The 115343-nt window shown below is 43.2% G+C and carries 121 protein-coding genes, 1 tRNA gene, 1 other RNA gene and 2 riboswitches (1 of these 125 running past the window's edge); of the genes, 93 read left to right on the top strand and 30 right to left on the bottom strand.

Translation table 11 applies throughout. The annotated features are described in order from the left end of the window. Positions 1 to 677 carry the end of an S-layer homology domain-containing protein gene (locus ACFO0S_RS08955; protein ID WP_378141547.1) on the top strand. 2056 nt of this gene lie to the left of the window's left edge, so the window shows 677 of its 2733 coding nt (coding positions 2057-2733); the start codon falls outside the window, past its left edge; its stop codon occupies positions 675 to 677. A gap of 314 nt (positions 678 to 991) precedes the next feature. Here ACFO0S_RS08955 and ACFO0S_RS08950 read toward each other — a convergent pair whose 3' ends face one another. Together ACFO0S_RS08950 and secA2 are read right to left on the bottom strand one after the other, a co-directional pair. Continuing rightward, complete coding sequence (locus ACFO0S_RS08950) at positions 992 to 1894, bottom strand: accessory Sec system S-layer assembly protein (protein ID WP_378141543.1); 903 nt, start codon at positions 1892 to 1894, stop codon at positions 992 to 994. Next, positions 1881 to 4256 (bottom strand): accessory Sec system translocase SecA2, encoded by a 2376-nt coding sequence (secA2, locus tag ACFO0S_RS08945; protein ID WP_378141541.1) that lies wholly within the window; start codon positions 4254 to 4256, stop codon positions 1881 to 1883. The genes ACFO0S_RS08950 and secA2 overlap by 14 nt, the downstream gene beginning before the upstream one ends. Before the next feature lie 188 nt (positions 4257 to 4444). Here secA2 and ACFO0S_RS08940 point away from each other — a divergent pair, with 188 nt between their 5' ends. Together ACFO0S_RS08940 and ACFO0S_RS08935 are read left to right on the top strand one after the other, a co-directional pair. Then, entirely contained in the window at positions 4445 to 5485 is a 1041-nt protein-coding gene (locus ACFO0S_RS08940) for a glycosyltransferase family 4 protein (protein WP_378141539.1), read from the top strand. Between the two features lie 101 nt (positions 5486 to 5586). Continuing rightward, entirely contained in the window at positions 5587 to 5979 is a 393-nt protein-coding gene (locus tag ACFO0S_RS08935) for a YhjD family protein (RefSeq protein ID WP_378141537.1), read from the top strand. On the opposite strand, the gene ACFO0S_RS08930 is transcribed toward ACFO0S_RS08935, so the two are convergent. Then, positions 5922 to 6470 carry a competence protein ComK gene (locus ACFO0S_RS08930; protein ID WP_378141535.1) on the bottom strand — a complete coding sequence of 183 codons (549 nt, stop codon included), beginning with the start codon at positions 6468 to 6470 and terminating at the stop codon, positions 5922 to 5924. The two genes, ACFO0S_RS08935 and ACFO0S_RS08930, sit on opposite strands and share 58 nt — an antisense overlap. Before the next feature lie 178 nt (positions 6471 to 6648). On the opposite strand from ACFO0S_RS08930, the gene ACFO0S_RS08925 reads away from it, so the two are divergent. From ACFO0S_RS08925 to ACFO0S_RS08910, 4 genes are all read left to right on the top strand, one after another. Further along, positions 6649 to 6882, top strand: a complete 234-nt coding sequence (locus ACFO0S_RS08925) for an IDEAL domain-containing protein (RefSeq protein WP_378141534.1) — start codon at positions 6649 to 6651, stop codon at positions 6880 to 6882. Between the two features lie 514 nt (positions 6883 to 7396). Beyond that, on the top strand, positions 7397 to 9391 hold the full coding sequence (gene uvrB / locus ACFO0S_RS08920) for an excinuclease ABC subunit UvrB (RefSeq protein ID WP_378141533.1): 1995 nt from the start codon (positions 7397 to 7399) through the stop codon (positions 9389 to 9391). Beyond that, complete coding sequence (gene uvrA / locus ACFO0S_RS08915) at positions 9392 to 12244, top strand: excinuclease ABC subunit UvrA (RefSeq protein WP_378141532.1); 2853 nt, start codon at positions 9392 to 9394, stop codon at positions 12242 to 12244. It abuts the gene before it with no gap. A gap of 93 nt (positions 12245 to 12337) precedes the next feature. Further along, positions 12338 to 13588, top strand: coding sequence for a DUF4097 family beta strand repeat-containing protein (locus ACFO0S_RS08910; RefSeq protein WP_378141531.1), 1251 nt, complete (start codon positions 12338 to 12340; stop codon positions 13586 to 13588). A gap of 87 nt (positions 13589 to 13675) precedes the next feature. Here ACFO0S_RS08910 and ACFO0S_RS08905 read toward each other — a convergent pair whose 3' ends face one another. Then, entirely contained in the window at positions 13676 to 14215 is a 540-nt protein-coding gene (locus tag ACFO0S_RS08905; protein ID WP_378141530.1) for an N-acetylmuramoyl-L-alanine amidase family protein, read from the bottom strand. A 110-nt stretch (positions 14216 to 14325) separates the two neighbouring features. Here ACFO0S_RS08905 and hprK point away from each other — a divergent pair, with 110 nt between their 5' ends. The 18 genes from hprK (at position 14326) to ACFO0S_RS08815 (ending at position 29828) form a co-directional block, all read left to right on the top strand. Then, positions 14326 to 15246 (top strand): HPr(Ser) kinase/phosphatase, encoded by a 921-nt coding sequence (hprK, locus tag ACFO0S_RS08900; protein WP_378141529.1) that lies wholly within the window; start codon positions 14326 to 14328, stop codon positions 15244 to 15246. Between the two features lie 18 nt (positions 15247 to 15264). Then, complete coding sequence (lgt, locus tag ACFO0S_RS08895; protein WP_378141721.1) at positions 15265 to 16074, top strand: prolipoprotein diacylglyceryl transferase; 810 nt, start codon at positions 15265 to 15267, stop codon at positions 16072 to 16074. 18 nt (positions 16075 to 16092) lie between these two features. Beyond that, positions 16093 to 17034, top strand: coding sequence for a nucleoside recognition domain-containing protein (locus tag ACFO0S_RS08890; protein ID WP_378141528.1), 942 nt, complete (start codon positions 16093 to 16095; stop codon positions 17032 to 17034). Further along, on the top strand, positions 17031 to 17684 hold the full coding sequence (gene ppaX, locus ACFO0S_RS08885) for a pyrophosphatase PpaX (protein WP_378141526.1): 654 nt from the start codon (positions 17031 to 17033) through the stop codon (positions 17682 to 17684). The genes ACFO0S_RS08890 and ppaX overlap by 4 nt, the downstream gene beginning before the upstream one ends. Next, a complete protein-coding gene (locus ACFO0S_RS08880; protein ID WP_378141525.1) occupies positions 17681 to 18187 on the top strand; it encodes an acyltransferase in 507 nt (168 codons plus the stop codon). The genes ppaX and ACFO0S_RS08880 overlap by 4 nt, the downstream gene beginning before the upstream one ends. Positions 18188 to 18384: 197 nt before the next feature. Beyond that, positions 18385 to 19542 carry an ATP phosphoribosyltransferase regulatory subunit gene (locus ACFO0S_RS08875; protein ID WP_378141523.1) on the top strand — a complete coding sequence of 386 codons (1158 nt, stop codon included), beginning with the start codon at positions 18385 to 18387 and terminating at the stop codon, positions 19540 to 19542. After that, positions 19543 to 20178 (top strand): ATP phosphoribosyltransferase, encoded by a 636-nt coding sequence (hisG, locus tag ACFO0S_RS08870; RefSeq protein ID WP_378141521.1) that lies wholly within the window; start codon positions 19543 to 19545, stop codon positions 20176 to 20178. Next, on the top strand, positions 20175 to 21440 hold the full coding sequence (hisD, locus tag ACFO0S_RS08865) for a histidinol dehydrogenase (RefSeq protein ID WP_378141520.1): 1266 nt from the start codon (positions 20175 to 20177) through the stop codon (positions 21438 to 21440). Before hisG ends, hisD begins: the two co-directional genes overlap by 4 nt. Before the next feature lie 12 nt (positions 21441 to 21452). Beyond that, a complete protein-coding gene (gene hisB, locus ACFO0S_RS08860) occupies positions 21453 to 22046 on the top strand; it encodes an imidazoleglycerol-phosphate dehydratase HisB (protein ID WP_378141519.1) in 594 nt (197 codons plus the stop codon). A gap of 12 nt (positions 22047 to 22058) precedes the next feature. Beyond that, positions 22059 to 22790, top strand: a complete 732-nt coding sequence (hisA, locus tag ACFO0S_RS08855; protein ID WP_378141517.1) for a 1-(5-phosphoribosyl)-5-[(5-phosphoribosylamino)methylideneamino]imidazole-4-carboxamide isomerase — start codon at positions 22059 to 22061, stop codon at positions 22788 to 22790. After that, a complete protein-coding gene (hisIE, locus tag ACFO0S_RS08850) occupies positions 22787 to 23395 on the top strand; it encodes a bifunctional phosphoribosyl-AMP cyclohydrolase/phosphoribosyl-ATP diphosphatase HisIE (RefSeq protein ID WP_378141516.1) in 609 nt (202 codons plus the stop codon). Before hisA ends, hisIE begins: the two co-directional genes overlap by 4 nt. Before the next feature lie 121 nt (positions 23396 to 23516). Further along, positions 23517 to 25037, top strand: a complete 1521-nt coding sequence (locus ACFO0S_RS08845; protein WP_378141514.1) for a tetratricopeptide repeat protein — start codon at positions 23517 to 23519, stop codon at positions 25035 to 25037. A 77-nt stretch (positions 25038 to 25114) separates the two neighbouring features. Beyond that, positions 25115 to 26056: a thioredoxin-disulfide reductase gene (trxB, locus tag ACFO0S_RS08840; RefSeq protein WP_378141513.1), complete on the top strand. Its 942-nt coding sequence runs from the start codon at positions 25115 to 25117 to the stop codon at positions 26054 to 26056. Between the two features lie 196 nt (positions 26057 to 26252). Further along, complete coding sequence (locus ACFO0S_RS08835; protein WP_378141512.1) at positions 26253 to 26729, top strand: NUDIX domain-containing protein; 477 nt, start codon at positions 26253 to 26255, stop codon at positions 26727 to 26729. Further along, the gene (gene rapZ, locus ACFO0S_RS08830) at positions 26726 to 27592 is read left to right on the top strand and encodes an RNase adapter RapZ (protein ID WP_378141511.1); all 867 of its coding nucleotides are present in this window, start codon (positions 26726 to 26728) and stop codon (positions 27590 to 27592) included. Before ACFO0S_RS08835 ends, rapZ begins: the two co-directional genes overlap by 4 nt. 18 nt (positions 27593 to 27610) lie before the next feature. Continuing rightward, complete coding sequence (locus ACFO0S_RS08825) at positions 27611 to 28582, top strand: gluconeogenesis factor YvcK family protein (protein WP_378141509.1); 972 nt, start codon at positions 27611 to 27613, stop codon at positions 28580 to 28582. 33 nt (positions 28583 to 28615) lie between these two features. Next, positions 28616 to 29560: a DNA-binding protein WhiA gene (gene whiA, locus ACFO0S_RS08820; RefSeq protein ID WP_378141508.1), complete on the top strand. Its 945-nt coding sequence runs from the start codon at positions 28616 to 28618 to the stop codon at positions 29558 to 29560. Positions 29561 to 29576: 16 nt separating this feature from the next. Beyond that, a complete protein-coding gene (locus ACFO0S_RS08815; protein ID WP_378141507.1) occupies positions 29577 to 29828 on the top strand; it encodes an HPr family phosphocarrier protein in 252 nt (83 codons plus the stop codon). A gap of 42 nt (positions 29829 to 29870) precedes the next feature. On the opposite strand, the gene ACFO0S_RS08810 is transcribed toward ACFO0S_RS08815, so the two are convergent. After that, a tRNA-Arg gene (locus ACFO0S_RS08810) sits at positions 29871 to 29942 on the bottom strand. Between the two features lie 152 nt (positions 29943 to 30094). Between ACFO0S_RS08810 and clpP the strand changes: the two genes are divergently transcribed. From clpP to ACFO0S_RS08725, 17 genes are all read left to right on the top strand, one after another. Continuing rightward, positions 30095 to 30685 (top strand): ATP-dependent Clp endopeptidase proteolytic subunit ClpP, encoded by a 591-nt coding sequence (gene clpP, locus ACFO0S_RS08805; RefSeq protein ID WP_378141506.1) that lies wholly within the window; start codon positions 30095 to 30097, stop codon positions 30683 to 30685. Between the two features lie 151 nt (positions 30686 to 30836). Beyond that, a complete protein-coding gene (locus ACFO0S_RS08800; protein WP_378141505.1) occupies positions 30837 to 31415 on the top strand; it encodes a LemA family protein in 579 nt (192 codons plus the stop codon). Beyond that, the gene (locus ACFO0S_RS08795; RefSeq protein WP_378141503.1) at positions 31412 to 32218 is read left to right on the top strand and encodes a TPM domain-containing protein; all 807 of its coding nucleotides are present in this window, start codon (positions 31412 to 31414) and stop codon (positions 32216 to 32218) included. Before ACFO0S_RS08800 ends, ACFO0S_RS08795 begins: the two co-directional genes overlap by 4 nt. Continuing rightward, complete coding sequence (locus ACFO0S_RS08790) at positions 32212 to 32457, top strand: glutaredoxin family protein (protein WP_378141502.1); 246 nt, start codon at positions 32212 to 32214, stop codon at positions 32455 to 32457. The genes ACFO0S_RS08795 and ACFO0S_RS08790 overlap by 7 nt, the downstream gene beginning before the upstream one ends. Positions 32458 to 32600: 143 nt before the next feature. Beyond that, the gene (locus ACFO0S_RS08785; RefSeq protein ID WP_378141500.1) at positions 32601 to 33620 is read left to right on the top strand and encodes a sugar-binding transcriptional regulator; all 1020 of its coding nucleotides are present in this window, start codon (positions 32601 to 32603) and stop codon (positions 33618 to 33620) included. A gap of 12 nt (positions 33621 to 33632) precedes the next feature. Next, positions 33633 to 34640, top strand: a complete 1008-nt coding sequence (gene gap / locus ACFO0S_RS08780; protein ID WP_378141498.1) for a type I glyceraldehyde-3-phosphate dehydrogenase — start codon at positions 33633 to 33635, stop codon at positions 34638 to 34640. Positions 34641 to 34893: 253 nt separating this feature from the next. Beyond that, the gene (locus tag ACFO0S_RS08775) at positions 34894 to 36081 is read left to right on the top strand and encodes a phosphoglycerate kinase (RefSeq protein WP_378141496.1); all 1188 of its coding nucleotides are present in this window, start codon (positions 34894 to 34896) and stop codon (positions 36079 to 36081) included. A gap of 11 nt (positions 36082 to 36092) precedes the next feature. Then, a complete protein-coding gene (gene tpiA, locus ACFO0S_RS08770; protein ID WP_378141494.1) occupies positions 36093 to 36851 on the top strand; it encodes a triose-phosphate isomerase in 759 nt (252 codons plus the stop codon). After that, positions 36848 to 38386 (top strand): 2,3-bisphosphoglycerate-independent phosphoglycerate mutase, encoded by a 1539-nt coding sequence (gene gpmI / locus ACFO0S_RS08765; protein WP_378141492.1) that lies wholly within the window; start codon positions 36848 to 36850, stop codon positions 38384 to 38386. The genes tpiA and gpmI overlap by 4 nt, the downstream gene beginning before the upstream one ends. Continuing rightward, positions 38386 to 39681: a phosphopyruvate hydratase gene (eno, locus tag ACFO0S_RS08760; RefSeq protein ID WP_378141491.1), complete on the top strand. Its 1296-nt coding sequence runs from the start codon at positions 38386 to 38388 to the stop codon at positions 39679 to 39681. The genes gpmI and eno overlap by 1 nt, the downstream gene beginning before the upstream one ends. 79 nt (positions 39682 to 39760) lie before the next feature. Then, the gene (gene secG / locus ACFO0S_RS08755) at positions 39761 to 39988 is read left to right on the top strand and encodes a preprotein translocase subunit SecG (RefSeq protein ID WP_378141490.1); all 228 of its coding nucleotides are present in this window, start codon (positions 39761 to 39763) and stop codon (positions 39986 to 39988) included. Positions 39989 to 40447: 459 nt separating this feature from the next. Further along, entirely contained in the window at positions 40448 to 41194 is a 747-nt protein-coding gene (locus ACFO0S_RS08750) for an alpha/beta hydrolase (RefSeq protein ID WP_378141489.1), read from the top strand. 45 nt (positions 41195 to 41239) lie between these two features. Then, complete coding sequence (gene rnr / locus ACFO0S_RS08745; protein WP_378141488.1) at positions 41240 to 43558, top strand: ribonuclease R; 2319 nt, start codon at positions 41240 to 41242, stop codon at positions 43556 to 43558. 34 nt (positions 43559 to 43592) lie between these two features. Then, positions 43593 to 44060, top strand: a complete 468-nt coding sequence (smpB, locus tag ACFO0S_RS08740) for an SsrA-binding protein SmpB (RefSeq protein WP_378141486.1) — start codon at positions 43593 to 43595, stop codon at positions 44058 to 44060. Between the two features lie 69 nt (positions 44061 to 44129). Beyond that, positions 44130 to 44485, top strand: a transfer-messenger RNA (tmRNA) gene (gene ssrA / locus ACFO0S_RS08735). Positions 44486 to 44597: 112 nt separating this feature from the next. Next, a complete protein-coding gene (locus ACFO0S_RS08730; RefSeq protein WP_378141484.1) occupies positions 44598 to 44747 on the top strand; it encodes an alcohol dehydrogenase in 150 nt (49 codons plus the stop codon). Positions 44748 to 45444: 697 nt separating this feature from the next. After that, complete coding sequence (locus ACFO0S_RS08725; RefSeq protein ID WP_378141483.1) at positions 45445 to 46749, top strand: PQQ-dependent sugar dehydrogenase; 1305 nt, start codon at positions 45445 to 45447, stop codon at positions 46747 to 46749. 94 nt (positions 46750 to 46843) lie between these two features. Here ACFO0S_RS08725 and ACFO0S_RS08720 read toward each other — a convergent pair whose 3' ends face one another. Beyond that, entirely contained in the window at positions 46844 to 47563 is a 720-nt protein-coding gene (locus ACFO0S_RS08720; RefSeq protein WP_378141482.1) for a 3-ketoacyl-ACP reductase, read from the bottom strand. A gap of 900 nt (positions 47564 to 48463) precedes the next feature. Here ACFO0S_RS08720 and ACFO0S_RS08715 point away from each other — a divergent pair. The 8 genes from ACFO0S_RS08715 (at position 48464) to ACFO0S_RS08680 (ending at position 55110) form a co-directional block, all read left to right on the top strand. Next, positions 48464 to 48661, top strand: coding sequence for a hypothetical protein (locus ACFO0S_RS08715; protein WP_378141480.1), 198 nt, complete (start codon positions 48464 to 48466; stop codon positions 48659 to 48661). Positions 48662 to 48707: 46 nt separating this feature from the next. Next, complete coding sequence (locus ACFO0S_RS08710; RefSeq protein WP_378141479.1) at positions 48708 to 49310, top strand: sugar transferase; 603 nt, start codon at positions 48708 to 48710, stop codon at positions 49308 to 49310. Further along, a complete protein-coding gene (locus ACFO0S_RS08705) occupies positions 49300 to 49839 on the top strand; it encodes a hypothetical protein (RefSeq protein ID WP_378141478.1) in 540 nt (179 codons plus the stop codon). Before ACFO0S_RS08710 ends, ACFO0S_RS08705 begins: the two co-directional genes overlap by 11 nt. After that, the gene (locus ACFO0S_RS08700; RefSeq protein ID WP_378141476.1) at positions 49836 to 51017 is read left to right on the top strand and encodes a hypothetical protein; all 1182 of its coding nucleotides are present in this window, start codon (positions 49836 to 49838) and stop codon (positions 51015 to 51017) included. Before ACFO0S_RS08705 ends, ACFO0S_RS08700 begins: the two co-directional genes overlap by 4 nt. A 152-nt stretch (positions 51018 to 51169) precedes the next feature. Continuing rightward, on the top strand, positions 51170 to 52132 hold the full coding sequence (locus ACFO0S_RS08695) for an O-antigen ligase family protein (protein ID WP_378141475.1): 963 nt from the start codon (positions 51170 to 51172) through the stop codon (positions 52130 to 52132). Next, on the top strand, positions 52062 to 53096 hold the full coding sequence (locus ACFO0S_RS08690; RefSeq protein ID WP_378141473.1) for a glycosyltransferase: 1035 nt from the start codon (positions 52062 to 52064) through the stop codon (positions 53094 to 53096). Before ACFO0S_RS08695 ends, ACFO0S_RS08690 begins: the two co-directional genes overlap by 71 nt. A gap of 266 nt (positions 53097 to 53362) precedes the next feature. Beyond that, positions 53363 to 54157, top strand: a complete 795-nt coding sequence (locus ACFO0S_RS08685; RefSeq protein WP_378141472.1) for a GNAT family N-acetyltransferase — start codon at positions 53363 to 53365, stop codon at positions 54155 to 54157. Next, positions 54115 to 55110, top strand: coding sequence for a polysaccharide deacetylase family protein (locus ACFO0S_RS08680; protein WP_378141471.1), 996 nt, complete (start codon positions 54115 to 54117; stop codon positions 55108 to 55110). The genes ACFO0S_RS08685 and ACFO0S_RS08680 overlap by 43 nt, the downstream gene beginning before the upstream one ends. Here the strand turns inward: ACFO0S_RS08680 and ACFO0S_RS08675 are convergent. Then, positions 55084 to 56298 (bottom strand): NAD(P)/FAD-dependent oxidoreductase, encoded by a 1215-nt coding sequence (locus tag ACFO0S_RS08675; RefSeq protein ID WP_378141469.1) that lies wholly within the window; start codon positions 56296 to 56298, stop codon positions 55084 to 55086. The two genes, ACFO0S_RS08680 and ACFO0S_RS08675, sit on opposite strands and share 27 nt — an antisense overlap. Positions 56299 to 56384: 86 nt before the next feature. Here ACFO0S_RS08675 and ACFO0S_RS08670 point away from each other — a divergent pair, with 86 nt between their 5' ends. Then, positions 56385 to 57251, top strand: coding sequence for a 5'-3' exonuclease (locus tag ACFO0S_RS08670; protein ID WP_378141468.1), 867 nt, complete (start codon positions 56385 to 56387; stop codon positions 57249 to 57251). On the opposite strand, the gene ACFO0S_RS08665 is transcribed toward ACFO0S_RS08670, so the two are convergent. Genes ACFO0S_RS08665 through ACFO0S_RS08655 form a run of 3 tightly spaced genes read right to left on the bottom strand, consistent with a single transcriptional unit; the run spans position 57243 to position 58584 of the window. Continuing rightward, positions 57243 to 57749: a C39 family peptidase gene (locus ACFO0S_RS08665; protein WP_378141467.1), complete on the bottom strand. Its 507-nt coding sequence runs from the start codon at positions 57747 to 57749 to the stop codon at positions 57243 to 57245. The two genes, ACFO0S_RS08670 and ACFO0S_RS08665, sit on opposite strands and share 9 nt — an antisense overlap. A 49-nt stretch (positions 57750 to 57798) precedes the next feature. Continuing rightward, complete coding sequence (locus ACFO0S_RS08660; protein ID WP_378141466.1) at positions 57799 to 58254, bottom strand: STAS domain-containing protein; 456 nt, start codon at positions 58252 to 58254, stop codon at positions 57799 to 57801. Between the two features lie 9 nt (positions 58255 to 58263). Continuing rightward, the gene (locus ACFO0S_RS08655; protein WP_378141464.1) at positions 58264 to 58584 is read right to left on the bottom strand and encodes a thioredoxin family protein; all 321 of its coding nucleotides are present in this window, start codon (positions 58582 to 58584) and stop codon (positions 58264 to 58266) included. 189 nt (positions 58585 to 58773) lie between these two features. Between ACFO0S_RS08655 and ACFO0S_RS08650 the strand changes: the two genes are divergently transcribed. The 15 genes from ACFO0S_RS08650 (at position 58774) to sufB (ending at position 74132) form a co-directional block, all read left to right on the top strand. Further along, positions 58774 to 61158: a 3-hydroxyacyl-CoA dehydrogenase NAD-binding domain-containing protein gene (locus ACFO0S_RS08650; RefSeq protein ID WP_378141463.1), complete on the top strand. Its 2385-nt coding sequence runs from the start codon at positions 58774 to 58776 to the stop codon at positions 61156 to 61158. Between the two features lie 27 nt (positions 61159 to 61185). Then, positions 61186 to 62358 (top strand): acetyl-CoA C-acetyltransferase, encoded by a 1173-nt coding sequence (locus ACFO0S_RS08645; protein WP_378141462.1) that lies wholly within the window; start codon positions 61186 to 61188, stop codon positions 62356 to 62358. A gap of 15 nt (positions 62359 to 62373) precedes the next feature. Then, positions 62374 to 64146 carry an acyl-CoA dehydrogenase family protein gene (locus ACFO0S_RS08640; protein WP_378141461.1) on the top strand — a complete coding sequence of 591 codons (1773 nt, stop codon included), beginning with the start codon at positions 62374 to 62376 and terminating at the stop codon, positions 64144 to 64146. A gap of 94 nt (positions 64147 to 64240) precedes the next feature. Further along, positions 64241 to 64600 (top strand): arsenate reductase family protein, encoded by a 360-nt coding sequence (locus tag ACFO0S_RS08635; protein ID WP_378141459.1) that lies wholly within the window; start codon positions 64241 to 64243, stop codon positions 64598 to 64600. A 70-nt stretch (positions 64601 to 64670) separates the two neighbouring features. Beyond that, a complete protein-coding gene (gene gcvH / locus ACFO0S_RS08630) occupies positions 64671 to 65048 on the top strand; it encodes a glycine cleavage system protein GcvH (RefSeq protein ID WP_378141457.1) in 378 nt (125 codons plus the stop codon). Positions 65049 to 65258: 210 nt separating this feature from the next. Next, complete coding sequence (locus ACFO0S_RS08625; protein ID WP_378141456.1) at positions 65259 to 65549, top strand: thioredoxin family protein; 291 nt, start codon at positions 65259 to 65261, stop codon at positions 65547 to 65549. Positions 65550 to 65638: 89 nt separating this feature from the next. Further along, a riboswitch (SAM riboswitch) is annotated at positions 65639 to 65743 on the top strand. Between the two features lie 116 nt (positions 65744 to 65859). Beyond that, entirely contained in the window at positions 65860 to 66885 is a 1026-nt protein-coding gene (locus ACFO0S_RS08620) for a methionine ABC transporter ATP-binding protein (RefSeq protein WP_378141455.1), read from the top strand. Further along, on the top strand, positions 66878 to 67546 hold the full coding sequence (locus tag ACFO0S_RS08615; RefSeq protein ID WP_378141453.1) for a methionine ABC transporter permease: 669 nt from the start codon (positions 66878 to 66880) through the stop codon (positions 67544 to 67546). The genes ACFO0S_RS08620 and ACFO0S_RS08615 overlap by 8 nt, the downstream gene beginning before the upstream one ends. Positions 67547 to 67571: 25 nt before the next feature. Beyond that, positions 67572 to 68399 (top strand): MetQ/NlpA family ABC transporter substrate-binding protein, encoded by an 828-nt coding sequence (locus ACFO0S_RS08610; protein WP_378141451.1) that lies wholly within the window; start codon positions 67572 to 67574, stop codon positions 68397 to 68399. A 134-nt stretch (positions 68400 to 68533) separates the two neighbouring features. Continuing rightward, positions 68534 to 68731 carry a hypothetical protein gene (locus ACFO0S_RS08605; RefSeq protein ID WP_378141449.1) on the top strand — a complete coding sequence of 66 codons (198 nt, stop codon included), beginning with the start codon at positions 68534 to 68536 and terminating at the stop codon, positions 68729 to 68731. Between the two features lie 227 nt (positions 68732 to 68958). Then, positions 68959 to 69738, top strand: coding sequence for a Fe-S cluster assembly ATPase SufC (gene sufC / locus ACFO0S_RS08600; protein WP_378141448.1), 780 nt, complete (start codon positions 68959 to 68961; stop codon positions 69736 to 69738). A 17-nt stretch (positions 69739 to 69755) separates the two neighbouring features. Further along, positions 69756 to 71063: a Fe-S cluster assembly protein SufD gene (gene sufD / locus ACFO0S_RS08595; protein ID WP_378141446.1), complete on the top strand. Its 1308-nt coding sequence runs from the start codon at positions 69756 to 69758 to the stop codon at positions 71061 to 71063. Next, the gene (locus ACFO0S_RS08590) at positions 71063 to 72289 is read left to right on the top strand and encodes a cysteine desulfurase (RefSeq protein ID WP_378141444.1); all 1227 of its coding nucleotides are present in this window, start codon (positions 71063 to 71065) and stop codon (positions 72287 to 72289) included. Before sufD ends, ACFO0S_RS08590 begins: the two co-directional genes overlap by 1 nt. Further along, the gene (gene sufU, locus ACFO0S_RS08585) at positions 72279 to 72731 is read left to right on the top strand and encodes a Fe-S cluster assembly sulfur transfer protein SufU (protein WP_378141442.1); all 453 of its coding nucleotides are present in this window, start codon (positions 72279 to 72281) and stop codon (positions 72729 to 72731) included. The genes ACFO0S_RS08590 and sufU overlap by 11 nt, the downstream gene beginning before the upstream one ends. Positions 72732 to 72734: 3 nt before the next feature. Beyond that, positions 72735 to 74132 carry a Fe-S cluster assembly protein SufB gene (gene sufB, locus ACFO0S_RS08580; protein ID WP_378141440.1) on the top strand — a complete coding sequence of 466 codons (1398 nt, stop codon included), beginning with the start codon at positions 72735 to 72737 and terminating at the stop codon, positions 74130 to 74132. 305 nt (positions 74133 to 74437) lie between these two features. Here sufB and ACFO0S_RS08575 read toward each other — a convergent pair whose 3' ends face one another. After that, positions 74438 to 74626 carry a hypothetical protein gene (locus ACFO0S_RS08575; protein ID WP_378141439.1) on the bottom strand — a complete coding sequence of 63 codons (189 nt, stop codon included), beginning with the start codon at positions 74624 to 74626 and terminating at the stop codon, positions 74438 to 74440. Between the two features lie 169 nt (positions 74627 to 74795). Between ACFO0S_RS08575 and ACFO0S_RS08570 the strand changes: the two genes are divergently transcribed. The 8 genes from ACFO0S_RS08570 (at position 74796) to ACFO0S_RS08535 (ending at position 82357) form a co-directional block, all read left to right on the top strand. Next, positions 74796 to 75647: a DUF72 domain-containing protein gene (locus tag ACFO0S_RS08570; RefSeq protein WP_378141438.1), complete on the top strand. Its 852-nt coding sequence runs from the start codon at positions 74796 to 74798 to the stop codon at positions 75645 to 75647. Continuing rightward, positions 75647 to 76462, top strand: a complete 816-nt coding sequence (locus ACFO0S_RS08565) for a sulfite exporter TauE/SafE family protein (RefSeq protein ID WP_378141437.1) — start codon at positions 75647 to 75649, stop codon at positions 76460 to 76462. Before ACFO0S_RS08570 ends, ACFO0S_RS08565 begins: the two co-directional genes overlap by 1 nt. Positions 76463 to 76472: 10 nt before the next feature. Further along, complete coding sequence (locus ACFO0S_RS08560; protein ID WP_378141436.1) at positions 76473 to 77828, top strand: bifunctional metallophosphatase/5'-nucleotidase; 1356 nt, start codon at positions 76473 to 76475, stop codon at positions 77826 to 77828. A 42-nt stretch (positions 77829 to 77870) separates the two neighbouring features. Continuing rightward, on the top strand, positions 77871 to 78623 hold the full coding sequence (yunB, locus tag ACFO0S_RS08555) for a sporulation protein YunB (protein WP_378141434.1): 753 nt from the start codon (positions 77871 to 77873) through the stop codon (positions 78621 to 78623). Between the two features lie 50 nt (positions 78624 to 78673). Next, positions 78674 to 78851: riboswitch (Lysine riboswitch) on the top strand. Positions 78852 to 78962: 111 nt separating this feature from the next. Beyond that, positions 78963 to 80528, top strand: a complete 1566-nt coding sequence (locus ACFO0S_RS08550; RefSeq protein ID WP_378141433.1) for a Na+/H+ antiporter NhaC family protein — start codon at positions 78963 to 78965, stop codon at positions 80526 to 80528. Positions 80529 to 80640: 112 nt separating this feature from the next. Further along, positions 80641 to 81570, top strand: coding sequence for a lipoyl synthase (lipA, locus tag ACFO0S_RS08545; protein ID WP_378141432.1), 930 nt, complete (start codon positions 80641 to 80643; stop codon positions 81568 to 81570). Positions 81571 to 81589: 19 nt separating this feature from the next. Then, entirely contained in the window at positions 81590 to 81970 is a 381-nt protein-coding gene (locus tag ACFO0S_RS08540) for a YutD family protein (protein WP_378141719.1), read from the top strand. Between the two features lie 15 nt (positions 81971 to 81985). Next, the gene (locus ACFO0S_RS08535) at positions 81986 to 82357 is read left to right on the top strand and encodes a hypothetical protein (protein ID WP_378141431.1); all 372 of its coding nucleotides are present in this window, start codon (positions 81986 to 81988) and stop codon (positions 82355 to 82357) included. Here the strand turns inward: ACFO0S_RS08535 and ACFO0S_RS08530 are convergent. Together ACFO0S_RS08530 and ACFO0S_RS08525 are read right to left on the bottom strand one after the other, a co-directional pair. Continuing rightward, complete coding sequence (locus ACFO0S_RS08530; RefSeq protein ID WP_378141430.1) at positions 82338 to 83411, bottom strand: FAD-dependent oxidoreductase; 1074 nt, start codon at positions 83409 to 83411, stop codon at positions 82338 to 82340. The genes ACFO0S_RS08535 and ACFO0S_RS08530 overlap by 20 nt on opposite strands. 303 nt (positions 83412 to 83714) lie before the next feature. Further along, a complete protein-coding gene (locus tag ACFO0S_RS08525) occupies positions 83715 to 83981 on the bottom strand; it encodes a DUF3055 domain-containing protein (protein ID WP_378141429.1) in 267 nt (88 codons plus the stop codon). Between the two features lie 83 nt (positions 83982 to 84064). Between ACFO0S_RS08525 and ACFO0S_RS08520 the strand changes: the two genes are divergently transcribed. Both ACFO0S_RS08520 and ACFO0S_RS08515 read left to right on the top strand, forming a co-directional pair. Further along, positions 84065 to 84526, top strand: coding sequence for a DUF86 domain-containing protein (locus ACFO0S_RS08520; protein ID WP_378141428.1), 462 nt, complete (start codon positions 84065 to 84067; stop codon positions 84524 to 84526). After that, positions 84513 to 85271, top strand: coding sequence for an HAD-IIA family hydrolase (locus ACFO0S_RS08515; protein ID WP_378141427.1), 759 nt, complete (start codon positions 84513 to 84515; stop codon positions 85269 to 85271). The genes ACFO0S_RS08520 and ACFO0S_RS08515 overlap by 14 nt, the downstream gene beginning before the upstream one ends. 34 nt (positions 85272 to 85305) lie before the next feature. Here the strand turns inward: ACFO0S_RS08515 and ACFO0S_RS08510 are convergent, their stop codons facing one another. Next, positions 85306 to 85542, bottom strand: a complete 237-nt coding sequence (locus ACFO0S_RS08510; protein ID WP_378141425.1) for a YuzB family protein — start codon at positions 85540 to 85542, stop codon at positions 85306 to 85308. A 127-nt stretch (positions 85543 to 85669) separates the two neighbouring features. Here ACFO0S_RS08510 and ACFO0S_RS08505 point away from each other — a divergent pair, with 127 nt between their 5' ends. Then, positions 85670 to 86737 carry an NAD(P)/FAD-dependent oxidoreductase gene (locus ACFO0S_RS08505; RefSeq protein ID WP_378141424.1) on the top strand — a complete coding sequence of 356 codons (1068 nt, stop codon included), beginning with the start codon at positions 85670 to 85672 and terminating at the stop codon, positions 86735 to 86737. Positions 86738 to 86777: 40 nt separating this feature from the next. On the opposite strand, the gene ACFO0S_RS08500 is transcribed toward ACFO0S_RS08505, so the two are convergent. Further along, positions 86778 to 87101 carry a YuzD family protein gene (locus tag ACFO0S_RS08500; protein WP_378141423.1) on the bottom strand — a complete coding sequence of 108 codons (324 nt, stop codon included), beginning with the start codon at positions 87099 to 87101 and terminating at the stop codon, positions 86778 to 86780. Between the two features lie 79 nt (positions 87102 to 87180). On the opposite strand from ACFO0S_RS08500, the gene ACFO0S_RS08495 reads away from it, so the two are divergent. From ACFO0S_RS08495 to ACFO0S_RS08470, 6 genes are all read left to right on the top strand, one after another. Continuing rightward, positions 87181 to 87414, top strand: coding sequence for a NifU family protein (locus ACFO0S_RS08495; RefSeq protein ID WP_100353777.1), 234 nt, complete (start codon positions 87181 to 87183; stop codon positions 87412 to 87414). Between the two features lie 73 nt (positions 87415 to 87487). Beyond that, positions 87488 to 87850 (top strand): HesB/IscA family protein, encoded by a 363-nt coding sequence (locus ACFO0S_RS08490; protein ID WP_378141422.1) that lies wholly within the window; start codon positions 87488 to 87490, stop codon positions 87848 to 87850. A 180-nt stretch (positions 87851 to 88030) separates the two neighbouring features. Then, positions 88031 to 89245 (top strand): NAD(P)/FAD-dependent oxidoreductase, encoded by a 1215-nt coding sequence (locus ACFO0S_RS08485; RefSeq protein WP_378141421.1) that lies wholly within the window; start codon positions 88031 to 88033, stop codon positions 89243 to 89245. A 183-nt stretch (positions 89246 to 89428) separates the two neighbouring features. After that, the gene (locus ACFO0S_RS08480) at positions 89429 to 89950 is read left to right on the top strand and encodes an NUDIX domain-containing protein (protein WP_378141420.1); all 522 of its coding nucleotides are present in this window, start codon (positions 89429 to 89431) and stop codon (positions 89948 to 89950) included. A gap of 107 nt (positions 89951 to 90057) precedes the next feature. Continuing rightward, entirely contained in the window at positions 90058 to 90183 is a 126-nt protein-coding gene (locus ACFO0S_RS08475; RefSeq protein ID WP_378141418.1) for a YuiA family protein, read from the top strand. A 95-nt stretch (positions 90184 to 90278) separates the two neighbouring features. Continuing rightward, entirely contained in the window at positions 90279 to 90602 is a 324-nt protein-coding gene (locus ACFO0S_RS08470; RefSeq protein WP_378141416.1) for a YuiB family protein, read from the top strand. Between the two features lie 40 nt (positions 90603 to 90642). On the opposite strand, the gene ACFO0S_RS08465 is transcribed toward ACFO0S_RS08470, so the two are convergent. After that, a complete protein-coding gene (locus tag ACFO0S_RS08465) occupies positions 90643 to 91119 on the bottom strand; it encodes a divergent PAP2 family protein (protein WP_378141413.1) in 477 nt (158 codons plus the stop codon). 106 nt (positions 91120 to 91225) lie between these two features. Between ACFO0S_RS08465 and ACFO0S_RS08460 the strand changes: the two genes are divergently transcribed. After that, the gene (locus ACFO0S_RS08460) at positions 91226 to 92734 is read left to right on the top strand and encodes a leucyl aminopeptidase (protein WP_378141411.1); all 1509 of its coding nucleotides are present in this window, start codon (positions 91226 to 91228) and stop codon (positions 92732 to 92734) included. 16 nt (positions 92735 to 92750) lie between these two features. Here ACFO0S_RS08460 and mnhG read toward each other — a convergent pair whose 3' ends face one another. From mnhG to ACFO0S_RS08420, 8 genes are all read right to left on the bottom strand, one after another. Further along, positions 92751 to 93122, bottom strand: a complete 372-nt coding sequence (gene mnhG / locus ACFO0S_RS08455; protein WP_378141410.1) for a monovalent cation/H(+) antiporter subunit G — start codon at positions 93120 to 93122, stop codon at positions 92751 to 92753. After that, positions 93100 to 93387: a Na(+)/H(+) antiporter subunit F1 gene (locus ACFO0S_RS08450; RefSeq protein WP_378141409.1), complete on the bottom strand. Its 288-nt coding sequence runs from the start codon at positions 93385 to 93387 to the stop codon at positions 93100 to 93102. The genes mnhG and ACFO0S_RS08450 overlap by 23 nt, the downstream gene beginning before the upstream one ends. Further along, positions 93387 to 93863, bottom strand: a complete 477-nt coding sequence (locus ACFO0S_RS08445; protein ID WP_378141408.1) for a Na+/H+ antiporter subunit E — start codon at positions 93861 to 93863, stop codon at positions 93387 to 93389. The genes ACFO0S_RS08450 and ACFO0S_RS08445 overlap by 1 nt, the downstream gene beginning before the upstream one ends. Further along, on the bottom strand, positions 93863 to 95350 hold the full coding sequence (locus ACFO0S_RS08440) for a Na+/H+ antiporter subunit D (protein ID WP_378141717.1): 1488 nt from the start codon (positions 95348 to 95350) through the stop codon (positions 93863 to 93865). The genes ACFO0S_RS08445 and ACFO0S_RS08440 overlap by 1 nt, the downstream gene beginning before the upstream one ends. Beyond that, positions 95343 to 95690: a Na(+)/H(+) antiporter subunit C gene (locus ACFO0S_RS08435; RefSeq protein WP_378141407.1), complete on the bottom strand. Its 348-nt coding sequence runs from the start codon at positions 95688 to 95690 to the stop codon at positions 95343 to 95345. Before ACFO0S_RS08435 ends, ACFO0S_RS08440 begins: the two co-directional genes overlap by 8 nt. Continuing rightward, entirely contained in the window at positions 95690 to 96112 is a 423-nt protein-coding gene (locus tag ACFO0S_RS08430) for a Na(+)/H(+) antiporter subunit B (RefSeq protein ID WP_378141406.1), read from the bottom strand. Before ACFO0S_RS08430 ends, ACFO0S_RS08435 begins: the two co-directional genes overlap by 1 nt. After that, entirely contained in the window at positions 96102 to 98531 is a 2430-nt protein-coding gene (locus ACFO0S_RS08425) for a Na+/H+ antiporter subunit A (RefSeq protein ID WP_378141405.1), read from the bottom strand. Before ACFO0S_RS08425 ends, ACFO0S_RS08430 begins: the two co-directional genes overlap by 11 nt. 175 nt (positions 98532 to 98706) lie before the next feature. Then, positions 98707 to 99939: an MFS transporter gene (locus tag ACFO0S_RS08420; protein WP_378141404.1), complete on the bottom strand. Its 1233-nt coding sequence runs from the start codon at positions 99937 to 99939 to the stop codon at positions 98707 to 98709. 171 nt (positions 99940 to 100110) lie between these two features. On the opposite strand from ACFO0S_RS08420, the gene ACFO0S_RS08415 reads away from it, so the two are divergent. Next, positions 100111 to 100314, top strand: coding sequence for a hypothetical protein (locus tag ACFO0S_RS08415; protein WP_378141402.1), 204 nt, complete (start codon positions 100111 to 100113; stop codon positions 100312 to 100314). 81 nt (positions 100315 to 100395) lie between these two features. Here the strand turns inward: ACFO0S_RS08415 and ACFO0S_RS08410 are convergent, their stop codons facing one another. After that, positions 100396 to 101577, bottom strand: a complete 1182-nt coding sequence (locus ACFO0S_RS08410; RefSeq protein ID WP_378141401.1) for a MalY/PatB family protein — start codon at positions 101575 to 101577, stop codon at positions 100396 to 100398. Between the two features lie 74 nt (positions 101578 to 101651). On the opposite strand from ACFO0S_RS08410, the gene ACFO0S_RS08405 reads away from it, so the two are divergent. Next, complete coding sequence (locus ACFO0S_RS08405; RefSeq protein ID WP_378141400.1) at positions 101652 to 101912, top strand: DUF1871 family protein; 261 nt, start codon at positions 101652 to 101654, stop codon at positions 101910 to 101912. A 36-nt stretch (positions 101913 to 101948) separates the two neighbouring features. Here ACFO0S_RS08405 and ACFO0S_RS08400 read toward each other — a convergent pair whose 3' ends face one another. Beyond that, positions 101949 to 102170, bottom strand: coding sequence for a helix-turn-helix domain-containing protein (locus tag ACFO0S_RS08400; RefSeq protein WP_378141399.1), 222 nt, complete (start codon positions 102168 to 102170; stop codon positions 101949 to 101951). 77 nt (positions 102171 to 102247) lie between these two features. Next, the gene (locus ACFO0S_RS08395; protein WP_378141396.1) at positions 102248 to 103582 is read right to left on the bottom strand and encodes a sodium-dependent transporter; all 1335 of its coding nucleotides are present in this window, start codon (positions 103580 to 103582) and stop codon (positions 102248 to 102250) included. Between the two features lie 118 nt (positions 103583 to 103700). On the opposite strand from ACFO0S_RS08395, the gene ACFO0S_RS08390 reads away from it, so the two are divergent. From ACFO0S_RS08390 to yugI, 3 genes are all read left to right on the top strand, one after another. Continuing rightward, the gene (locus ACFO0S_RS08390) at positions 103701 to 104246 is read left to right on the top strand and encodes an RNA polymerase sigma factor (RefSeq protein ID WP_378141394.1); all 546 of its coding nucleotides are present in this window, start codon (positions 103701 to 103703) and stop codon (positions 104244 to 104246) included. Continuing rightward, positions 104239 to 105813 carry a hypothetical protein gene (locus ACFO0S_RS08385; RefSeq protein WP_378141392.1) on the top strand — a complete coding sequence of 525 codons (1575 nt, stop codon included), beginning with the start codon at positions 104239 to 104241 and terminating at the stop codon, positions 105811 to 105813. The genes ACFO0S_RS08390 and ACFO0S_RS08385 overlap by 8 nt, the downstream gene beginning before the upstream one ends. 78 nt (positions 105814 to 105891) lie before the next feature. Further along, a complete protein-coding gene (yugI, locus tag ACFO0S_RS08380) occupies positions 105892 to 106263 on the top strand; it encodes a S1 domain-containing post-transcriptional regulator GSP13 (RefSeq protein WP_378141390.1) in 372 nt (123 codons plus the stop codon). 14 nt (positions 106264 to 106277) lie between these two features. Here yugI and ACFO0S_RS08375 read toward each other — a convergent pair whose 3' ends face one another. After that, positions 106278 to 107621 carry an AAA-type ATPase lid domain-containing protein gene (locus ACFO0S_RS08375; protein WP_378141389.1) on the bottom strand — a complete coding sequence of 448 codons (1344 nt, stop codon included), beginning with the start codon at positions 107619 to 107621 and terminating at the stop codon, positions 106278 to 106280. 145 nt (positions 107622 to 107766) lie between these two features. Here ACFO0S_RS08375 and pruA point away from each other — a divergent pair, with 145 nt between their 5' ends. From pruA to ACFO0S_RS08355, 4 genes are all read left to right on the top strand, one after another. Continuing rightward, positions 107767 to 109311, top strand: coding sequence for an L-glutamate gamma-semialdehyde dehydrogenase (gene pruA, locus ACFO0S_RS08370; RefSeq protein WP_378141388.1), 1545 nt, complete (start codon positions 107767 to 107769; stop codon positions 109309 to 109311). 70 nt (positions 109312 to 109381) lie between these two features. Further along, the gene (locus ACFO0S_RS08365; protein ID WP_378141386.1) at positions 109382 to 110572 is read left to right on the top strand and encodes an ornithine--oxo-acid transaminase; all 1191 of its coding nucleotides are present in this window, start codon (positions 109382 to 109384) and stop codon (positions 110570 to 110572) included. A 70-nt stretch (positions 110573 to 110642) separates the two neighbouring features. Continuing rightward, the gene (locus tag ACFO0S_RS08360; RefSeq protein WP_378141384.1) at positions 110643 to 111887 is read left to right on the top strand and encodes a Glu/Leu/Phe/Val family dehydrogenase; all 1245 of its coding nucleotides are present in this window, start codon (positions 110643 to 110645) and stop codon (positions 111885 to 111887) included. Between the two features lie 88 nt (positions 111888 to 111975). Continuing rightward, complete coding sequence (locus ACFO0S_RS08355) at positions 111976 to 113139, top strand: iron-containing alcohol dehydrogenase (protein ID WP_378141383.1); 1164 nt, start codon at positions 111976 to 111978, stop codon at positions 113137 to 113139. Between the two features lie 17 nt (positions 113140 to 113156). On the opposite strand, the gene ACFO0S_RS08350 is transcribed toward ACFO0S_RS08355, so the two are convergent. Beyond that, the gene (locus tag ACFO0S_RS08350; protein WP_378141715.1) at positions 113157 to 114104 is read right to left on the bottom strand and encodes a cation diffusion facilitator family transporter; all 948 of its coding nucleotides are present in this window, start codon (positions 114102 to 114104) and stop codon (positions 113157 to 113159) included. A 60-nt stretch (positions 114105 to 114164) separates the two neighbouring features. Next, positions 114165 to 114875 (bottom strand): MgtC/SapB family protein, encoded by a 711-nt coding sequence (locus ACFO0S_RS08345; protein WP_378141381.1) that lies wholly within the window; start codon positions 114873 to 114875, stop codon positions 114165 to 114167. Positions 114876 to 115343 lie beyond the last annotated feature (468 nt).

Here is a 115343-nt window from a genome sequence, read left to right as displayed (position 1 = left end):
GGTGGAACCGTGTAACAGCTTCGTTACCGGCAGGTTTACAAGCTCCGCTACAACTACAAGAGCTCTACTTTGCACAACCGGAAGGCAGTACGAAAACAAAAGGAAGCATCTACTTTGATGATTTAAAAGCAATCTACAAAGCGGATTACCAAGAAGCTTCATTTAAAGATACGGGACTTACTTACCGTGCAGAAAAAGAAGTGGCAGCGCTTGTTACCGCAGGTGTCATTGGTGGATATCCGGATGGGACCTTTGGACCTTATCAAGATATGACACGCCTTCAAGCAGCCATTTTGTTATCTCGTGCGATGAATTTGACGTATGGTGGAAGCGACCCTGGGTTCAGCGATATGCCAAAAGGAACACGTTTCTTTGAAGAAGTGGCAGCTGTTGCAGCAGCAGGCGTCATCAACGGAAAAGAAGGCGGAGCAAAGTTTGATCCAAACGGAAAATTGACTCGTGCGGAAATGGCCGCTATCTTACAACGTGGATTTAACTTGCCTATGACAACTAAGAATCATTTCACAGATATTGGTGGATCCTTCGCAAAAGCTCACATTAATGCGTTAGCGGAGAGTAAGATAACCACAGGGATAGGGGATGGTAAATTTGGTCCTCAACAACACATTACTCGTGGAGATTTCTCTGTATTCTTGTACCGTACGTTGAATCGCTAGGAATCAGCCGTCAAGTAAAAAACCTTGTAAAAACTTTTTGCAATCACTTGAGAATATTTTCGAGTATGTTAAAATAAATATTGTAGGGTTTTTCTTTAATATAGCAAACGTATAAAAATGGTTGGTACCAGCAGAAAAAACAGTCCTTAGCTCGCTAAGGGCTGTTTTTTTATAGTTTTTTGTAGGGGGATGAGGATAAAGTAGAGTTGGTCCTCTTTTCTAATAGAATTCGTACCATCCTTTTACCCTCTTCAAAACGGTATGAATCCAACCAAAAACCCGCTCGAGACGGTGTCTCAAGCGGGTCATTTCAATTACTTAGTAGTTGCATCTGCCGGGATACGTACCATCCAACGAGAAAGGTCAGGTTGTTCACCCACGACCATTTCTTGTGGAAAGACAAACGACCATGGGAACGACGTATTAGGTTTCACTTGCAGGTTATCTAAGTTAAAACTACCTCGTGCAACAAGTTCTCCATTGGCATCTACAACTTCAAGGGGAAGCTTTTCGAATGTAACCATTTGCGTGGATCCATTACGAATGAATGCACTGATGGCAAGCGGACCTTCCGGATCTTGTTTGATCTGGAAGCCGACTAGATTGATTTCGTTTCGTTTCACTTTTGGTAAGTTCGAAACAACACGACGTAAATCTTCTTTTTGCTCTTCCGTCAACTGGGCATCCCACTTCTCGTGAAGGTCTAGACGGTGTGGTGTCATGGAAGCTACATTAAAGGCAAGTTGCCACACACTTGGTACTTCTAATTCATCAAAAGGGCGATCGAAAAAGCTCTTCTCAAACTCAAATACCCACGGACGAGCACCTTGGCTCGGAATTTCACCAAGCTCATCAAAATTGAATTCTTTCGAAGCAATTTGCTTTCCTGCTTCATCTAATAAGGATAATTCAATCATCCCAAGTTTGATTTCACGTTCGAGTGTATTGCGAACAAAAGCCTTAACGTACCAGCCTGTGTCAGCTTGATCGATATCAATACCAGATAACGACAATTGGTTCGGATGAAGTGGCTCTAGTTCGTTCGCTAAAAACTGAAAGACATAATGCTGTTCTTGGGGAATGTCCCAAGAAGGGTGATAAGAAAGCGTCGTATTGACCAACTCTCCCGTACCTTCAGTGCCTTGGTCTTGGTCCACACCTAGTCGATCTTCTTTCCCTTGAACTTTGGTTTTTTTAAAACGATCAAACAGTCCCATGTTGTACCTCCTGCTGTGGTGTTTTAATTTTCTTCATGAATGCGACAATCTCTTTTGCAATGGAAGTACGCATTTGGTTAAAGTGCAGTTGGAAGAGTTCGAGTCCTTCACGCTGATAAATCCGCATCGGATCCTCTTGCTGATAATGGCGCAGTCCGATTCCTTCTTTTAAACGGGTCATCGATTCGAGATGTTGAACCCAGATCTGGTCAATGAAATGAAGCATCACTTTAGGTAAGATTTGCATCACGTCTTCATTGTCTTCAAATGAATCAATAAACGCATTCAGTTCATCTTGCGCACCTGTAGCATTTTTGTAAATCATTTTTTTCTTTGAGGTATCCAACGGGATAGTCACAGCCGATAACATTAATTCATTTAAACGGTTTTCCAGACGCTTCAGTTGCCACTGGTCTTCCGGAAGATCATCTGGACATGCTTCTTCGATTTCAAAGCGTACGGTTTCATCCGTCATTTGTTTTAAGATGCCGAGTAAGTTTTGTTTCTCGAGAATCTTGTCTCGTAAGGAGTACACAACATTGCGTTGTTCATTGATGACGTCATCAAGCTTCAAATTGTATTCACGCATCGAGTAATGAGAGCCTTCGACAATACGTTGTGTACGTTCTGTCATTTCATGAACCGTTTTGTTTTGCACCATTCCATCGGCATCCGTTTTTAATGACTTACGGAACTTCTCAACTTCATCACGAGCAAAACGCGTATACATATCATCTTCTAAGGAAAGGATAAATTGAGATTCACCCGGATCCCCTTGGCGTCCTGAACGACCACGTAATTGGTTATCGATCCGGCGACTTTCATGTTTCTCGGTACCTAATACGTAAAGTCCGCCTACGTCTGCCACACCGTTCCCTAACTCGATATCCGTGCCTCGTCCGGCCATGTTCGTTGCGACGGTAATTTGACCAAGTTGACCCGCTTCCGAGATCAATTTGACTTCCTGTTCGACACTCTTTGCGTTGAGTAACTGGAATTCAAGACCTTCCGCCCGTAAGTATTTCGCTACTTCGTCGGATTGCAGGATAGAAGTGGTACCCACTAAAACTGGTTGCCCTTTTTGGTGACGTTTCTTCACTTCTTCCACAACGGCCGTATACTTTTGTTGCTTTGTTTCATACACTAAATCTTGTTGGTCGATACGAATTTTTGGACGATTGGTTGGGATCTGAATCACTTCCATCCCGTACACTTGGCGGAATTCATCTTCTTGCGTTTTCGCAGTTCCCGTCATTCCAGCAATGGTTGGGTACATCCGGAAGTAATTTTGAATCGTGATTTGAGCTTGCGCCTTATTTTCTTCTGTCGGCGTCACGCCTTCTTTCGCTTCAATCGCTTGGTGAAGCCCATCTGACATTGTTCGACCTTCCATAATACGTCCTGTGAACATATCGACGAGATGAATTTTGTCATCTTTCACAATATAATCGACATCTTTTTCGAACATGACGTGGGCACGTACCGCCTGAATCACATAGTGATACAAGCTCTGGTGCTCTAAATCATATAGGTTATCCACACTAAAGGCTTTCTCTACTTTTTCAATTCCCGTATCTGTGAGAGAAGTCGCTTTCGTTTCCGGGTCAAAATCGTAATCTACGTCTTTGACGAAACGTTTTGCTAATAGAGCTGCAATTTTGTACAATTCGGGACGGCCCATCGCTTTTCCTGCGACAATCAGCGGGGTCTTCGCTTCATCGATTAACACGCTATCCACTTCATCAATGATGGCGAAGTGGTAAGGACGCTGTACTTTGATAGACAGGTCGGGCACCATGTTGTCACGCAAATAATCAAACCCAAATTCTGTTCCTACACCGTATGTAATGTCTGCTGCATACGCATGTTGCTTCGTCAGGGGCGTCATCATTGGTAAGTTAAGTCCAACTGTTAAGCCTAGAAAGCGGTGGATCTGTCCGATTTGATCGAAGTCACGCTTTGCTAAATAGTCATTGACTGTAATGACGTGAACACCTTTTCCAGATAAGGCATGTAAATAAGAAGGAAGAGAAGCGACGAGCGTTTTACCTTCGCCCGTAGGCATTTCTGAAATATTTCCGTCTGCAAGGACGAGTCCACCGAGAAGTTGGACGTCAAAATGACGCATTTTTAACACGCGCTTGGAGGCTTCCCGAACAACAGCAAATGCTTCGTTGGTCATACTGTCGATTGTTGCTCCGTTTTGCAACTTTTCACGGAACTCAGCCGTCTTATTTTGTAACTCATCATCTGTCAATTCACTGATGGACGCTTCGAGTGCGTTTATTTCTTTCACGTTCTTTGTATATTTTTTCATCAACCGGTTATTGGTATTAAAAAACTGTTTTAATGAAATGTTCATAAGTAAGCTCCTTCTGTTTACAACACATTCATTTCATTCTACCATTTTTTGAAGAACTTTTCTAATTTAGGTGGGCTGAATTTTCTGGGTGAGAAGTCTTGTTTTTCAAGTCTGGTGAAAGTTGCTACTGTTAATTTGTTGGGAAAGTGCTATAATACTTAAAGATTTGCAGAAAGAGGAGGAGAGACATGCTAGCCTTTGCATTGGTCTTGGCATTTGTCGCATCCATCGTACTGACCCCGCTAGTGAAACGTTTAGCGTACCGAGTAGGAGCAGTGGATCGTCCCAATTACCGAAAAGTTCATGCGCGGATTATGCCGCGTCTTGGCGGATTAGCCATATATTTATCGTTTGTTCTTACGTATTTGATCTACCGTCCGGACGGTGACTTTGATAAAGCCCTATTAATTGGAGCCACGATTATCATTATTACCGGCATTCTCGATGATATGTTAGAGATTACAGCAAAAGCGAAACTGCTTGGTCAATTAGCAGCGGCACTTGTCATTGTTGTTTACGGAGAGATTCAAATCGAGTTCATCAATCTTCCATTTGGAGGAGATTTGGAGTTTGGTTACTTCGCCATCCCACTAACCATCATTTGGATTGTCGGAATCACAAATGCAGTTAACTTAATTGACGGTCTAGACGGTCTTGCAGCAGGTGTTTCGACAATTGCACTCGTCACACTTTCCGCTATGGCGATTTTAATGGGGAACCCATTCGTCGCTACAGTGACAGCCATCTTAGCCGCAAGTACACTTGGTTTCTTAGTATTTAACTTCTATCCAGCACGTATTTTTATGGGAGATACAGGCGCTCTGTTCTTAGGCTTCATGATTTCTGTGTTCGCTCTACTTGGCTTTAAGGGAGTTACGATGTTTGCGTTGATCATTCCAGTCATCATGTTAGGTGTTCCGGTATCAGATACGTTCTTCGCCATCGTGCGCCGACTTCGGGAAAAGCAACCGCTCTCTGCAGCAGACAAGTCGCATTTGCATCACTGTTTATTAAATGTTGGCTTTACGCATCGTCAAACTGTATTGATTATTTATGCGATTGCCGCACTGTTCGGTATTACGGCATTAATTTTCTCTCAAGCGACGGTCTGGGGAGCATTGTTACTGGTTGCCGTGATGCTCGTGATCATTGAATTGTTTGTTGAGTTTATCGGACTTGCAGGTAAGAACTACCGTCCGTTGTTAAACTTCTTAAAATTCACCAAATAAATTTAAGCAACTTCCACAACATTTGGAAGTTGCTTTTTTGTTGTTCCGGTGTAAAATAAGAATAAGAACAAACGTTCGTACAATGAGAAGGAGGAGTTTTTATGGCAACGTTGACAGATGACATGCTAAATGACTTGGAGAGATTGATTTATTTGCCGATGGTCATGACGGTGCTTGCCAAAGACCGGTCACTTGTTCAACAAGGCGGCTTTAAACTACCTCGTCCTTATTTAGAGTTGCTTGCTGCGGCGGATCAATGTGTACAAACCGATTTAAAAAAAGTACATGAAGTGGTCCGGAAAAAAGGATTGAAAGTCGTGCGGGGGGAAGCGGATGAATTGTTTACGGAGTACATTTTCTATCATCAAGGTTACGAAGAGCACAGACGGTATTTAAATGTACGTCTCCGCAACCAAGTGGAAGAATTGCTTCATCATTATTTGCTCAGTGGTTCTGCTGCTAACTTGGATAACACTAATAGACGATCCTCTTGACGTTGCTCTTGCAGTTTTATGTATGCTGTTCGTAATGCATTGGCCAGAACATATTGCCGGTTAAACGTAGTAAACGAAGCATTGACCGTGATAACCTCACCATTTGTTAAATGAATGTCTGTGTACGCCGGATCTTTTGAACTGCGTTTGTGATATTCAATGGCATGAAGGGTGACCCACGTATTGACTGTCGAGCGGGGAGACTGCAAAGGAATCAAGATAAATGGTCTGCCATCAATAGTTTCCATGTAAATAGGGACTTTATGGTACGGTCCAAGCAATTCTGTTGCTTCTTTAAGCGCGGTAGCCATCGTTTTTTCGCAGAGTTTGCATGTGTTTTTGACGAGTGTAAAGCAATCGACCGGCAGAATGGTTGGTTCTTTTGTCAGGCTGATGACTTCAGCCTGAATTCTCAAATCCTGAAAAACGGGACGGATGACGGCGGCATCCATCGACAAATAGTATTCCGATGTATCTTTAGGTTTGTTCACACAACATAGCCCCTTTGGATTAGGATACTTCCTATTATACCGTTAATTGGAAATCAAACAATCTTTAATTTTTGATTATTTCAAAAAGTGAATCGAATGGGTTGATTTCGAATATTCTAAAAAATTATTGCAAACTGACGATGGCTTGGTATAATAGAAATCAAAAGAGGTGAATATTATGGACAAGTACTATTCATACACGGATTTTCTAAAAGCAATGTCAGACACAGGAACGGAATCTTCATCCATGACTCTTTTGCAAGAAATCTATCTGGATATGTTCTTAGACCATATTCACCGGGAACAGCTGACAGAGAGACTCAACCATCTCATTGATGCTGCACTCGACGCGGGGGATCAAGAGAAGTTCATGGTGTATACAAGCCAGCTAAATGAACTACATACCACCTAAAAAACTGCCGAAGGGCAGTTTTTTTGTTTGTCGTGAGGCGAAAGAAAGGATGTATATGATGTGACCGACGGATTAAAAGACTCCGACGGTCACGTTAGGCAACCAGCTTTGGTCAGGTGAATGAAGAATGGTATCTCTCATTGTGACACTATCTAAGAAAGTGAGCTAAAACCGAAGACTTCTAGAGGCTTTAGAGTGGCTCATCTGACCCCGCAAGTGGGGAGGAAATGCAGAGCATTTCAGGGGCCCCGATGAGGAGGCAGGGAGTCACGTCCTCAGAAAAGCGAAGGTTTTAGTGAACTTTCTGGTGTTTCAGAGGATTATCTATTGGAAAGTTGAAGGCTTTAAAAAAGATTCCTATTGATTTAACTAAACTATCGTGTTTCAGCAGATGTATTCGTTGCGAAAATCCGTAAAAAGGACTACTATAAAAACATACGTTCGTTTTTAAGTTCTCGGTGAATAGGGTAAGGAAAATTACCGAGACTTCATATAAGAAAGCAAGGTGAAAAAAATGGCCGAAGAAAACTTATTTGATTTGCAAGCACCGTATGAGCCGGCAGGCGATCAAGTGACGGCGATTGCGGAGCTTATAAAAGGTGTACAAAAAGGAGAACGCCACCAAACACTTCTTGGGGCGACAGGGACAGGGAAGACGTTCACCGTTTCCAACGTCATCAAAGAAATTAACCGTCCGACACTGGTGATGGCCCACAATAAAACATTAGCGGGGCAACTCTACAGTGAGTTTAAAGAGTTCTTTCCGAATAACGCAGTTGAGTACTTTGTCAGTTACTACGACTATTATCAGCCGGAAGCCTACGTGCCACAAACCGATACTTACATTGAAAAAGATTCAAGCATCAATGATGAAATTGATAAACTGCGTCACTCAGCAACATCTTCCTTGTTTGAGCGCAAAGATGTCATTATCATTGCCTCGGTATCGTGTATTTATGGCTTAGGGAACCCGGAAGAATATAAAGAGATGGTGGTCTCTTTACGAACGGGTATGGAAATTGAGCGCAATCAACTATTACGTCGTCTTGTCGATGTTCAATATGAACGCAATGATATCAACTTCGTTCGTGGGACTTTCCGTGTCCGTGGAGATGTCGTCGAAATCTTCCCAGCTTCTCGTGATGAAAAATGCCTTCGCGTGGAGTTTTTTGGTGATGAAATCGACCGCATTCGTGAAGTGGATGCATTGACAGGGGAAATTATGGGTGAACGAGATCATGTGGCCATTTTCCCAGCATCTCACTTCGTTACGCGTGAAGAGAAAATGCAAGTAGCCATTGGGAACATCGAACGTGAACTTGAAGAGCAACTTGAAAAGCTTCGTGCAGAAGATAAACTTCTAGAAGCCCAACGTCTCGAACAACGCACCAATTATGATTTAGAAATGATGCGTGAGATGGGCTTTTGTTCCGGTATCGAGAACTATTCACGCCATTTAACATTGCGTGAAGCAGGAGCGACTCCGTATACATTGCTCGATTATTTCCCCGATGATTTCTTACTCGTTGTCGATGAGAGCCACGTATCTTTGCCGCAAGTTCGCGGAATGTATAATGGAGACCAAGCGCGAAAATCAGTGCTTGTTGATCACGGATTCCGTTTACCATCTGCACTCGACAATCGTCCGCTGAAATTTGAAGAGTTTGAAGAGCATATTCATCAAGCGATTTATGTATCCGCTACACCCGGTCCGTATGAAATTGAACATACACCAGAGATGGTCGAGCAAATCATTCGTCCGACAGGTCTACTGGATCCCGTCATTCATATCCGACCTATCCATGGCCAAATCGATGATTTGATTCATGAAATCAATTTACGGGCAGAACGTAATGAACGTGTTCTCATTACGACATTGACGAAAAAAATGTCGGAAGACTTAACTGATTACTTAAAAGAAATGCAAATCAAAGTGCAATATCTGCACTCAGAAATTAAAACACTCGAACGGATCGAAATCATTCGTGAACTCCGACTCGGTGTCTATGACGTCTTGATTGGAATCAACTTGCTCCGTGAAGGACTTGATATTCCGGAAGTGTCACTCGTTGCCATTCTTGATGCAGATAAAGAGGGGTTCCTTCGCTCAGAACGTTCGCTGATCCAGACAATTGGGCGTGCCGCGCGGAACTCGAACGGAGAAGTTATTATGTATGCCGATAAGATAACAGATTCGATGCAGAAAGCGATAGACGAGACAAAACGTCGTCGAACGATACAAATGGCTTACAATGAAGAACACGGTATTATTCCAACAACCATTAATAAGAAAGTACGTGAAGTGATTCGAGCTACACAAGCTGCGGAAGAAGTTGAAACGTATGCACAACAACTTGTATCTGGTAAAGAGTTGTCGAAGGATGAACGCGCAGCGCTTATCACCAACCTTGAAAAAGAAATGAAAGATGCAGCTCGTGCACTCAATTTTGAGCGAGCAGCTGAACTGCGTGATGCACTTCTTGAACTGAAGCTGGAAGGAGGAAATTAAGTGAAACACCAAGAAATACGAATTGAAGGGGCGCGCGCCCACAACTTAAAAAATATTAGTGTAACCATTCCCCGAGACAAGCTCGTTGTTATGACGGGCCTTTCTGGGTCGGGAAAATCCTCCTTAGCGTTTGATACGATTTATGCGGAAGGGCAACGACGGTACGTAGAATCGTTGTCTGCTTACGCACGTCAATTTTTAGGGCAAATGGATAAACCGGATGTCGATACGATTGAAGGACTTTCTCCGGCTATTTCAATTGATCAAAAAACAACAAGTCGAAATCCACGCTCGACTGTCGGGACGGTAACAGAAATCAATGATTACTTACGTCTCCTCTACGCACGTGTCGGAAAACCAATTTGTCCGATTCATGGGATTGAAATCACCTCTCAGACCATTGAACAGATGGTCGACCGGATTATGGAATATCCGGAACGAACTAAATTGCAAGTGTTGGCTCCCGTCGTTTCCGGACGAAAAGGAACGCATGTCAAACTATTAGATGATTTGCGCAAACAAGGGTACGTACGTGTTCGCGTGAATGATGATCTGATTGATTTAGATGATAACATTGAACTCGATAAAAATAAAAAACATACAATCTCTGTCGTCATTGACCGAATTGTGGTGAAAGAAGGGGTCGAAGCGCGCTTAAGTGACTCGCTTGAAGCAGCACTTCGCTTAGCCGAAGGAAATGTCATTATTGACGTTATTGGTGAAGAAGAACTCTTATTCTCTGAACACCATGCGTGTCCGTATTGTGGATTTTCTATCGGTGAACTTGAACCGCGTATGTTCTCGTTCAACAGCCCGTTTGGAGCGTGTCCGGACTGTGATGGGTTAGGAATGAAGCTAGAAGTGGACCCGGAACTAGTCGTGCCAGATTCAACATTGTCACTTGAACAAGGCGCCATTGTAGCTTGGCAACCGACGAGCTCCAATTATTATCCGAAACTACTAGAGGCAGTATCGAAACATTATAAGATTTCAATGAAGAAGCCTGTTAAGGATTTGCCAAAAGACCAGTGGGATAAACTAATGAAAGGGTCAGGAAAAGAGAAACTTCGTTTCCGCTATGTGAATGAGTTTGGGCAAGTGCGGGACAATATGATTTATTTTGAAGGTGTTCTATCCAATGTAGAGCGACGTTATAAAGATACATCATCGGATTACATTCGTGAGCAAATGGAAAAATATATGGCGGAACATGCGTGTCCGACGTGTCAGGGATACCGATTAAAAGAAGAGACTCGTGCAGTGAAAATCAATGATCTTCACATCGGTCAGGTAAGTGAATTTTCGATTGAAGAAGCGGAGGCATTTTTCAAATCCCTCAACCTATCGGAGAAAGATATGCAAATTGCTCGCTTGATTTTGCGTGAAATCGATGAACGATTAGGATTTCTAATCAATGTGGGGCTTGATTATTTAACGCTGAGTCGTGCAGCCGGTACCTTATCCGGTGGAGAAGCTCAACGGATTCGCTTAGCGACACAAATCGGTTCTCGGTTAACAGGTGTCCTTTATATTCTCGATGAGCCTTCCATTGGTCTTCATCAACGAGACAATGACCGTTTGATTGGGACGCTTCAAAATATGCGAGACATCGGGAACACACTGATTGTCGTTGAACATGATGAAGACACCATGATGGCAGCAGATTATTTGATTGATATTGGTCCGGGAGCAGGAGTTCACGGCGGTGAAATTGTCGCAGCAGGAACACCGAAACAAGTGATGCGTAACAAAGCCTCTTTAACAGGACAGTATTTAAGTGGCAAGAAGTTTATTCCGGTTCCTGCCGAACGTCGTCAACCGGACGAGCGGAAGCTGACGATACACGAAGCGACTGAAAATAATTTAAAGGGAGTGTCTGTAGACATTCCATTAGGTGTCTTTACGGCAGTGACAGGGGTATCGGGGTCAGGGAAAAGTACGCTGATCAATGAAATTCTTTATAAATCACTTGCTCAAAAGATCAACCGGGCGAAAGTGAAACCGGGAGCGAGTAAAGGTGTGGATGGCATCGAGCAGCTCGAAAAGATCATTGATATTGACCAGTCACCGATCGGAAGGACCCCTCGTTCGAATCCTGCGACGTATACAGGCGTGTTTGATGACATTCGAGATGTCTATGCATCAACCAATGAAGCAAAAGTGCGCGGATATAAAAAAGGTCGTTTTAGTTTCAATGTCAAAGGTGGCCGTTGTGAGGCGTGCCGCGGAGATGGAATTTTAAAAATTGAGATGCATTTCTTACCAGATGTTTATGTACCTTGTGAAGTGTGTCACGGCAAGCGCTACAACCGAGAAACTCTAGAAGTGAAGTACAAAGGAAAAAATATTTCTGACGTGCTTCAAATGACCGTGGAAGATGCTGTAGGTTTCTTTGAGAACCATCCGAAGATCAGCCGGAAGCTTCAAACCATAGCGGACGTAGGGCTTGGCTATATTACACTAGGCCAACCAGCCACGACATTATCAGGCGGAGAAGCACAACGTGTAAAACTTGCAAGTGAACTCCATAAACGTTCAAACGGGAAGAGTTTCTATATTCTTGATGAGCCAACCACCGGTTTACACGTAGCAGATATTGCCCGCCTTCTAACTGTATTACAGCGATTAGTTGAAAATGGCGATACCGTGTTAGTGATTGAACATAACCTTGATGTCATCAAAACAGCGGATTATATGATTGATCTAGGTCCGGAAGGTGGAGACAAGGGCGGTATAATTGTAGCAACAGGAACACCCGAAGAAATTTGTGAAGTACAGGAGTCCTATACAGGACGTTATCTAAAACCGGTATTGGAACGAGATAAAGAACGAATGGCAAGTGCGTTAAAATAGTCCATTGATGCAAGTGTATGAAACTTTTTTCAGTGTGACACGTATGAGATACTGTACGTAACAAAATAACCAGTAGAAAGAGGAGGCCACACCATGCAAGATGAACGTAAACGTATTTTAGATATGTTAGAGAACGGGCAGATTACGGCGCAAGAGGCAATGGGGCTGCTGGACACACTTTCAAAACAACAAGAACAACCGACACAATCTACATTTACGCAACAGTCAACGGAAAGAGAGTCACGCAGAAACCGTGATTTTATTGAAGATGCAAAGCGTGATTTTACAGTAATCGGCGAACGCGTCATGCAAATGATGCAAGGAACGGTCGATAAAATTCGCCAATTTGATTTTGACAATCCATTTGGTGATGCGGTAAGCATAAAGGATCACTATTCGGTGGAAGTGGAAGCGCTGCGGTCTATTACAGTCGATATCGCGAACGGGAAAGTAGAGATATTTCCGACCGATGAAAAAACAGTAAAAGCTGATTTGACAGTAAAATCATATCGTCAAATGCCTGAAGAAGAGCTACGTCAAAAACTTCATTCCGATTTTGTGTTTAAAGAAGAAGATGGTCGCTTACGAATCTTCAGTGATATGAAGACGATTTCTGTGCACACAACACTTCATGTTCCGAAAGAACACTATGAACAGCTTACGGTTCGTTTGTTTAACGGTGATTTAACAGCAGGTTCGTTTGATGCGAAACATGTGAAAATCAAAACAACGAATGGAAAAGTATCTTTACATCACATGAATATTGAAGAAGTCGATGTGGAGACGGTGAATGGAGCTGTTCAATTAAAAGACGTGGACGGAGAAGCGGTGGATGTTGAAGCGGTCAATGGACGTATCTATGTAGAAGGTAAAATCCGTGACCTTGAAGCATCTAGCGTGAATGGCAATCTAATTCTCACAACGAAGCATGAAAAGCCTCGTAAACTGGAAGGGACGGCTCTAGCTGGAAATGTAGAACTATATGTTCCACGGCACGTGCCATTAAAAGGAGAAGCTACGACCCAACTTGGCCAATTAGATGTTCAATTAGCTGATGTGACGCAAAGCAATCAGTCCGAACAATTCATGAACAAAAAAGTGTCTTTCTCGAAAGCGACAGAGGATGATCAATCTCCACTGTACGTATCTGGAGAAGCGAAAACAGGAACCGTTGTCGTCCGTTACACATCAACAGAAGACACAACAACAAAATCGCCTGAACCAACTTCAACGGAAACGACAGCATCTTCTACTGTCACAGAAGAAACGACATTCGCAACAGAGGCAACGAACGAATCGTTCCAATCTGGTGCAGATGCGACGCACGATCCAGAAAACCGATAAATGAAACAAGCCGCCGACCCTAGTGGGGTTTGGCGGCTTTTCGCAGTTTTTGAGACTGGTTCTCTCCAAATCGTTTCAGAACAGTTCTCACAACAACTGTTCCTCCAGTGCACGAGCGATTGCTTGGGCACATTTCTTTTGATAAGCCTCTGTCAGAAGGAGAGCGCATTCAATTCGATGGGTCATAAAGCCGACTTCGACTAGAATAGCGGGCATCTTCGTTCGAGTAAGGACGTGAAACTCCGCTTGCTTCACGCCGCGGTCAAGACGGCCTGTTAAGTTAACTAGATTTTTCTGAACGGACTTTGCTAGTTGAATGGAAGCAGGGCTAGCTCCTTTTGAAACATAGGTTTCAATGCCTGACACGGCATTCCAATGGGAACCGAAGGCATTCGCATGAATAGATACATACACATCTACGTTTAACTGGTTGGCCATTTGACTCCGTTCCCAAAGAGGAACATCGCGTTTCCCCGTTGTTGTTAAGGAACATTCAATTTTCCCTTTTAAGTACTGCTGAATAAAGAGCGAGATGTGATAATTGCATTCGAATTCACGTAGCTTGCCATCTGGTGACCGTTTTCCGGGTGTGGTTGGACCGTGTCCGGGATCTATTAATAGATGCATGTTCAAACCCCCTTTTGTAAGGAAATAGTGAAAATGAAGCGAGAAGGATACTCTTCCCAATCGCCCTCGTGCTACAATAGGAAATATGTTTTAGTAAAGGGGGAAAACCCATGGCACATGTGACAGCGAAAGATTTACATGAACAGTTCCAATTAACACTTGTCAGTGGTGAAGAAGGGATTGGACGGCATATTTCTGTCATTGACATCTCTCGCCCAGGCCTGGAGATGGCGGGGTATTTTACGCATTACCCATCCAACCGGATTCAGCTTCTTGGTAAAACGGAGTTGTCTTTTTTTGAATTATTGGAACCAAATGAAAAAGCAGAACGTATGCTTAAGCTCTGTGCACCGGATACACCCGCCATTGTAGTGGCTCACAATCATGGAGTGCCAGAAGAACTGATTGCTGCTTCCAACCAAAAATCCGTCCCTGTCTTTTCTACAAAGACGCCGACAACACGTTTATATAGTCAACTGACAAGTTTTCTGGAAAGAGAATTGGCGCCAACGACAGCTGTACATGGTGTCCTCGTGGATATACACGGAGTAGGCGTTCTGATCATCGGGAAATCAGGTGTCGGGAAAAGTGAGACTGCATTGGAACTTGTCAAGCGTGGCCATCGTCTAGTTGCCGATGATTGTGTCGAGATTCGTCAAGAAGGCGAAGGCATGCTGATTGGAGCGGCGCCGAAATTAATTGAACATTTACTCGAAATCCGCGGTCTAGGCATCATCGACATTATGACGCTCTTTGGTGCTTCTGCTATTCGAAGTAATAAGCGTATTACGCTGGTGATTGAACTCGAGATTTGGGATGCGACGAAGAGTTATGATCGTCTCGGTATTGAAGAAGAGAAGATGTCAATCATCGATACCAATATTACAAAGCTAACCGTTCCGGTTCGTCCAGGACGAAATTTAGCCGTCATCATTGAGGTGGCTGCGATGAACCATCGGTTGAAACAGATGGGCATGAACGCTGCGGAAGACTTCGCAGATCGGTTAGATTCCGTTATCAATTCGAAATAGAAAGAAGGGAAATGAATGTTGGATAGTGTCTTACTCGCTATAGATCCGATTGCTTTTCAATTAGGACCTTTGACAATCCGATGGTACGGAGTGATTATTGCCTTCGGAATACTTATTGCATTTTTAGTCGCACAGAAAGAAATGGTGAAACGCGGATTTCATCAAGAATACTTAACGGATCTACTATTATGGGCCATCCCACTTGCCATCATTGGGGCACGAATTTATTACGTGATTTTCAAATGGGAAAACTATGCCGATAACCCGATCGATGCCTTCAAGATTTGGGAAGGTGGCATTGCCATCCACGGTGCGCTAATTGCATCGTTTTTAACTGCCTATGTCTTCACGCGAATTCGTAAAGATTCCTTTTTAAAAGTAACGGATATTGTCGCACCAAGTATTCTTATTGGTCAAACCGTTGGCCGGTGGGGGAACTTTATCAATCAGGAAGCGCACGGTGGCGAAGTAACCCGTACATTCCTTGAGAATCTCTTTATTCCGAACTGGATCATTAAACAAATGAATATCGATGGAAAGTACTACCATCCAACATTTTTATATGAATCGGTTTGGAATTTGACGGGTGTTGTCATTCTGATTCTTCTGCGAAAAGTGAACCTCCTGCGCGGAGAAATGTTCTTGTTCTATTTAACATGGTATTCAGTAGGACGCTTCTTCATTGAAGGCTTGCGTACAGATAGTCTTTACCTGGTCGGTGATTTACGCACGGCGCAAGTAGTATCGCTCATAACTATTATTGTAGCCGTCATCATTTTTGTGTATCGTCGATTTATCTTAAAAGTAAAGGTTCGTTATCAAGAGTAGAGAAAGAAGGACTGTGCTGTGGGAACGTGGAAACGAGGGCTACTAGCAGGGCTAAAAACTGCTTGGACATTAGGAAAAATCATTTTTCCAATTACATTACTATTGGTCATCTTGCAATATACGCCAGTCCTCCCGTGGATCATTGATTTGATTGCGCCTCTTATGGGGTTACTCGGACTTCGAGGAGAAGCGGCGATTCCGCTCGTCCTTGGGAATGCACTAAATCTGTATGCGGGTATTGCGGGAATTTTATCGCTCGAGATGACAGTCAAAGAAGTCTTCATTCTTGCCGTAATGCTGTCCTTTTCTCATAACATTTTTATTGAGACAGGTGTGGCTCTGAAAGTAGGCGTCAAACTTTGGGTCGTCCTAGTGGTTCGGTTTGGACTCGCTATTTTCTCTGCCCTCATGATTAATTGGTTATGGAAAGGCGGAGGGGAAATTGCTCAGTACGGCGTCATTCAAGCGGCGCAAGCAACGCCGAATGGGTGGGGAGAAATCACTCTTCTAGCATTGCAGAAAGCTTCCTTTGGCGTGCTGCAACTTGCCCTTATCGTGATTCCTTTGATGATTGCGATTCAATTCTTACGTGAAAAAGGATTTATGACGAAGTTAAGCGAGAAGATGGGGCCACTTACTCGGTTGATCGGGGTGCAACCGAATGCGTCATCCACACTTGTAGCTGGTCTTGTCATTGGTTTAGCCTACGGAGCAGGAGTGATGATTCAAGCTGTGCAAGAAGACGGCGTCAGTAAAAAAGATGCGACACTCGTATTTATCTTCCTCGTGGCGTGTCACGCTGTCGTTGAAGATACACTCATTTTCATCCCACTAGGCATACCGATTCTGCCGCTTCTCATCATCCGGGTAGTAACAGCATTTGTCTTAACGATCACTGTTGCTTACATCTGGAGACGAGCAGAACAACAACAAATAAAAGAGGTGACTACATCCACATGAAGCCACAATATAAGGCAGTCCTGTTTGACTTGGACGGGACATTAATTGATACCAATGAATTGATTATCCAATCGTTTCAACAAGTATTGAATGGAAGATTTCCTGGGAAATATTCACGGGAATCCATCTTGCCATTTTTAGGCCCTACATTGCGTGAGACGTTTACAGCTATCGATCCTGTGAACGTTGAGGCAATGATGGAAGAATATCGTACCTGGAATCTCGCGAATCATGATGACATGGTCGAAGCATTCCCAGGAGTTGTCGAAACAATTCAACAATTATCTGCGAGTGGTGTAAAACTAGCCATTGTATCGACAAAACGAAATGAGATGGTGATGCGCGCACTAGACCTTATGGGTATCACGGATTATTTTGAAACGGTAATCGGTCTAGATGACGTCACTCATGCAAAACCGGATCCAGAACCTGTTCGTCTCGCTCTATCTCGACTAGGAGTTTCACCAGAAGATGCGCTCATGGTGGGGGATAACTTTCATGACATTATCGCAGCCCGTGCAGCTGGTGCAGATTCCGTAGCTGTCGCCTGGTCCATCAAAGGTCTCGATTATTTACTCGCATTTGAACCCGTATACTCCATACACCATATATCCGAAATATTGGGCATCGTCTTTGGAGAAGCACAATGAGAAAGACCGAACGCTATAAAGTAACGGAAAGTAATTCGTTATGGCAGGTTTATAAGACTGTCCCACTTTTAAAAGTGATGAAAAACTTTATAGTCATTCAGCTTGCGCGTTACTCTCCATCTCTCCGTCTGAAAAGTTGGTTGTACCGAACGTTTTTAAAGATGAAAGTGGGGGATCATACGGCGTTTGCCCTCATGGTGATGCCTGATGTCATGTTTCCAGAACGTATTAAAGTCGGAAAGAATGCGGTGATCGGGTACAACACTACGATTCTTGCCCATGAATACTTGATTGAAGAATACCGTCTGGGAGATGTCATTATTGGAGATGACGTCTTGATCGGTGCCAACTCCACCATCTTACCTGGTGTCACGATTGGCGACGGTGCGATTGTTTCGGCCGCGACCCTCGTCCATAAAGACGTTCCAGCGGGCTCGTTTGTTGGAGGCAATCCGATGCAAGTCATCTATACGAAAGAACAACGCGAAGCTCGTCCTGAATAGGGCGAGTTTTTTGTTTGCAGCCATAATCTGAAGCGATTCATGATGACACGAAACGAACAGAGGGAAAACCACAACAGTTGACGAATAAAGAGGTATGGCGTAGACTACTATTTAACACTTTAACTCTCTAGTACTCTAGCATGATAAAGTATTGATGTTCAGTAAACTAAACTAGCAATCAAAATGAGGTGCTACAAATGACGACCATCCAAAAATTCGAAAAGCCACTCGGCATGCGAGATACACTTCCTCGTCAATTTACACACCAACAGCATATCCGTTCAAAAGCCATGCAGTATGTGGAGCAGTATGGGTATGATTTTATACAAACGCCTTCTCTCGAATATTTTGAAACGATAGGTAAACTCAGCTCACTCGACGAGTCTTCTCTGTTTAAACTTGTTGATAATCAGGGGGAGATGCTTGTCTTGCGTCCAGATTTAACGGCGCCGATTGCCCGTGTAGCGGCTTCCAAATTACTGAAGGAAAAAAATCCGCTTCGCTTAGCATATAGCTCCACTGTCTTTCGAGCGCAGCAGCAAGAAGGCGGTCGACCTGCGGAGTTTGAACAATTTGGTCTTGAATTGTTAGGAGACACGAGTGAGATGGCAGATGCAGAGGTCATCAGCATCGCGTCAGGCCTTCTACGAAAGTTAGAGCTTAGTGGCTTTCGCATAACCATTGGTCATTCCGCGTTCATAGATCATGTCATTCAAACATTGATTTCAGATGAAGTGGAGCAATCGCGCGTAAGAACTGCTCTCCTTGAACGAAACTTTGTAGGGATTGACGCGTGGGCGAAAGAATCCCCTAAAGCAGACAAGTTTATGTCCTTCTTCACAAAAGCCATTCAAGGGAATAAGGTGCAGGATTTAATCACAGCATTTCCTGAGCTCGACAACGATGTTTCTGAACGGTTTGTTGCGCTTATCCTAACTCTTGAGCAAATGGAAGAACTTCAAGGGATCGTTCAAATCGATCCATTGCTCGTTAGTCATATACATTATTACTCTGGGATGGTATTCGAAGTGTATGGCGAAGGAACAGGTTTCCCACTTGGTAGTGGAGGTCGCTATGATGGGCTCATAAAAGAATTCGGGGCAGATGTCGGAGCTACCGGGTTTAGCCTCCGGTTAGACCGGCTATTAGAAGTGGTCGGGCTGCAAGAACCCTCGATAACAAGTCATCTGCTGTATACAGACAAGGCGAGTTATTTAAAGGCACTTCAAATGGCCACAGATTTCCGGTCGGAGGGGCAAAGAGTGACACTACAGATGAAATCGACCGTAAACGTCCACCAGGAATTTGAGGAGAATTTTGATTACGTGACGGATTTGACGGGAGGGGAGCGCTAGATGGATTTTTTAACGATTGCTATGCCCAAGGGGCGTATCTTTGAAGAAGCAGCAGAACTCATGAAGTCTGCTGGTTTTCAACTCCCGGAAGAGATGGAAGACTCCCGTAAACTGATAGTGGAAGTTCCCGAAGAAAATATCCGTTTTATTTTATCAAAACCAATGGATGTGCCTGTTTATGTCGAACACGGGGTCGCTGATATTGGTGTCGCAGGAAAAGACGTCCTTCTCGAACAAAATCGAAGTGTCATGGAACTTTTGGATTTAGAGATCAGTTATTGTTACCTTGCAACGGCGGGCCTTCCAAATACACAAATGAATGATGTGGCCCCGCGTATTGCTACAAAGTACCCGGTGATTGCGACTTCATTTTATAAAGAAAAAGGCGAGCAAGTCGAAATCATCGGTTTGAACGGTTCCATTGAGCTTGCCCCGATGATCGGTCTTGCGGACCGCATCGTCGACATCGTGTCGACAGGTCGAACGTTAAAAGAAAACGGCCTGGTCGAGTATGAGAAAATTGCAGATATCACGTCGCGACTCATTGCAAATCCGGTGGCGTATCGCTTAAAGCAACAACGAATCCTTGATTTGACAAAGCGTCTGCGGCAAGCGGTAGAGGAGGCAGACGTATGAAACGAGTGAAGTGGGAAGCTACAACTTCTATACGTCGGACAGTCGAGGAAGGTACTGAACAAGATGCCCAGTCCGTCCGAATGATTATTGCTGACGTCAGAAAACGTGGCGATGATGCTCTTTTTGACTACACAAAAAAGTGGGACGGAGCAGACTTAGAGTCGTTGCGAGTCACTCCGGATGAGATGGCGGATGCTGTCAAGTCATTAGATCCAGTGTTGTTAAAAGATCTACAGGAAGCGGCTGACAATATTCGCGCGTTCCACACGCTTCAGCTAAGAGAAGATATCCACATGCCTCTTCAAGGAGACAGCTATCTCGGCTATCGCTTTCTTCCCATGGATGCAGCTGGACTATACGTACCCGGTGGCACGGCAGCGTATCCATCTTCCGTTCTTATGAACGCTATTCCAGCAAAGGTAGCGGGTGTGAAAAAACTTGTCATTACGACGCCTCCCTCTCGTAACGGGAAAATTCCAGCAGGTGTACTTGCAGCTGCGTCGATTGCAGGAGTAGATGAGATTTATAAAGTGGGAGGGGCTCAAGCTATCGCTGCCCTTGCATACGGTACGGAATCTGTTCCACAGGTAGATAAAATTACGGGTCCTGGGAATCGGTTCGTCGCCCTAGCCAAACGAGAAGTGTTTGGTCAAGTGTCGATTGATAGTATTGCAGGTCCGAGTGAGGTGGCGATCCTTGCAGATGAGTCAGCCTATGCAGATGAAATTGCTGCGGATATGCTTGCACAGGCGGAACATGACGTTCTTGCTTGCGCCATCTTAATCACAACGAGCGAAGAACTCGCCGCAAAAGTAGAAGACGAAATCGAGCGCCAATTGAAAGTGCTCCCACGAGAACAGATTGCCAGAGCAGCTATTGAGCAATTTGGTGCCATTTATCTTACCGAATCAATGGAAGAGGCAGTAGAAGCAGTGAACCAATTGGCTCCAGAACATTTAGAAATCCTAACGGAAAATGCGGAAGCTGTAAGTGCCAACATTCGACACGCCGGTGCCATTTTTATTGGACGCTATTCATCCGAACCGATTGGTGATTATTTTGCAGGGACGAATCACGTTCTTCCGACAAATAGTACGGCTCGTTTTTCGAGTGGGCTCAGTGTAGAAGATTTTCAAAAGAAAACGAGTGTCGTTTATTATACAAAAGAACTGTGGCAGGAAAACTATCCAAAAGTAGCACGCTTAGCTCGGATGGAACAACTGGAAGGCCACGCACGAGCTGTGGAAATTCGAAACAAGTAGGGAGCGATAAACATGTCAGAACGTAAAGCACAGTTGGAACGCAAAACGAGTGAGACGTCGGTCTCTGTCTCGTTACATATAGATGGATCAGGGAATTCCAAAGTAAACACTGGGGTCCCCTTTATGGACCATATGCTCGACCTCTTTATTCGTCACGGATTGTTTGATGGGGAAATCACGGCAGACGGAGATACGCATATTGACGACCATCACACGACAGAAGATGTCGGGATCGTGCTCGGCCAAGTGGTGCGCGAAGCCCTCGGGGATAAAAAAGGGATCAAACGATACGGCAGTGCATTCATTCCGATGGATGATGCTCTGGCACAAGTCATCATCGATGTGTCCAATCGTCCACATCTCGAGTTCCGTGCAGAATTTCCGAAAGACAAAGTAGGGACGTTCGACGTGGAGCTCGTACACGAGTTTCTATGGAAGTTTGCCCTTGAATCCCGCATGAATGTGCACGTTATCGTGCATTATGGACAAAATACACACCACATGATTGAAGCAATCTTTAAAGCGCTTGCACGTGCACTTGACCAAGCCACGCAACTTGACCCGCGTGTCAAAGGTGTTCCGTCGACAAAAGGTCTACTGTCCTAAGGAGGAAGGTTTATGGTACAGCTTTATCCAGCAATTGATATGAAGGATGGCAAGTGTGTCCGCTTATTTCAAGGGGATTATGATCAACAAACCGTATACGGGGAGTCTCCCTTCGATATGGCAAAGAATTTTCAAGAGCAAGGAGCGGACTGGATTCACCTTGTCGACTTAGATGGCGCAAAAGATGGGACGAAACCACATGCCCCTCAAGTCATCCGAATTAAAAAAGAATTGGGTATGTCTGTTCAAATTGGTGGAGGAATTCGATCCATTGAAGACGTGGCCTATTATTTAAATGAAGGAATTGACCGCGTCATTATCGGGAGTCTTGCAGTAAAAGCCCCCCAACTTGTCGAAGAAATGCTTACGACCTATGGTGGCGATCGCATTGTTCTTGGCCTAGATGCAAAAGATGGGTATGTCGCGACCCATGGTTGGCTTGAAACATCTACACTAACGGCAATTGAAGTGGGGAAACGCTTTGCAGAAGTAGGCGCCAAACATATTATTTTTACAGATATTGCGATGGATGGCACACTTCAAGGACCAAACCTCCAAGCGACAAAAGAACTCGCTGAGGCTACAGGACTGAATGTCATTGTATCTGGAGGAATCAGTTCTTTAGAAGACCTCAAACAAGTAAAAGAGGCCGCAAAAACTTCCTCTATAAATGGCGTCATCGTAGGGAAAGCCATCTACAGCGGACGTTTTTCAGTGAAACAGGCAAAGGAGGCACTAAAATGAACATTCGATTTGACGCAGATGGGCTCATTCCCGTTGTCCTGCAAGATGCCTATACAAAACAAGTGCTGACCCTTGCCTATATGAATGAAGAAGCCTATCAAAGGACATTGGAAACTGGAGAAACGTGGCTATATAGCCGCAGTCGACAAGAACTTTGGCATAAAGGGGCTACTTCCGGGAATACGCAAAAAGTGGTTTCCATGACCGCCGACTGTGACGAAGATGCTCTGCTTCTATCCGTGATTCCTGCGGGACCCGCTTGTCATACAGGGGAAGATACATGCTTCCACCAGACAGTGAAGGAGTGGGAAACCACTTACGGAGTCGATACATTGGTTCAACTTGAGAAAGTCATCAAACAACGAGATCTTGAGCGTCCTGAAGGGGCGTATACGACGTATTTATTTGAAAAAGGCATTGATAAGATTGGCAAGAAGATTGGCGAAGAAGCGATGGAAGTCGTCATTGCAGCGAAAAATAACGATTCGGAAGAGCTTTCGATGGAAGCTGCCGACCTGATCTATCATCTACTTGTGTTGTTAGAAGAACAAAAACTACCTCTTTCTAATGTGTTACGTGTGCTGGAAGAGCGAGCGAAGAAGTAATCCTCTCTGGCGAAAGATTTCCCAGATTGTGCTATACTGAGAAGAAAAGAGACAGGAACGCATTTATGTGTTCCTGTTATTTGCTGCTTGCAAAATTGTTACTCTTCACTGGAGGATCTACGTGAAAAAATCACGCAAACCAAAGACAGAAAATGTCGTTACTTTTATGCCAACAGGCGAATATTACTATAAAAAAGCGTTGGGTGAACTGAAGAAAGAACAGTTTGCTAAAGCGCAAAAATATCTGAAACGTGCGGTCGAACTCAGTCCAGATGATCCGATGATTCTCATGCAATATGGTATCTTGCAAATGGAAGCGGAACAGTTCGATGATGCGTATGAATTACTGCAAAGCGCACATGCCCTGGATCCAAATGATTCCGACATTGTGTTCTTTTTAGCAGAGGTCAATGCTCATCTCGGTCACTTTGCGGAAGCGAATCGTTTTGCGAATATGTATTTACGCATGGACGAAGACGGGGTTTATCTCGAAGAAGCAATGGAAATCATCGATTTCACAGAATTTGAAAGCGGTGGTGATTTACTAGAAGGAGCTCCGTCAACCGATGTTCTCTATTTACAGGAAAAAGCGCGAAAGTTCATGGAACGCGGAAAATTTAAAGAAGCGGTCGAACTCCTAGAGACGATTGTCGCAGAACATGCAACATTCTGGCCCGCTTTTAATAATCTTGCCCTTGCCTATTTTTATGTCGGGGAAGAAGAACAGGCAACAGCCCTTCTCCACGAAGTCCTGCGCCATGACCAAGGAAATCTTCACGCACTCTGTAATTTAGCAGTGCTTGCGTATTATAAACAATCGTATAAAGAATTAAAAGATATTATCCACGTGCTTGAAAAAATCAAGCCGATTGCGGTAGATCAGCGTTTCAAATTAGGAGCTACATTTGCGCTACTCGGGCGCCATGAAGAAGGATACAAGACGCTCCGTCAGCTTCAGAAAATGGGATTTGGGGAAGACCCAAGTTTTTATTTCTGGCTTGCCCATTCTGCTTATTTTTCTGGACGCAAAGAACGTGCGCACCAAGCATGGCTCGAGCTCATTCGGTTGGATCCGACAAAAGAAGGTTTTGAACCATGGAAATTGCAAGAAGAGGAAGAGAGTTTGGAAGGCGTAGAAAATGACCGTGTCTTCTTAACAGAAAAGCTACAAAGTGAATCGACCTCTTCGCGGACAGTCGCGCTGTACTTGATGGGGAAATCTGTTCATTTGCATGACCTCGTTGCCCATCCTTCCCTTATTCAAGTCGAAAAGCTGACACCGTTTGAAAAGCTGATCATAGGCTATTCTTTGAATCATGAATTTTCGATGAAAGTACCAGCTGAAAAATCTTTTGTTGAAGGCATGAAAGTTGCGGACCTTCTCTATGCCTATCATCATCCACTCACATTACAGCATGCCTATATGTATGACATGTGGTTTGTGATGATGGAACGCGCTCTACAGCAAGGGTACGCGTTTAAAAATACAAAGGCTCTTGCAGCAGCGACTGCGTATATGTATGCCTCTTCTCGTTCGAAACAAGCGACAAAGAAAGAATTTGCGGCACATTATGGTATTTCTGTACCAACGATGACGAAATATATCAATGAGCTAATGGGTTTCTTTCCACTCTTTGACTAGGGATGGGCAGATAAGTTGAAGCGGCCTTTCAAATGGGCTAGATTTAGAAAAGAGTGTAAGAACGAGGAGGATAACCAATGACTGAAGTGAAATCATATGATGTGATTATTATCGGAGCAGGTCCCGCAGGAATGACTGCTGCTGTTTATACGTCTCGTGCCAACCTGTCGACGCTTATGCTCGAGCGCGGTATTCCAGGTGGTCAAATGGCGAATACAGAAGAAGTAGAGAATTACCCAGGGTTTGAAACCATCTTAGGGCCAGAGCTGTCGACAAAGATGTTCGAGCATGCGAAAAAATTTGGTGCCGAGTATGCCTACGGGGATGTGACGTCCGTCGTGGATGAAGGTGACACGAAACTTGTTAAGGCAGGCGGTAAAGAGTACCGGGCGAAAGCGGTCATCGTTTCGTCAGGTGCGGAATACAAGAAGATGGGTATTCCAGGTGAATCGGAATTAGGTGGCCGAGGAGTAAGTTACTGTGCGGTTTGTGATGGTGCATTCTTTAAAGGTAAAGAATTGGTGGTTGTAGGTGGAGGAGACTCTGCTGTAGAAGAAGGTGTCTTCTTGACGCGTTTTGCGGATAAAGTGACGATTGTTCACCGCCGCGACGAGTTACGTGCACAAAAGATTCTTCAAGACCGTGCGTTTGCCAATGAAAAGGTAGATTTTATTTGGAATACAACCGTAAAAGAAATCAAAGAAGCAAATGGGAAAGTTGGCGCTGTTACGCTCGTCTCAACAGAGAGTGCAGAAGAAAAGGAATTCAAAGCCGACGGTGTATTTATCTACATCGGCATGCTGCCACTAACAAAACCATTTGAATCTCTAGGAATACTGAATAGTGATGGTTACATCGTAACGGATGAGAAGATGCAAACGAAAATACCGGGGATTTTTGCAGCAGGAGATGTGCGTGAGAAGATGCTTCGCCAAATCGTCACAGCGACTGGTGACGGGTCCATCGCGGCGCAATCTGCGCAACATTACATTGAGAAATTAGAAGATCAGCTTTCTTAATCATTTCTTAACTTCCCTGTAATCGAAATGCAACAATGGTCGTGTATAATAAGAACTATAAATTGACCCCCCTTTTTATATAGGTTTCTTTGAAAGACCGTTTCTCGCTTACTAAGTCGAGGATATGGTCTCTTTTTTTGTTGTCCTGATAAGTTATAGTATACTTAAGAGTATTACGAGAAATTGGAGAGAAACGATGCAGCGAATAGTTAACTTACTTGTCATCCAAGATGGCCAAGTTCTTTTATTGAAAAAGCCGCGGCGAAATTGGTATGTCGCCCCCGGTGGGAAAACAGAATCGGGAGAGTCCATCCTAGAAGCAGGGATTCGGGAATTTACGGAAGAGACAGAAGCGATTCCGCAACATCCGCATCTTAAAGGAATTTACACAATGGTCATCAAGCGTGGAGAGGACGTAGTCTCCGAATGGATGCTCTCGACTTTAGTCGCGCACGGCCTAGAAGGGACGCCTCTTACGGAAAACCATGAAGGCGTTTTGGAATGGCATCCGGTGGAAGCTCTTAAGACACTTCCGATGGCCGAAGGAGATCGAATGAATTTACTATTTGCGGCTCATGAACACGGGTTGCAGTATGGGACCTTTGAGTATACCGAAGACTTTGAGCTATTGAACTACCGACTACAGACATCACAGGAGGCGACACACAGATGAATGAACCACGTATGTCCGACTTAGTCATCATTACAGGTATGTCAGGGGCAGGAAAATCAGTGGCGATTCAAAGTTTTGAAGACATGGGCTATTATTGTATTGATAATTTACCGCCCGATCTATTGCCGAAATTCATCGATTTACTTGTGGATTCGGAAAGATCATACGAAAAAATTGCCCTCGTCATGGATGTTCGTGGAGGAGAAGTCTTTGGTCCGATTTCTGAGACTCTGACCCAATTAGAGGAAAGCCGAAAAATCAGTCCACGCATTTTGTTCTTAGAAGCGGACAACCAGACGTTAGTCAGCCGTTATAAAGAAACGCGTCGCTCGCATCCGCTTGCGAAACTAGGGTTACCCCTTGAAGGGATTAACAAAGAACGTCTTCTGTTAGAAGTGATTAAAGGACGTTCTCAACACATTATTGATACATCGAAGTTAAAACCGAAGCAATTAAAAGAAAAAATTGAGCAACTGTTCTCAGGAGATACGCATACACCCTTTGTCATCAACGTGATGTCATTTGGGTTTAAGCATGGATTACCGATTGATGCGGATCTTGTATTGGATGTGCGTTTCTTGCCGAATCCGTACTATATCGAAGAACTGCGTCCGATGTCAGGGCTTGATCACGAAGTATCCAGTTATGTGATGAAATGGACAGAGACAAAAAAACTTGTCGAAAAGCTGACTGATCTGTTCGAATTTATGATTCCGCACTATAAGCGAGAAGGCAAAAGCCAGCTCATCATTGCGTTTGGATGTACAGGTGGGCAACACCGTTCAGTTACATTGGCTGAGTACTTCGGGGAGTACCTCCAACAGGAGACACCTACTGTGATCATGCACCGGGATGTCAAGTAAAGGAAAGGGGGCCAGGAGGTGTCGAAGCATTCAAATCATCTTAAAGTCGTGGTTTTAGGCGGAGGCACAGGTCTTTCCACCTTGCTGCGAGGTTTGAAAAAGTTACCGGTAGAGATCACTGCGATAGTGACGGTGGCAGATGACGGTGGTAGTTCGGGAAGGTTACGAGAAGATTATGACATTCCGCCTCCAGGTGATGTCCGGAATGTAATTGCCGCTCTATCCGACGTGGAACCGCTGGTAGAAGCGATGTTTCAGTACCGATTCAACCATTCGAAAGATTTAGAAGGACACTCACTTGGCAATTTGATGCTCGCTGCTCTGACAGACATTACAGGTGATTTTGGAAATGCAGTAAGCGAGATGAGTCGAGTTCTTAATATTCATGGCAAAGTACTGCCCGCTGCCAATCAATTAGTGACGCTACATGCTGTCTATGAAGACGGAACGATTGTGTCAGGAGAATCTAAGATTCCACTCGAAGATAAACCGATACGAAGTGTGATGATTACCCCAGAAAAAGTAAAGCCGCTCCCTGAAGCGTTGCAAGCCATCAAGCAAGCGGACCTCATCGTTATTGGACCTGGATCGCTCTATACGAGCATTCTTCCTAATCTTCTTGTCGAGGATATTCAAATAGCTCTTCGCCAATCTTCTGCACTGAAAGTGTATATGTGCAACTTGATGACGCAGGCAGGGGAGACGGACCGCTACAAGGCCTCTCATCACCTGCAAGCGATTTTAAATCATACAGGACCTGGTCTCGTGGATGTAGTTCTTGCAGCGGACCTGGATTTACCCGCGTCCATCGTCAGTTCATACTCAGAAGAATACGCCGTACCGGTCATCGTGGACGAAGAAAAGATTCGGTCACTCGGTGTCGACATTATTAAACGAGATATCGCTGTTGTTCGAAATGGCAGCGTTCGCCATAATTCGGAAAAAGTCGCATTATGGCTAGTCTATGAAGCGATGAACTATAGAAAATAGCAAAGACATTTTCTTGGAAAGGGGGAAGTGAACATGTCTTTTGCATCGGAAACAAAAAAAGAGATGACCCAAGTAGAAGTAGATGATTGTTGTGCGCGTGCCGAACTCGCTGCCATTATCCGGATGAATGGGACACTTGGATTCAGCAACAAGAATTTATCACTGGATGTACAGACTGAAAATGCCGCCATTGCTAGGCGTATCTATACCCTGCTGAAGCGGTTGTATTCTGTACAAGTCGAGCTTCTTGTTCGAAAGAAGATGAAGTTAAAGAAAAACAATGTTTACATCACACGTATTCGAGAAGGTACCCGGGAAATTCTAGGGGATCTACATATTATGAATGATGGCTATGAGTTTTCGAATGAGATTTTTCCAGCACTGATTCAGAAAGAGTGTTGTAAGCGTTCCTATTTGCGAGGAGCTTTCTTAGCAGGAGGGTCTGTCAACAACCCAGAGACGTCATCGTATCACTTAGAAATTTATACATTGTATAAAGAACATAGCGATGCACTCGTCGAATTGATGAACGAATACGATTTGAATGCCAAAACCATTGAACGTAAAAAAGGGTTTGTGGCATACTTAAAGGAAGCAGAGAAAATTGCGGACTTCTTAAATTTAGTTGGCGCCCATCAAGCGCTTTTAAAATTTGAAGATGTTCGTATCATTCGTGACATGAGAAATAGTGTGAATCGACTGGTGAACTGCGAAACGGCCAATTTGAACAAGACGATTGGTGCAGCGCTACGCCAAGTAGAAAATATCCGTTTTATTGAAAACGCTGTCGGTTTGGACCAACTACCGGATAAACTCCGTGAAATCGCCCGCCTGCGTGTTGAGTATCAAGATGTGACGTTGAAAGAACTTGGAGAGATGGTGTCGACAGGCACAGTCAGCAAATCTGGAGTGAATCATCGTCTCCGCAAGCTGGATGACATTGCGGACGCCCTCCGTAGAGGAGAATCGATTGGATAGAGGAGAATGGGTTGCTATGGAAAAGACATTAGAAGTTGGATTATCGAACGGGTTACAAGCCCGACAAGCCGCTTTATTTGTTCAAGAAGCGAACCGTTTTGCCAGTGAGATCTTCATTGAAAAAGACGGGAAAAAAGTAAATGCAAAAAGTATCATGGGAATCATGAGTTTAGCTGTGGGTCGTGGAGAAGAAGTGGTGTTATTCGCAGATGGTTCAGACGCAGAAGCAGCAATTGATACTTTAACGAAATTTATTACCGAAGAATAAATAAAACCTCACCCATGTGAAGAAAAGGGTGAGGTTTTTATACGCCCCCGGAGAGAATCGAACTCCCATCTCAAGAACCGGAATCTTACGTCATATCCATTAAACTACGGGGGCAAGCGACTTTTCTATTATAGCTTTCCGCGCGTAAAACATCAACAGCTAAAATAGAAAATGCATCCTATTTGACCTTTTCTGACCTTCATGTGTATCATAAGGTTACAACTTGAATAAAGTACAATATTTCAAACGAAAACGGAGGAATCGACATGAACTTAATTCCAACAGTCATTGAACAAACCAACCGTGGCGAGCGTGCCTACGATATCTATTCACGCCTACTAAAAGATCGTATCATCATGTTAGGTAGCGGAATCGATGATAATGTAGCCAACTCCATCGTGGCTCAACTTCTGTTCCTAGAAGCCGAAGATCCAGAAAAAGATATCTCCATCTATATCAATAGCCCGGGTGGAAGCATCACAGCGGGTATGGCGATTTTTGATACAATGCAGTTCATCAAACCAGACGTGCAAACAATCTGTATCGGTATGGCGGCCTCTATGGGAGCATTCTTACTTGCAGCAGGGACAAAAGGAAAACGTTACGCGCTTCCGAATGCAGAAGTCATGATTCACCAACCATTAGGTGGCGCACAGGGTCAAGCTACTGAGATTGAGATTGCGGCAAAACGTATCTTGTTCCTACGCGAGAAGTTGAACCAAATTCTTGCAGACCGCACAGGTCAACCGATCGATGTAATTTCTAAAGACACGGACCGTGATAACTTTATGACGGCAGTACGTGCAAAAGAATACGGTTTAATTGATCACATTATCGACCGCAGTGATAAAAAATAAGCTTCATTCCGGAGACGCCAATTTTGGCGTCTTTTTTCATGTTTGAAGCAAACTGAAACTTTTGAAGGGAACAACCGTATGCTTAATTAGATAAGGTTTCATTCTCCTTATAAAAAGGGGATAGGAAAAAGAAATGAAAGGTGGACATCTCATGAGAAAACTTTTGATACCTATTATCATCGTTGTAGCAATTATTGCGTTAGTTGCGGCCTTATTGATTCCGAGCTACAACGGCTTTGTCGATTCAAATGAAGACGTTAATCAGGCGTATGCGCAAGTTGAAAATCAGTTGCAGCGTCGTGTCGACTTGATTCCAAATCTCGTTGAAACGGTTAAAGGCTTTGCTGAGCAGGAACGTGAAATTTTAACGGAAATCGCAGATGCGCGTGCACGGTTAGCTGGAGCAGATTCTCCAGGGGAGCAAGCGGAAGCAGACAACGAATTAGCTGGTGCATTGTCTCGACTTTTAGTAATTGTTGAAAACTATCCGGAATTAAAGTCTGATGCGAATTTCCGTCAGTTAATGGATGAATTAGCTGGAACAGAAAATCGCTTGGCAGTGGCTCGTCAAGATTACAATGAATCGGTGTCTCTTCACAACCGCAAAGTGAATCGTATGCCAGGTGCTTTAATTGCCGGTGTGTTTGGTTTTGACGAAAGAGAATATTTTGAAGCGGAAGATGGTGCTGAAGATGCTCCGGAGGTCGACTTTGGAAGTGATGGAGAATGAAAACGTCTTTTCGCGTATGGATGTTTCTTCTTTTCTTCTTAACGTTGCCTTTTATTGTATGGGCAGATGTTCCTGAACCACTTCCGGGTGAATCATATGTCCATGATTTTTACAATGTCATACCGGAAGATTTAGAGCAGCATCTTGAGCAATTAGGTCTGGATCTTGATCAAGGTACTAGTGCACAATTGGTTGTCGTCACTGTAGAATCACTTGAAGGACAAGACGAGAACAGCTACGCAGTTGAAATGATTCGCGATTGGGGAATTGGAAGTGCAGATGAAGACAACGGCGTCTTGTTCCTCCTTGAAATGGACCCTAATAAAGTGGGGGACCGGGCTGTTTACATTGCAGTAGGTCAAGCGTTAGAAGGTAGACTTCCGGATGGGAAGATTGGAAGAATATTAGATGAATATACATTTCCTTTTTTAGAAGCTGGTGACGTGGAAGGTGCTATCCAGTCTACCTATGAAATCCTCTATCAAGAAATAGCAGATGAATATGGGTATACGGGGGAAGCTGTAGCCCCAACACGCCCGTCCAGTAACGAGGGAGGGATTTCTCCTCTCACCATTCTCATCCTCGTTGTCATTTTCTACTTCATTGTGTCGATATTCGGAAACAATGGACGTGGTGGTGGACGGGGAGGGGGTCCTCAAGGCCGAGGTGGCCGAGGTGGTCCATTTATCTTCGGTCCGGGCTCGTTTGGTGGCTCTGGAAAATCTGGTGGTGGATTTGGTGGCGGATTCGGAGGTTTCGGCGGGGGGAGTGCCGGCGGTGGAGGTGCAGGTCGCAAATGGTAAAACAAATCACTCTCTATACGCGTCAGTCGTGTCCGTTATGTGACGAGATGCGGCTGATGTTAGAGCTTCTCAAAGAAGATTTTCCACTCGCTATTGAGGAAGTTGATATTGAAATTGATGATGACATTCATGAGAAGTATATGCTCATGATACCGGTCGTGGAATATAAGAATCAAATCATCCAATATGGTAATGCAGACTATGTTGGGCTTTATGAAGCATTAGACGAACATGTCTAATGCTTTTTTAAGTGTTTACGATTGCTATTTAACGAGTATTTCGATAATATTAAGGTTGTAAATGTTTATTTTTTTGTATATGTGGGAACAATAATTGTATGTTGGGACAAAAATGTTCCCTATAGCAAAAAAGGAGGGCGCAGATGGAACTTCTGAAGGCGCAACTTAAATTGATGCCTGAATGGAACGCCATGCTTCAGCAGCGTTACCAGATCCTGCAGACGATTGCTTTATCTAAAGGAATCGGCAGACGCAGTGTTGCTGAACTGTTAGACCTCTCGGAGCGTGAGATTCGTAAAGAATTTGACCAACTTCGAACGCAAGGAAATATTATTGTGTCGCGTGACGGAACAGAAATTACCGAACTAGGGACATACCTTTTGACAGAATTGAAACCTCTTGTGGACGAATGGTCTGGTAGACATGAAAAAGAACAAGTGCTAAGAAACTTGCTGTCCTTACAAGAAGTCCATATTGTTCCTGGAAATAGCGACGAATCGGTACAAACGCAGACATTGTTAGCTAGTGAAGCAGCTCGATTTATTTTTTCTAAACTCGAGTCACGGATGATTACCGCCGTTACAGGTGGCTCAACTATAGCAAAAATCGCGGAACAACTTCCGTCGTCCTCTAAATTTCAACAGCTTCAATTTGTTGCGGCTCGCGGAGGTATTGGTAAAGACGTTCAGCTTCAAGCGAATACGATTGCTTCGATGTTTGCACAAAAGTTAAATGGGTCGTATAAAACACTCTATATTCCGGACACACTGAGTGAGTCCGCTTATGAAGCCATGAAAGCTGAACCTTTCGTTCAAGAAATGATGGATCTGTATGAACAGATGTCCATCTTGGTTCACGGAATTGGAGACGCGACAGAAATGGCAAGACGTCGAAATTCGACGGCTGAAGACCTGAAGTTTCTGAAAGAGAGACAGGCAGTCAGTGAAGCTTTTGGCTATTATTTCAATGCCAAGGGAGAAGTCGTTCACCGCATCCGAACAATAGGTGTACAACTCGAACAACTCGAGCAGACGCCCTATATTGTCGCAGTTGCAGGTGGTGCGCAAAAGGCGCAAGCCTTACAATCTTATTTTCAACAGGCACCTCGTCAGTCGGTTCTCATTACCGATGAAGGGGCAGCCGATCAACTTATACATCACTAGGAGGAAATTTAAATGACTATTAAATTAGCGATTAATGGATTTGGACGTATTGGACGTAAAGTATTCCGGGAGGCTTTAACAAATGATCAAGTAGAAGTTGTTGCAGTAAATGACTTAACAAACGCTGCAATGCTTGCCCACCTACTTAAATTTGATACTGTTCATGGAACTTTGGATGCAGAAGTGTCTGCAGAAGAAAACGGATTCGTTGTAAACGGTAAAAAAATCAACGTGTATGCTGAAAAAGATCCTTCAGCTCTTCCATGGGGCGAGCTTGGTGTGGATATCGTCATCGAATCTACAGGGATTTTCCGTTCACCAGAAAATGCGCAAGCACACATTGATGCAGGTGCGAAAAAAGTTATCGTTTCTGCACCAGGTGAAGGTGGCATGCCAACTTACGTAATGGGTGTTAACCATGAAGAGTATGATGCAGCAAACGAAAACATCGTATCAAACGCTTCTTGCACAACAAACTGTCTATCTCCAGTAGCAAAAGTATTAAACGACCAGTTTGGTATCAAACGCGGTATGATGACAACAATCCACTCATACACAAATGATCAGCGCATTCTAGACTTGCCACACAGCGACTACCGTCGTGCACGTGCAGCAGCTGAGAACATGATTCCAACTTCTACAGGTGCAGCAGCAGCTGTCGGTAAAGTTCTTCCAATGCTAAAAGGTAAAATCGATGGAATGGCTGTTCGTGTTCCAACTCCTAACGTTTCACTTGTTGACTTTGTTGCAGAGCTTGATAAGAACGTTACGATCGAAGAAGTCAATGCAGCACTTAAAGAAGCCGCAGCTGGCGACTTGAAAGGTATCTTAGAATACCAAGAGCTAGAACTTGTTTCTACTGACTACAACGGCAATACACACTCTTCTATCGTAGATGCTGCTTCTACAATGGCAATCGGCGATAACTTAGTGAAAGTACTTTCTTGGTACGATAACGAATCTGGTTACTCAGCTCGCTGTATCGACCTTGCTGTATACATGGCGTCGAAAGGTCTTTAATATCCGTGCAGGAATGCAGGTCAACCTCTATAATAAGAACAGAGGGTAATCAAGAGTAAGGGCTACCCTTACTCTTTTATTATGTGGAATATATTCCCTTTTAGGTACCTGTGCACAAAACAATTCTAACTATTTACTACTATTCACATGTTATTCAACCGGGAAGTTTTAAACTCATGGTTATTTGGATGTTTATTCAATTGTAGTGAATAGTGCGGTGCACAGGTACTTCCAAAAAACAGGAGGTTTTTACATGTTAGCGAAGAAGACAATGAAAGACGTCGACCTGAAAGGAAAACGCGTATTTTGCCGCGTTGACTTTAATGTTCCAATGAAAGACGGAGAGATCACGGATGACACGCGTATTCGCGCAGCGCTTCCTACGATTCAACATCTGGTTTCAGAAGGTGCCAAAGTCATTTTGGCGAGCCATATGGGCCGTCCGAAAGGCGAAGTAAACGAAGAATTGCGTTTAACTACTGTAGGCAAACGTTTAAGCGAATTGTTAAACCAACCTGTTACGAAATTAGATGAGTCCGTGGGTGAGACGGTAGAAGCAGCGATTGAGAAGATGTCGGAAGGCGATGTTGTTCTCTTAGAAAACGTGCGTTTCCACGCAGGCGAAGAAAAAAATGATCCGGCACTTGCTGAACAGTTTGCTAAGCTTGCGGATGTGTTTGTCAACGATGCGTTCGGTGCAGCTCATCGTGCACATGCCACAACAGCTGGTATCGCAAAACACCTTCCAGCCGTATCCGGACTTTTACTTGAAAAAGAACTTGACGTTCTTGGGAAGGCGTTGTCAGAGCCAGTACGTCCGTTTACAGCGATCATCGGTGGTGCCAAAGTAAAAGATAAAATCGGCGTGATTGAAAACTTATTAGAAAAAGTAGACCACTTAATTATTGGTGGAGGCCTTTCGTATACATTCTTAAAAGCACAAGGTCACGAGATTGGAACTTCTTTACTGGAAGAAGACAAAATGGACCTCGCTCTTTCCTTTATTGAAAAAGCAAAAGAAAAAGGCGTGCAGTTGCATCTTCCTCAAGATGCAGTTATTGCACAAGAATTCTCAGCTGATACAGAGACGAAAGTGGTTTCTTCCGATGCGATTCCAGCGGACTGGATGGGTCTCGATATCGGTCCGAAAACGGCTGAGCACTATGCGAGCATCATCAAAGACAGCAAGTTGATCATCTGGAACGGACCGATGGGTGTGTTTGAGATGGAACCGTATGCGAACGGGACGCGTTCTGTCGCACAAGCGATGGCTGAAACTGCTGGTTACACGGTCATTGGCGGGGGAGACTCTGCAGCAGCTGTTGAGCTGTTTGATGTGGCAGACAAAATGGACCATATCTCAACAGGCGGCGGTGCATCACTCGAGTTCATGGAAGGGAAAGAACTTCCTGGCGTCGCAGCACTTCACGATAAAGAATAGGAGGAACTACTATGCGTAAACCTGTCATTGCAGGAAACTGGAAAATGTTTAAAACGATTAACGAAGCCAAATCTTTTTGGGACTCGATTGCATCGGCAACGATTGATGCATCAAAAGTGGATGCGGTTATTTGTGCACCGTACCTTCAACTACCTACATTGGTTGAAGCTTCGCAAGGGTCATCCGTACATATTGGGGCTCAAAATATGCACGAAGAACAAGAAGGCGCGTTCACTGGTGAAATCAGTGGGTCGATGTTAAAAGATGTGGGAGTTTCCCATGTTGTGATTGGCCACTCGGAACGTCGTCAATACTTTAATGAGACAGACGAGAGCGTCAATAAAAAAACGAAGGCAGCTCTTTCGTATGAATTAACACCAATTGTGTGTGTGGGAGAAACTTTAGAGCAGCGTGAATCCGGCGACACGGAATCAGTCGTGTCGAAGCAAGTGGCAGAAGCATTTGAAGGATTGACAGAAGAACAAGTAGAAAAAACGATTGTGGCGTATGAGCCAATCTGGGCAATTGGAACAGGAAAGACTGCTACTGCTGATGATGCAGACCAAGTATGCCAAGCAATTCGTGAAACTGTTCTGGATTTACATGGAGAGGAAGCGGCTTCCGCACTTCGTATTTTATACGGTGGTAGTGTCAAACCAACGAATATTGAGGAACTTCTTGAGAAAGAGCATGTTGATGGGGCATTAGTCGGTGGCGCAAGTCTTGAAGCAGAGTCTTTCCTTCAATTAGTAGAGGCAACTCAGAAATGAGAAAGCCTACAGCCTTAATTATTCTAGACGGCTTTGCATGTCGCTCAGAGGTGCTGGGAAACGCAGTAGCTCAAGCGAACAAGCCAAACTTTGATCGCTACTGGAACCAATTTCCTCATGCACAATTAGTGGCTTCTGGTGAAGCAGTTGGCTTACCGGATGGGCAGATGGGGAACTCAGAGGTCGGTCATTTAAATATTGGTGCTGGCCGTATTGTCTATCAAAGTTTAACAAGAATTAATAAGTCGATTCGAGAAGGTGATTTTTTCACGAATGAAGTACTTCTTGATTTGCTTCGGCAAGTGAAGGCAACTGGTGGTCGACTTCATGTAATGGGCTTGCTATCAGATGGTGGCGTCCATAGTCACTATCACCATCTCCATGCACTTCTGCAACTCGCAAAAGAGCAAGATATTCTTGAGACATTTGTCCACGGCTTTTTAGATGGCCGTGATGTAGGACCTGCAACGGCGATACCTTATGTAGAAGAAACCGAGCGAATCATGAAAGAAATGGACTACGGGTCGTTTGCAACCATCAGTGGTCGATATTATGCGATGGACCGTGACCGCCGCTGGGATCGTGTGCAGCTTGCATATGACGCCATTGTCGACGGGAAAGGTCCACGATATCCAGACGCTATATCTGGCATACAAGCATCGTATGACGAAAAAATTGTCGATGAGTTTGTGAAACCATTTGTCATCGGAACGGAAATGGGACCAACAGCGGTCTTTCAAGAAGGGGACGGTATCATATTCTTCAACTTCCGTCCTGATCGATCGATTCAACTCAGCTTTGCTCTGACAAATCCAGCATTTGATTCTTTCCCACGCGGTGTGCATCATCCTGAGAAACTGCCATTTGTGTCGTTCACAGAATACAATGATGAAGTCATCGGCGGTATTGCCTATTCGAAACAAGATTTGAAAAATACCGTTGGAGAAGTGCTAGCGGCGAATGGGAAATTACAGTTACGAATTGCCGAAACGGAAAAATATCCACATGTAACATTTTTCATGAGTGGAGGCCGTCATGAGGAGTTTGAAGGAGAGAGTCGTATTCTCATCAATTCCCCGAAAGTGGCGACGTATGATTTGCAACCGGAGATGAGTGCATTTGAAGTGACAGATGCATTAGTTGAGGCGATTGAACATGACCGATTTGATGCGATTCTATTGAACTTTGCCAATCCGGACATGGTGGGTCATAGTGGGATGCTCGAACCAACGATACAAGCTATCGAGGCAGTAGATGTATGTCTTGGTCGAGTTGTCGATGCCATTCTTGCGAAGGGCGGAGACGCCATCATTACAGCCGATCACGGAAATGCAGATGAAGTCATTACAGTGGACGGAAATCCAATGACAGCGCACACGACAAACCCTGTCCCTGTCATTGTTACTCGTTCTGAAATAGCGCTTCGGACTGACGGTATTTTAGCCGATTTAGCCCCAACTATGCTAGACTTAATGGGGATTGAACAACCTGTTGAAATGACAGGAAAAACTTTACTTGAAATGGAGAGACGATAATGCCAATTATTACAGACGTATTTGCTCGTGAGGTCCTTGATTCACGTGGTAACCCAACAATTGAAGTAGAAGTATACACGGAAAGCGGTGCATTTGGCCGTGCAATCGTTCCTTCAGGCGCCTCTACTGGAGAATATGAAGCAGTAGAATTACGCGATGGCGACAAGAGCCGCTATTTAGGTAAAGGTGTTCAAAAAGCAGTTGAACATGTGAATACAGTGATTGCGGATGAACTTGAAGAAAACTATACAGTTCTGGATCAAGTGGCAATTGACCAAGCATTGATTGAGCTTGACGGAACAGAAAATAAAGGAAACCTAGGCGCAAACGCTATTCTTGGTGTATCAATGGCCGTTGCTCATGCAGCAGCAGACTACCTTGATATGCCACTTTATCAGTACCTAGGTGGTTTCAATGCGAAACAACTACCCGTGCCAATGATGAACATCTTAAACGGTGGAGAACACGCGGATAACAACGTAGACATCCAAGAATTCATGGTGATGCCAGTTGGCGCTGAATCGTTCCGCCAAGCTCTTCGTATGGGTGCTGAAATTTTCCACAGCTTAAAGTCAGTTCTTAAAGAGCGCGGCTTAAACACAGCTGTTGGTGACGAAGGCGGTTTCGCACCTAACTTGAAATCCAATGAAGAAGCACTTGTTACTATCATGGAAGCGATCGAAAAAGCGGGTTACAAGCCAGGTGAAGAAGTTCTTTTAGCAATGGATGTGGCTGCGTCTGAGTTGTTCAACAAAGAAGACGGCAAATACCACCTTTCTGGTGAAGGGGTAGTAAAGACGTCTGAAGAAATGGTTGATTTCTACGAAGAACTTTGCAATAAATACCCAATCGTATCCATCGAGGACGGTCTTGACGAGAATGATTGGGACGGCTTTAAATTATTGACAGAGCGTATCGGTAAAAAAGTTCAACTAGTTGGGGACGATTTATTCGTAACGAACACGAAAAAATTAAAAGACGGTATCGACAAAGGCATTGCAAACTCGATTCTAATCAAAGTTAACCAAATTGGTACATTGACAGAAACGTTTGAAGCAATCGAAATGGCAAAACGTGCTGGTTACACGGCAGTTATTTCTCACCGTTCTGGGGAATCTGAAGACGTGACGATTGCGGATATCGCAGTTGCAACGAATGCAGGTCAAATTAAAACGGGTGCACCATCTCGTTCGGACCGTGTGGCAAAATATAACCAATTGCTTCGTATTGAAGACATGTTGGACAGCACAGCGGAATATTTAGGCCGTGACACGTTCTATAACTTGAAAAAATAATAGAGGTCAGCTTGTCACTACCTGAGAAGTCTGATAAAATTAATTTTGTTGTGTATGTTCGGATCAGGAGGTGGAGTGAATGCACGCGTTTTTACTGACATTACTTGTCATCGTATCGCTCGCATTAATCGTAGTTGTGTTATTGCAATCAGGGAAAAGTGCCGGTTTATCTGGAGCCATCTCTGGTGGAGCAGAGCAACTTTTTGGAAAACAAAAAGCTCGTGGAATGGACTTAGTCCTACATCGTGCTACAATCGTACTATCCGTACTTTTCTTTGTTTTAACGATTGCCGTGACGAAAATATAAAACTTGTCTAATTCGCCTGACCGCTTTTAGTGGTTGGGCTTTTTTTAACTAGTAAAGGTGAAGAAGGCTGCTCCAGAAACGCCGAGAAAATCAGACGGACCCAATGAGGCGTTCTTTGCCTCAATGAATCCTCATGAAAATCCCTCCCTTTCCGGAGCGAGAATCCCCAAGCCTCCTCACCGGTACCCAGAGCTGCGCTCTGCTCCCGCTGGCGGGGTCTTGTGAATCCTCTGATGCTCCAGGAGTCTCGGGATTTTCATTCGAATTCGATTCTTTTACGCAAGAGAATAAATTGACACAAAACCGAAGACTTCTAGAGGATCAGAGACCCCACAGTGGGGAGCGAAGCGCAAGCTTCGGGTAACCACGAGAAGGCTCTGATGTACTCCCTCAGAAAAGTGAAGATTTTGGGGTAATTTATGTTTGAAATGTAAATCAATTTTTAAAGGAGGTACTGAAATGCGAATCTCAACACCGAAACCGTTTTTCTTTGAAGCAGGGAAACGAGCGGTCTTATTGCTTCACGGATTTACCGGAAACTCATCCGACGTGCGTATGCTAGGGCGCTTCCTAGAAAAGAACGGCTACACATCTATTGCGCCGCATTACAAAGGGCACGGCGTCCCGCCTGAAGAACTCATCGTCACAGGTCCAGAAGACTGGTGGCAAGATGTAGTGGGGGCGTACAATGAGTTGAAAGAAAAGGGTTATGAAGAAATCGCGGTTGCCGGCCTATCTCTTGGTGGGGTGTTTTCACTGAAGGTAGGAACAGAGATGCCCGTCAAAGGGATCGTTACCATGTGTGCGCCGATGACAATGAAGACGACAGAGCTCATGTTTGAAGGAGTTCTTGGTTATGCTCGCGAATATAAGAAGTATGAAGGAAAAGAGCCAGATGTGATTGAGCAGGAAGTGGAAGCTATCCGCCAGACACCAATGAAGACACTCCCGGAACTTCAACAGTTGATTCAAAATGTGCGGAACAAAGTAGATCATGTCTATGCACCTCTTTTTGTCGTTCAAGGTCGTCTTGACAATGTTATCGACTCAAAATCTGCAAATATCATTCACGATACGGCGGAATCGACGGATAAAGCGATCAAGTGGTATGAAAAGTCCGGGCACGTAATTACACTAGGTCAAGAAAAAGAGCAACTTCACGAAGATATTCTTGCCTTTTTAAATAAATTGGATTGGCACGAGTAATTCGCTAAGAAATAGGAAATAGTAAGAAAAGGGAGTGATAAAGACATGGAACAATTGGAACAAGATATTATTGAATTTATGAAAGACGATTCATACAAACCGATGACGACGAAAGAACTAGAAGCGCATTTTCAAATTTCAGAAGCAGACGACTTTAAAGAATTTGTAAAGACATTAGTGCGTTTAGAAGAAAACGGCAAAATCGTAAGGTCTCGCTCGAATCGTTACGGTGTTCCAGAACGCATGAATCTGATTGCGGGGAAATTTATTGGTCACGCACGTGGCTTCGGATTTGTGGCACCGGAAGAAGAAGGCATGGATGATATTTTCATTCCACCAACTGAAATCAACGGCGCATTTAACGGAGATATGGTACTTGTCCGTGTGTCATCAAACTCTTCAGGTGATCGCCGAGAAGGTAGTATTATAAAAATCACCAAACGCGGACTTGACCGAATCGTCGGTACATTCCAAGACAACAAAGGGTTTGGGTTCGTCATTCCGGATGATAAAAAGCTACCGATGGACATCTTTGTCGGCAAAGGAGACACGCTTGGAGCAGCAGAAGGACATAAAGTTATCGTGGAAATCACCGACTGGCCATCAGGAAGAAATTCAGCAGCCGGTAAAATTTCACAGATCTTAGGTCATAAAAACGATCCGGGCGTCGATATTTTATCGATCATTCATAAACACGGCATTCCTACGGAGTTCCCGGAGGATGTACTCGAACAGGCAGAGTCTACTGGAGATATTGTGGACCCAGCTGACATTGAGGGTCGCCGAGATTTACGAGATGAAGTCATTGTGACAATCGATGGAGCAGACGCAAAAGATTTAGATGACGCAGTTGCTGTGAAGAAACTAGACAATGGTAACTATGAATTATCGGTTCACATTGCGGACGTGAGCCATTATGTCACGGAGCATTCTCCAATTGATGTGGAAGCACTAGAACGTGGAACGTCTGTGTATCTCGCAGACCGTGTGATTCCGATGCTACCGCATCGATTATCCAACGGGATCTGTTCATTAAATCCACAAGTGGACCGATTGACATTGTCTTGTGTCATGGAAATCGATGCAAAAGGCCAAGTGGTGAAGCATGAAATTTTTGAAAGTGTTATTAATACAACGGAACGCATGACATATCGTGATGTGTATCTAATCTTGGAAGAAAATGACCAAGAATTACGTACACGCTACGAATCCCTTGTACCAATGTTTGAATTAATGGCAGAGCTTGCCGCTGTTCTTCGTGGAAAACGTGAAGAGCGTGGAGCGATTGATTTTGATTTCCCCGAGGCAAAAATTCTCGTCAATGAAGACGGGTGGCCGACGGAGATTGTGAATCGTGACCGCACGGTGGCTGAAAAACTGATTGAAGAGTTTATGTTGGCAGCCAATGAGACGGTCGCTCAGCATTTCAAGTGGATGGATGTACCGTTTATGTACCGTATTCACGAAGACCCAAAACCTGAAAAACTGCAGCGTTTCTTTGAGTTCTTGACCTCTTTCGGTTTAGTTGTGAAGGGTTCAAGCGATGATATTCATCCGAAAGCATTGCAACAGATCATTGAATCGATTGACGGCATGCCAGAAGAACCTGTGATTTCAACGATGATGTTACGCTCCATGCAACAAGCAAAGTATGATCCGGAATGCCTAGGTCACTTTGGCTTGTCAACGGAGTATTACACGCATTTCACATCTCCGATTCGTCGATATCCGGATTTGATTGTGCACCGATTGATTCGCACGTACTTAATCAATGGTGACCTTTCAGAATCGACCATCCGTCATTGGGAAGCGAATCTTAGAGATATTGCTGAACATGCGTCCAAAATGGAACGTCGTTCTGTCGATGCGGAACGTGATGTAGAAGCTTTGAAGAAAGCGCAATACATGTCAGATAAAATTGGTGAGGAATTTGAAGGAATCGTAAGTTCTGTTACGAACTTTGGTATCTTTGTTGAATTGCCTAACACGATTGAAGGTCTCATTCATGTGACGAACCTTTCAGATGACTACTACAATTTTGATGACCGGCATATGATTATGCGTGGAGAGCGAACGGGGAAAGAGTTCCGTATTGGAGACGAAGTCAAAGTTCGCGTCAGTAACGTAACGGTCGAAGAGTCTTCGATAGATTTTGAAATCGTTGGCATGGTGAAAAATGCATCACGTGAACGTCGTCAAACTCCGAAAGTCATTGTCGCCAGCAAGTCTGGAAAGCGTGACGATAAGGGTGGACGAGGAGCAAAAGACGGAAAAGATAAACCGAAATCTAAAGGCAAACCTTCTCAGAAGAAACGCTTTTATGAAGACGTTGCGAAGAAAAAGAAAAAGAAAAGAAAAAAATAGGGAGGCGTAAGCCTCCTGCAAGTAGGTGAATCCCATGGCGAAGAAACACGATGATAAAGTCCTCGCTCAAAATAAGAAAGCATCTCATGATTACTTCATTGAAGATACCATTGAAGCTGGTCTTGTCCTTCAAGGAACAGAAATTAAGTCAATTCGAAACGGTCGTGTACAGCTAAAAGATTCATTCGTGCGTATTCGTAATAACGAAGCATGGCTTTCAAATATGCATGTCAGTCCGTATGAACAGGGCAATCGATTCAACCACGATCCGTTGCGTTCTCGAAAACTATTGATACACAAAAAGCAGATTAATGAACTGATTGGCAAGACGAAACGCGATGGCTACACAATTGTTCCTTTGAAGATGTACATCAAAAATGGCTATGCGAAAGTGTTGATTGGACTTGGTAAAGGGAAGAAAGATTATGATAAGCGACATGATATGAAGAAGAAGGAAGCAAAGCGTGAGATTGAACGTGCGTTTAAGTCACGCAATCAGTAAAGTGGTTGAAGTTTGACCTTCTTTGATATATAATGGTAGCAGAACAACCAAGTTCACTATTTCCATATCGGGGACGTTATGGATTCGACAGGAATGGTTCAAGCTTGGGTGGCGCGTCAGAGGCTCGGCTCTGTAAAAACGGAACCTATAATAACAGGCAAAACAAACAACAACCTAGCATTCGCTGCTTAATAGCGTGAATCTGCTCTATGTATCCATCGCCCATGTGGCTATGTAGAGCTCACTCTCAGTGGGATACGGTAACTGGTGCCGTTTGAGTCAGTTGCAAGAGATTTCCAAACTAGTCTTCCGGACGCCTGCTTATCGGCAGATGGTATGACGAAACTTTAATAGGTAAGCTACACGCGTAGAAGCTCAAGTGTTGGAGTTTCTGGACGCGGGTTCAAATCCCGCCGTCTCCATTTTTCAGCAGTCTTTCATAGGCTGTGATGAATGGGTAATACCTCAAAAGACCTTCTAATTGCTTGTGGATTAGGAGGTTTTTTCTTTCTAAATCAAGTAAAGTAGGTGACTATAATGGGTAAATATCAACTAGATGAAAAAAGCAAAGCATTAGCTGCCAAGTATCAAAACGGCAAGAGACCAGCAACTTCGAACAAAAAAGAGAAGCTGGATCAGATTCGCGAGGCATATTTGAAGAAGAAGCAGGAGAAAGAGCAGAAATAGTTCAGCGAAAGAATATATTTCTCGCCAAGACCAAAAAACGACACTTCCTCTCGGAAATGCCATTTTCCATTTCTAGTCAATCCAATTCTTGCGCTCATCTCTGAGAGCAAGGGTCAAGGCGGGCGCTAGCCCGCCTTGACCACCGTTGACGGGGATGACTGCAGGAATAGGGTTCACTTGAAATGGAAAGCTGCATTTCCTAAAGAAATGTGGCTTTTTGGTCATGGGAACGAGTCTAAACATCTCAAGAAAACACAAACGGCTCGGGACAGGCATGCCCACAATTCTAGAGCGGCGTTGCACCAGCCACAATTGTTCGGCACAGCCTCCAATTGAGTCTGATCCAAAATCCAGAATGGTGTCCCTGTCTATCCCGGAACGGGGGTAGGGTCTGCGGCGGGCTAACGCCCGCCTTGACCACAGTTGACGGGGATGACTGCAGGAAAAGGGTTCACTTAAAATGGAAAGCTGCATTTCCTAAAGAAATGTGGCTTTTTGGTGTGAAGGGAGTATACCCCCACTCAATATGAATAAAAGCAAAAAATTATTTTTCTTAGTATAATTATGATATCTTTAATTCAATGGAGTTTTAAAGCTTCAATTAGGGTATAAAACTCTTAACAAGTTTCAATCTTGATAGTAGCAGATTGAAATTAGTATTTTCACAAAAATAGTTTAGAATAGGGGAGGCAAAACAATGACAAAAGCTAAGTGGTCAAGATTCATGTTTTTAGCAATGCTGATCTTTATACTAGCATTGGCAGCATGTAGCAATGAAGAGACGACAGACGAACAACCAATGGATGACTCGGATGCTACAACAGAGGAAAGTACGGATGAGGGAACTGATGAAGGTTCAGATACATCTGCAGAAACTGCACCAAAAGTGACAGAGTTTGAGCCAGCATTTCCGGAACAAACAAGAGCTCCTGCAGTAACGACTGAAACAGAACTAAGCGTGGAAATTATTGCGGATGGCCTGGATGTGTCATGGGGTATGGAAGAGTTTGAACCAAACCGCTTACTTGTCACGCAAAGAGGTTCAGCAGAACTTCTTATAGTCAATCTTAATGAGAACTCTATTTCAGAACCAATCGAAGGTACACCTGAAGTAAACAGCGAAGGTCAAGGTGGTTTACTTGATGTCACCGTTGCACCAGATTTTGACGAATCAAGGCTCGTATTTTTGACGTTCTCCCAAGATGTTGAAGGCGGTACTTTGACTGCTGTCGGGAAAGGGGTTTTATCAGAAGATGAGACTTCCCTTGAAAATTTCGAAGTCATCTTCCAAGCAACTCCTTCCTATGAAGGAGACTTACACTATGGTGGACGTATTATCTTTGATGAAGAAGGCAACTTATTCTTAACCACAGGTGAGCGTTCAGATGATCCGATTCGGGAACGTGCCCAAGACTTAGATGCTTATTTAGGGAAAGTCATTCACATTACACAAGACGGGGAACCAGTAGATTCGAATCCATTTATTGAAGAGGAAGGCGCCCTTGGTGGTATTTACAGCTATGGTCACCGGAATATTCAGGGTATCGATTTCAATCCTGAAACAGGAGACTTGTGGATTGTTGAATTCGGTCCTCAAGCTGGGGATGAACTAAATATTATACAACCAGGTAATAACTATGGATGGCCAATCGTTTCGTATGGTATCGAATACTCTGGTGAATTAATCAATGGTGGTATTTCAGAACACGAAGAGCAAGGCTTTGTTGAACCCGTCTATTATTGGGATCCAACAAGTGCGCCAAGTGGGATGTCATTCTATGACAATGACGCAATCCCGGAATGGGAGAACAATTTGTTCATCGGTGGTTTAGCATCGAGCTATATTGCCCGTGTCGTTATTGAAAATGACATCATCGTTGGAGAAGAACGTCTCTTATCTGATGAAGGCGAACGTTTCCGTGATATTCTTGTAACGCAGGATGGTGCGTTGGTTGCAATTACTGATGGCGGTACGATTTACAAGATTACTGCAGCCAATTAAGGGGACGTAGTTGAAGTTACAGAAGAAGACGGTGTGGATATGAATAAAGCCGGCACTCATGGATTTCCATGGATGCCGGCTTCTTTTTATGTGTTTAAGAAGGGTTGGTCGACCATAACCCTGCGCTTTTGACGAAGACGCGCGGGTGCAGTTTCAAGCTAGCGATAATCAAGTCGGCCAGATCCTCCGGATGCATGACGCGATCCGCATCGCCGGTAATCAAGTTGGACTCGTGCGCAAGGTCGGTGACGACAGTGCTTGGCGTCATAGCAGTCACGCGGATATTGTGCTTGCGCACTTCGAGTGCTAATGATTCAGTAAGTCCCATTACGGCGAATTTCGAAGCACTGTAGGCGCTTGTGACCGGGGCTCCTTTTTGACCGGCAGTGGATGAGATGTTGATGATATCGCCCGATTTTTGCTCGACCATGCCCGGGAGCACGGCGCGCGTTGCGTTGTAAACGCCCATCAAGTTGACGTCAACAATGTTTTTCCATTCTTCTGGAGACAAGTCCAAAAAGCCGCCGAATGTTCCGATACCCGCATTGTTAATCAGAATATCGATTTTGCCTAGTTCGTTTTTGAGTTGTTCGGTTGCTTTCTCGACTGCTGCAAGATCCGAAACGTCTGCTGATGCGGTCGCTACTTTAACGCCTGCGTCTTGCAATTCTACTGATACTTTATCCAAGTTTTCCTGGTTCAAGCCGATCAAACCGACATTGACCCCTTCATTAGCGAGTGCGATGGCCGTCGCACGGCCGATGCCACGTCCTCCACCTGTAATAATGGCTGTTTTTCCTTTGATTGATTGCATCCTAACACTCCTTCGGTTTAGGGCGTAAAAGCCGCCCTTTCAGTAAATACTTTTTTATTATCGGCGATTCACAATTAAAATGCTTGTTTCGCGACTTGAAGGCAAAATAAAAAAACAGCCTGGGGCTTCATTATAGGTGCCAAATTGAAACTGCAGACATCTTACTTCTGATTTAATTGAGAAAAACACAAATACCTTTGAATAGGCATACCCAAAATTCTAGAGCGGTTTTTGGTCTTGGGACAAGGCCTTATGCATCTCAATAAACCAAAAATAAAAAACAATGGAGAAGTATGTCAATAATCTATCTGTATTTTTAATCCAGAGAAGTTTAACTAGAACAACAGTAGTGTACCTGATAAAATTATGATTAGATAAAGTAGGTTAACAAAATGGGAAAATATCAACTGGATGCCAAAAGTAAAGTGGCAGCTGCTAAGTATCAAGAGAAAGCAAGCCGGCCACATCTACTAAACAACAACAGCTAGATAAATTGCGTGAAGCGTATTTGAAGAAGACGCAGAATCAAACGGATAGCTCATACGAGTTGTGATTAGTCGCTATAGCAACATGGTTGTAATCATGAATCTTACCCAAATCCTTCTCTTTACGAAGCATATATTTGCAAGCATTTTCTTTATTGTCGTACTAGTTAGAAATTTAGCCCTACATCTTCTCAGGATGCCATCACCATTTGATACTTGCCGTTATAGAATATCATATTTTTAATATATACTTATTAGTATTTTCCCTATTAATTTAAAGTGTTCTATGGTATTCTAAGGAAAATATTCATAAATAAAGGATGCGAAAGTACTCATTATGTGTTATCTACTCATTACTTTTTTAGTAGAAACGAAAGTGATAATAGTCCCTTCCATGGAAAAGGGGACAGAGATTATGAACAATCTCCGTCAAACTTATTATCGTCTTGTCTTAGATGAAACTACAGCCGCCACGGTAAAAAAAATCTCAATTACGTTGAATACTCCACAGGGTCATCCGCTCGATCATATCGATTTTCAATCTTTTTTTGGGGCTTCTGAAATGGAAGGTCTTAAGAAAGTGATACATCATCAACTTAATCCCTCTGAGTAGGGATTTTTTTTATGTCTTGGCATACATTGTTTCGAGGAGTTGAGGCGTGAGTTATCTCCACTGGAAACGTGGTGCGGACCTCGCAGGTTCACTCGTGTTCTTTCTATTATTTAGTCCATTTCTCTTCATTCTGTGTTTGTATCTTTACTTCGTGCAAGGCCGACCTCTCTTTTATATCCAGCAAAGAGCAGGTTACCTTGGAAAGCCCTTTCTGATTTGGAAGCTACGCACTCTACCCGTCACGTATTCGGACCCGCAGTTTACCTATCAAGGAGTGCCTGCCGACTTTATCTTTCCGTCGCCGGACCTCTCGCAACTCGCTCCTATTCAACGGTTCTTAAGAAGAAGTGGGCTGGATGAACTACCTCAGCTCACACAAATTGTGATGGGTCATATGAGCTTTATTGGCCCGAGACCGGAGATGATCGAACTGAGCAAGTGCTACTCCCCTCAACAACAAAAACGATTGAATGCGCGACCTGGGCTAGCTGGGCTTGCGCAAGTGAGAGGAAAAGAAGGAATCAAATATCACCAAAAAATACGTTATGATCTCTTCTATGTGCAGCATATGTCTTGGCGATTGGATTGTTGGATTTTTCTTCAGACCATCCATTACTTCCTGAGGCAAGTGATGAAACATGAAAAATAGTTTGGTCTGGCTTTTACTCACTCTTTGGTTAGTCGTCTGTGCACTGGGAAGTACCATTCTCTATCTAACCCACAAGCCAATTTTTGAAATGGAACTTGAATTTGTTGTATTGACCACTGAGACGGAACGCCCTTATGAGCAGCAACAGATGGATCAAGCATTTATTAATACGTACACAAAATATCTCCTCAGTCATTCCTTTCTATCCACTGTATCTGATGAATCACCAACCACTGTTCGAAAACGAATTAAAATTGATACCCAACCCGGAAATTATTTAGTTACCGTCCGTATAAGAGATGAAGATCAACGTACTGTAAAAGAGCTGGCCTTGTGCGTAAGCAATCAGTGGCTGGAGGATAGTGAGCAAATTTTCCGCCAGCAGAACGTACAATTATTGACGAATATAGAGGAACATCAGCCACAACGAATCGACTTACTACCTTGGCAGAGAAGTTGTATTTGGATACTTGGCATCACATTTTTGTTTTGCGCTGGTTACTCATTTTGGAGACGCTTCGTTCGTTGAAATTAAGTTCATCATCTTTGCGATTTGCGCAGTCTACGCTGCTCAGTCAATTGTTGATGGTGTTGTCGACCATTTTTTCGATTCTTTTGTATTCTCCGGAAGCCGTGGGGATGTACGGGGCAGGGCTTGCTATTGTCTATAGTGCTGGTTATTTTGCTGGACTACGAATTGACGCATTGATGCTCTCGAACCCGGAGATGCAAGAACGCTTCTTTCAATTAAGTTGTTGGGTTCAGCGATACCAATCTGTGTTTGTCTTTTTTATTGCGTATATGTATTTTCGTGACATTGTGATGACGGTTCTTGTGACCGCCCTCTCGCATTTTTTCTCTCTAACATTGTTATTGATTCCTTACGCATTACAACACCAACAGAAAAAACGAGTCGCTACTTCTCGCGTCCAAGGCTCATTCTTATTAATCCTTGGTCAATTGGTTTGTTCATTTAATTTTTATGGATTGGTCTTAGGAGATTTAATCGGTAAGATTGTCCATTTCATTCGTCTAAAAAAGAAAAGTCCACCTGTGACACTCACACGTCAAGAGGCCTTTTCTTTATTACAACGGTTCAAAAAACCACTATTTTATATGAATGTCTCTTCACTGGGTACTGCTTTATCTATGTATGCACCGATTCTTATTTTGACGCTAAGCGTGGGTCCGGAAAAAGGGGCTGTCTTTTTTCTTGTCCAACGTATTGCTGGATTTACGGAGCAGTTGATTGGCTATACATCCTACCAATTGGTTATAAGCGATACGTTGGAAAATACCGTTTTAAAACCTTTCGTATTTTATAAGAAACAAGTTTTGAACCTCGTATTTTATACATTGATACTTCTTGTCAGCACGATAATTGGATTACTTTTCATCCTACAATTTCCGATCCTTCGGGAATGGGACCGAGTCCTGCCTTTGTTCCTGCTCTATATTCCTCTTTGTTTAGGCATGACATGGTCGATTCCATTAAGAACACTATTGATGATGAAAGGGCAGTGGACTACGATCTGCCGAGGCGAACTGGGAAGAGGTCTAGCTATCAGTGTCATCTGTATAATTGCAGTTGTTTTATTCCCAATGTCTTATGAACAAGTGATTTGTTTAGGAGGCGCACTATTCACAGCTTGTTGTCTCGTCTATTACATTCATCAATTTATACAACTTGTGGGTCAGCCCTCTTAATTCTTTGTTTGTTCAGCCAGTTCTTTGTCATAAACGAACCCGCCATCAGTGATGGTTTGTTCGCGGCCTATCTACTCATACAAATTTCTACAGTCTTGCTGCTATTTCAAGTCTATCCCTTCATCCTTTTTTGGTTCCTAGCCAGTCATCTCTTGCCGCATCTTACTTATCACGTAACAATGGATGTCTTCTTTTATGGGAGCATCACATTTTATGGTGTGTTGTCATTGCTTGTCTACTCGAAATGGATGTCAGCCTATACCGAAAAGCAGACACAAAGGTTGCTCCGCTGTTTTGCAGGCTTCCATATAATTATGTTGGCAGCCATGTTTATAACTCTGTATCTATTTCCAGATGCTTCTGGACATCTTATGTATTATGACCGCTTGAAGGGATTTTTTAAAGATCCAAATGTCTTTGCGTCGTATCTATTACTTTCCTTCTTTTGGTTCATGTATGACATGAGATGGAACGTTATCGTTCGGGTGATGGGAATGTGTCTCGTTGGCGGTGCCATTTACTTTACTGGATCTCGTATCGCACTTCTATGTATGGTCATTCCGCTCGTACTTAAGTGGCGTGAAATGTCTCGAAGTAGTCAATTTCTTACGTTTGTTTTGTGTTTGGGCATAGGAAGTTATCTTTGGCTGGGGACAGAGAGATACACGTTGCAAGTGTACGATTTGACTCGTTTTCAAGTTCAGTGGGAGGCGTTACAGCTTGCGTGGCAGCACCCTTTTGGCATTGGGGCAGGAGAAGCCGAAGCAGCGCTGCATCACTCACCTCATCAGACGTATGTTCGAGTCTTGCTTGAAAATGGATTCCTTGGTCTGATTGGGTATCTTATTGCCATAGGTTTTCTATTCATGAAACTGGTCAAGACAAAAGAAACACTGGGCAAAGTAGGGCTGGCATTTATCGTCAGCCTGATTATCATGAATATGGTGATTGATACATTGCACTGGCGACATGCATGGATTTTTATAGGGATGGCTATAGGAAGGGGAGGGAGGCATCATTCGAATTGCTTTTTTAATCACACATATGCAACACATTGGAGGTGCGCAACAAGTCGTCCATCAACAAGCAGAAGCACTGGCTACAAAAGGCCATGACGTTCACGTACTGACGGCCCCAGATAGTGTCTATAAGGGAGCCTATCACCTGCATACGATTCCACATCTAAAAAGAAACGTATCCTTGCATGAAGATTGGAAGGCGGTCTGGGAAACGAGACAGAACTTACGTCGACTAAAACCAGATGTCCTCACTATTCATTCAACAAAAGCAGGAACCATCGGACGACTCGCTACAATAGGTACCGGCATTCCGAACGTCTATACCTTTCACGGAATATCCTATGTGACTACTGCTACTCGGGGGATGCGCATCCTTGGACGCCTTCATGAAAAACTATTTTCAACACTAACAGACCGATACATTTTTTTAACCAAGTATGACCAGAAAACGATGAGACTACCTGCTCGCAAATGTGCGATCATTCCCAACGGGATTCATGAAAAACCAATTTTAGTACGAGAGAATTATTCGGATGTTCTTCGACTTTTGTGGGTCGGAAGGCTTTCTCCACCCAAAGATCCATTACCCTTGATTGAAGCTCTTGCCAACTTCACTGACTCAAAGTGGAAGCTAGATATTGTGGGGACGGGAACGCTCGACCATGAGCTCACCAAGCGCATAGACGGATTAGGTCTTGCGGACCGTATTAAGCTGCACGGCGAGGTCAGTGATCCTCATCCATTCTATGAAGAATGTGATGTGGTTGTCTTGCTATCAAAGTCTGAAGGGATTCCACTGGTCCTACTAGAAGCCATGGCTCATCAAAAACCCATTATTGCTTCAGCGACAAATGGGATTGAAACAATCATTGAAGAAGGGCAGACCGGGTACATTGTCCGCCAGACAATTCAGCCTTATTTAGACTATGTTTTCAAGCACTCAGACAAGTTGGAGATTATGGGAAAGAAGGGGTATCAACGTTTCCGCAAACACTTTACATTCCACCAGATGATACGGGCTACCGAAGACCTTCTCTCCGAAGTAGCCAAGAAGAAATGATAGTCGTACGTTGGAAATCGAAATCGGACTGGCTACTATTAGAATCTTCCTGGAGAGCTCTTGAAACAGACGACTGCCCCTTTCAGAGTTGGGAATTATTTCATAGTCGAATGGACGATTGTTCGCTCGTTTTAGAGTTTCGGTTGCATCACCAAACAATCGCTATCCTGCCTCTGAAACGTACAGGATTCCGTACCTATTCCACCTTGTGTACCCGCGATTTTAATTATATCTGTTTTGTGTGTAATCTTCAGAATGTAAGGGATGTGACTAGTCATTTTTCGGACTGGCTTAGTCGCCACGGATCCGTCGCACTTCTAAAGGGTCTACGTTCTTGGAGTGAGCTCGACAGAGAATTCAGTAAGGCGCTTCAAGAATCTTGCCAAGCTTCTAAAATCTTTCACGTTCCTGTCCTACAAGTTACAGAAGACGCATTGGATGAATACTATTTTGCGAGAAAACGAAAGCATCATACATTACGCAGAAGAGAAAAGAAGTTAGAAAAAATCGGGAAAGTAGAACTGGTTGAGTTGCAGGTTTCCGAATTTGAACAAATGGTTGCGGTTCATCAAAAACGCTGGCAGACGCGCCGTGATACAAGTGGACTAATGGACCCCAAAAAGCAAGCGTGGTTAAAGTCCGTTTGGCAACAAGGCGGGGAATCTTTTCAAGTCCATACTTTTGGACTTAAAATCGAGGAACAAGTGATTGCTTTTCAGTACGACTTTGAAATGGCTGATGGTGTCATTGGTTATTGGACAGGTTTTGACTCGGACTATTCAAAATACGCACCTGGATTTCTGCTGCTTGAAAAGAGCTTAAGGCACTGGAAAGCGAAAGGGAAAACATTGGTGGATTTTAGTGTAGGGTATGAAGCTTATAAAGAACAATGGGCTAGTCGAGAGGAATATACAGAAACCATCCTTTGCAGTCCGCACAAATGGAAATTTGGGTATCAACGATTTTTATTTCATCAACACCTTATTCACAGGTTGAAATCGTCACCGGAAGTGGTCCAGTGGGTACGAAATCATGGCAAGATTCTAAAATGGATTCGATAGGAGGAAACAAAGTACCGCCAAGTAGCTTATTAATCTCACTAGATGTTGAACTACAGTGGGGATTCTATGACCTACCGTATCGTCTGACTCCAGCTGAAGTTCGTAATATACCTCAAGTTATTGAAGAGATGCTGGGGCTGTTTCAACAGCATCATGTAAAAGCTACCTGGGCCGTTGTAGGTGCACTTGCTTGCCCAGATGCTCCGACATTAATCGAGGAACTCACCACCATTCCTTTTCAATATCAACGTGAATCTTGCCACCCTTTAGGGATTCGTGAAGAAATAGGAGCCGCGTTGGTAGGCTTTGTTGCACCAGGGATTGTAGAGAAGTTACGAAAGGCACCTGAGCAAGAAATCGCTTGTCATACATTTAGTCATTTTTATGCGCAGGAACTTCCATTTTATGAAGAGGCATTTCGGAAAGACTTGGAGCTGTGCAAGAAATGGCTTCCCGAGGCGAAGACACTTATTTTTCCGAGGAATCAGCACTTTCCCCGAGCAGTAGAGATTGCCCAAGAAGCCGGACTTCCCATTGTTCGTTCAAATCCTTCTCACTGGCTTTACCGAGTGAACTCCTCTAGGAAAGATGGGCATCTAAAACGCATCATGCGACTAGCCGACCATTATTTCCCGCTTGCAGGGCACCACTTTGTTCACCAAAAGGGACCGGAAATTAGCTATAGTCGCTTCTTCCGGCCCATCCAGCCCATTTCTTATTTAGAACATCGCAAAGTGGACCGTATCTGTCAAAGTCTCTCTGTAGCAGCTGTCACAGGAAATAGCTATCACTTATGGTGGCATCCACATAATTTCGCTAAGTACCCGAAAGAAAGCTTAAAACAGCTTGATCACATTCTGAGTCACTATCACTTTCTTCATGAAACACATGGTATGCAAAGCCATACACTTCATGATTTCTACCAATTATCGCACGCCGCACTTCCGGTTTAATTGAACAATCTCCGCATCCGAATTGACGTTTCCGTTCATCAAATCTCCAAGAATCACAGAACCGAGCATACTATAAACGGTTCCATTCCCACCATAACCTAATAAATAATAATGGTTCGGCTTCGTCGGGTGTTCGCCAATGAATGGCAAGTTATCGATGGATTCTCCAAAGCTCGCTGCGTAACAAGCATCGATCTCAAACGTCTGATCAGGGAAGTGTTCATGGAGTGCATCAAGCAGCTTTTGGCCGCGTTCCTCGAGGAGTTCATTTGAAAAAGGTGCTTCCGGTTTGTCCTCATCAAGACCACCAATGACAACGGTGTTTTCTTCCGTTAATCTCATATAAAGGTAGGGCCGTTTCGTTTCCCAAATCAACGCGCGTTCATGCCATTCGCTGATCTTTTCAACAGGCTTAGTGACAATCGCATACGAACGATTAATGTCAGCACCAATCCGTTCTCCTACAGGAACGGTCTCATACCCTGTCGTGTAAACAACTTGTTTTGCCCGGAATAGATGCGTTGACGTTCGTATTTCAATTCCTTGTGATGTGTCTAAGACATTTTCTACATCTGTAAAAGGGTAGAGGTGGACACCATGATTTTCTGCTAAACGTAACACACCTTGTACAAATTTGAGTGGATTGATTTCAGTATCTTGATGAGTAATGAGTGCTGCAGGTTTAGAGAAAGGAAGATTGTTTTCGAACTGCTGTTGATCCCAATATTCACATGGGAAGCCGTATTTCGAAAGTGTTTCAAATTCTTTTTGAAGCTTCGGGACATCCTCTACTGAACTGGCGTAGCAAATACTTGGCCTACGAATGAAATCCGCACGCCCCGATAGATGACCTGCTACTTGGTCTAGTTGGTCCATGGCTTCTAGACAGAGCTCATAAAAGCGGACAGCCGGCCGTTCGCCGATTTGATCGATGAGTTCGTGCAACATGATATCGTTCGAATATTGAAGAAGTCCTGTATTCGCACTCGTACTTCCCGTTCCAAATTGTCGTTTGTCGACGACCGCAACTGTCTTTCCTTGTTTTGCGAGTTGGTAGGCAGTTAAAGAGCCTGACATACCACCTCCGATGACGACGACATCATACCACTCTAATTGCTCATGAACTGGTTGAGGTTCAAAGGGTTCAGTTGTCTGGGGCCAGTATAACTTGCCGTTATGTATATGCATGTGAGTTCCTACTTTCCACTTGTAATGACTCCCTATACCCACTCTTTGAATTGCGTTAAACTAAGAGGAGATAGGGAGGAATTCACATGCAAAAACCACATGTTCTCGTCATCGATGGAATGGCGCTTTTGTTCCGTTCATTTTTTGCGACAGCGATGTCAGGAAACTACTTTATGAATGAAAAAGGTTTACCTACGAATGCTGTTCAGGGATTTGCACGACACGTACTAACAGCAAGGGGTCTCTTTGCTCCGAGTCATGTCGTAATCACCTGGGATAAGGGCATGCATACATTCCGCAATGACTTATTCGGGGGCTATAAAATCAATCGCCCTGCCCCTCCGCAGGAAATGGTGCCACAGTTTGATATGGCCCAAGAGTTGTCAAAGGAACTCGGCTGGATCAATTTAGGCGTCGTGGGAATGGAGGCGGACGACACAATTGCCTCTGTCCTTCAGAAATGGGAACAAGAAGCACATTTCACGGTTGTGAGTGGAGATAAGGATTTGCTTCAATTATTACGTCCGGATGTGACGTTACAGTTCACAAAAAAAGGCTTCTCTATTTATGATACGTATCACGAGCAACGATTCCGAGACGAATACGGCATTGCTCCTCAGCAGTTTCCGGATGTAAAGGCCTTTATGGGGGATAGCAGTGATGGGTATCCAGGAGTTAAAGGGATTGGACCCAAAACAGCACTACAACTTATCCAAACTTATGGGGACGTAGACGGTGTGCTAGCATCGCTTCACGAGTTGAAACCAGGTCAGCGAAAAAAAATAGAAGAAGCGGGTGAGCTTCTTCACGTATCCAAACAATTGGCAGTGATTCGCAATGATGTGCCAATTGACGTAAGTTTAAATGATTTATATTGGGAGCAAGCTCCTGCAAGTGCAAGAGATTTTTGTAACGAACACGGCTATCGTCAAGTGCTACGTCATTTAATTTAAAGGTGTAAACCGAATGAACGTTATAATCTCATGATTTGGACCGTACGGAATTTTCCGTACTCGACTATTGCGATTGCGTCCGCCGTTATCGTGGATGTACAGGTACAATTGATCCTGTTCGAGTTCATAGCCAATAAGAGGAACCCAGTGGTAGGAAAAGCTAAACGTACCGAACCATCTGAATGAAAAATACTTATCAAATTTCATCGCAACGATTCGGCCCTGATCAATTTCAGATAAAGCTTCTTTTAACGAACAACGCTGAACGTCATAGGAAGGGCCGAGGAACCGTTGCATATAACGAATCATCCGGTGTGTAAACAATCCGATACGTGTTCCTTTTAGTTGCCGGTAGAAATCGTTCACGGTCCATTGTTCTTTACCTAATTCGCGAGCAATGATATAGGCAGTGACAGGTCCACAAGCAGATGAGTGATAGGCGGTATCGATGGATGCGTGATATTGTGACATACCCTCTACTTGAAGTATCTTCTTCATAGTTCAGCACCTCTTTCAGATTGAAAAAAACGCACCCAATAAGGTGCGCTTAGAGAGACTTGTTTGTTTCTGCTAGAAGTCCTTGAAGGGCGGAACGGAAAGATTGGAACGTCTCAATCTCTACGTGGACACCTGCACGAACGATTTCTTGAATCAGACGAGGGGTAAAGCCAACATAAATAGGGCGGATACCCATCAGTTTTAATGAACTGTTTAAATTGGAGATCGCCATAGCTAATTCATTGTAATCCATTGAAGAAAGATTATCAGTCGACACTCCTGTATAATCAAAAATCACATTTTCAACTTCTCGGTGTTCGGAAATATAATGTAAAGTAGACGATTGAATATTGTTAAAACGTTCTCGGTAAATATAACCTGCTACAGGAACTAATATTGTTTCAGGTACAATGGATGGAATAATGGGTGAAGACATCGAATAGACGATGCTTTTATAATATTCCAGGTCCTCACGTAACTTGATAATTTCTTGTTCCGTCGTCATGAGTTTCTCCTATTCGTTTACCGACTCTAGGAAGTCAGTCACTTGTTCAGGGGACTTAGCATTCGCACTGTGGAGATGAGCTGTTTTCTTACCGTCTTTAAAAATCAGTAGACTTGGAATACCCATCACTTCGTACTTTTCAGCGATTTCAGGAAGCTCATCACGGTTCACATCATACCATGTATACTTGCTATACTTTTCTTCGATCGGGTCGATGAACATATCCATACGACGGCAGTCCGGACACCAGCCTGCTTGGAATTTAACTAATACCTCATTTCCAGATTGAATGACTTCATTAAATTGTTCTTTTGTTTTAATTGCTTCCATTGTTGGCAACTCCTTTTTATCTAGTACCTTTAGTTTACAACAATTAGGTTAAAAGACAAATGCAATGCTCTAACAATAGTATTGCGAAAATTTAAAATATGTTCTACACTAGAGTCATAGACGAGCGTTCTATTTTTTTTACCCTTAAAATGAATGAGTATTCATTCAAAGTAGAAGGAGGCCAATTCTGTGTCATATCAAATTAAAAAAGCAGCTGTCATTGGATCAGGAGTCATGGGGTCAGGAATTGCTGCACATTTAGCAAACAGTGGGATCGCTACTTATTTGCTTGATATTGTTCCAAGTGAAGTACAACCAGCTGATGCAGCTAAAGGGTGGACGAAAGAAACGCCTGCATTCAGAAGTTCAATCGCAGCAGGTGCTTTGCAAAAATTGCTGAAACAAAAACCTGCACCACTTACGGCGAAAAAGAATCTAGCCCTAATAACACCCGGAAATTTAGAAGATGACCTTGAGAAGCTATCAGAAGTCGATTGGGTCATTGAAGTGATTGTTGAAAACTTAGAGGTCAAACAACAATTGTTTGCACGCATTGATAATGTGGTGAAAGCAGAGACAATTGTAACTTCGAATACATCTGGTATCAGCATCGAAGCTATGCTTGATGGACGTAGTGAATCATTCAAGACTCATTTCCTGGGCACTCATTTCTTCAATCCGCCGCGCTATCTAAAACTTCTTGAAGTGATACCTGCTTCCACAACGAAACCGGAAGTCGTTGAATTCATGAAGTCGTTTGGGGAAGATGTTCTTGGAAAAGGCGTGGTCCTTGCAAAGGATACACCAAACTTTATTGCGAATCGGATTGGGACATATGGACTTTTAGTCACTCTTCGCGAAATGCAAAAGCGTGGATTCTCTGTTGGGGAAGTAGATTCGGTTACTGGACCTGTGATTGGACGTCCTAAGTCAGCTACTTTCCGTACATTAGATGTTGTAGGTCTTGATACTTTCCTGCACGTTGCAAAAAATGTCTATGATCAAACGAGTGGGGAAGAGCAAGAGGTATTTAACCCACCGGCATTCTTAAAGCAAATGGTCGAGAACAAGTGGCTTGGTGCTAAATCAGGTCAAGGGTTCTTTGTGAAAAAAGACAAAGAAATTTTTGAATTAAATCCGGAAACAATGGATTATGAGCCTGTGAAAAAATTGAAAACGCCTTCACTAGAGATGGCGAAGCAAGAAAAAGGTTTAGTGAACAAGGTGAAATCTCTCGTATACGCAAAGGATCGTACAGGAGAGTTGCTGTGGAACATTTTTAATCCAGTTCTTCGCTACTCAGCAGAACTACATGGTGAAATTGCAGACGATATCGTAGCCATCGACCAAGCGATGAAATGGGGCTTCGGCTGGCAGCAAGGACCATTTGAAACATGGGACGCAATCGGTGTCCAAAAATCAGTGGGTCGTATGAAAGAAGAAGGTCACGCGATTCCTGCATTTGTCCAGTCACTTCTTGATCAAGGATTTGATTCCTTCTATAAAGAAGAAGACGGTGAACTGTACTTCTTCACAGGAAACGGTTACGAACAAGTGCCAACAAGTGAAAAAGCAATTGATTTAAAGGCATATAAAAAGAAACATGGCGTCATCAAAAAGAACAGTGGTGCGAGTCTGATTGATTTAGGAGATGGGATTGCCTTACTTGAATTCCACTCTCAGTCCAACTCCATTGGGCCAGACATTCTTCAGATGATCAACTTCGCTGTCGATGAAGTGGAGAAGAACTATAAAGGACTTGTTATCGGAAACCAAGGGAAAAACTTCTGTGTGGGTGCGAACCTTGGCATGATTTTAATGGAAGCTCAAGATGACAATATTTTTGAACTTGATTTCATTGTCCGCATGTTCCAACAAGCGATGCTGAAAATTAAATATTCGACGAAACCAGTCGTTGCAGCACCATTCGGAATGACACTAGGTGGTGGCGCAGAAGTCTGCTTACCAACCGCACATATCCAAGCGTCTACTGAGACGTATATGGGCTTAGTTGAAGCCGGCGTTGGTCTCATCCCTGGTGGGGGCGGTAACAAAGAGCTATATATCAAACACTTGAGTTCTCTTCCGAACAACGTGAAAGTGGATTATGTAGAAGTTGCAACGACGGTCTTTGAAACAATCGCGATGGCGAAAGTATCCACTTCCGGTGAAGAAGCACGCGAAAATAACTTTTTAAATCAAGCAGATGGCGTGAGTGTGAATCCAGATCACTTACTTTATGATGCAAAACAAGCGGCTCTACATCTTTATGATTCTGGTTATAAAGCACCTGTACGCGAGAAAGTGCCGGTATCTGGTGCACCAGGTTATGCAACCATGCTGGTCGGTGCAGAAGGCATGCGCTTATCTGGATACATCAGTGACCACGATATGAAGATTGCAAAAAAATTAGCGTATGTGTTAGCTGGTGGAGAAGTGCCGTACGGAACACTTGTAGACGAAGAGTACTTACTGAACTTAGAGCGCGAAGCTTTCTTAAGCCTCGTCGCAGAACCAAAATCTCAGATGCGTATGCAGCACATGCTCGTAAAAGGCAAGCCGCTTCGTAACTAACCGAACGTCTAAAGGAGGAAACAACCAATGCGTGAAGCAGTATTAGTAGCAGGAGCCCGTACGCCAATCGGCAAAGCGAAAAAAGGCTCTTTGGCCCATGTGCGTCCTGACGATTTCGGAGCACTTGTGGTAAAGGAAACACTCCAACGTGCAGGCTATGAAGGGCCAATAGATGACTTGATCATGGGCTGTGCGATGCCTGAGGCAGAACAAGGAATGAACGTGGCTCGTAATATCGGTGCACTTGCGGGCCTTCCAGATACAATACCAGCACTTACTATCAACCGATTCTGTTCATCAGGACTACAATCGATTGCGTATGCATCTGAGCGAATTATGGTCGGTCATGCTGAAGCCATCATCGCGGGCGGGGTCGAATCGATGAGTATGATACCGATGACAGGCAACACACTTCGTCTGAACCCAAAGCTTGCAGAGACAGCACCTCAATATTACATGGGGATGGGGCATACAGCAGAACAAGTTGCGATGAAGTACGGCATCAGCCGTGAAGATCAAGATGCGTTTGCTGTTGAGTCACATAAACGTGCAGCGGCTGCGATAGCAGCAGGTAAATTTAAAGATGAAATCGTCCCAGTCGAAGTCACAGATCACTTTGTGGATGGCAAAAATAAAGCCGCGACAAAAACACGTCTGTTCGATATGGATGAAGGGGTTCGCGAAGGAACAACTGTGGAAACATTAGCGAAACTACGACCAGCCTTCAATGTTCGCGGGACAGTTACAGCAGGGAATGCATCTCAAACATCTGATGGTGCAGGAGCAGTGCTCGTGATGGACCGTGAAGTGGCGGAGGCGCAAGGGTTAAAGCCACTTGCGAAGTTCCGCGCATTTGCTACAGCGGGCGTAGCTCCAGAAGTCATGGGGATTGGTCCTGTGGAGGCGATTCCGAAAGCATTGAAGCTCGCTGGTCTATCGATTGAGGATATTGATGTTTGGGAACTTAATGAAGCATTTGCTTCTCAGTCCCTACAAATCATTCGTCAATTAAATTTAGATGTCACGAAGGTCAACGTAAATGGTGGCGCTATTGCACTTGGCCATCCACTTGGGGCGACAGGTGCTGTATTGACACTGAAAATGATTCATGAATTAAAACGCCAACAAAAGCAATTCGGTGTCGTAACGATGTGTATCGGCGGCGGTATGGGTGCAGCAGGCGTATTTGAAATACTATAAGAGGGGGACATGACTATGTCACAAGCAGTAAAAGGTGGAGCGTTTTTAATCGAAGATATTACGGCGGACCGTGTATTTACACCAGAGGACTTCTCTGATGAGCAAAAGATGATTGCAAAAACAACCGAAGATTACGTGAAAAATTCGGTACTTCCGGTTGTGGAGAACTTAGAACACCACGAATTCGAACATTCGGTCCGTTTATTGAAAGAAGCTGGCGAGTTAGGTTTATTAGCAGCCGACATTCCGGAAGAGTATGACGGACTTGGTCTTGATAAAGTATCATCTGCACTTATTGCGGAAAAAATGTCTGTAGCGGGCGGTTTCTCGATTACACACGGAGCTCACGTTGGGATTGGTTCCTTACCAATCGTACTTTTCGGGAACGAAGAACAAAAGAAAAAATACTTACCTTATTCAGCTACTGCTGAAAAGATCTTCGCTTATGCATTGACTGAGCCAGGTTCAGGTTCGGATGCACTTGGTGCGAAAACGACTGCGAAACTAAATGCAGAAGGTACACACTATGTACTGAACGGTGAAAAGCAGTGGATCACGAATGCGGGCTTTGCTGATGTATTCGTTGTATATGCAAAAATTGATGGCGAGCAGTTTACTGCATTCATCGTAGAAAAGGACTTCCCAGGTGTTTCAGTAGGGGCGGAAGAGAAGAAAATGGGAATTAAGTCATCTTCGACTCGTACATTAATTTTAGAAGATGCCCAAGTTCCTGTGGAGAACTTACTAGGTGATGTAGGTCGTGGACACATCATTGCGTTCAACATCTTAAACATTGGTCGGTATAAGTTAGGGGTAGGTACTGTGGGTGGCGCAAAACGTGCACTTGAACTCGCAATTGCATATACAAATCAACGTCAACAATTCAAGACGCCACTTTCGTCGTTTAATTTAACCAAACAAAAGCTTGCAACGATGGCATCAAAACTCTATGCGGCGGAGAGCTTGATTTACCGCACAGTAGGGTACTTTGAAGATCGCATGAATGAACTTTCAGAAGAAGCACAAAAAGACGGAAAAGAGGTTGCTGCAGCAATCGCAGAGTACGCAATCGAGTGTTCAATCAACAAAGTGGTCGGTTCAGAAGTTCTTGACTACATTGCAGACGAAGCAGTTCAACTTCATGGTGGATATGGGTTTATGCAAGAGTACGAAGTGGAACGTATCTATCGTGACTCACGCATTAACCGAATCTTCGAAGGTACGAATGAAATCAACCGGATGATCGTTCCTGGCACGTTTTTGAAGAAAGCTATGAAAGGTGAGTTACCACTCCTTCAACAAGCGATGAAGCTGCAGGAAGAGCTTCTCATGATGATGCCGGAAGAAGTGGGCGACGAACCACTTGCAAAAGAAAAAGTACTCGTGAAAAATGCGAAGAAGATTGGTCTACTTGCAGCAGGTATGGCAGCACAACGATACGGTGCAAAACTTGATGCAGAGCAAGAAGTTCTAGTGAACATCGCAAACATTGCGAACAATCTATTTGCTATGGAATCAGCTGTGCTACGTACGGAAAAAGCTCTTGGAAAAGTAGGGGCTGACAAAGCAGCTCAAAAACTTCTATACACAGAGATCTATTGCCAAGAAGCCTTCGAGGAGATCGAAAAGTATGCGAAAGATACACTTCTTGCAGCAGTGGAAGGCGATAACCAGCGCATGATGCTCTCTGCACTTCGTAAATTGACACGTAACACACCATATAACTTGGTAACGAAAAAGCGTGAAGCTTCTGTGAAGCTAATTGACGCTGAAAAATACATCGTTTAACAAATAGTATCCCTGCACTGTCGCGTGCAGGGATTTTCTTCTGCCCGAAACCTCGGTATACTTAACATAGAATTGAACCAGAGGAGGAATCAAAATGGCAATTGATATGTATGGCTATCCGAAATGTACAACATGTAAAAAGGCGGAAAAGTGGATGAAAGACCAAGGGATTGATTATACATACCATCACATCGTAGAAGACCCCCCAAACCGTGAATTAGTAAAAGAGATGGCAGAAAAGCACGGACTGGAATTGAAAAAATTGTTTAATACAAGTGGTCAGAAATACCGTGAACTTGGTTTGAAAGATAAGCTTTCTAACATGTCACATGAGGAAAAACTAGATGTGTTAACTTCTGATGGGATGCTCATCAAGCGTCCGTTCACTACCGATGGCGAAAAAGTGACTGTCGGCTTTAAGGAAGCGGATTTTGAGGCTGTGTGGCAAAAATAAGAGCTTGTCGAAATGATTGAATTGTGTCACTATTAAAGAGAAAATTGCAGATGTCGAGAGGAGATTAATGATGAGTATCCCTAAAGAACTTCGTTATTCTAAAGACCATGAGTGGGTAAAGCAAGAAGACGGTACAGCGACAATCGGAATTACAGATTTTGCTCAATCTGAGTTAGGTGACATCGTATTCGTTGAACTACCAGCTGTAGGCGACGAAATTAAAGCAGGCGACGCTTTTGGAAGCGTAGAGTCTGTTAAAACGGTTTCTGAGCTTTATGCGCCAATTAGCGGTAAAGTGGTGGAAGTCAATGAATCATTAGAAGACAATCCGGAATTCGTCAACGAATCTCCTTATGAAAATGCATGGATGATTAAAGTAGAACCTTCAGATGCTGGAGAGTCCGATGCATTATTGTCTGCTGAGCAGTACGAAGAATTCATTAACTAATACTGTGTGGCCCGCCAGTTGGCGGGCTTTTTTCTGGTTAAGGACGGTTTCCGCGTCAATGGCGATGATTTCCGCACCAATATGGCTGTTACCGCAACTAACGAGCCGTTCCTACACCAAACCTCCCACCTGTCCCATCTCACGAAAGCATTTCCCTTGTCATCCTCGCAGTGATTTGCTACTTTAAATCAAGTAAAGGTGGAGAAAATCGTGATTGAAACAACCTATGCCGACTGGAAACAAGAGCAAATGAAATGGCTTTATATTTATACGCCGATGTGCGGAACATGCCAAGTCGCATCTAAGATGCTTACGGTATGTGAAGAAGTCCTTCAACAGCCTATCCCGCAATTGAATGCCAACTATGCGCCGGAGCTCATGCATGAAGAGCAAATAGAAAGTGTACCTTGTTTATTACTTAGAAATGATCAAGGAGAGTACTTAAAAATATATGCATTTCAGTCTGTGCCATATCTACTAGAACAAATGAATGAAACATAATAAATTTCTGTGATAAAAAATAGTTGACGCATAAAAACGGCTGTGGTACTATTCGATTACTGACAATAATACTAATTGAATATGCGTCGCTCTTATATAGAGAGGTGGAGGGAAGTGCCCGATGAAGCCCGGCAACCGTCACGAAAGTGAAATGGTGCCAAGTCACGCAAAGCTAGCGCTTTGGAAGATGAGAGAATGGATATACGTTGAATAAACGATGACCCTTTCTGTCTTTGCGCAGAAAGGGTCTTTTTGCATATTAGCTGAATCCAGACACCCGATAATAACAAGGAAAGGAGGCGGCGCGCATATGATTCAATTACAAGATGTCTTTAAAAAATATACAACGTCAACTGGCCATGTAGTCGCTGTTGACAATGTATCACTCTCTATTCAAGAGAGTGAAATTTATGGGATTATCGGTTACAGTGGCGCAGGAAAGAGTTCTCTTATCCGCTTACTTAATGGACTAGAGCGTCCGACAGCGGGTTCCATTCAAGTCAATGGAAAAGAAGTATCGAACCTGTCTTCCAAACAAATGAGACAGTTCCGGCAAAAAGTGAGTATGATCTTTCAACATTTCAACTTGCTGTGGTCGCGTACCGTTGAAGAAAACATTGCGTTTCCTCTTGAGATTGCAGGTGTTTCCAAAGAAGAACGCGATACACGAGTAAAAGAGCTCGTTGCACTGGTTGGTCTTGAAGGCCGCGAAAAAGCGTATCCTTCTCAGCTATCTGGAGGGCAAAAACAACGTGTCGGTATTGCACGAGCGCTTGCCAATCGACCGGAAGTGTTACTATGTGATGAAGCCACTTCTGCACTCGATCCTGAAACGACAGACCAAATACTGGACTTGCTCGTAACAATCAACAAACAACTGGGATTAACCATTGTTCTGATTACCCACGAGATGCACGTCATCCAAAAGATTTGTCACCGCGTCGCTGTGATGGAAAATGGTGTAGTCGTCGAAGAAGGGAAAGTCATCGACGTCTTTAAAAACCCCCAAAAGGCGATTACGAAACGATTCGTTTCACAAATTTCTGATGGTGCTCACTACTCAGATACGGTCGATCACTTCTTAGACATGTACCCGAATGGCAAGTTGATCCGCTTAACATTTGTTGGCGATCAAACCGATCAACCACTCATTGCACGCTTAATCAAGCAATATGAACTGGAAGTGACCATTGTTCAAGGGAATATTACACAAACTCAAAATGGCGCACTAGGAACATTACTGCTACACATTGATGGTGACGCATTATCTATTGATGAAGCGTTAAGTTTCCTCCATGCGCAAAAAGTACAATCGGAGGTCATACACCATGATTGAGAATCTCTTTCCAAATGTGGACTGGCCAAAGATGTGGGAAGCAACTTACGAAACGCTCTATATGACAGCTATTTCTACATTGTTAACATTTGTTTTTGGCTTAGCCATCGGACTTATACTCTTTCTAACAAGTCCTCATCAGGTATGGTCAAATAAAATGGCGAACTGGTTGACCGGCGCACTCGTCAACATTTTCCGGTCTATCCCGTTTATTATTTTGATCATCTTATTAATTCCATTTACTAAATTTTTACTCGGTTCAATTCGAGGACCCAATGCTGCATTTCCTGCTCTGATTATTGGAGCTGCACCATTCTACGCACGCATGGTTTTAATTGCATTAAAAGAAATTGACAAAGGTGTTCTTGAAGCTGCGAAGTCTATGGGAGCTACGACATGGACGATCATTCGCAAAGTTCTCCTTCCCGAATCGATGCCGGCTATTGTCTCTGGTATTACAGTCACATCGATTGCCCTTGTTGGATACACAGCTATGGCAGGTGTCATTGGAGCGGGCGGACTAGGTACACTTGCTTTCTTGGATGGGTTCCAGCGTAATCAGACTGATGTCATGATTGTCGCAACCATCATTATTTTACTCATTGTATTTATCATTCAGTGGCTAGGCGACTGGATCACAAACCGCTTAGATAAACGATAACAAGAGAACAGAGGAGAGTTTACTTATGAAAAAATTAGCAACAGGATTGGTACTTGGAGCAGGAATTTTAACTTTAGCAGCATGTGGATCAGAAGGCGGTTCAGGAGCTGAGGGAGAGAACACAACACTAACAGTGGGTGCTTCTAACGTACCTCATGCTGAAATTTTAGAGCAAGTTCAACCTATTTTAGAAGAACAGGGAATTGAACTTGTGATTGAAGCTTACCAAGATTATGTATTACCTAACCAAGATTTAGATAGCGGCGACTTAGATGCGAACTACTTCCAACACATTCCTTACCTAGAGGCTCAAATCAGTGAATTCGGCTATGATTTTGTCAATGCAGGTGGAATCCACATTGAACCAATCGGTTTATATTCTAAAAAGTTTGATTCTATAGATGAACTTCCAGATGGAGCAACAATCTTAATGAGTAACGCTGTACCAGATCATGGTCGCGTGCTTTCTATGTTGGAACAAGCAGGATTAATTACACTTGCAGAAGGTGTTGAAAAAACAGCAGCAACAATTGAAGACGTTGTTGAAAATCCTAAGAATTTAAACTTCGATCCAAACTACGAAGCGGCACTTCTTGTTCAAATGTATGAACAAGAAGAAGGTGATGCAGTATTAATCAACTCAAACTATGCACTTGATGCCGGGTTAAACCCAATTGAAGATTCAATTGCGATTGAAGATTCAAACTCACCATACGTGAACGTTATTGCAGTTAATGCAGGTGACGAGGAAAACGATGCAATTAAAGCTTTAGTAGAAGCTCTTCGCTCAGATGAAATCCAAAACTTCATTTTAGAAGAGTGGGGCGGATCTGTCGTTCCAGTAACTGAATAAGGTAATGAAGCTGTCTTGCCCCGTGCAAGGCAGCTTTTTTTATACTATGACAAAAGGGCCAAATTTCCATTTATCAGTTTCATTCGAGTTTCAGTGGGTATACACTAAGTAACGTAAGATACTAACTGAAGGGAATGATTCTTATCAAACCAGAAGGACAGCCTTACACGGAAAAAATGAACTTAGCTTTTCGTGATGCACACGGTTTCGGTTATGATGAAATGAGACAAAGCGAAGATTTACGTATGAAAGTGGAACAACGCCGCCAGCGTGACCACGAAAAAAGCATGCGAATCGCAGCTCAAATCGGTGCACAAGCCCACAGAGGATAATAAATAAAATGTCTAACAAGCCTGTAGAATGTTGATTCTACAGGCTTCTTTCTATCTTATTGCTGATATTAATTCTCAATTAGAGAGTTGTAATTGAAAATGAGAAAATGCAGGATTCATAAGGATTTAAATGATTTGCAGTGACTCTGTTTCTGCGGTAAGATTAGAATGATAATAATTTAGAATGGGTTCATTCCGTTCAAAGTTGAAGATATGGAGGGTATACAATGTCAACATTGGTTATTCAAGATTTGCACGTCTCCATCGACGGCAAAGAAATTTTAAAAGGTGTGAATTTAACACTTAATACAGGTGAAATCCACGCGGTCATGGGACCTAATGGTACTGGTAAATCAACACTTGCTTCGGCAATTATGGGTCACCCGAAATATGAAGTGACATCTGGAACTGTTACATTAGACGGCGAAGATGTACTTGAAATGGAAGTAGACGAACGTGCGAAAGCGGGTCTTTTCTTAGCGATGCAATACCCAAGTGAAATCACTGGGGTAACAAATGCAGATTTCTTACGTTCATCCATCAATGCACGACGTGAAGAAGGCGATGAAATTTCACTTATGAAATTTATCCGTGAAATGGATAGCAAAATGGACTTCTTAGAAATGGATCAAGATATGGCACAACGTTACTTAAACGAAGGGTTCTCAGGTGGAGAAAAGAAACGTAATGAAATTCTTCAACTGATGATGATCAAACCATCATTTGCTATTTTAGATGAAATCGATTCTGGTTTAGATATCGATGCTCTTAAAGTTGTTTCTAAAGGAATTAACGAAATGCGCGGAGAAGGTTTCGGTAGCTTAATCATCACTCACTACCAACGCCTATTAAACTACATCACGCCAGATCACGTTCACGTGATGATGCAAGGTCGCGTGGTTAAATCCGGTGGTCCTGAGCTTGCACATAAACTAGAAGCACAAGGGTACGACTGGATTAAAGAGGAACTTGGGATTGAAGACGAAACTGTTGGGCAAGAAGCATAAGAGAGGAGACAGTCAGCATGACGGTTGAAACGATTTTAGCGGTAACAGAGCAAGATATCCGTACTTACTCTGAAAAAATGCAAGAACCGGGATGGATGACAGATTTCCGCTTAGACGCTCTTGCGAAAGCAGCGGAACTGCCAATGCCTGAACCGGATAAAACAAATATCACAAGCTGGGATTTCTTAAGCTTTCCACTCCATACTATCGAAAGTGAAGCATATGCATCGCTTGATGCACTTCCTGCAGAAATTCAGTCATTAATTGATTCAGATAATCAAAAAACACTTTATATTCAGCGTAACAATACACCTGCATTTTCTTCGATTTCTCCGGAACTTCAAGAAAAAGGTGTCATTGTAACGGATCTTCACACAGCGATTCGTGAGCATGCAGACCTTGTGAAGAAGTATTTCATGACAGATGCTGTAAAAGTCGATGAGCATAAATTAACAGCGTACCATGCAGCACTTGTTAACGGTGGCGCATTTATCTATGTTCCCCAAGGTGTAGAAGTGAATGAAGTTGTTCAAGTTATCTATGTACAAGATCAAGAAGATGTATCTCTTTTCAATCACACACTTGTAGTAGCTGAAGCGAATACAAAATTGACATATGTCGAAAACTACTTATCAACATTTGAAACGGCGACAGGTCAAGCGAACATTATTTCTGAAGTTCTAGCGAAAGACAACGCTAAAATTACCTATGGTGCAGTAGATGTTCTTGCAAAAGGTTACACAGCGTATGTGAACCGTCGTGGAATTGCGGACCGTGATGCAGTGATAGAGTGGGCATTAGGCATGATGAATGACAGCAACACGATTTTTGAAAATGTGACTCACTTGGTTGGTGACAACTCAGAAGGACATGTGAAAACAGTGGTTGTCGGTCGAGGCGACCAGAAGCAAAACTTTACGACGAAAGTCATTCACTGGGGTAAGCATTCAGAAGGTCAAATTCTGAAACACGGTGTCATGAAAGATTCCGCTTCTTCTATTTTCAACGGAATTGGAAAAATCGAACACGGTGCTTCGAAATCAAACGCTGAACAAGAATCACGCGTCTTGATGCTATCTGAAAAAGCTCGTGGAGATGCAAACCCAATTCTCTTAATTGATGAAGACGATGTTACAGCAGGTCACGCAGCTTCTGTTGGTCGCGTAGACCCTATGCAAATGTACTACTTGATGAGTCGCGGGATTTCAAAGAAAGAAGCAGAGCGCTTAATCATTCATGGATTTTTAGCGCCTGTAGTACGTGCACTTCCGGTTGAAGGTGTGAAGAAGCAGCTGACGGAGGTCATTGAAAGGAAAGTGCGCTAATGAATACAGATATTCGAAGCAGTTTTCCCATTTTAAATCAAGAAGTGAATGGTCATCCCCTTGTCTACTTAGATAGTGGAGCCACTTCGCAGAAACCGCAGTCGGTCATTGATGCTTTAAAAGCGTATTACGAATTCGATAACTCGAATGTACACCGTGGAGTTCATACACTTGGAAATCGTGCAACGGAAAGCTATGAAGGCGCACGTGAAAAAGTTCGTGGCTTTATTAATGCGAACTCGACAAAGGAAATTGTCTTTGTACGTGGGACGACAACAGCTATTAATACGATTGCTGCAAGTTATGGCGATGCGAATGTTTCTGAAGGGGATGAAATTGTCATCACCTATATGGAACACCATTCAAATATTATTCCGTGGCAGCAACTTGCTAAGCGTAAGAACGCTACACTTAAATACATTGAACTTGAAGAGGATGGAACGATTTCTCTTGAAAATGTACGAAAAGTGGTGACGGACAAGACAAAAATTGTCTCCGTAATGCACGTTTCGAACGTTCTCGGTGTCATGAACCCTATTCAAGAAATCACGCAAATCGCTCATGAAAATGGTGCCGTCATGGTTGTAGACGGAGCGCAGGCTGCTCCTCATATGAAAGTAGATGTGCAGCAGCTCGATTGTGATTTCTACGCATTCTCAGGACATAAAATGTGTGGTCCTACAGGAATTGGTGTCATGTATGGAAAAGAGCACCATCTTGAGAAGATGGAGCCAGTTGAATTTGGTGGAGAAATGATTGATTTTGTTGGTCTCCATGACTCTACGTGGAAAGAGCTTCCTTGGAAATTTGAAGGGGGCACTCCTATCATTGCCGGTGCTGTTGGACTTGCAGCCGCCATTGATTTCTTAGAGTCTATCGGACTTGATAAAATCGAGCAGCATGAACATGAACTGGCAGCCTATGCAATGGAAAAGATGTCTGAAATCGAAGGAATGACGATCTATGGTCCGAAAGATCCTTCGAAACGTGCTGGTATTGTCACGTTCAATTTAGATGATGTCCATCCACACGATGTTGCGACTGTATTAGATATGCAAGGAATTGCAGTTCGTGCAGGGCATCATTGTGCACAGCCTTTAATGAAATGGCTCAACGTTTCCGCAACGGCACGTGCAAGTTTCTACTTGTACAATACGAAGGATGATGTTGATCGTCTCGTAGAAGGCCTGCAGAAAGCAAAGGAGTATTTCAACGATGTCTATTAATTCAAATTTAGATCAACTCTATCGCCAAGTGATTATGGATCATTATAAGAATCCACGTAACAAAGGGTCTCTTGGAGAAGAAGCAGTTACTGTCGACATGAACAATCCCACATGCGGGGACCGAATTCATTTGACCCTTCAAGTAGAGGATGGCATTATTCATGATGCGAAATTCGACGGGGAAGGCTGCTCCATCTCCATGTCTTCTGCATCTATGATGACGCAAGCTGTTAAAGGAAAAACGGTGGAAGAAGCAATGAAACTTTCCGAAATTTTTTCTGACATGATGACAGGGAAAGACTATGATGATTCCATCGACTTAGAAGATATTGAAGCTTTAAGTGGTGTTTCCAAATTTCCAGCACGCATTAAATGTGCGACGCTTTCGTGGAAAGCGATGGAAAAGGGAGTTCACCAGCAAAATCAAGGAACGGAGGAATAAACAATGGCTAAAAAAATGCCTGAAATCGGCGATTATAAATATGGCTTCCATGACAAAGACGTATCGATTTTCCGTTCTAAACGCGGTTTGACACGTGAAATTGTTGAAGAAATCTCTCGTATGAAAGCAGAGCCTCAGTGGATGCTCGACTACCGTCTAAAAGCATTGGATATTTTCTATTCGAAGCCAATGCCACAATGGGGTGGGGAGCTCGGAGAATTGAATTTCGACGAGATTACGTATTATGTAAAACCTTCCGAACAGACAGAACGTTCGTGGGATGAAGTACCAGAAGAAATCAAGCGTACGTTTGACAAACTTGGTATTCCAGAAGCAGAACAAAAGTATCTAGCAGGTGTCTCTGCTCAGTACGAATCAGAAGTGGTCTACCACAATATGAAACAAGAACTTGAGGATCTTGGCATCGTCTTTAAAGATACAGATTCAGCTCTTCGTGAGAACGAAGACATTTTTAAAGAGTACTGGGGCACAGTTATCCCAGCATCTGATAACAAATTCTCTGCACTGAACTCAGCTGTATGGTCGGGTGGATCCTTCATATATGTTCCGAAAGGAATTAAAGTTGACACACCTCTACAAGCCTATTTCCGCATCAATTCGGAAAATATGGGGCAGTTCGAGCGTACGCTCATCATCGTTGATGAAGGCGCATCTGTTCATTATGTAGAAGGATGTACAGCGCCTGTTTACACAACAAATTCTCTACACTCTGCAGTGGTAGAAATCATTGTTAAAAAGGACGCATACTGCCGTTACACAACGATTCAAAACTGGGCAAATAACGTATATAACCTAGTTACTAAACGTACAGTTGTGGAAGCGAACGGTACGATGGAATGGATCGATGGAAACATTGGGTCTAAACTTACAATGAAATACCCTGCATGTATTCTTAAAGGGGAAGGCGCTCGTGGAATGACCTTATCCATCGCTCTAGCAGGTAGAGGGCAACATCAAGACGCGGGTGCGAAAATGCTTCACTTAGCGCCAAACACGTCTTCGACGATTGTTTCGAAATCTATTTCGAAGCAAGGCGGAAAAGTAACGTATCGCGGAATTGTCCGATTCGGTCGTAATGCACATGGTGCACGTTCAAACATCGAATGTGACACATTGATTATGGATAATGAATCAACGTCTGATACAATCCCTTACAACGAAATCATGAATGACAATATCTCTCTTGAGCACGAAGCGAAAGTTTCAAAAGTCTCTGAAGAGCAATTGTTCTATCTTATGAGCCGTGGATTAAGTCAAGAAGAAGCGACAGAAATGATTGTTATGGGATTCATTGAACCATTCACAAAAGAGCTTCCAATGGAATATGCCGTAGAAATGAATCGTCTGATTAAATTCGAGATGGAAGGTTCTATCGGATAAAGTTTGAAAGAGGCGGGGACTAAACCTAGCCCCTAACTGAAGAAAAGCGCGTCCCGCAGAATTTTCTGTGGGACGCGTTTTTTGTGTACAAAAATAAGGACAACTTCTGATAGAAGTGAGTCACCACAACAAAATCCAAATCGAAAGAAGTCTCCTTATGTTAAAGAATTATTTCAAACAGCCGATCTGATATTCCATGAAAATAAAGGGAATGGTGGAGATTATACGGATGAGGTTGTAAATGTTACAATATCAGATGTGAAATAGTTCAAAAAGGTCCGGCCAGGGTTTTTGGCCGGATTTTCTTATTTTTGATACGTACTGAGCCAGCTATCAATATATTCCTTTTGAAACGAATAACGTTTACCGAAGGAAACATAATGTGGAATCACTCGTTTTTCAATTAAAGATAAGATTTCTGCTTCTGAAAAATCATGATTTCCTTGCTGGTTCAGATAAGCAAGAAGTGCCTCGATTCCGTAGAATCTTTCCATCTTGTCACCTCCCGCCAAGTACTCCTACAACATAAGAGCACTTAGCATGAGTTACGAGATGTGCACTTTCTATAGCGTTAAAATACCCCCTTGTCCATTTTGTAAACCACGTGTCATTTGCAGCTAGATAGGGAATGAAAATGGTACACTAAGAAGAAGAGGTGAGTGTATGATTCAGATTGGACTCACAGGGTGGGGAGACCATCCCGATCTTTATCAAAGCAATTCCAAACAAAAGCTGCAAGATTATAGCGCCCATTTTCCGGTCGTGGAACTCGATGCCATGTTTTATGCGGTGCAACCGAAACGAAACAATGATAAATGGATAACGGAAACACCGTCTGATTTTCAATTCATCATTAAAACCTATCAACAATTGACCGGCCATTTGCGAGGGGACAGTCCGTTTGACTCACTGGATGATGCATTTGAAGCATACCGAGTAGCGGTTCGTCCATATAAAGAGGCTGGAAAACTAGGAGCCGTTCTCGCGCAGTATCCGCCCTGGTTTGACTGTACAAAGGAAAATGTAGATACCCTCCGACAATTGCGCGACCAATTAGAAGAATTCGATGTCGCCATTGAATTTCGTCATCAATCTTGGTATGAAGACCGGTATAGAGATAAGACATTTGATTTTTTGCGTGAGCATCACTTTATCCATAGTATCTGCGACGAACCCCAATCCGGGGAAGGAAGTATCCCTTTTATAAATGAAGTGACTGCACCAAAAGCACTTTTCCGTTTTCATGGGCGAAATGTTGCTGCGTGGCAAACACCTGTAAATCGAAAAAATTGGCGTGAAATTCGCTATCTCTATGATTATAATTCACAAGAATTAAATGAACTTGGAAAAGCCGTCGAAGAAGCAGGCAAACAAGCAGAGCAGACGTTTGTGCTGTTTAATAACAATTCCGGCGGACATGCAGCAAAAAATGCAAAAAAACTGCAACAGCTACTCGATGTCGAATTTGTTGGGTTGGCACCAAAACAACTAGATTTGTTTGGAGGAAATGAGTAATGGAATGGGTATTATTAGTCGCTGCGGGTCTCTTTAGTGGAATCGTTGGTGCTTTGGTTGGTTTAGGGGGCGGAATCATCTTGGTTCCTGCAATCGTCTATCTAGGCGCTATAGGGTGGCTTGAAGGAATCACTCCACAGACAGTCGTTGGTCTTTCTGTCCTCATGATGATTTTTACGGGATTGTCATCGACTCTAGCCTATATGAAAAAGAATACGGTCGACTTTAAAAGTGGATTTATCTTTTTTGCCGGAAGTGCTCCAGGAACGGTTATAGGTGCTTTCGTTAACAAAGGGCTCGACCTTCCCTCCTTCCAACTTTACTTTGGTGTAATGATGGTATTTATCTCCATATTACTTCTTCTTCGGAAGTGTTTGAAGCCGGTCCGCTGGTTTGTTGATCATGGAAAACAGACGACATTAACAGTTGCTCGTGGTACGTATGTGTATGGCTACCCGATCTGGTTTGCCCTGCTTCTTACCTTCATAATCGGATTCAGCTCAGGACTTTTTGGAATTAGTGGTGGTGCGATGCTTGTCCCTGCCATGATACTACTGTTCTTGTTCCCACCACATTTGGCAGTGGGTACGTCTATGTTCATGATCTTTTTATCCGCACTTGTCAATTCCGTGACGCATATTTCACTTGGAAACGTACCGTGGCTCTATACCATTCCGGTTATCCCAGCAGCTTATATCGGAGCAAAAGTGGGAGCATACTTAAACCAACGATTGAATTCAGAGCACCTTGTCGTTGCTCTGCAAATCGTCTTATTGCTCTTCGGCATTCGTTCGATTTATGAAGGTATTATGTAGGAGGTCATCGATGAGTACACTGCATATCATACATACCAATGACTTACACAGTCACTTTGAAAATTGGCCAACAATTGTCGCGGAGATTCAGTCCTTTCAAGCCTCTCTAACGAAGGATGACGAAGTCCTACTGATCGATTTAGGTGATCATTTAGACCGATCACATATCTTTACAGAAGCTACTGCTGGAAAAGGCAATGTGCGCCTACTGAATGAAGTAGGGTACAATTATGTCACAATAGGTAATAATGAAGGAATCACACTCTCTCATGAACAACTCGATCATTTATACGATGATGCGACTTTTCAAGTCGTGTTATCCAATTTTTTTACGAGTGATGGCAATCGCCCAGAATGGGTTCAGCCCTATCACATTTATACCACTTCGTGCGGTAAACGGATTGGCCTTTTTGGCCTTACAGCAGCTTATGACGAGTATTATCAACAACTAGGATGGCATGTCTCGAATCCTATCGAAGCGGCTGAAGAAATGCTACAAGAGTTCAATGGAAATGTTGATCTCATCGTATGCCTAGCTCATGTCGGGCGAAGTTATGAAGAAGAGCTTGCCGAAAGGTTTCCAGAAATCCAGTTAATCCTCGGGGCACATACCCATCATTCGTATCCGAACAATTTTAAGTTGCATACTACTTCTCTATCTGCAGGTGGAAAATGGGGGCAATTTTTAGGCATTGCCACGATTGATTTTACACACACGTCTTCAGAAATCACCACGCAACTGATTTCCATTACAAACAAAGTAACGGAATCAGAGTCGACTATAGAAATACTTGAAAGCCTTACTGCAGAAGGCGAGGAACTCTTACAAATCCCTGTCTTTATGAACGAAGAACTACTTGAGCCGAATTTGTCCATGGACTCATCATTAAACCAACGACTTGGCGATGCACTGATCACGTACACAGGAGCCGATTGTGCACTGTATCCGGCAGGTCTTCTGTTAACAAACTTATTTCCGGGAGAAGTGTCTGCCAAGATGATGCATGACTTGCTTCCTCATCCGATAAATCCGTGCCTGATTACTTGCACGGGAGCGAACTTAATCGAAGCTTATAGGATTGCTCAAAATGAGAAATGGCCGACACTTGAAGTCAAGGGGCTTGGTTTCCGTGGCAAACAACTTGGCCGCCTGTTGTTCCGCCGATTCGAAAAAAGGCAAGAGGGGTACTATGTGGCAGATAAACCTCTAGAACTCACAAGGACCTATCAACTCGTCACGGTGGATATGTTTACATTTGGCTACTTCTTTCCAAGATTTAAAGAACTTCCGAAAACATATTTCATGCCGGAAACCATTCGAGATGTATTCATTGCTTATGCTTCCGGTAGGTTAGAAAAAGAATAGGTAAGAGGCGTATCGCATATACTCTATCAGGTGATGCGAATGATGAGAAAACCTCTCAAGCGTTGGTTCGCTATGCCGCGGCTGACGCTTTTTCTTGTGGGGGTGATCGGGGGGATTCTCGTTTTTTTGATGTATTTGAACACCCAATTAACACCGACGTATTTGCGGTATGCAGAAGTGCAGACAAATAAAATTGCATCAATGGTCATCAGTAAAGCCATCAACGCACGAATAGCCAATGTCTTAGATGTCAATGAAATCATTGAACATGTGCCAGGGGATCAGCAGAGCATGGTTACAACGAGGTTTAACACGGAAATTATCAACCGTGTCTTATCTGACACCAATCGTCTAGTCCAGTCTCATCTCGAACAAGCGGAAGCAGGAGACTTAAGCAGTCTTCCTTATCTAAAAGATATAGAATACGACACCCAGGCGATGGAAGAAGAGGGTGGGGTTGTATTCTTTGTGCCACTTGCTCAAGCTGCGAATTTGCCTATCATCGGGAATCTGGGCCCGAAGATTCCTATTCGGTTTCATGTCATCGGGAGTGTCCAGTCCACAGTCGATTCCTCGATCCGCGAGTTCGGTATCAATAATGCGTATGTGGAAGTCAGTATATTACTTCAGGTCAATGTACAGGTCATTGTTCCACTTGCGAGTAAAGTGACGACTGTGGAACAAAAAATTCCGGTGGCCATGGGTCTCATTCAAGGGCAAGTTCCACAAATTTACAACAGAGGGCCGGATGGAGCTCCATCTATCGAAGTTCCGCTACAGCCAAGTGAAAAATAGGGGGTTGTCAGAAGTATAAAATCTTGATAAGCTATTGAAGAACTAAATATTATCTAGGTAGAGGCCGCAGAGCTTAAGAGTATGATACGGGAGTTTGACAGCTGAGATCGTGTTAAAAAGGAAGCTTTGCCGAAATGGAGAGATGTCGTCACACATCATCTATTGGGGTTATTTTGAATAAAAATAACACTGTCATTTGCATCGAGCAAATGGAGAGCTACAGTCAGTCGAGACAATTAAGGGAACTTCCCGTGTATGCCAGCCTAATCGTTTATTTAGGCTGGTTTTTTGTTTCACTTTTTTGACCTGTAACTACGCCTAAAAGGAGGAGAACCACCCATGGAAAGCACAATTTTTTCACTTTTGCCACCTATTCTGGCAATCGCAATGGTACTTATCACACGACGAGTACTACTATCACTAGGAGTCGGTATTATATCCGCTGCTCTCATTCTTCACAATTTTTCACCCGTTGAATCCGCCACATCTTTATGGACCGCGTTTCAATTATCTTTCTGGGATGAAGGATTTAATGCTTACAACGTCTTTATCATACTCTTCATCCTGAGTCTTGGAGTCATTACGGCTCTTGTTACTCTTTCAGGCGGGAGTCGTGCTTTCGCTGAGTGGGCTTTGAAACGCGTCAAATCTCGGCGCGGAGCCAAATTGCTTACTGCATTTATCGGCATACTTATCTTTATCGATGATTATTTTAATGCATTAGCTGTCGGTCAAATTGCACGCCCAATTACCGATACACACAAAATTTCGCGTGCAAAACTGGCTTATTTTATCGATTCGACCTCTGCACCGGTTTGTGTGGTTTCTCCGATCTCAAGTTGGGGAGCCTATTTAATCAGTTTACTCGGTGGGATTTTCACTACCTACGCCATCGTGGCTTATACGCCACTTGAAGCATTTGTTTTGATGGCGCCAATGAACTATTATGTGGTGGCAGCAATTGCAATGGTATTCTTCGTTGCTACAACGGACTTCGATTTATTCGCAATGAAAGAACATGAACGCCGTGCCTTAGAAACGGGCCAGTTGTATGACCCAGAGAAAGACGTAGCAGGGGAAATTAAAGAAGAGTTCCCTGTGCATAACCACGGAAAAGTAAGAGACCTTGTGTTCCCAATTGTGACCCTTATCGTCGCTACAGTCGGTGCGATGCTCATTACTGGTCAACAAGCGGGAGAATCATGGAACCTATTTACGATTTTTGAAAATACAGATGTACCAAAATCTCTATTAATCGGAGGATTAGCAGGAGTGGCTGTTGCTCTCCTTCTTTATCTTCTCCAGTTTGGTAAAAACCCAGAAGCGGATGCTGGATACATTTCAACTGCATTCATCTCAGGAATCCGTTCGATGATGCCTGCTGTATTGATTCTGATTTTCGCTTGGGCTCTTACGTATCTGATATCTGAGTTGAAAACAGGAGAATACCTTGCTCAGATTGTGAGCAACAACAATATTCCGGAATGGATCTTGCCGGCACTGCTCTTTATTCTGACAGCCATCATGGCTTTCTCAACGGGAACTTCTTGGGGCTCATTTGGTATCTTGATACCGATTGGAGCAGATGTAGCTATGGCTGTAAATCCTGAGTTATTGCTTCCAGTATTATCTGCCGTACTAGCTGGAGCGGTATTTGGTGATCACTGTTCACCTATTTCGGATACAACCATTATGTCCGCAACAGGAGCAGGGTCTAATTTGTATGATCACGTAACAACTCAGCTCCCTTATGCACTCATTAGTGCTGTTATTGCGGCCATAGGATACCTTGTCCTTGGTTTCACAGGTTCTGCATGGATTGGACTAGGGACAGTTGTTGTGCTTCTTGTTATCTTGTTTGTATTCTGGACTATGAAAGAAAAAGCACAAGCTCAAACTGTCTAACGGCAAAACACCAGTCCTTGTGACTGGTGTTTTGTCTTTACACGATGTTGTAGCAAGTCGTAAAGTATGATACATTGTCAACAGAAGAAACAGAAGAGTGGAGGCGACAGCAATGACATCTTGTAAACCACCTGTTGAAAGGGAACGAAAACCCGAATGGCTTAAAATCAAGCTCAATACGAATGACCAATATACAGGCTTGAAAAAGTTAATGCGTGAAAACAATTTGAACACAGTTTGTGAAGAGGCACGGTGTCCAAACATCCATGAATGTTGGGGGACACGTCGTACAGCGACTTTTATGATTCTTGGGGCCATCTGTACACGCGCTTGCCGCTTTTGTGCCGTGAAAACGGGATTACCTAACGAACTAGACCTTGCAGAACCAGAACGCGTAGCGGACAGTGTCGTCATCATGAACTTAAAGCATGCAGTTGTCACGGCTGTCGCTCGTGACGATTTAAAAGACGGTGGTTCTCAAGTATTCGCGGAGACCGTTCGTGCCATTCGTCGAAAAAATCCATTTACAACGATTGAAGTATTGCCATCGGATATGGGTGGGGTAGAAGAAAATTTGCGTACTTTGATGGACGCGAAACCTGATATTTTAAATCATAATATTGAAACCGTTCGCCGCTTGACGCCAAGAGTTCGAGCACGTGCGACATATGATCGTTCGCTTGAACTTTTACGTCGTGCCAAAGAGATGCAACCGGAAATTCCAACAAAGTCTTCTCTCATGTTAGGTCTTGGAGAGACGTGGGAAGAGATTATTGAAGTTATGGATGATCTGCGAGCGAACAACGTAGACATTATGACAATCGGTCAATATTTGCAACCAACTAAGAAACATTTGCCTGTACAGAAATACTACACGCCGCATGAATTCGGCAAGCTTCGTAAAATCGCTATGGAAAAAGGCTTCTCGCATTGTGAAGCAGGCCCTCTTGTTCGGAGCAGTTACCATGCCGATGAACAAGTAAATGCAGCCGCAAAACAACGCCAAGCTGCTGGAGAAATGCAGTTAGTAGGACAGGAATAAGGTGACGACAGTGACACGTATTCATTTAGAAGGCTATCAATATGAAGTGATTGAGGAGTTTCGTGAGGGGTTTAATCAAGAAGCTTTAGAAACACGCTATAGCGATGTCTTACAAAAATATGATTATATCTTTGGCGACTGGGGATATGGGCAGTTACGTCTTCGCGGTTTCTACGAAGACAAGAACTCCAAGTCAACATTTGATACACGAATCAGCACAATTCATGATTACATTCTTGAATATTGTAATTTTGGTTGCGCATATTTCTTACTGAAGAAACTTGGTCCGATTCAAATCCAAGAAGTGCCTCAAGAGGAAGTGAAGCCAGAGGCTGAATCACAGTCTCTAGAAAACGTCCAACCACTAACTGAAGAAACAAAGGAAAACCAAGCAGAATAATGGCTGCTTGGTTTTTTGTTATACTCGGGGGACCCAGGGTCGTACCGTGTCGCGTACCTACTCGGGAACCCAGGGTCGTACCGAGGGTCGTACCGTGTCGCGTACCTACTCGGCGTCCTACTCGGGAACCCAGGGTCGTACCGTGTCGTGCTCCTACTCGGCGTCCTACTCGGGAACCCAGGGTCGTACCGAGGGTCGTACCGAGGGTCGTACAGTGTCGCGTACCTACTCGGCGTCCTACTCGGGAACCCAGGGTCGTACCGTGCCGCGTACCTACTCGGCGTCCTACTCGGGAACCCAGGGTCGTACCGAGGGTTGTACCGTGTCGCGTACCGTGCCTGCCGCGTACCGTGCCACCCACAAAAAATCACCGGTACCTATTCATAAAATCTCGATCCATTTTATTTTTCAGCAACCAGGCAGCGCGTCCTGTCCAGTGAAATTTTCCGTAGAGGGCGAGTCCACGCCGATTGCCAAGTGACAAAATGGTAAGTTGTTGCTTAGATGGTTGATAAGCTTTTAGGGGTCTTCCAACAATCATCGATTGCAAATTATACCAAAGAACGGGTCCTTGTTTCACTGCATGTACGTCATTTTTAGCGAGTCCACCTTCCGAAGTGGTAAAGTGCAAACAGTCTCCCGCTGCAAAAATCGATGCATTGTCTGTCGATTGTAAACTTTCGTTGACGTTCAAAAAACCATCAGTCTCGGCAAGCCCGCTATCTTTAAAAAGAGTGAAACTTTGAGGTCCCGTTAACCACAACATAGACGTACAAGGAATTGATCGCCCATTGCGAGTTCTTACATACGAACTATGTACTTCCTCTACTTCGTCCCCTTCGAACCACACCAAACCCATGTGGCGAAACTCGTTTCGAATGTGATCCGACTGGCTAGTGCCTTCTAATAGAGTGGAACTACTAATGAGCGCAACAGGCGTAGGATACCCATTTGCCGTGCGCCATGATTGAATGGAGAATGCCATCTCGACAGCAGCGGCTCCTCCGCCAATGACAACCGGCGCCTCAGTTTCTCGGAAAGCAGGGACTGCCTCGACCATATGATAACTCGGCTTCAGAGGACTCGATAGCTGCTTAAATTGTTCAGGAATCTGAATAAACGTGCCAATATCAAAAGAAACGAGGTCATAGGAATAACTGATCCCTTTAGAACCGAAGAGAACTTTTTGTTCAGCATCCACACGTACGATGGTATCTTGTATAAACTCCGTACCGGTGATTCGACTGTAAGGAATAAGTGGAACTCGCGTTTCTTCAAGTGCATAAAGCCCCTCAGCAAATCCAGAAATCATTCCGGAATAGTACTGAAACGGCGAAGGAGAGATCAGAACTAAACGACAATTCGGAAGAGGTTCTCGTTTCCATTCGCGCAAGATATGTAAGTGACTATGTCCTGCTCCTACTAAAATAATTGTTTTCACCGAGCGTCCTCCTTTTGAATAATGGTACGTATATAGGGTATAGAATCATATACGTGAATAGCTGATCGGCCAATTAGTGAGTCTGTATAGTTTCCCGCATGGGTATCAAGCAAATCAATTACGTGTTCTGTTTAAGGTATAGTATAGCTTACATTATAAACAGTTTAGACATTGATAAACGAATTCGGAAGAGTCAGCCAGTGATAAAAATGAAGGACGGTACGTATTAGACCTTTTCTGTTGTGTTACCTTTTCAGCACCTCTATAGGATTCCAAAAAAATAAACGATGCACGAGGCATCGTTTAATTTAGTAATTCCCGTAGATATTCCCGTAGCTCTTCAGCCTCTACCGGCTTGCGGTTAAATGCATGCTCAAGATAGCCTTCTTCTTCAACATCGTCCGCTCCGATAATAGCCATCCGGTTAAACTGGATGTCCATCACAAGAACTTTTCCAAAGAAACGCGTGCTTTGCAAAATCGCTAAATCGTAGCGCTGCCTTTCTCCTGTGAAACTGACGAACCGTGTCTTGGTGTCTTCTACGTCATCATATAAATAAAATCGTTCCATTGCTCTTCACCTCAAGTTCTTCTCTGCTCTATGGTACTATAGAGACGTAGTGTATTCAACTGAACGAAACAGGAGGAACCAAGATGTATTTTGTAGACCGAAAGCGAATTGAACTGATCGCAACCCATCTCGAGGACTTGCTGACTGTTTATAAAAAGAAAGACCAGTGGTCGACCTATCCGGAAAGTCATTTGATATTAGAACGAATTGCAGGATCCTTGATTGAGTCAGTTCTTGACATAGGAAATGCCATGATTGACGGCTTTATTATGCGTGACCCGGGAAGTTACGATGACATCATTGATATTTTAGTGGATGAAAAAGTTGTTCCGGCAGAAATGGATGCCGGGTTAAAAGAAATTGTGGGCTTACGGAAACAAGTCGTTCGCGAATATTATGCTGTAGACCGTCAGGCTGTCGATGAGGTATTAACTCGTCAACTTTCGGTGCTTGTGAAGTTCCCACAACATGTCCGGACATATTTAGAGAATGAGCTAGGCCCAGTGTCCGCATTCTTACCGGAGGATTCCAATGTTCAATTATAAAACTGTTTGTCTCGATTTAGACGGAACTGTCTACAGAGGAATTGAGCCAATACCTGAAGCTGTTCGATTTATCAGACGTCTGCAGGAAGCGGGAATTGAGCCTTTTTACATTACCAACAATGCATCCATGACTCGTACACAGCTGCGACAAAAACTTGCTGGATTCGGCGTTATCACGACAGAAGAATTTATTTACACGTCTGGAATGGCGGCTGCTCAGTTTGTGAAAAGGGAGTTACCTGATGCTAAAGTGTTTGTCATTGGAACAGCTGCATTGCGAGAGGAACTTGAAACAGTTGGACTTGAACTTGTGGAAGAAGGGTCTAACGCTGTTATCATGGGGATTGACAAGGACATCACGTATACGAAGCTCGCAACCGCTTGTCTAGAAGTCCGGGCAGGAGCGAAACTGATTGCAACGAACCCAGATCATGCTTTTCCTTCACATCAAGGCTTTTTACCTGGCAACGGGGCATTTGTAAAACTTGTTGAATTTTCGACAGAAACAGATGCCATCTTTTGTGGAAAACCATCTTCCATCATGCTTGAACTGATTCAACAACAGACAGGCGCATCGAAAGAAGATATGGTCCTGATTGGCGATAATATGAAGACCGATTTACTCGCAGGAGTGAACTTTGGTATCGATACCATCCATGTAAATTCCGGGGTGGACCGACCGGAAACCGTTCAAGCAAGTGCAATGTCTGTATCTCGTTATATCGAATCGATGGACGAATTATAAAAAAGCTGCGGACCCTTTGGGTGACCGCAGCTTTTTAAAATAATGGATTTTCTTCTATATAGGCATAAATATTGTCGACGAGATCTTGAGGTGTGTCTCCACGTACGATTTCTCCGTTTACGACTGCAAAAAGCGTGTCTGCACAAATGGTACAGTTACTCGTGCACCCATATTCGAGGACGTCAAGGTTGGGGTCTTTTTCTAGCTGTTCAAACGCTTCTTGGGCCCCGTTAACAATATTGCTAATACAAAATTCTACCATAGGATTCATCGTCTTCACCTCGCTACAAGTTGATGCTACTGCATTTTCAGAAGGTCGTCAATTGTTGTGACTTATTGTGAAATGTCTCACAATCCATTATACTAAAGGGGACAATGCATGCAGAAGGAGTTTTCATATGCAAAAATTAGTACTGCTTGGTGGCGGCTATGGCAACATGCGCATTTTGCTTCGCTTGCTTCCAAATAACTTACCGAAAGATACCCAAATTATTCTGATTGATCGGACGCCTTTCCATAGTTTAAAAACAGAGTTTTATGCACTCGCTGCTGGGACTGTTTCAGATAATGACGTCCGTGTAAGCTTTCCCGATCACGAGCGCCTTCATATTAAATATGGCGAAGTGGTTGAAATCGATACAGAGCGCAAAGAAGTACTGCTAGAAGGTGGAGAAGCAGTTGCCTATGACGATCTTGTTATTGGTCTTGGATGTGAAGACAAGTACCACGGCGTGCCTGGTGCGGATGAGTTCACGATGAGTATCCAGACGATTGGAAAGTCCCGTCAAACGTATAGTACACTAGGAGACCTGCCATCGAATTCTGTGATAGGGATTGTAGGCGCTGGACTAAGTGGAATAGAACTTGCGAGTGAACTGCGCGAATCTCGTCCAGACCTTCGTATTAAACTATTCGACCGTAGTCCACGTATATTACGCGACTTCCCGGAACGCTTAAGTAATTATGTAAAAAAATGGTTCGATGAAAACGATGTAGAAGTCATCAGCAACTCCAACATCACAAAAGTAGAGAAGAATCTTCTTCATAATCATGATGAAACCATTCCGGTCGATGCCGTTGTATGGACAGCAGGTATTCAGCCGGTTGCCCCTGTTCGCATGCTTCCAGGTGAAAAAGATGGTTCTGGTCGTGTAATTTTATCACCACATCACCATCTACCACTTGATGAGCATGTCTATATTGTAGGAGACTGTGCATCCCTTCCATTTGCACCAAGTGCTCAACTTGCGGAAGAACAAGCAGAACAAATCGTCAATGTTCTTCGCGCGAAATGGAACGGAGAAGTACTTCCAGAGACGTTACCAACGATTAAATTAAAAGGTTTCATGGGTTCCCTTGGAAAGAAACAAGGATTTGCGTATCTTGCTGATATGTCTGTTACAGGACGCATTGCCCGTTTAATGAAGTCTGGATTGCTTTGGTATTACAAGAAACATAATGGGTAAAGCAAAAAAGGTCCGTCTCGGTATGACACGGACCTTTTTGTTATTCTGCTGCTAAGTATCCGTGTGTCTCGAGTGCTGAATAGACTGGTTTCAACTGAATATAGCCTTCTCCAATCACTTCGTCATCAATTGTGACTAGAGGATAAAACAATTCGTCGTTTTGAATTTGCTCAATAAAGTTTGCATCGATGTCGTTCGGTGCCGGTTGTTCAATGTCCACATAACGGAAGTGGATATTGTGTCCTTCAAATTTACGTGCCAGTGCCGCTTCAAGCCATTCATACGTGTCTTTCGATGAAGGTGCATTGACGCAGCTGGCACAGATGATGTCTGCACCGTACACAGTTAGTGTAATCTCTTTCACATTTTCAGCCCCTAGATTCTTTATTGGATTTTTTTGTTCTATCCAATTATAATAAGAACAGGGAAAGGAGTCGAAAAAAATGACTGATACAATGAATGAACAAGTTCAAGAAGTACTCGATAAATTACGACCATTCTTATTGCGTGACGGTGGAGATTGTGAATTAGTAGATGTAGAAGATGGTATCGTGAAATTACGTCTCCTAGGAGCGTGTGGCACTTGCCCAAGTTCTACCATTACATTAAAAGCTGGTATTGAGCGTGCGTTGCTTGAAGAAGTACCAGGTGTCGTAGAAGTAGAGCAAGTTTTCTAATTGTCTAATTCCAAAGACAAGGCCCGCGCCTTGTCTTTTTTCGTCAACTCAGGGAGAAAGGTGGGAAACGAACATGAATCAAGTAGTGGACTTGACGGAAGCAGCAGCTTTCCGAATCAAAGAAATGATGGAACACAACGAAGAACAAGGGGCTTTCCTTCGCGTTTCAGTAAACGGGGGAGGATGTAGTGGTCTGTCCTACGGTATGAGCTTCACACATGAAAAAGAAGCGAATGATCGAGAAGACCAGCAGCATGATATTTTGATTGTCGTGGCAGATGAAGATGCAGGCATTCTCATGGGAACAAAGATTGACTATAAACAATCGCTCATGGGCGGTGGTTTTACAATTGACAACCCAAATGCTATTGCCAACTGTGGATGTGGGTCTTCTTTCCGAACAGCTACGAAACAAGGTACACCTGAAAATTGTTAGTCTCACACCTGTCTGTAGAAGACAGGTTTTTTTATGGAGTTTTTGCATAATTGAAAACGTTTGGTTCAAGTTAACTATTCATTGAACTTCTATACTAAAAGGGCTAATATAGAAGGTAAGTGTCTGCCGCTTCCTGCTGGCAGATGAATGAAAATATAACTAAAAGGTGGTAGCGTTACCATGAATAGACCTAAGATTTTGATTCTCGGAGCAGGCTACGGTGGACTTTCTACTGCAGTGAATCTACAAAAGAAATTAAATGCAAGCGATGCAGACATCGTGCTAATCAACAAAAATGATTATCATTACGAATCTACTTGGTTACATGAGGCTGCAGCAGGTACTTTGTCACCTGAAGATGTTCGTTATGATATCAAAAATGTAATCAACAGTGACAAAATTCAATTCGTCCAAGCAGCAGTGACTGGTATTGATGTGGCTGCACGTAAAGTATCGACAGACAAAGGTGAGCATACATATGACTACCTTGTCATCGGTTTAGGATTTGAAGGAGAGACATTCGGTATTGAAGGTCTTGATAAATATGCATTATCCATTGCGAACGTTGGCGCTGCTCGTCAAATCCGTGAGCATATCGAATATCAATTTGCTATGTGGTCACAAGATGAAGTAAAAGACGATAGCCGTCTAACAATCGTTGTCGGTGGAGCTGGATTTACAGGAATCGAATTCTTAGGAGAACTGGGTAACCGTATTCCTGAGCTTTGTAAAGAATTTGACGTTCCACAAGAAAAAGTTCGTGTGGTCTGTGTAGAAGCAGCACCAATGGTTCTTCCAGGATTTGATCCGGAACTAGTGGAATACGCTGTTCGCCACTTAGAATCAAAAGGAATCGAATTCTCTATCGGTACACCGGTTGTCCAAGCAACTCCTGAAGGCGTAAAAATTAAAACGGGTGAAGAAGAGTTCGACTTTATCAAAGCGGGTACTGTTGTATGGGCTGCGGGTGTCCGTGGAAACCGCTTAATTGAATCGTCTGGAATTGAAAACATGCGTGCACGTGTCAAAGTAGAAAAAGATATGCGTGCTCCTGGATTCCCAGATGTCTTCATCGTTGGAGATTGCGCACTAATGATCAATGAAGAAGTAAACCGTCCATACCCACCAACAGCACAAATCGCGATGCAACAAGCAGAAACGATTGCGGATAACCTAGTGGCTTTAATTAACGGTGAAGATACACATGAATTCCACCCGAAATTAAAAGGATCGGTATGTTCACTTGGTGAGCACGATGCGATTGGTGATGTAATGGGTCGTAAAATCACAGGAACGAAAGCATCGATTATGAAAAAGATTATCGACAACCGCGCATTGTATATGATTGGTGGGGCTCCACTTGTCATGAAAAAAGGGAAATTCAACTTACTATAAGAGAGTCCAAAGCTGCCTTCGGGTGGCTTTTTTTACTTTAGATGTGAAGTGGCCAGCTCCAGAAACTCCGTGAAGGTCAGGTGGGCCCGACGAAGCTTACAGGAGCGAATGATTTTTGCGTGTGTTTCTAGGTCGCGCAACTCGATTAGACACAAGGTATAATGGAAGGCAGGAGGGGATATAATGACACGCAAAGAGAGAGGGAGTGTCTGGCTTGGTGTAGCCGGTATTGTCGTCAATGACCAAGGAGAGTGGCTCGTTGTACAAAAGCGCTACGGAGGACTTAATGGCAAATGGTCGCTCCCTGCTGGATTTGTAGAAGGTACAGAAACAGTCGACCAAGCGGTACTTCGTGAAATTAAAGAGGAAACAGGAATCGATGCACAGGTCATTCAACTAATAGGCTTCCGTAGCGGGGTAATCAAAGAGAAAATAAGTGACAACATGGCGATATTTTATCTAAAACCGTTTAATTCATCACAAATGCCGGACCCTCAACTCGATGAATTATATGAAGCAAGGTGGATGTCACCTGAGGAACTACTGGAAGACGAGCGGACAACATCTATGATCAAAGTATTCTTATCTGTCAATCAAGCAGCGGGATTCGAGACGCGAGAAGGACTGGATCCAGGACCTGTCTTTGGATATAGCAGCTATAAATTGTTTACAGCATCGGAACATGATGACGTCACAAAATCGTAACAAGTAAAAAGAATCGTCAAATAATTTACTTGGTATCTCTTTACACGTTTTTGCATATATGATATATTATCAGAAAATTAAAACTTAATGTAAAGGGTGTTTATTATATGACAAACCTTAGAAAACCAGCTAATCCATCACATTGCCCATATTGTAAAGGAAATGGATACTTTCAACTTCGTTTAGGCGGTTCAGAAACATGCACGGTTTGCCAAGGGTCGGGGAAGAAGTAGACTATCGTTTTTGACAATCAGGTGAATCAGAGCAGCGTGCATTGAAAAGCCTCATCTCTTCGAGTAAACTAAGAAGAAGACACGGAGGGAAAATTATGGACTTTTCATTGCCGCAGCTGATCATTTCAGCGCTGCTTTTTGTAGTTATGTTTTTTGGAATTGGATTTCTACTTAATATGTTGCTACGCATGACGTGGTTTATGGCGATTGTTTATCCTATCGTTGTAATTTTAATTATTGACGATGTGGGCTTTTTTGATTACTTTGTGAATGCAGGAACAGCGTTTCCGGCACTTATTACAAAAATCAGTAATCTCCATATTGCAGATTATATTATTTTGGGTGGCGGCCTATTAGGTGCTATCATAGCAGGACTTGTCAGTCGCTATTTACGTAAAAACGGATATCAGATGTTCTAATCAAAACACACGCATCCTCATCTGAGGAATGCGTGTGTTTTTAGTGAATCACCGAATAAATAATCACCGAAATCAAAATCCCTGTTATTGCTCCGAAGAACACCTCAATCGGTTTATGACCAAGCAAAGTCTTTAGCTCTTCAATCTTCTCTTCCTCACGTTTATGAGTCCAGTCCTTGGTCTGTTCAAAGAAATTATGAAGATCCGCTCGTAATTGATTGATGATGATTGCTTGTTGACCAGCTTGGAATCGAACGCCAGTGGCATCAAACATGACAATGACAGCGAAAATGGTCGAGATAGCAAACATCGTCGAGTTGACACCTTCTTCATACCCTACTGCGGTTGTTAAAGCCGTCACGGCTGCAGAATGAGAGCTCGGCATGCCACCCGTGGATGTGAAAAGAGCAAAATCAATCTTACGGGAGACGAGAAAATGGATTGGTATTTTTACAAATTGAGCGAAAAAAATCGCGAATAAGGCAGCCCATAGAGGGACGTTTGTGAAAATCTCCACGAAAGTACGCTCCTTTCGTCAGCTTTTGTACAAATAGTATACCACAAGAAAGTTGGATTGCCTTAAAGAGAATCGGTATAATAGAAAAGAAGACAAAAAGGAGGAAATGCTCGTGATTATTTTAACAAATGAAGTAAATCTAGAAGAGATCCAGTTCGAAACGCTAATTGTGGGATTAAGTACGCATACAGAGCAAATTGAGGGATGGGATGCTTTTACGTCCGTTTTTGGCACTCAAATTCCGGAGTTGATTCGTTCGAAAGATCTTTCAACAAAAGATAAAGAAATTACTCCGTTTTATGTAGCCGGGCACGAAACAGTAAAACGCATTCTCTTCGTTGGGATTGGAAACCGTAAACAATTGACAGAAGAGACATTGCGTCAAGCATTTGGACGAGTAGGTGGTCACCTTGTGAAAAAGCATTACGGAGAAGTCTCTGTACTGTTGCCATCATTTGTGTCAGATGACCTCTCAGAACATGATGTGGCCTTCCTTGCTGGAGAAGGTTTAGGAATGGGAAGCTATCAAGTGCTCGATTACAAGACAACTGTTCACGATACAGATTACGATTTAGCGGCTGTTGAACTTTTAAGCAGTGCGGATGAAAACGAAATCGTTTCTTACTTTGAAGTAGGCCTTGTATACGCTGAAGCGGTAAATGAAGCACGTACACTTGTTAACATGCCTGCAAATATACTTACTCCGACTGAACTGGGTGAGTATGCACGCGAGCTTGGTGAAGAATATGACTTTGAGACACATATTCTTGGAAAAGAAGAGATTGAAGAACTTGGGATGGGCGCCCTTCTTGCTGTCAACCAAGGTTCTGATGAAGAGCCCCGCTTGATTGTTTTGAAGTATCAAGCGACAGATTCTTGGGAAAATCCAATTGCTCTAGTAGGTAAAGGAATCACGTTTGATACCGGTGGATATTCTCTGAAACCTAAAGATGGCATCGTCGGAATGAAAGGAGATATGGGAGGAGCTGCAGCTGTTCTTGGTGCGATGCGAATTATCGGGGAAACTCGTCCAGAGAAAAACGTCATTGCTGTCATCGCTTCCACAGATAACATGGTATCTGGTACAGCTTTTAAACCCGATGACGTCATTACATCCATGAGTGGGAAAACGATTGAAATCCTCAATACCGATGCAGAAGGTCGCTTGGTTCTAGCGGACGCTGTGACGTATGCAAAACAACAAGGTGCGACGGCTATTGTAGATGTCGCTACATTAACAGGAGGCGTTATTGTTGCGTTAGGAATGGATAAAACCGGAGCCCTGACAAACAATGAAGAATTGTTTGAAGAGTTTATGGAAGCTTCCTTAGAAACTGGGGAGTTCGTATGGCGTTTACCACTTACGGAAAATGATAAAAAACGAATTCGTAAAAGTGAGGTGGCAGACTTGAACAACTCACCAGGCCGCGATGGTCATATGATATTTGGTGGAGGATTTGTCGGAGAATTTGCAGAAGAGACACCTTGGATTCATTTGGACATTGCAGGAACGTCTGGCACATCAAGTGCGCATGACTTAGGACCAAAAGGTGGTACGGGTGCAATGGTCCGTACGCTCGCTGCATTTGTTGAACGATTAGCAGAAGAGCAGTAAATAGAAAAAGAGCAGCTTAGAGCTGCTCTTTTTTTGTGGCATCTTTTGCCACAAGGGGTTCCATATCGTCGCGAACGGTTTCTTTTGCTAAAGGGACGCCTGAGAAATAGGCAGCCTTTGCCATCATATGTCCGCCAACTGGACCCGTGATAAAGAGAAAGAAGATTCCGAGTATAATACGTGGGTTAAAGTTTCCTTCAATCAACCAGAAGTGAAGAAAGACCCCAACCAAAATAGACATGACCCCAAGAGTCGCACTCTTGGATGCGGCATGCGCACGACTATACACATCTGGAAGTCGAATCAAGCCGATCGCTGTAATGAGGATAAAGAAAACACCGACAGTGATAAAGAGAATGATTAGACTATTTATTAGCATCTCGGTCATTTTCAATAATCACTCCCTTCTCCGTAAATTTCGAGAAGGCGACCGTTCCAATAAAGGCAATGATCGCAAGAAGTAATATGACCTCTAAAAAGAATGGGGAATCAAACAAAATCGAAAAGAGTCCCACTAATGTAATCAGCCCGACACCCATTGAGTCAAGTGCAATGACCCGGTCGGGAGTGGACGGTCCTTTAACCAAGCGGTAAAGGAATCCGATTAAGCTAAAACTTATGACACCGACAGCAATCCATAGAAACATCGTCATTAGCGGCTCACCTCCAAGATGGCTTTCTCAAACGAATTTCGGATGGAATCGACTGCATCATCCACGTCATCAAGATCTAATGTATGCACATAAAGTTTTGTACGATCCTCAGAGACATTGATCACGACTGTTCCTGGTGTCAACGTGATGAGCATAGACAATAGCGTGATTTCCCAGTCTTCTTTCAACTGGGTATCAAGCTCAAAAATTGCGGGACGAATATTCATCTTTGGACGTAAAATGACTCGAAGCACGGCAATGTTTGACACAATCAATTCTTTGATGAAGAGGAGAATCAACTTAACAACCGCCCATACTTTGTCTAAATAAAAACGTGTACGGAAGAAGCGACGTAACATGAACAACATGACCAGACCTAAGATGTATCCGATGATAAACGTAGCAGCTGTAAACGAGTTCGATAAAAACATCCAGACAAAGGCGATAAAGACATTAAGTAGTATTTGAAACGCCATTATCTATCGCCTCCTAATACGGCATTCACATAGAATGAAGGGTCCATCAATTGAAGTCCAGCTTCTATGAAGAATGGCGTTAAGAATTCAATGAATACACCATAGCTGACGGTGAGTACGAAAAGCACCATGACCGGAGCCATATAGTTCGTATATGTTTTCTTAGGGGGACCATCAAATGATTTTTCTGTTCCCCAGAACGCATAAATGAATATACGAATCGCTGATAACAATACGACCATTGTAGACATGGCAACAATAATAGACTGCCAGACGAAGCCGCCTTCTAAGCCACCTTGAATAATCAGAATTTTACCCGCAAACCCACTCAGTGGAGGAATTCCTGCTAAGGCAAAGACCGCGACGAGATAAGTCCATCCAAGTAGAGGATACTGTCGAATGAGTCCACCCATCTCACGTAGGTTGGTTTTTCCTGTTATCAAGATAAGTACGCCAATCATCAAGAACAATAAAGCTTTAATGAGCATGTCATGAATGAGATAGAGTACTGATCCGGTTACAGCAAAAGTATTGAACGCAGAAACTCCGAATAGAATGACGCCGACTGCAATGACAATATTGTAAATGATGATTTTTTTGACATCCATGTACGCTAGTGCGCCTATGCTTCCTAATAGAATCGTCACAATTGATAGCATCATAAGAATATCATGGGTAAAGGCTACGTCAGTTGTGAAAATCAACGTATACACACGTGTAATACTGTAGATACCTACTTTTGTTAGCAGCGCCCCGAATAAAGCCAAAATCGGAAGTGGAGGGGCATAATAAGCACCTGGTAACCAGAAATGAAGCGGGAAGATACCAGCTTTGATTCCAAAAACGACGAGGAACATGATAGCAATTGTTGAAATGACACCCATGCTCCCGATTTCACCTAACTTTACAGATAGGTCAGCCATATTGAGTGTTCCGGCAACAGAGTAGATGTAACCAATCGTGATAACGAAGAGGGCAGCAGCCACTATATTGACAATGATATACTTCATCGATTCACGTAACTGAATGCGTTCGCCGCCAAGCGCGATCAAAACATATGAAGCCATCAAGAAAACTTCAAAGAATACGAACAGGTTAAAGATATCTCCAGTAGTGAATGCGCCATTTATCCCTGTTAACATAAACAACGTGGCAGGGTAGAAGAAGGATAACTCACGTTTCTCCCCAAGAGAATGCATTGAATACCACAGGATAATCAACGTCAATAAAGAAGATGTTGTTACAAGCAAAATACTTAATAAATCAGAGACGAGGGAGATTCCAAAAGGAGCTGCCCAGCTTCCAAGTGTCACCACTTGAATTCCGTCTATGTACACCTTTTGAAGCAAGAACAATGAAACAATTACAGAACCTCCTGCTCCCAGAAGCCCTCCAATGCGCTGTAGACGTAAATTATTTCGAACTAGTAAAAGGATTGCACCAATCAAAAGCGGGACGATGATTGGCAAAACGACTAAATTAATCAATTTCACCCCTACCTCTCATATGGTCCATGTTATCTGTGCCGATTTCTTGATACGTGCGGTAGGCAAGCACTAAAGCAAAGGCAGTCACGCCGAATGCAATAACAATAGCAGTTAAGATGAGTGCTTGTGGAAGTGGATCTACATAATCCGCAACCGTCACTCCGTCAGCTACCACCGGAGCGGAGTTGCCACCAAGTCCACCCATCGTCAAAAGTAGGAGGTGAGTCCCGTGACTAAGTAGACCAGTTCCTATAATGATACGCAGTAAACTTTTTGAAAGAATCAAATAGGTGGCTGCGCTGAACAAGAACCCGGCAATAATCGCCATCATGATTTCCATCAGCTGTCGCCTCCAATCATTTCAATAATTGTTAAGGTAACCCCTACAACCACCATGTATACTCCAATATCAAAAAATAGAGCAGTGTGTATAGAAGTATTACCTAGTAAAGGAAGATCAAAATAGTCATACCAGTGGGTAAAGAAGGGCACGTTGAAAAGCAGTGCTCCTGTTGCTGTTAGAATAGAAATAATCATGCCGATGGCTGTCATCGTAAGATAATTGAATGGTAGCACTTCTTTAACAGTTTTAAAGTCATAGGCAAGTAGTAAGAGAACAATGGCCGATGCCATAAGAAGCCCACCTACAAAACCACCACCTGGCGTATAGTGACCTGCGAAAAAGATGTGAATGGAAAATAAGAAAATTATGAAGAAAACAACCCGGGTTGAGGTCTGTAAAATCAAATCATTAGACTTCATGTTTAGCTGCTCCCTTCTTTTTCTTCTGTAAACGCAGGGTGATCATGCTGATAATTCCGATAGAAGCAATCATCAATACCCCGATTTCAAAGAGCGTATCAAATCCACGGTAATCCACTAGAATAACGTTTACGATGTTCCCACCACCTGCTTCAGAATACACGGTTTCTTTGTAGTATTCGGAGATTGAAGTTAATTGACGTTGGGAATATGCGCTGATTCCAATCAATGTAACCGTTAGACCAACAGCAACCGAGATCAAGAAGTTTCCGAAGCGGAATCGATTGTCTTCTTTTCCTTTGTAATACTTATCTAATTTCGGTAAGTGATAGAAGGCTGTCAAAAACAGCGCTACCGAGATCGTCTCAATAACAAGTTGTGTGAGTGCTAAGTCTGGCGCTTTAAAGATGACATAGAATAAAGCGACCGTATATCCAACTCCGCCTAAAGCGATGACGGCTGTCAGACGTGACCATGTGATTAAAATCGCCATCACACTTCCAACCAAAATAATGGTCAAAACAATTTCAAATAATCGAATAGGCGCTAAGTTTTCTGTCGACACCATAAACCCGCCTTGCGAGAAGAGGGTCGTGATCCCTAGAATCGCCATACCTGCAAACATGTAAACTAGGTAGTCACGAATTGAACCGGTCATAAATCGGTCAGACAACGCACGGTTCCAGTGTAACGAACCGTCCATTAACGTGTCATACCCACGATTGAGAGTGAACTTTTCAGGCCACTTGGAATAGATGTGTTGCCATTTTGGAAGCAGTTTGTACAGTATGAAACCTAAGACCACGACTCCAATGGTCAACCATAAAGCAGGGGCACCAAAACCATGCCATGCTTTAATGTAGAAACCAATGTCCGCGGCAGTTGCATATGTGTTTGACTGAATAGCAGCTGTCGCAGGCTTCACAAGCCATTCACCAATGACGTTAGGAATAAAGAACACAACCAGAACCAATGTACCTAAGATAACAGGGGATATGAGCATTCCCGCAGGAGCTTCGTGAGGTACTTTTGGCAATTGTTCTTCTTTACGAGTGCCCATAAACGTATACCATACAAAATAAATACTATAGATAAACGTAAATACACTTGCAATCCAAGCAACGACAGGTACTAAATAAGCAATTGTAAGAGAAGTGACGTCTGCATGAAGAAGACTAAGGACAGCTTCTAAGAACATTTCTTTACTTAAGAATCCATTAAAAGGAGGCACTCCTGCCATCGACAGACTTCCAATCATGGCAATCGTGAATGTCACTGGCATCAGGCTCATCAAGCCGCCTAATTTGCGAATATCACGCGTCCCGGTCTCATGGTCAACAATACCGGCCACCATGAACAGGCTTCCTTTAAAAGTCGCATGGTTAAACAGATGAAAAATAGCAGCAAAAGTGGCAAACGTAAACGTTTCAACGGCATCTCCTGTCACCAAATAAGCAAACCCACCAAGGCCAAGCAGCGACATAATGAGTCCAAGTTGACTCACAGTAGAAAATGCCAAGATTCCTTTGAGGTCGGTTTGCTTTACTGCAAAGAAAGAACCCCAGAAGAGAGTGAGAAGACCAATACCTGTAACTAACCAGACCCATACATCCGAGAAGGCAAAAACAGGTGTGAATCGTGCAACTAAATAGAGTCCGGCCTTAACCATCGTTGCTGAGTGGAGGTACGCACTAACCGGTGTTGGCGCTTCCATCGCATCAGGAAGCCAGATGTAGAATGGGAACTGGGCAGATTTTGTAAATGCCCCGAGTAGTACAAGAACGACAGCCACTGTAAACAATGGGGAATCAATAATCGTGTCTACTTGTGCAATCGTTTCACGAATGGAATAGGTTCCTGTAAGAACATACAACGTTAAGAAACCAACAAGCATCATCAATCCACCACTTACAGTGATCATCATGGATTTTAGTGCACCAAAGCGTGAGGCGTCTCTTTTATACCAATACGCAATCAATAGGAATGAGGAAATAGAAGTTAATTCCCAGAAGAAATAAAGCGCAATCATGTGGTCAAACTGAACAACGCCGAGCATAGCACTCATGAAAAGTAGTAAATAGACATAAAAATTCCCAAGCTTTTCTTTCGTTTTATCCAAATAAAAAATGGAATAGAGAACGACGAGTGAACCAATTCCCGTAATCAAAAGGGAGAATAATAGACTCAGTCCATCAATGTGGATGTCAAAGTTAAAGTCGAGGGAGGGCACCCATGATACGGTGGCAAGCTGCGCTTCTCCTTGTCGTATCGGAGATAAGAAGCGCAGGTAGAACAGAAATAGCAGGAGGGGTGCCAAAAGCACAAACCATCCCGTATGTATCGATTTAATCGATCTATATGCAAACGGAATCAATACGGCAAATAGAATTGGAAGAATAATTGCCATAAAAAGTAGCATAGAGAGTCCCCTTTCTTAGTTGAAGTGAATACACACTAGAATAAAGTATACCGTAAAAATAGGTCGAATGCACTCTTTAGGACTAGAAGTATCAATGTTTACAGCGTTTATATATATGTAGAAAGAAGGTCTTTGAAAGACAAAAAAAGTAGCTGGAAAATTCTCCAGCTACCGGTTAGGTGGTCTTCATATGCAATTCTTCTTCAAGCAAAACTTCCTCAAAATCTTGTTCGGGTGTTTTACGTACATAAGCTAAGACAATCAACGCAACAACGAATAATGAACCCGTCACGATAAAGACTGTGGAAATACCGACCCATCCTGCGACGAATCCACCAAAGATTGGGCCAATAATATTGCCAAGGAAACGAGCGCTGGTGTTATACCCCATTAACTCTCCTTGCACTTCTACTGGAGCCTCTCTTCTAATGATAGCCGTGGTAATTGGGACGAGGCCGCCTGCTGCAATTCCAAACAAGAAGCGAAGAGCCACTAATTGCCAAAGCGAAGTGACGAACGCTTGAGGCACGATAAATAGTACACTCAAGAAGAGAAGGATGTAGAGGATTTTTTCATATCCATACGTATCTCCAAATTTTCCCCAAGCTCGGGTAAATAAAAGATTACCTACACCAGCGGCACTGAACGCAAGGCCTGCTAAAAAGGCAAGATTCGCTGCACTAGTTAACTCTCCCACATAAAGAGAAAGAAGAGGTTGGACACTAAAGAGACCAATTTGAATAAGAGCGGTGATCAATAAGACGTTCCAAATCAGACGGTGGTGTAAAATGCCAGCAATGACGGTTTTTCGTGAATAAGAGTGGGTATTCTTCGCTTTGACCACTTTGTCTTCACGTATGAAGAACAGCACGATGGCAGCAGATAGAGAAACCGCAACCGCTGCAATAATGAATGTATACGAGAATCCAAACGAATCTGCAAGAAGTCCGCCTAATACAGGGCCGAATAACGTTCCAGCCACACTCCCCATCTGAAGTGTACCTAAGGTTTTACCGGCTACTTCTTTTGGCGTTTGCGCACTAATGAAGGCAAGTGAGGTTGGAATGAAACCTGTCACAACACCCATGAATAGTCGCAAAATAAAAAAGGCTTCAACGGATTGAACAAAGCCCATAAGTAAAACAGATAAGGCAATACCAAATCCGTTTAACACAAGAATAGGTTTGTAGCCGTACCGATCGGCAATGCGTCCCCAAATAGGAGACATAAGAAAAGCCGTAATAAAAGTCGCTCCGAAAACGAGTCCGGACCATTTTTGAACATACTCATCTGTAAATGTTCCAAATGTTTCAATGTATAAAGACAAAAAGGGCATAATCATAGTCATTGTACTTGCGACCAAAAAATTAGTCCCCCACATAATCTTAAAGTTACGTTTCGAGTGCATGGTATCCCTTCTTTCTTCTATGCAACTCATCTACTTCTATTATGCAACTTATCTTCTTTTATTATAAAACATTTCGTAACTCGAAAAAAGGGATGTGCTCATCTTTTTTCTTTTCCTTCAATTGTGTTAAGATGAGGGTGAACCATCATGATATAGAAAGAAGATGACTCCGTGTTCCATTTATTGTTTTTTTACCTTTACTTTCCAGAAGATAAAACAGAATATATTCCCGTCGTCCTCAAACTGATTGCTGTTCTAATTTTAGCATTATTAGTAATTAAGTATTTATTGAAGCGTTCGGCGATAGAAGCGGAAGAGGCTCGCAAGCTCGAGGAGCGTCTGAAGGCACAAGAAAAGCACGATCAGGAGAACTGATCGTGCTTTATATTTTGTGTGCCCGGTATGAATCAAAAATATCATCTGTAGGAAGTTCGGGCACTTTCATTGCCAAGATACCTATATACTGAGCTTATTGACAGCTGTAATAAAGCGTTGAACGCCATCCTTAACTGTATCAAGAGGGCAGGCGATATTCATGCGAACAAACCCTTCTCCTTCAGGTCCATATTTGGTGCCTGGCTCAAGTGCCAGCTTGCCTTCTTCAAGCAACGTCTTCATCATCACTTCTTCTGACACGCCGAGCTTTCGGTAATCGATCCAAATCAAATACGTCCCATTTGGTTCGGTCACTCGGACGTTCGGGACATGGGTTTCAATTTCATCTTTCACATATACAATATTTTCTTTTAACGTGTCGAGCAACTCTTTAAGCCATGGTTTGCCGGTCTCATAAGCTGCTTGCATAGCCGTTGCGCCTAGAACAGTCAGGCCCATATTTGCAGAGCGCATCATTTGGTTTTTTAGTTTAAGACGTTTTTCTTCATTCGTAACAATTAAATACGCTGCCTGTAATCCGGCTAAATTAAACGTTTTTGTAGGTGCCATACACGTAATAATATGATCCGTATGTTCAGCTACAGAAAGTGCCGTTGTATGCGTGTGTGGTGTGAAAACCAAGTCTGCATGGATCTCATCAGAAATAAGGAGGACACCGTATTTGTGACAGAGGTCTGTGATTTGTTTAACGTCTTCTTTTGACCACACTTTCCCGCCGGGGTTATGTGGATTACAGAAAATAAACGCTTGAATGTCTTGTGATAAAGCTTCCTCAAATTTGTCAAAGTTAATGGAATATTGACCATCCTTTTCATCGAGCGAGAAATTTACCACTACACGATTTAAATTCTCTGGAGTGTTCCGAAACGGAGGATACACAGGCCCCTGTATCAATACCTTATCACCTGGCTCGGTGAACGTCGCAAGGGAGAGTGCCACTGCCGGAATTACACCGGATTCGTAGAGAAGCCAATCTGCTGAAATAGTCGTATGATGTGTCTCTTTGACCCACTTGACAATGGATTCACCCAAACCTTTACTTGGGAAGGAATAGCCGAATACACCATCTTGAATACGTTCAATTAAAGCATCTGCAATGTTTGGGGCAATAGGAAAGTCCATATCTGCGACCCACATCGGGAGGATATCATCTTTGACCTCAATTTGGTAGATTTCAGCAAGCATATCCCACTTCACTGAAGAGGTATTTCTGCGATTATGTACAGTTGTAAAATCATACATCGAACAAAACTCCTTCCATTTCTAGTACTCTATGCTATTATATATCAAGAATGAATGGAAAATAAGGTGAGAACATGCATCCAGTTGAAATGAATAAACAAGCGGTTCGGATTTTAGAAGAATGGGATCCGTTCCAAATCGGAAGTAAGCATTACGAAGCAGAAGCTGCCGATGTCGTAGCATTCCTTCAGGGAGCCACACATCCGTCTGATATTGCCCATCACATCCAACTTGTTTATGAACATTCTTTTGAGGAATGGATCCCTTTGGAAAAGTGTATGGAAGTGGCTTATAAATTAATTGCTATTAAATTGACTGTTACTTGCAGTCTATAAAAAATCCTTGCGAAAAACGATTCCGCAAGGATTTTTTTATGCTGTTGGTAATCCATCTAGTAAGTTCGATGCAGGAACTTCTAACGCATTGGATAACTTTAATAACGTCTGAACAGAGGGCTTTTCGGCGCCTCTTTCATAAGCTTCCAATTTGGCTACGCCAATACGTACTTTTAAGGAGAGGTCTTCAAGGGAGATGTTTCGTTCTTGACGTAATGCTTTTAACTGATTAGCTAATTCTAAGTTCAGGTTAGCCACATCCTTTCCTAGTTACTTCCTATCTTAACATAGCAGTAAGTAGGCATTCGGTGGGATTCGTGACAAAAAAAGAACACTTAAGTCGTGATCATTTCAAAAATCTTTTGAACAAGTATGATGACGATCACGAGTGGGGCGGCATATCGCACGAGTCCTAACCAAAGTTGATAAGGTGCATTAGATAATTGCAGTTCGTCTTGTGTCGCAGTTTTAGGTAAAACAAATCCTGCAAATAACGAGATAAACAGAGCCCCAAGAGGTAATCCAAAATTATTCACTAAGAAATCTGTTGTATCAAAGAATGTCCGACCCGCGACTGTCCAATCAGATAATACTCCAAAGGAAAGTGCGCTTGGAATTCCGAAGACAAAGATAAAAGCTCCTAAGATGATGGAAGCACGGCGACGTCGGTCATATTTCGATTTAATACCAATAGAAACTGTGATTTCTAACATGTTAATCGACGAAGTCAACGTAGCAAACAACAGTAAGATGAAAAAGAGAACCATGAATAATGAACCGAATGCCAATTCTCCAAAAACCGCTGGTAAGATAATAAATACCAGCCCAGGACCTTCATCTGGAGAATATCCTAATGCGAATACAGCAGGGAAAATAACCAGTCCTGCCAGTAAAGAAATAAAAATATTCATTCCGGCAACGCTAAAAGCAGATTGAGGCAGTTTAATCTCTTTAGAGAGATAAGATGCATACGTGATCATACCGGATACCCCGACACTGAGAGAGAAGAACGCTTGTCCAAGTGCCATGAGCGCTGTTTCCCAATTCAGTGCACCCCAGTCTGGCACTAGTAAGAAGCGGACCCCTTCCATAGCTCCTTCAAGAGTGAGAGAACGTACAGCCAACACGATGAAAAAGACGAATAAAGCAGGCATCATCCATGTCGATGCACGTTCGATCCCTCCTTTGATTCCTCCAGAAACAATCCAAATCGTCAGAATCATAAAAATCGCCTGAGCCCCAATTGCTTGCCAAGGGTTTGCAATCATCGAAGCAAACATCGCTTCGTAATCAATCGCGCCTGTTTGAAGAAGATTTCCTAAAGAAATCCATAAATAAGATAAAATCCACCCGCCAACGACGGAATAAAAAGATAAAATAGCAAATGAGAATACAAATCCTGCACGGCCTATCCAAGACCAAGCACTGTTGGGAGCGAGTTTTTCGAAGCTTGTCACAGCATCTGCCTGACCGCGTCTGCCAATAATAAACTCAGCGAGAAGAATAGGTAGACCGATGAGCAGGGTAGCAATAATAAATAAAAGGACAAACACACCACCGCCATTGGTTCCTGCCATATAGGGGAACTTCCATATCGCACCGAGTCCAATTGCGGAACCGGCCGCCGCTAAAATAAATCCAATTTTAGAACTAAATGAATCACGTTTCATAAGTAACCACCTTCAAAACTAATTGCCTTATTGTATCTGAATTTCTAAAAAAAATAAAGAAAGTGGTGTAACAAACACTAAACATCGTTCGTTTCATGACTAGCTAGGGGGGACAATCGTGACGATAGAATTAATTCAGGCTGCTCAAAAAGGTGATCTCATTGCTTATGAACAGCTCATTTATACACATCGAGGGACTGTCGAACGCTTTGCATATCAATGTGGTGCTAGCTGGCAAGATGTCCCAGATATTTCTCAAGAAGTATTTATCCGGTTGTATCGGTTCTTGCATCAATTTAAACAAGACCGTTTCACTACATGGCTCTACAAAGTCACGTTAAATACAACAAGAGATCATTATCGAAAAGAAACGCAGTTCACGATAAAAGAAAAAAGGTTCGGTGAACAAGGGATGCTCCCAAATATAGGGGCTGAGGCAACCGTCCTTGATTTAGAAGAAGACCAAGAATTACATAGGATGATCCAACGACTGGATGAGAAATATAGAGTTCCACTCGTCCTCTATTATTTTCAAGAATGCAGTTATACGGAGATTGCAGATATATTAAGTGTGACACTCGCGACGGTGAAAATACGTATTCATCGTGCTAAAGATTTACTTCGAACGGCATATGAAGAACAGGAGGCAACGCACTATGAATGAGCAAGATTTTGAAAAGCGGCTTCAAAACTTAAAAAGTGCCTATGACCGGTTAGAACATAGAACGGACTCTGCTCACGTATTGAAGGAACTTCAACCTAAAGTGGAAACTGCAAAAAAACCAAGTAAACGTCGTGCATGGCATATTCCTCTTCTATCGGCTGCTTCCATTGTCATCTTGTTTGGTTTAGGATCTTCCATGCTGCCTGATAACACGACGACCTCTACTCAAGAACAGGAAACTATAGAACCAGCAGATCCGGATTTTGATTACAAAATGTTTACCTCGATGTTGAAGCAACAATTCGAACGACTCGAGAACGAACAATTTCAAAAAAGTGGCCTAACTCGTGAACAGTATTTTTCGATGCCATCTGTCAGTCTAGCCAAACAGACGTATTCTAGATATATGACAGGGAACTGGGAGGAGGCGAACGGTCGGTCGGAAAATGAATTTGTAGCCTATATTATGCACCGTATTCAAGAAGAACTGTACACCCCAAGAGAGTTAGTTCAACAAAAGGTAAATGAATTTGAACAACTCCCACTGGATCTGCAGATGTCTCAATCTGTTCTTCAACAGTATAGTTGGCGCTATCAGGAGTACGCCCGAGCAAAATCAGAGGATGGCATGATTTATAAGCGAAGCAACGACGCAGACCGTGAGTTACTCGACGAAGTGCTAGACCCGATGTTCGCCCCGATCCTTGATTTTTACGAGGCAGGACCGATAATGTACGGAGGAGACATCATTCCAGAACTCGTTACCTTACCTGAATTATTTATTCCTATGGAAGCGGCTTACGCAACGGATGAAATCGCGATGTATGAAGAAAAACATGAACTCGCAACACTTCTCTTCCTTAGCGCGAAAGGAACCATGAGTCAGAATCTCGAGGAGCAACGAGGAGAAGTGTTTGAAAATGGGGTAGTGAAGCAACAGTTCCGTGAGGTGTGGAAGCGCTACGCAGAACAACCGGAATACACGTTGTCTGCGCTCATCTTCAGGCCAATCGTAGAACAAATGGAAAACACGAACTGGACGAAGTCAGACTTATGGGAGCATTTCGATTACGAAGATGCCATTGCGCACCTCGATAATTTAGATAATGGATTTTACGGAGTTCCTGGTGAAGAGTCTAACCCTGTCGTAGTGGATGATGCATTCATGCAAAAAATTCACGAGCATTTCAAAACGCTTGCGATGATGGATTCATCTGATAAATACGCTGGATTGACACCCGAAGAAATCGTAGGCCTCTATTATTATTACGGGCAGCTTGGTAAAATCGAACTTCGCTATGAAATGTACATCGATGATGATCGCTTTATGCAGATACCTTGGGAAGAATACAAAGATGCACCACTAGGTCCTGACCTTCCATTCGATCAGTTTGCGGAAAGACTTTCGTTTGTTGATCATGGTATCAACGAGTACGATATGCATACCGGTCTTGTTCAAATCCAGTTGACTGAAGAGGGAAGACATGATGCAAAGGAAGGAATTCGCACCTTCCAACTCATCAAAACAGATGATGGCTGGAAAATACCGTTCATGCCTACCCAGTAATGAATGTGGCTTCATTTTATGCTATACTGGAAGTGGCCTTACAGGCGATTTCTTTCACAATAGAATGGAGCAATCCTTATGAAAAATTACAAAGTAGGAGATGTTGTAACGGGTATTGTCACAGGTATTCAACCATACGGCGCATTCGTAAGTTTATCAGATGACACGCAAGGACTCATCCACATATCTGAAATTACGTATGGCTACGTTCGAGATGTAAGCGATTTTTTACAAGTGGGACAAGCAGTCAAAGTGAAAGTACTTGAAATAGATGAGAGGGAAGGGAAAATCAGTCTTTCTCTTCGTGCAATGCAAGACCGCCCGTTTCATCATAAACGTGATGAACGGGGGCGCGTGCCTTTACAAGAACGTATTGATGAGCAAGATGCAGGTGGCTTTGATGCGCTGAAGAACCGGTTAGAAGGTTGGATAAAAAAATCACTCAAATAAAACCAGGTGATCTCTTAATGAGGTCCCTGGTTTTTGTCATTTTCAGCAAGTGACTTTCGCAACTTGCGTAATCGGTATTGGAGATTCTGTCGGCTCATGCCGAGCGCTTCTGCGGCTTTTGTGATATTGCCGTCGTATTTTTCGATGGCTTTCTGCAGATAATAAGTTTCGGCTTGTCTCAAATACTGGTCGAGCGGTAACAATTCTCGCTCATTCGTTAAGATAAAATCTTCAGCGGATACTTCTGTCTCTTGCTGCACAGTTAATTTATAGCGAAAATGTAGTGGAAGCATATCAGGTGTCACAGTGGATTCAGCAGGTAGCATGGCTGCCATTTCATCAAGTAGCAGTTCAAGTTCTTTTAAATTTCCGGGCCAATCATACGTTTGAAGCTGGTCCATCACATCGCGAGTGACTTCAATCCTTCCTTGACCATGTCGATCTTCTAACCTTCTGAAATAGTCAAGAATGAATGGTTCAATGTCTTCCTTTCGCGTGCGGAGCGGAGGGACGGTAATCGTCATACTGGCAAAGTAGTAATACAGATCTCGGCTGAGTAATCGGTCTGCAACGAGGTCGATAGGGTCACTTCCCACACTCGCGATAAATAAATTATTTTTCCCAGTCGTCATTTGAAGGATACCAAGCAATTCTTTTTGCAAATCAAGCGATAATAAATCGATGCGTTCACAAAATATAGTGGAGTTAGACACATGTTTTAATTCATCTTTAAATTTATTGACAAGGAGGGGATCTGAACTGTGACAAAACAGACTGATATACTGCTGATTTTCCGGGTGTAGTTGGTGATGTATCCCTTCTGCAATCAGGTCTTTGCCGGTTCCTGCTTCACCAATCAAGAGAAGAGGCATACGGACTTGAGCGGCGCTTCTTGCTTTTTCAATAACCGTTCTCATGGTACTGGACACAGCAGTCAATGAAGTAAGAGTGATTGGTTCGTTATACCGTCGAAGTGGCTGATAGACAAGTCGCTCGAGAGTCGTGATATCTCTAGCAAACTCAATAGCTCCAATTAATTCTCCATTTTCAACTACCGGATATGTATCATTGATTGTCGTAATTTCTCGACCATTTTTGTTCCAGTAGGTCTGCTTCACTTTCGTCACAGCTTTTCCTGTAGAAACGACATGTAGGAGCGTGCTTTCTTGTTTGTCGAATTGGAACATCTCGAGAATCGAGCGGTCGGCTACATCAGTCGAGTCAAGCCCTTCAATTTCTCGCATCTGATCATTATAAAGAATGGTTTTCCCGTACCGGTCGATGGCGTGAATTCCCACACCAACTTGGTCCATTGCATAGCGATAAAACGGGAGCAGAGAAGTCGTTACAGAGTTCATGTTTGTCACTTCCTAAAAATATTTCGTGGAAAATACAATATATTACTTGAAAAACGCAACAATCTTTTGCATTATTATATATGTAAATGAAAATGAAGTGCAAATATTTTTTGCACTAAACTAACTAAGGGAGGATGTTTCTCACATGATTCCATACAAACATGAAGCATTCACAGATTTCTCACTAGAAGAAAATCAACGCAAAATTAAAGAAGGTATTCAAACTGTCGAAGGGTATATGGGTGAAGAGTATCCATTAATCGTTGGCGGCGAGCGTATCACTACAGAAGATAAAATCGTTTCATATAACCCAGCCAACAAAACAGAGGTTGTTGGGAAAGTATCCAAAGCTACTCGTGACATTGCCGAAAAAGCAATGAACATTGCAGATGAAACATTCACAACGTGGAGCAAAGTAAAACCTGAAACACGTGCAGATGTTCTTTTCAAAGCAGCAGCGATCATGCGTCGTCGTAAATTCGAGTTTTCTGGTCTTCTTGCAAAAGAAGCGGGTAAGACGTGGATTGAAGCAGACGTTGAAGCAGCTGAAGCTATCGACTTCCTTGAGTACTACGGTCGTCAAATGCTGAAGTTAAAACATGGTCATCCAGTTGAATCACGTCCAGGTGAATACAACCAGTTCAATTACATTCCACTAGGAGTAGCCGTTGTTATATCTCCTTGGAACTTCCCATTCGCAATCATGGCAGGTACAACAGTAGCAGCGATGGTCGCAGGGAATACAGTACTTCTTAAACCAGCATCAACAACACCAATCGTATCTTACAAATTTGTAGAGGTACTTGAGCAAGCTGGTATGCCAGCAGGCGTTGTCAACTTTATCCCAGGTTCTGGTGCTGAAATCGGTGACTACCTAGTTGAGCATCCACGCACTCGCTTAATCAGCTTCACTGGTTCACGTGACGTAGGTCTAGGAATCGTTGAAAAAGCAGCAAAACTATCTCCAGGTCAAATCTGGATCAAACGCACAATTCTTGAAATGGGCGGTAAAGATACAATCGTAGTCGATAAAGAAGCGGATCTAGAACTAGCAGCAACATCTATCGTGAAATCTGCATTTGGTTTCAGCGGACAAAAATGTTCTGCATGTTCACGTGCAGTTATCGTAGAAGACGTATACGATCAAGTGGTCGCACGCGTGAAAGAATTAACAGATGAATTAACTGTGGGCGTTCCAGATAAAGACGAGCACTTCATGGGTCCAGTTATCGACGGCTCTGCTTTCAAAAAAATCATGGAGTACATCGAAATCGGTAAAGGTGAAGGCGAGTTGTTAACAGGTGGTACTGGTGACGATTCACAAGGTTTCTTCATCCAGCCAACTGTATTTAAAGATGTCGATCCACAAGCACGCATTATGCAAGAAGAAATCTTCGGACCAGTTCTTGCAATCACGTCTGCGAAGGATTTCGACCATGCGCTTGAAATCGCAAACAACACAGAATACGGTCTAACAGGTGCTGTTATCTCAACAAACCGTATGAATATCGAAAAAGCACGTGAAGAGTTCCATGTAGGAAACCTTTACTTCAACCGTGGTTGTACAGGTGCCATTGTTGGATACCAACCATTTGGTGGATTCAATATGTCAGGTACGGATTCAAAAGCAGGTGGACCGGATTACATCCAGTTACACATGCAAGCGAAAACAACTTCAGAAATGCTTTAATTCACCCAAATCAGGCAGACCATCTCAATCGGTGAGTCTGCCTTTTTTCTACATATAAGGAGGGAATTTTATGTCAAAAACGACAGCAGTTATTGAACAAACTGAAAAGTACGGTGCGAATAACTATCATCCACTTCCGATTGTTATCTCTGAAGCAGAAGGTGTTTGGGTTAAGGATCCAGAAGGAAATAAATTTATGGATATGCTCTCTGCGTATTCTGCAGTGAACCAAGGGCACCGTCATCCAAAAATTATTCAAGCATTGAAAGATCAAGCGGACCGCGTGACATTAACATCCCGTGCATTTCACAATGATCAACTTGGGCCTTGGTATGAACTAATCACAAAACTCTCTGGTAAAGAGATGGCTCTACCAATGAACACGGGTGCGGAAGCGGTTGAGACGGCATTTAAAGCAGCTCGTCGCTGGGCATATGATGTGAAAGGTGTAGCGGAAAATCAAGCGGAAGTGATCGCTTGTGAAGGGAATTTCCACGGTCGTACGATGACGGCGGTTTCATTGTCTTCTGACCCTGAATACAAGCGTGGTTTTGGCCCGATGTTACCAGGTATCAAATTGATTCCTTACGGAGATTTAGAAGCTTTAAAAGCTGCTATTACTCCGAACACAGCGGCCTTCATGATGGAGCCGATTCAAGGGGAAGCTGGAATTGTTATTCCACCAGAAGGATTCATGAAAGCAGCAAAAGAACTTTGTGAAGAAAATAAAGTTCTCTTCATTGCCGATGAGATTCAAGCAGGACTTGCTCGTACGGGTAAAATGTTTGCATCTGAATGGGAAGATGTGAATCCGGATATGTATATTTTAGGTAAGGCACTAGGGGGAGGCGTTTTCCCGATTTCATGCGTCGTTGCAGACCGCGACGTCCTTGGCGTATTCAACCCAGGTTCTCATGGTTCTACATTTGGTGGAAACCCATTAGCTTGTGCAGTTTCTATTGCATCTCTTGAGGTATTAATCGATGAAGAACTTGCGAAGCGTTCTCAAGATTTAGGTACGTATTTCAAAGAAGAATTACAAAAAATTCAGCACCCTTCGATTAAAGAAGTACGCGGTCGAGGTCTATTTATTGGTCTTGAACTGCATGAAGCAGCACGACCATATTGTGAACAGCTGAAAGAGCTAGGGTTGCTTTGTAAAGAAACACACGAAACAGTGATTCGTTTCGCACCACCACTTGTCATTTCCAAGGAAGAACTCGACTGGGCTCTAGAGCGTATAAAAAAAGTTTTTGCCTAACAAAACCAATGGGACTATGTTACAATAAAACTGAATTCTACTATTATTATTAAAGAGGCGAATGGATAAAATGGCTGAAAATTTAAACCTGTTTACATCGACACAGGCAGTTGTTCAAGAAGCTTTGCAAAAATTAGGGTATGACGATGCAATGTATGAATTGCTAAAAGAACCACTTCGTATGCTTGAAGTACGCATTCCAGTGCGTATGGACGACAATACAGTGAAAGTGTTTACTGGCTATCGTGCACAACATAATGATGCAGTTGGACCTACAAAAGGTGGGGTTCGTTTCCACCCGGGTGTTACTGATGAAGAAGTGAAAGCACTTTCCATGTGGATGACATTAAAGTGCGGAATCGTAGATTTACCATATGGTGGAGGTAAAGGTGGCGTAACGTGTGACCCTCGCGAAATGTCCATGGGCGAACTTGAACGATTGAGTCGTGGATATGTACGTGCAGTGAGTCAAATTGTAGGACCGACAAAAGATATTCCAGCTCCAGACGTATTTACAAATGCGCAAATCATGGCTTGGATGATGGATGAATATAGCCGAATTGACGAATTCAACTCACCAGGTTTCATCACGGGTAAACCACTTGTATTAGGTGGATCCCAAGGTCGTGACCGTGCAACAGCACAAGGTGTAACAATTTGTATCAATGAAGCTGCGAAAAAAGTTGGTATCGATATGACAGGCGCGCGTGTTGTGATTCAAGGGTTTGGTAACGCAGGAAGCTTTTTAGCGAAATTCCTAAGTGACCAAGGTGCAAAAGTAATTGGGATTTCCGATGCTTACGGCGCTTTACATGATCCAAGCGGCCTTGATATTGACTATTTGCTTGACCGTCGTGACTCGTTCGGTACGGTGACTACATTATTTGAAAACACGATTACGAACCAAGAACTTCTTGAGCTTGACTGTGACATTCTTGTACCAGCGGCAATTGAAAACCAGATCACCTCAGATAATGCACATAACATCAAAGCTACGATCGTGGTAGAGGCTGCAAACGGCCCAACCACTTCTGAAGCCACTAAAATTCTTCATGACCGTGGCATTTTATTAGTACCAGACGTACTTGCATCAGCAGGCGGAGTAACCGTTTCTTACTTCGAGTGGGTTCAAAATAACCAAGGATACTACTGGACGGAAGAAGAAGTAAGCGAAAAGCTTCATAAAAAAATGGTCCACGCATTTGAAAATATTTATAATGTCGCATCTACACGAAATATCAACATGCGCTTAGCTGCATATATGGTAGGTGTTCGACGTACGGCAGAAGCTTCACGCTTCCGCGGTTGGGTCTAAGAAAAGTCTCCCGTTGGGAGGCTTTTTTTTAGACGTGAATGAGTGTCTGCTGTAGGATAGAAAAGAACGTACGAAAGGAGCAGTTAAAATGAACTCATTTAGTTTTTACAATCCTGTAAAATTGATTTTTGGGAAAGGCCAATTAAACACACTTTCCACAGAATTAGCGCCTTTTGGTAAAAAGATTTTAGTTGTTTATGGTGGAGGGAGTATTAAGAAAAATGGTCTTTACGACAAGGTCATGAATGAGCTCTCTTCCGGTGGATTTGAAGTTCACGAGCTTGCCGGTGTAGAACCAAACCCTCGTCTCTCTACTGCAAAGAAAGGCATTGCGATTTGTAAAGAGCATGACATTGACGCTGTACTTGCTGTCGGTGGGGGATCGGTGATCGACTGTTCGAAACTGATCATCGCAGGAGCAAAGTATGATGGAGACCCTTGGGATTTCGTTACTCGTAAAGCACAACCTAAAGATGCGCTGCCACTTGGAACGGTATTAACACTTGCAGCAACAGGCTCTGAAATGAATGCAGGTTCCGTTATTACCAATGAAGAGACGGAAGAAAAATATGGATGGGGCAGTCCATTCAGTTTTCCGAAATTTTCAATTCTGGATCCAGAGCATACGTTTACAGTTCCAGCTGACCAAACCGTTTATGGCATCGTCGATATGATGTCGCATATGTTTGAACAGTATTATAACAATGGAACAAACACCCCTGTACAAGATGAGATGATTGAAGGGGTTATGCGTGCAGTCATCGAAACAGCACCTAAACTTATGGAGGATCTCACTAATTATGAATACCGTGAGACCATTCTGTTTGCGGGGACGTTAGGACTTAACAACTTCTTACAGATGGGGTATAACGGAGACTGGGCTAGTCACAATATTGAGCATGCAGTTTCCGCCATCTACGATATTCCTCATGCAGGAGGACTCGCAATCATCTTCCCAGAATGGATGCGACACAATGTAAAGGTAAACCCAGCTCGCTTTGCTCGCATGGCGGTGAAGGTATTTGGCGTTAATCCGGAAGGGAAATCAGATGAAGACGTGGCGTTCGAAGGGATTGATCGCCTTGTTGATTTCTGGACGTCTATCGGGGCTCCAAAGAAATTAAAGGATTACAACATTGGGGATGACCGTATTGAAGATATGGTAGATAAAACTCTCGTTTATGGCCCGTTTGGAAACTTTACTAAACTTGTAGCAGAAGATGTTCGAACCATTTTAAAAGCAGCACTATAAAAATGAAACACACGATGCTATTTCGCATCGTGTGTTTTTAATACAGTACTTGGTTCTTTATAGTGCTTCCATGTTTTTACTCCATCATTTTCATCAAAGGAAATGACAATGTTTGTTACACCAGGCTGACTTAAAATGATTTTCGACAGCTCATCTTGAATGTCATCAATTTGATTGAAAGGAAGGGAATGATCAATTTCTACTTCCGTTTCAACATGAAGATATTCACCTTCTTTCACCACTTCAAGACGTTGAATATCTTTAATATGTGGGTTTTCAGAGATGAGATAGGCGATGTGATTCAACATTTGCTCATCTGTTTCCCCAATGACTCCGCGAGCATTCTCTAAAAACACCTTAAACACTACATAAAATAACATGAGTCCAATAATAATAGAAACAATACCTTCAGCTGCGAGAAAGCCAGTGGAGTGAGCAAAGATAACAGCGATTGCTGCCATTAAGTTACCAACTGTTACAACTAAATCTTCCATAAAGACGAGTTTTGTTGCCGGTTTTGCACGATTGAGATTCCCAAAACTCTTTGTAAGAGGCGCCAAAAAACCACCCTTCACGCGCGCTTCATGTAAAACTTCTTTTCCAGCTTTATATAGAACGAATACTTCAAGTAGGAAGGCAATCAGTAGGACAGTTAAAATGATGGCTAGTCCACCTGACTCTGTTGGATGGAAGATGTGATGCCATCCTTCTTTAATCGTCTCGTATGCGAGAATCCCTACTATAATAGCTGCCGATAATACAACTAAGTTGACGAGTCGACCAAATCCATTAGGAAAACGAGGGGTTGGTGCTTTCTTAGATAAAGCTGATCCAATAAATACGAAGAACTGGTTGACTGCATCTCCGATGGAGTGCATCATTTCCGCAAACATCGCGACGTTTCCTGTTAATAGAAATGCCCCACCTTTCATAACCGCTTTAAATGAGTTAATAATAGCTGCCATCAACGATGGTTTGTTTCCGCCTTTTAAAAGACCAAAAAAAATCACTCATCTATTTTCCTCCTAATCAATTGCTTCAATTTCCATTGCTTGAATATAGTCTTGTTGTTTTAACAATTTATAAAACTCAATTGGTTTAATTTTATTAAGTATAGAAATTCGAAGACGCAACTCATGTCGTGAAACTAAGTCATACGAATGATCTTTAATCTGAATATCTTGTATTGTTCCCCCTTGTTGCGTAATAAAATCTAAGGCCCGGTCAATGTCTTCATACTTTGTCATCCATAAATGCAGAGAGACATCTCTCATGCGAAGTCGCTTAGGACCTAACTTTGTCAGAAGGGGAGGAAGTATTTCAATTCCTATCAATATAATGAATACACTGAATGCAGCTTCTAAATAAAAACCTGCCCCAACAGCGATTCCTATTCCTCCAGCACCCCAGATCATGGCTGCCGTTGTCAAACCGGTAATACTATCGTTCCCTTTCCTAAGTATGACACCAGCGCCCAAGAAACCTATACCACTCACAATTTGAGCTGCAAGTCGAAGGGGATCCATTGTGATATTTACTTCATCACTTCCTGAAGCATTATACGCAGCTTCTATAGATATGTAAGTGAGGAGGCAACTAAAGGTGGCAATTACTATAGAAGTCTTTAGGCCAACTGGCTTCTTTTTCAGTTCCCTTTCTAAACCGATGATTAAACTTAAAAACGCGGCAAGAGTCAACTTTAAGGCGACTTCTTGGAAAGCAACTAACTCTTCCACTTTATTCCCACCTTTCTTCTAGTAATGTTATTTTCGCATATGCAATCTTGTATAAAAAGTGTGAATTGTACAACATCTACTTTTTTTCAAAAAGTACTTGTGTTTCTAAACTGTACACGGTATATTATTACTTGTCCTTCACAATTATCAGTTTTGCTGATAAATTATTTTAAGAAAGTGATTGACACGAAAATTGATACAAGATATACTAAGTAAGTCGCCAAAACAAGCGACAGAACATTATGAACATTGAAAACTGAACATGCAAGACGTCAAGATATACAAGTCGCCGACCCGACCCCCGTTGGGTGCGGACGACAAAACCGAACCAAGTCCTCTACTTTAGATAGTAGGGACGGACGTTCAAAAATGGACATCAAGTTGGATGCCAGCAAAAAACTAGAGCTTATATTAAGTTCTCTATTATGGAGAGTTTGATCCTGGCTCAGGACGAACGCTGGCGGCGTG

This window comes from Chryseomicrobium palamuruense (genome assembly GCF_042649045.1).
Classification (GTDB): Bacteria; Bacillota; Bacilli; order Bacillales_A; family Planococcaceae; genus Chryseomicrobium; species Chryseomicrobium palamuruense.
This window is presented reverse-complemented; position numbering and strand designations above follow the sequence as displayed.

Excerpts from the sequence above, each read along its gene's own strand:
- ACFO0S_RS08430 (WP_378141406.1), bottom strand. The coding sequence starts at position 96,112 with ATGAAGTCTAATGATTTGATTTTACAGACCTCAACCCGGGTTGTTTTC.
- ACFO0S_RS08385 (WP_378141392.1), top strand. The coding sequence starts at position 104,239 with ATGAATGAGCAAGATTTTGAAAAGCGGCTTCAAAACTTAAAAAGTGCC.
- ACFO0S_RS08550 (WP_378141433.1), top strand. The coding sequence starts at position 78,963 with ATGGAAAGCACAATTTTTTCACTTTTGCCACCTATTCTGGCAATCGCA.
- ACFO0S_RS08775 (WP_378141496.1), top strand. The coding sequence starts at position 34,894 with ATGTTAGCGAAGAAGACAATGAAAGACGTCGACCTGAAAGGAAAACGC.
- hprK (WP_378141529.1), top strand. The coding sequence starts at position 14,326 with ATGGCACATGTGACAGCGAAAGATTTACATGAACAGTTCCAATTAACA.
- ACFO0S_RS08635 (WP_378141459.1), top strand. The coding sequence starts at position 64,241 with ATGGCAATTGATATGTATGGCTATCCGAAATGTACAACATGTAAAAAG.
- ACFO0S_RS08880 (WP_378141525.1), top strand. The coding sequence starts at position 17,681 with ATGAGAAAGACCGAACGCTATAAAGTAACGGAAAGTAATTCGTTATGG.
- hisA (WP_378141517.1), top strand. The coding sequence starts at position 22,059 with ATGGTACAGCTTTATCCAGCAATTGATATGAAGGATGGCAAGTGTGTC.
- ACFO0S_RS08515 (WP_378141427.1), top strand. The coding sequence starts at position 84,513 with ATGTTCAATTATAAAACTGTTTGTCTCGATTTAGACGGAACTGTCTAC.
- ACFO0S_RS08610 (WP_378141451.1), top strand. The coding sequence starts at position 67,572 with ATGAAAAAATTAGCAACAGGATTGGTACTTGGAGCAGGAATTTTAACT.
- ACFO0S_RS08655 (WP_378141464.1), bottom strand. The coding sequence starts at position 58,584 with ATGGAAGCAATTAAAACAAAAGAACAATTTAATGAAGTCATTCAATCT.
- ACFO0S_RS08470 (WP_378141416.1), top strand. The coding sequence starts at position 90,279 with ATGGACTTTTCATTGCCGCAGCTGATCATTTCAGCGCTGCTTTTTGTA.
- ACFO0S_RS08405 (WP_378141400.1), top strand. The coding sequence starts at position 101,652 with ATGCATCCAGTTGAAATGAATAAACAAGCGGTTCGGATTTTAGAAGAA.
- uvrB (WP_378141533.1), top strand. The coding sequence starts at position 7,397 with ATGGCCGAAGAAAACTTATTTGATTTGCAAGCACCGTATGAGCCGGCA.
- rnr (WP_378141488.1), top strand. The coding sequence starts at position 41,240 with ATGGAACAATTGGAACAAGATATTATTGAATTTATGAAAGACGATTCA.
- ACFO0S_RS08355 (WP_378141383.1), top strand. The coding sequence starts at position 111,976 with ATGAACTCATTTAGTTTTTACAATCCTGTAAAATTGATTTTTGGGAAA.
- ACFO0S_RS08575 (WP_378141439.1), bottom strand. The coding sequence starts at position 74,626 with ATGGAAAGATTCTACGGAATCGAGGCACTTCTTGCTTATCTGAACCAG.
- secA2 (WP_378141541.1), bottom strand. The coding sequence starts at position 4,256 with ATGAACATTTCATTAAAACAGTTTTTTAATACCAATAACCGGTTGATG.
- ACFO0S_RS08670 (WP_378141468.1), top strand. The coding sequence starts at position 56,385 with ATGCAAAAACCACATGTTCTCGTCATCGATGGAATGGCGCTTTTGTTC.
- ACFO0S_RS08395 (WP_378141396.1), bottom strand. The coding sequence starts at position 103,582 with ATGAAACGTGATTCATTTAGTTCTAAAATTGGATTTATTTTAGCGGCG.
- whiA (WP_378141508.1), top strand. The coding sequence starts at position 28,616 with ATGTCTTTTGCATCGGAAACAAAAAAAGAGATGACCCAAGTAGAAGTA.
- ACFO0S_RS08665 (WP_378141467.1), bottom strand. The coding sequence starts at position 57,749 with ATGAAGAAGATACTTCAAGTAGAGGGTATGTCACAATATCACGCATCC.
- ACFO0S_RS08520 (WP_378141428.1), top strand. The coding sequence starts at position 84,065 with ATGTATTTTGTAGACCGAAAGCGAATTGAACTGATCGCAACCCATCTC.
- ACFO0S_RS08640 (WP_378141461.1), top strand. The coding sequence starts at position 62,374 with ATGTCACAAGCAGTAAAAGGTGGAGCGTTTTTAATCGAAGATATTACG.
- ACFO0S_RS08360 (WP_378141384.1), top strand. The coding sequence starts at position 110,643 with ATGGCTGAAAATTTAAACCTGTTTACATCGACACAGGCAGTTGTTCAA.
- ACFO0S_RS08675 (WP_378141469.1), bottom strand. The coding sequence starts at position 56,298 with ATGCATATACATAACGGCAAGTTATACTGGCCCCAGACAACTGAACCC.
- ACFO0S_RS08615 (WP_378141453.1), top strand. The coding sequence starts at position 66,878 with ATGATTGAGAATCTCTTTCCAAATGTGGACTGGCCAAAGATGTGGGAA.
- ACFO0S_RS08715 (WP_378141480.1), top strand. The coding sequence starts at position 48,464 with ATGAACAATCTCCGTCAAACTTATTATCGTCTTGTCTTAGATGAAACT.
- ACFO0S_RS08645 (WP_378141462.1), top strand. The coding sequence starts at position 61,186 with ATGCGTGAAGCAGTATTAGTAGCAGGAGCCCGTACGCCAATCGGCAAA.
- ACFO0S_RS08565 (WP_378141437.1), top strand. The coding sequence starts at position 75,647 with ATGGAATGGGTATTATTAGTCGCTGCGGGTCTCTTTAGTGGAATCGTT.
- ACFO0S_RS08720 (WP_378141482.1), bottom strand. The coding sequence starts at position 47,563 with ATGCAATCAATCAAAGGAAAAACAGCCATTATTACAGGTGGAGGACGT.
- ACFO0S_RS08925 (WP_378141534.1), top strand. The coding sequence starts at position 6,649 with ATGGACAAGTACTATTCATACACGGATTTTCTAAAAGCAATGTCAGAC.
- ACFO0S_RS08935 (WP_378141537.1), top strand. The coding sequence starts at position 5,587 with ATGGCAACGTTGACAGATGACATGCTAAATGACTTGGAGAGATTGATT.
- sufU (WP_378141442.1), top strand. The coding sequence starts at position 72,279 with ATGTCTATTAATTCAAATTTAGATCAACTCTATCGCCAAGTGATTATG.
- ACFO0S_RS08505 (WP_378141424.1), top strand. The coding sequence starts at position 85,670 with ATGCAAAAATTAGTACTGCTTGGTGGCGGCTATGGCAACATGCGCATT.
- yunB (WP_378141434.1), top strand. The coding sequence starts at position 77,871 with ATGAGAAAACCTCTCAAGCGTTGGTTCGCTATGCCGCGGCTGACGCTT.
- ACFO0S_RS08690 (WP_378141473.1), top strand. The coding sequence starts at position 52,062 with ATGCAACACATTGGAGGTGCGCAACAAGTCGTCCATCAACAAGCAGAA.
- ACFO0S_RS08590 (WP_378141444.1), top strand. The coding sequence starts at position 71,063 with ATGAATACAGATATTCGAAGCAGTTTTCCCATTTTAAATCAAGAAGTG.
- ACFO0S_RS08605 (WP_378141449.1), top strand. The coding sequence starts at position 68,534 with ATGATTCTTATCAAACCAGAAGGACAGCCTTACACGGAAAAAATGAAC.
- mnhG (WP_378141410.1), bottom strand. The coding sequence starts at position 93,122 with ATGACCGAGATGCTAATAAATAGTCTAATCATTCTCTTTATCACTGTC.
- lipA (WP_378141432.1), top strand. The coding sequence starts at position 80,641 with ATGACATCTTGTAAACCACCTGTTGAAAGGGAACGAAAACCCGAATGG.
- ACFO0S_RS08725 (WP_378141483.1), top strand. The coding sequence starts at position 45,445 with ATGACAAAAGCTAAGTGGTCAAGATTCATGTTTTTAGCAATGCTGATC.
- hisB (WP_378141519.1), top strand. The coding sequence starts at position 21,453 with ATGTCAGAACGTAAAGCACAGTTGGAACGCAAAACGAGTGAGACGTCG.
- ACFO0S_RS08365 (WP_378141386.1), top strand. The coding sequence starts at position 109,382 with ATGTCAAAAACGACAGCAGTTATTGAACAAACTGAAAAGTACGGTGCG.
- ACFO0S_RS08795 (WP_378141503.1), top strand. The coding sequence starts at position 31,412 with ATGAAAACGTCTTTTCGCGTATGGATGTTTCTTCTTTTCTTCTTAACG.
- ACFO0S_RS08705 (WP_378141478.1), top strand. The coding sequence starts at position 49,300 with ATGAAAAATAGTTTGGTCTGGCTTTTACTCACTCTTTGGTTAGTCGTC.
- ACFO0S_RS08875 (WP_378141523.1), top strand. The coding sequence starts at position 18,385 with ATGACGACCATCCAAAAATTCGAAAAGCCACTCGGCATGCGAGATACA.
- ACFO0S_RS08940 (WP_378141539.1), top strand. The coding sequence starts at position 4,445 with ATGCTAGCCTTTGCATTGGTCTTGGCATTTGTCGCATCCATCGTACTG.
- ACFO0S_RS08790 (WP_378141502.1), top strand. The coding sequence starts at position 32,212 with ATGGTAAAACAAATCACTCTCTATACGCGTCAGTCGTGTCCGTTATGT.
- ACFO0S_RS08910 (WP_378141531.1), top strand. The coding sequence starts at position 12,338 with ATGCAAGATGAACGTAAACGTATTTTAGATATGTTAGAGAACGGGCAG.
- ACFO0S_RS08785 (WP_378141500.1), top strand. The coding sequence starts at position 32,601 with ATGGAACTTCTGAAGGCGCAACTTAAATTGATGCCTGAATGGAACGCC.
- secG (WP_378141490.1), top strand. The coding sequence starts at position 39,761 with ATGCACGCGTTTTTACTGACATTACTTGTCATCGTATCGCTCGCATTA.
- ACFO0S_RS08445 (WP_378141408.1), bottom strand. The coding sequence starts at position 93,863 with ATGGCGTTTCAAATACTACTTAATGTCTTTATCGCCTTTGTCTGGATG.
- smpB (WP_378141486.1), top strand. The coding sequence starts at position 43,593 with ATGGCGAAGAAACACGATGATAAAGTCCTCGCTCAAAATAAGAAAGCA.
- ACFO0S_RS08620 (WP_378141455.1), top strand. The coding sequence starts at position 65,860 with ATGATTCAATTACAAGATGTCTTTAAAAAATATACAACGTCAACTGGC.
- gcvH (WP_378141457.1), top strand. The coding sequence starts at position 64,671 with ATGAGTATCCCTAAAGAACTTCGTTATTCTAAAGACCATGAGTGGGTA.
- ACFO0S_RS08490 (WP_378141422.1), top strand. The coding sequence starts at position 87,488 with ATGAATCAAGTAGTGGACTTGACGGAAGCAGCAGCTTTCCGAATCAAA.
- ACFO0S_RS08450 (WP_378141409.1), bottom strand. The coding sequence starts at position 93,387 with ATGACGATGTTTCTATGGATTGCTGTCGGTGTCATAAGTTTTAGCTTA.
- ACFO0S_RS08480 (WP_378141420.1), top strand. The coding sequence starts at position 89,429 with ATGACACGCAAAGAGAGAGGGAGTGTCTGGCTTGGTGTAGCCGGTATT.
- hisD (WP_378141520.1), top strand. The coding sequence starts at position 20,175 with ATGAAACGAGTGAAGTGGGAAGCTACAACTTCTATACGTCGGACAGTC.
- hisG (WP_378141521.1), top strand. The coding sequence starts at position 19,543 with ATGGATTTTTTAACGATTGCTATGCCCAAGGGGCGTATCTTTGAAGAA.
- tpiA (WP_378141494.1), top strand. The coding sequence starts at position 36,093 with ATGCGTAAACCTGTCATTGCAGGAAACTGGAAAATGTTTAAAACGATT.
- ACFO0S_RS08950 (WP_378141543.1), bottom strand. The coding sequence starts at position 1,894 with ATGGGACTGTTTGATCGTTTTAAAAAAACCAAAGTTCAAGGGAAAGAA.
- ACFO0S_RS08485 (WP_378141421.1), top strand. The coding sequence starts at position 88,031 with ATGAATAGACCTAAGATTTTGATTCTCGGAGCAGGCTACGGTGGACTT.
- ACFO0S_RS08475 (WP_378141418.1), top strand. The coding sequence starts at position 90,058 with ATGACAAACCTTAGAAAACCAGCTAATCCATCACATTGCCCATATTGT.
- yugI (WP_378141390.1), top strand. The coding sequence starts at position 105,892 with ATGAAAAATTACAAAGTAGGAGATGTTGTAACGGGTATTGTCACAGGT.
- ACFO0S_RS08800 (WP_378141505.1), top strand. The coding sequence starts at position 30,837 with ATGAGAAAACTTTTGATACCTATTATCATCGTTGTAGCAATTATTGCG.
- ACFO0S_RS08510 (WP_378141425.1), bottom strand. The coding sequence starts at position 85,542 with ATGAATCCTATGGTAGAATTTTGTATTAGCAATATTGTTAACGGGGCC.
- ACFO0S_RS08495 (WP_100353777.1), top strand. The coding sequence starts at position 87,181 with ATGACTGATACAATGAATGAACAAGTTCAAGAAGTACTCGATAAATTA.
- ACFO0S_RS08750 (WP_378141489.1), top strand. The coding sequence starts at position 40,448 with ATGCGAATCTCAACACCGAAACCGTTTTTCTTTGAAGCAGGGAAACGA.
- eno (WP_378141491.1), top strand. The coding sequence starts at position 38,386 with ATGCCAATTATTACAGACGTATTTGCTCGTGAGGTCCTTGATTCACGT.
- ACFO0S_RS08570 (WP_378141438.1), top strand. The coding sequence starts at position 74,796 with ATGATTCAGATTGGACTCACAGGGTGGGGAGACCATCCCGATCTTTAT.
- ACFO0S_RS08660 (WP_378141466.1), bottom strand. The coding sequence starts at position 58,254 with ATGACGACGGAACAAGAAATTATCAAGTTACGTGAGGACCTGGAATAT.
- pruA (WP_378141388.1), top strand. The coding sequence starts at position 107,767 with ATGATTCCATACAAACATGAAGCATTCACAGATTTCTCACTAGAAGAA.
- sufD (WP_378141446.1), top strand. The coding sequence starts at position 69,756 with ATGACGGTTGAAACGATTTTAGCGGTAACAGAGCAAGATATCCGTACT.
- gpmI (WP_378141492.1), top strand. The coding sequence starts at position 36,848 with ATGAGAAAGCCTACAGCCTTAATTATTCTAGACGGCTTTGCATGTCGC.
- ACFO0S_RS08425 (WP_378141405.1), bottom strand. The coding sequence starts at position 98,531 with ATGCTACTTTTTATGGCAATTATTCTTCCAATTCTATTTGCCGTATTG.
- ACFO0S_RS08420 (WP_378141404.1), bottom strand. The coding sequence starts at position 99,939 with ATGCACTCGAAACGTAACTTTAAGATTATGTGGGGGACTAATTTTTTG.
- ACFO0S_RS08350 (WP_378141715.1), bottom strand. The coding sequence starts at position 114,104 with ATGGCAGCTATTATTAACTCATTTAAAGCGGTTATGAAAGGTGGGGCA.
- hisIE (WP_378141516.1), top strand. The coding sequence starts at position 22,787 with ATGAACATTCGATTTGACGCAGATGGGCTCATTCCCGTTGTCCTGCAA.
- ppaX (WP_378141526.1), top strand. The coding sequence starts at position 17,031 with ATGAAGCCACAATATAAGGCAGTCCTGTTTGACTTGGACGGGACATTA.
- ACFO0S_RS08730 (WP_378141484.1), top strand. The coding sequence starts at position 44,598 with ATGGGTAAATATCAACTAGATGAAAAAAGCAAAGCATTAGCTGCCAAG.
- rapZ (WP_378141511.1), top strand. The coding sequence starts at position 26,726 with ATGAATGAACCACGTATGTCCGACTTAGTCATCATTACAGGTATGTCA.
- ACFO0S_RS08525 (WP_378141429.1), bottom strand. The coding sequence starts at position 83,981 with ATGGAACGATTTTATTTATATGATGACGTAGAAGACACCAAGACACGG.
- ACFO0S_RS08375 (WP_378141389.1), bottom strand. The coding sequence starts at position 107,621 with ATGAACTCTGTAACGACTTCTCTGCTCCCGTTTTATCGCTATGCAATG.
- ACFO0S_RS08435 (WP_378141407.1), bottom strand. The coding sequence starts at position 95,690 with ATGGAAATCATGATGGCGATTATTGCCGGGTTCTTGTTCAGCGCAGCC.
- ACFO0S_RS08560 (WP_378141436.1), top strand. The coding sequence starts at position 76,473 with ATGAGTACACTGCATATCATACATACCAATGACTTACACAGTCACTTT.
- ACFO0S_RS08460 (WP_378141411.1), top strand. The coding sequence starts at position 91,226 with ATGCTCGTGATTATTTTAACAAATGAAGTAAATCTAGAAGAGATCCAG.
- ACFO0S_RS08410 (WP_378141401.1), bottom strand. The coding sequence starts at position 101,577 with ATGTATGATTTTACAACTGTACATAATCGCAGAAATACCTCTTCAGTG.
- sufB (WP_378141440.1), top strand. The coding sequence starts at position 72,735 with ATGGCTAAAAAAATGCCTGAAATCGGCGATTATAAATATGGCTTCCAT.
- ACFO0S_RS08815 (WP_378141507.1), top strand. The coding sequence starts at position 29,577 with ATGGAAAAGACATTAGAAGTTGGATTATCGAACGGGTTACAAGCCCGA.
- gap (WP_378141498.1), top strand. The coding sequence starts at position 33,633 with ATGACTATTAAATTAGCGATTAATGGATTTGGACGTATTGGACGTAAA.
- sufC (WP_378141448.1), top strand. The coding sequence starts at position 68,959 with ATGTCAACATTGGTTATTCAAGATTTGCACGTCTCCATCGACGGCAAA.
- ACFO0S_RS08905 (WP_378141530.1), bottom strand. The coding sequence starts at position 14,215 with ATGCATCTATTAATAGATCCCGGACACGGTCCAACCACACCCGGAAAA.
- trxB (WP_378141513.1), top strand. The coding sequence starts at position 25,115 with ATGACTGAAGTGAAATCATATGATGTGATTATTATCGGAGCAGGTCCC.
- clpP (WP_378141506.1), top strand. The coding sequence starts at position 30,095 with ATGAACTTAATTCCAACAGTCATTGAACAAACCAACCGTGGCGAGCGT.
- ACFO0S_RS08835 (WP_378141512.1), top strand. The coding sequence starts at position 26,253 with ATGCAGCGAATAGTTAACTTACTTGTCATCCAAGATGGCCAAGTTCTT.